Source organism: Modestobacter versicolor, assembly GCF_041028285.1.
Lineage (GTDB): Bacteria > Actinomycetota > Actinomycetes > Mycobacteriales > Geodermatophilaceae > Modestobacter > Modestobacter versicolor_A.
On record NZ_JABGDB010000002.1, the window covers coordinates 454248 to 565706 of the forward strand.

A 111459-nucleotide genomic window follows, 5' to 3' on the forward strand; every position below is an offset into this window, starting at 1 on the left:
GCCCCGAGTTCGACGACCGCTGGCCCGAGCTGGTCGGCGAGTTCACCGAGGCCGTCCGCGCCGAGCCCGGCAACGTCTTCTTCGAGTGGTCGCGCAGCGTCGACGAGCCGCACACCTGGGTGCTCGTCGAGGGCTTCCGGGACGCCGAGGCCGGCGCGGTGCACACCGCGTCCGACCACTTCCGGAAGGCGACCGGCGAGATGCCCGACTGGGTCTCGGCCACCCCGTCGATCATGTACGTCGACTCCCCCGACCTCGCCGGCTGGGGACCGATGGGCGAGGTCCGGCCCCGCGGCTGACGCGGGGCCGGAGCCGGCTCAGTACGGGCCCACCCGCAGCCCCAGGTGCACCTGGGCGATCTTCATCGCCGTCCAGGAGTACTGGGAGGACAGGTGGGTCCGCACCATGGCGACGTCGCGGTAGTACCGCTGCATCGGGTGCCCGGCCATCGCCGCCGAGGACCCGGCGGAGCGGAACAGCACCCCGACGGCCTCGCTGGCCAGCTCCGAGGCCCGCTGCGCCATGCCGTACAGCCGGGCGTCCATCTCCAGCGTGAACGGCACACCGCGCTCCACGGCGTCCGCCGCGTACTCCATGTACAGGTCACCGCACCGGACGACGATGGCCTCCGCCGCGTCGACCATGGTCATCGCGGTGCCCAGGTCGAGCTGGTGCAGCGGGTCCTCGCGGCGCGGCTGGAACGGGGGGAACGGCGAGGTGCGGCTGTCGATGATCTGCTCGTACTCGTCCAGCGCCGCCTTCGCCGCCCCCACCACCGGACTGGCCAGCGACATGTGCAGGAAGCCGGCGACCGGGCCGAGGTACAGCGGGTTGCCGTGCAGCTCGGTGCCGACCGAGGGGCCGGTGTAGTCGTGGGTGATCCAGTCGAAGCGGCAGACCCGGTGTTCCGGGACGACGACGTCGGAGACCACGACGGTGTTCGAGCCGCTCCCCCGCAGGCCCAGCGTGCGGTCGCCGCCCCAGTCGTCGAGGACGGTGACCTCGGCGTGCGGCACGATCGCGGCGATCAGCAGCGGGGAGCCGTCCGGGCGGGTCTCCCCCTCCACGACCGCGTTCACCGTCGAGTGGGTCGACCAGGGGACGCCGGACTGGTACGGCGACCGGGCGCTCACCCGGTAGCCGCCGTCGACCCGGACCGCCCGGCCGGCGCCGGCGATGCTGTGCGAGGCCCGGTAGTACCCGCCCGGCGCGGCGAACACCTCGTCCTGCGCCTCCCGGCCCCAGTGGGAGGCGGTGGTCAGGTTGTGGTTGTGCCCCAGGCCGTAGCACCAGCCCGTGGACGGGTCGCCCCGGGACACCTCGATGACCAGCCGGGCGTAGGTGGACAGGTCGACCTCGAGGCCGCCGTACCGCCGCGGGGTGAGCAGCCGGTAGAGGTCGGCGTCGACCAGCGCCCGGTGCACCTCCTCGCCGTAGTGCCCGCGCTGCTCGGCGTCGTCCTGCTGCGCGCGCAGCATCGGCCGCAGCGCCCGGACCCGGTCCACCAGCTCCCGCGCCGTCGGCGCCGCCTTCTCCTCCACCAGCGTCACGTCCGCGCCTCCCGTCAGCGTCCGAGCACCGTGCCGAGCACGTCGGCCAGCCAGCTCCGCGCCTCCGCCGCCGAGGCCGGCGCCCCCAGGTGCCGGCCGGCCACGTACAGGTCCGGGCGGACCAGCAGCACCCCGGCGTCCCCGATCTCGCGCAGGTCGGCCCAGGTGCCGTACGGGTCCTCGACCGGCTGGCCCGGTCCGATGGAGACCGGGGTGAGGGTCAGCCCACGCTCGGCCGCGAGCTCGGCCGCGGCCTGCAGCCAGGCCTCGCCGCCGATGCCGGTGACCACGCTGAAGTGCCCCTTGCCGACCAGGTCGAGGGTGGAGACCCGGTGCCCGTCGCGGGTGACCCAGGTGTGCGGCAGCTTGGCCCCGGGCCAGGTGGTCGGCTGGGCGTAGAGCTCGGGGTCCCGGCGGTACTCAGGCATCGGGGTGCCGTCGGGCACCACCGCCGAGGAGGCGTACCGCTGGTTGTGCTCGACCCCGTGCGCGTCGAACTCGTGCGCCTTGTAGGCGATGGCCTCGCGCAGCGCCGTCCGGATCTTCTCCCCCTGGGCCCCGGGTGCCTTCCACAGCGCGAGCTGGCGCTCGAGCGCGTCGGCCTCGGTGTGCTCGAGGTCCAGCGCCTGCAGGATGCGGCCGGTGTCGGCGATGCTCTGGTTCGCCCGCTCCACGATCTGCCGGGCGATCGGCGCCCGCTCGGCGTCGTAGCTGTCCAGCAGCGACGGGTCGGCGGTGCCGGCGACGACGTGGGCCAGCTTCCACGCCAGGTTGTAGGAGTCCTGGATCGAGGTGTTCGAGCCCAGCCCGTTCGTCGGCGGGTGCCGGTGCACCGCGTCACCGGCGCAGAAGACCCGGCCGCGGGCGATCGTGGTGGCGAAGTGGTGGTTGACCGTCCACGGCGACGCGGACTTCACCCGCATCTCGAAGTCGTCGGTGCCGACCAGCGCCACGGCCAGCTCGCGGACGACCTCGTCGGTGAAGGTGGGCGGGCCGGCGGCCACCTCGTAGCCCCACATCAGCATCCACTCGGTCCACGGCTTGATCATCCGCAGCACGCCCAGGCCGACGCCCTCCTTCTCCGCGCCCGGCTGGAGCATCCAGTAGAGGACCGACGGGCGGTGCGCGACCAGGTGGGACAGGTCGGCCTCGAAGACGATGCTCATCGCCCCGGCCACCGCCCCCGGGCCCTCGAAGGGCAGGTCGAGGTCGGCGGCGACCTTGCTGCGGGCGCCGTCGGCACCGACCAGGTACTGCGAGCGGATGGTGTGCTCGACGCCGGTGAGCCGGTCCCGGACGGTGGTGGTCACGCCGTCGGCGTCCTGCTCGTGGCCGAGGTACTCGGTGTCGAAGCGGATCCGGGCACCCCGCTCCTGCGCCGCCTGCACCAGGATCGGCTCGGTGATCGTCTGCGGGGCGTCGAGCATCGTGCAGGGGCTCTGCAGCTCATAGTCGGCGTGCCGCACGGTGTCGGTGCCCCAGGACGGGATCCGGCCGAGCTCCGCACCGGCCAGGCTGGTGCAGAAGGTCGTGTTGCCCATGTACTCCCAGGGCGTCGCCTCGCGCATCAGCCGCTGCTCGATGCCGGCGTCCCGGAGCGTCTCCATGGTGCGCTGGTTGGTGATGTGCGCCCGCGGGGTGTCCGACAGCCGGGCGTACTTGGTCACCAGCAGGGTGCGGGTGCCGTAGGTGGCCAGGAACAGCGCGGCGGCCGCGCCGGCCGGGCCGGAGCCGACCACCAGCACGTCGGTGTCGAAGTCTCTCAGGTCGGCGGGGGCGGCAGCGGGGGCGGGGGCGGCGTCGGTCATGGGTTCCTCGTCGTCGAGTCCGTACAGGGGTCCGCATCGCGGCAGCTCAGACGTACCGGCAGCGGCTCTGTTGTGTCAACGGTCACAGTCCCCCACTCCCGCCGGTCATGGGGAGGAAAGTCGCCGAATCGGAAGGTCCGTTGACACCCGTTGTGGCGTCCGACACGGTGGGCTCCCCGCGGACAGCTGTCCGCACCGACGGACGGAGTCTGGCGTGAGCCTTCCCGGCACGGGTCCCGCACCCACCCGCGTTCCCCTGGGGTCCGGGGAGGTCAACCTCTTCCGGCAGGGCACGGGGCGCCCCGTCGTGGTGCTGCACGCCGCCGGCGGCGCCGGCGCCTGGAACCCCTACCTCGAGCGGCTGTCCGCCCACTTCGACGTCATCGCCCCCGACCACCCCGGCTTCGGGCTGAGCGACGAGCTCCCCGAGGTGGCCACCATGGCCGACCTCGTGCAGCACTACGTCGCCCTGTTCGACGTCCTGGGCCTGGACCGGTTCGACCTGGTCGGCGCCTCCTTCGGCGGCTGGCTCGCCGCCGAGGTCGCCAGCACCGTGCCCGAGCGGGTCGAGCGGCTCGTGCTGATGGCCCCCGCCGGGCTGCACCTGCCCGAGGCCCCGCCGGCGAACCTGCCGTCGATGAGCCAGGAGCAGCTGGTCCGCGCGCTGTTCTGGGACGGCGCGATCGCCGACGCCGCGCTGTCGGCACCGCCCAGCCCCGAGGCCGCCGCCCAGGGCGCCCGGGACGGTGCCGCGTTCGGCCGCTTCGCCGCCTCCGGGCCGGTGCTGCTGCACAACCCGGAGCTGCCGCCGCGGCTGGCGCGGATCACCTCGCGGACGCTGGTGCTCACCGCGGAGGTGGACGACATCGTCCCCCGCGCGCACAGCGAGGCCTACGCCGCGCAGATCGCCGGCGCCGAGCTGCACGTGCTGACCGAGATCGGCCACGCGCTCTACCAGGAGAAGCCCGACGTCGTCGCCGACGAGGTCATCGCCTTCCTCTCCCCGCCGGTGCCGGCCGGGCGCTGAGCGCGGTCGCGCACGGGGGCGGCGCCCCCCGTGCGCGACCGGTCAACGGGTCGCGCCGTCGGGCGACCCCACGGCCGCCTCCGCCGCCCGGACGACGTCGATCGCCTCCGCGGCCAGCGCCAGGCCGTCGGTGTAGGGCGCCCGCCAGATGGCGAGCACGTCACCGGCGACGCTGGACAATACCGACCGCGAGAACGCCTCCACGCCCACCCTGCCCCGGTACCCGGCCCGGAGCGCCTCCTGCACCACGGCGCCGGTGTCGACCACGCCGGTGGACAACGGGCCGCGGCCGGACTGACCCAGCTCCAGGTAGCCCAGCACCGGCACCGCCGACCGGACGGCGCCGAGCATGTCGCTCTCCTCGACCGCCATGTGGAAGGTGTCGAGGTGCACCTGCAGGTGCTCCGAGCCGCTGGCCGCGATGAAGGCCAGCGCCTGCTCGGCGGTGTTGAGCATCGCGGTCTCGTACCGGTTGAGCACCTCGAAGGTCATCGCCACGCCCTCGGCGTGGGCGTGCTCGGCGACCTGGCCGACGGCCTGCGCCGCCCGCTCGACGGCCTCCGGGGTCGGGACGGTCTCCGCCCGGCCGAACAGCCCGTAGGAGACGCCGTTCATCTGGTCGCCGCCCAGCGCCACGGTGGCCGCCACCAGCCGGCGCAGGGCCGCGGCGCCCTGCTCCCGCTCGTCGGGGTCGGCGGAGGACACGTCCGCGCCCGGCGCCTGGCCGCCGAGGGTGATCGGCGCGAGTCCGTGGTCCCGGAACACCGCGGCCAGCTCGCTGAGCGGAGCGGTGTCCGGGTCGATCGGGGGGAGGACGACGTGGGAGTAGCCCAGCCCGGCCAGCGCGGCGAGCGACCGGCTCAGCGCCGGCTCCGCGAGGTCGGGGACGACGACGTTGAGGTGGCAGGCGACCTCGATCGGCACGTCGCCCCCTCAGAAGGTGGGGAGGTCGAGGCGCTTCTTGAACACCGAGTACCCGTCGTCGACGTGCACGACGGTGCCGTTGATGACGTTGGCCTCGTCGGAGGCGAGGAACGCCACCACGTCGGCGATCTCGTGCGGCTCGGTGAGCTTGTTCCGCAGCTGCTCGGACGCGAACGTCGTCCGCAGCTCCTCGCTGAACTGGTTGATGATCGGGGTGCCGACCCGGCCGGGGGTGATCGCGACCGCGCGGATGCCGTACTGGGCCAGCTCGTAGGCCGCCGACCGGGTGAAGGAGATGACGGCGGCCTTGGCGGCGCTGTAGCTGAACGCCAGCTCGGCGGCCTGCTCGCCGTAGATGGACGAGGTGCTGATGATGACGCCGCCGGTGCCCTGCGACCGGAACTGCCGGCCGGCGGCGAGGATGCCGTAGTAGACGCCGTCCTGGTCGACCCGGATCATCGGCTCGTAGTCGACCGCCGGGTCGTGGTCGAGCAGGGCCTTGCCACCGGCGATGCCGGCGTTGTTGAAGATCACGTCGAGCTTGCCGAAGGCGTCGACCGCCCGCTGGACGACCGCCTCGACCTGGCTGTAGACCGAGACGTCGACCTGCGCGGCCACGGCGGCGCCCTGGTGGCCGTCGGCCTCGAGCTCGGCGACGACCTTCTCCGCCCGCTCCAGGTCGATGTCGGCCACGACGACCTTGGCGCCCTCGCGGACGAACTTCTGCACCGTCGCGTGGCCGATGCCGCTGGCACCGCCGGTGATGATGGCGACCTTGCCTTCCAGACGCATGGGTACTGCCTTCCTCGTGTCGTTCGGGGGGCGGGCCGGGAGGCCCGGGAGTGCGGCAGGAACGGGGCCGGTCGGGGCCGGGAGGACTCTCCCGGCCCCGACCGGGGCGGGCCTGGCTACCCCAACTTGTCCGACGGCGTGATGGTGGAGGCGTTCTCGGCGGTGACGATGGTGGTGTCGACCGCCTCGTAGTTCTCCGACGGCAGGTCGCCGGTCTCCTGGTAGGTGGTGATCTCCTCGATCACCGTGTCCAGCACCTCGGGCCACGGCTGGTTGGCGGTGGCCACGAACGTGCTGCCGGACTGGATCTGCGCGATGGCCTCGCTGGTGGCGTCCGACCCGGTCACCTTCGCCTGCGAGCCGGCCTCGGTGATCGCCTGCGACGCACCCAGCGCCGCGTCGTCCCAGCCGACCCAGACGGCGTCGAGGCCGTTGGGGTTGGCGGTCAGGTAGTCGGTGACCAGGGCCAGCGCCTCGGTGCGCCCGGTTGCCGGGGACTTCACCTTCTGCACGTCACCGCCGGCGATGGTGGCACCGGCGGCCTCCAGGTCCTCGAGCGCCAGCTCGGCGCGCATCCGGATGCCGGGGTGCGGGTCGTGGCCGATGACCATGACGTTCTTGCCCTCCAGCGAGCCGCCGAGCGACGCCGTCAGCGCCTCCAGCGTGCCGTCCACGATGCCCTGCTGGTCGGTGGTGATGTTGACCGCGAACGCGTCCGTGGCCTCGGTCGCCGCGTCCATCGCGAAGATCGGGATCTCGGCGTCCCGCGCGGCGGTGACGATCGAGCCGATCGCCGCGACGTCGGTGTAGCCGTCCAGGATCACGTCGGCGCCCTGGCCGATCGCGCTCTCCACCTGCGGGTTCATCTTCTGGAAGTCGAAGTCGCCCTGGATCATGGTGAGGTCCCAGCCGAGCTCGTCGGCCTTGGCCTCGACGGCCTTGACCCACCAGGCACCGATCGGGGTCTGGTTGCCCGAGGTGAAGGCGATCACCCGGAACGGGTCGTCGCTGCCGCCGCCGCCACCACCGCCGCCCCCTCCCCCGTCACCGGAGGAACAGCCGGCCAGCACCATGGTGAGGACTGCGACGCTCGCGCCCAGTCCGATCGATCTGCGCATGATCTACTCCCTTGTAGGACGTGCGGCCTGCCGTTGCCGGCCGAGTGGTGGGTGTGCTGTGCGGGACCGGGGGCGGCCGCCCCGGGTCACCTCTCGCGGGTCCTCACGGACGACAGGGTCACGGCGGCGATGATGATCAGACCCGTGACCACCTGCTGCACGTAGGAGTTCACGCCGAGGATGTTGAGCCCGTTGCTCATCACGCCGATGATCGCGACACCGACCATCGTCCCGACGAGGTTCGCCCGGCCCGACCGGATGACGGTCATGCCCAGGAACACCGCGGCCACCGAGAACAGCAGGTTGTCGCTGCCCTGGACGGCGCTGGCGCTGCCCAGGCGGGCGGCCAGCAGGATGCCGGCGACCGCGGCGATGAGCCCCGCGGCGGCGAAGGCCAGCAGCCGGCCCCGCTGCACGTTGATCCCGGAGAGGCGCGAGACCTCGACGTTGCCGCCGATCGCGTACCACTTCCGGCCGGTCGTGGTGAACCGCAGCAGCGCCCACAGGATGATCCCGAGGCCGATCGCCACGTACACCGGCACCGGGATGTTCAGCGCCCGCCCCTGCCCGAGCGAGTTGAACCCCGCCGGCAGGTTGAACAGCGTCGTGCCCTCGGTGACCAGGTAGGCCAGGCCGGTCACCGACGTCATCGTCGCCAGCGTCGCGACGAAGGCCGACAGGTTGAGGTAGGCGACCAGGGCGCCGTTGGCGATGCCGATGAGCAGGCCGACGACGAGCGCGGCGAGGATGGCCGGCCAGGTCGGCCGCCCGTCCAGCATCAGCGAGGCGGCGACGGCGCCGGCCAGGCTGGAGGTCGCGGCGAGGGACAGGTCGAAGTCGCCGACCACCATGACCAGGGTCTGGGCCCCGGCGATGATCGCCAGGATCGAGACCTGGAAGAGGATGTTCCGGACGTTGGTGAAGGTCAGGAACACGTCCGGGCGCATCGCGAAGAAGAAGACGATGAGCAGCAGGAGCGCGATCGTCGTCCCGCCCTGCACGAGGAACTTCCCGATCGAGGTGCGCTGCCGGGCGGGGACCTCGGCCACCGTCGTCGTCGTCGTGGTCTCTGTGGTCGTCATCGGGCAGTCTTCCCGTAGCAGTAGTTGAGCAGCAGTTCCTCGTCGGCGTCCTCGGAACGGGCCTCGCCCGAGATCCGGCCCTCGTGCATGATCAGCACCCGGTCGCTCATCCCGATCAGCTCCGGCAGCTCCGAGCTGACCGCGATCACGGTCGTGCCGTTCGCGGCCAGGCGTCGGATGAGCCGGTAGATCTCCGCCTTGGTGCCCACGTCGATGCCCCGGGTCGGCTCGTCCATCAGCAGGACCGCGGGGTCGCGGGCCAGCATCTTCGCCAGCACCACCTTCTGCTGGTTGCCACCGGACAGCTCGCCGACCGGCTGGCGCGGGCTGCGCGCCTTGACCTGCAGGTCGGACATCCCGCGCCGGGTGATGTCGGCGATCCGCCCGCCGTTCACCATGCCCAGCGAGCTGACCGTGGCGATGTTGGCCAGCGCGACGTTGTCCTGGATCGACGCGCTGAGGATGACCCCCTGGCTGCGCCGCTCCTCGGGGACCAGCGCCATGCCCGCGTCCAGCGTCTTCGCGACGCCGGCGGAGTGGGGCAGCTCGGTGCCGTTGATCGTGATCGTCCCGGACACGTGCTTCTGGGCGCCGGCCAGGATGCGCAGCAGCTCGCTGCGCCCGGACCCGGCCAGGCCCCCGATCCCGAGGACCTCGCCGCGGTGCACGGTGAACGAGACGTCCTGGACCCGGCGCCCGGTGAGCTCGCTGACGGTGAGCGAGACCGTCGAGGTCGCCGTGCCCCGGTCGGGGAACAGCTCGCCGGGCGAGCGGCCCACCATCGTGGAGATGACCTCGTCGATGGTCGAGTCGGCGACGTCCTTGGTCAGCACCGTCTCGCCGTTGCGCATGATGGTGAGCCGGTCGCAGAGCTCGAAGACCTCCTCGAGCCGGTGCGACACGTAGACGATCGCCACGCCGTCGGCGCGCAGCGCGCGGAGCACGGCGAACAGCTCGGTGATCTCGGTGTCGGTGAGCGAGGCGGTCGGCTCGTCCAGGATGAGGATCTGGGCGTCGTTGGCCAGCGCCCGGGCGAAGGAGACCATCGTCTGCTGGACCGGGGACAGCTCGCCGGCCAGCTGGCGCAGCGGGATCTTCTGGTGCAGCCGGTCGAGCTGCTCCTTGGCCCGCCGGCGCAGCGTCGACCACTGGACGATGCCGCCGCGGCTGGGGATCCGCTCCCCGAGCAGGATGTTCTCGGCCACGCTGATCGTGGGGATGATCGAGAGCTCCTGGTAGAGCGCGACGATGCCGGCCCGGTTGGCGACGCGCACGTTGGCGAGCTCGAGCTCCTCGCCGGACCGCAGCACCTGCCCGGCGTCGGGGTGGTAGACGCCGGTGAGCACCTTGACCAGCGTCGACTTCCCGGCGCCGTTCTCCCCGAGGAGCGCGTGGATCTCGCCGGGCCGGACCGACAGGTGGGCGCCGTTGAGCGCGAACACCCCGTCGAAGTGCTTGGAGATGCCGACGGCCTCCAGGGCCGGCGCCGCGGCAGCGGCCGTCGCCGTGCTCATGCCGCGGGTCCCTCGTCGAGGTCGTTGCAGCGGATGAGGACCTTCGCGTGCCGGCCGCTGACGTGCGCGGCGAACGCCTCGACCGCCTCGTCGAGCGGGAACGCCGTGGCGGTCAGCGCGTCCAGGTCCAGCAGCGGCAGCAGCTGCACGGCCCGCGGGAACGCGTACGGCGAGACGAAGACCCCGGTGAGGGTCAGCTCCTTGAGGTACAGCGCGTCGGACAGGTTCAGCGGCATCTCGAAGTCGTGCGGGTACATCGCCCCGTAGACGACGGTGCCGCCCTTCGCCGCCAGGTCCAGCAGCCCGCGCACCGCCCGGGTCGACCCCGAGGCGTCGATCACCACGTCGTACCCACGGCCGCCGGTGATCTCCGCCGTCCGTGCCTGCTGGTCCTCGGTGAGCGGGTCGATCACGTGCTCGGCACCGGTGGCCAGGGCCATCTCGCGGCGCTCGGCGATCGGCTCGATGAGGGTCAGCGAGGTGGCCCCGTGCAGCCGCATCACCTGCAGCGCCAGCTGCCCGATCGGGCCGCCACCGCAGATCGCCACCCGGTCACCGACGCGCATCCGGGTCTTGTCCGCGATCCGGACGGCGACCGAGGTGGGCTCCAGCAGCGCGCCCTGCCGCAGGCTCACCGAGTCCGGCAGCACGTACACCTGGGACTCGTGCCAGGTCACCGTCTCGGCCATGCCGGGGCGGTTGTAGTCGCCGATGTTCTCGCAGAACTGCTGGCGGCCGTCCCGGCACGGCCAGCAGGTGCCGCAGAACCGCAGGAAGTTGCCGGCGACCCGGTCGCCCACCCGGATGCCGGTGCGGACGCCGTCGCCCACCGCCTCGACCACGCCGGAGAGCTCGTGGCCGAGGCCGATGGGCACGTCGGTGCCGAAGAAGCCCTCGGCCAGGTGCGGGTCGGACCCGCAGATCGCCGAGTAGGCGACGCGGATCCGCACGTCCTCCGGGCCGAGCGGCTGGTCGGGCATGTCGACGATGCCGATCCGGCCGCGGGTGGTCTCGTCCGGGTCGCGCAGGCTGCCGATCTTGGTGACCGCGACTGTCCTCATGGGTGTCTCCGTCGGTCGCAGGTCAGTGGGAGGTGGGCCAGGACGGCTGCGCGATGACCCGGCGGGTGGCCGCGACCGTCGCGGCGAGGCCGTAGCCGTGCTTGTCGCGCAGCTCCTCGTCGTCGCCGAAGCCGGCGTAGACCTGGGGGATGCCGAGCCGCTCGAAGCCGCTGAGCCGGATGCCCCGGTCGGCGACGACGTCGGCGATGCGCGAGGCGAGGCCGCCGTAGGCCAGGTGGTCCTCGAGGACGACGAACCGGCCGCCGGTCTCGTCGGCGCACTGGGCGATGAGCGCCTCGTCGATCGGCTTGAGGGTGAACATGTCGACCACCCGCACCGACCGGCCGTCCTCGGCGAGGTCCTCGGCCGCCTGCAGCGCCTGGGCCACCGTCGTCCCGTGGGTGAAGATCGTGGCGTCGGTGCCGTCCCGGGCGATGATCCCCTTGCCGATGCGCACGTCGTGCTCGCCCTCGGCGTAGAGCACCTTGTCCTTCTTGCCGACGGCGAGCCGGATGTAGATCGGGCCCGGCATCGTCATCGACTGGCGCAGGATCTCCCCCACCATGGCCGGGTCGCCGATCGAGGTGACGGTCATGTTGGTCAGCGCGCACATCAGAGCGAGGTCCTCGACCGCGTAGTGGGTCGACCCGCCGTTGCCGACCAGGCCGCCGTGCGTGCCGATGATCTTGACCGGCAGGTTGGGGTAGCAGACGTCGGTGCGGATCTGCTCGAGCGCCCGCATGCTCAGGAAGGGGAGCATCCCCGAGACGACGGGGATGTTGCCGTCGTAGGCGAGGCCGGCGGCGATGCCGACGCAGACCTGCTCCGCGAGCCCGACGTCGACGAAGCGGTCCGGGAACGTCTCCTGGAACTCCACCAGCGTCGCGCCGATGTCGGGGGTCAGCACCCAGAGGTTGTCGTGGGTCTTCCCGAGCTCGGCGAGGGTGGACCCGATCACCGACCGGGCCGACAGCATCTCGCCGAACGTGAACGTGACCGGCATCAGACCGTCTCCTTCTTCCGGGACGCCTCGAGGGCGGCCAGTGCTCGCTCGAGGTCCTCGGCGCCGAGGGAGCCGGCGTGCCACGCGAGGTTGCGCTCCATGAAGTCCACGCCCTTGCCCTTGACCGTCTCGCAGATGACGACCGTGGGGGTCGTGCTGTCCGGCGCCGGCAGGTCGTCGATCGCCTTGACCAGGGACGCCATGTCGTGGCCGTCGACCTCGACGACGTCCCAGCCGAAGGCCCGCCACTTGTCGGGGTAGGGCTCGAAGGCGACCCGCTCCTCCGCGTGGCTGGTCATCAGCTGGCGGTTGCGGTCGACGAAGGCGACCAGGTTGCCCAGGTTGTTGCTGCGGGCGGCCATCGCGGCCTCCCAGACGGAGCCCTCACCGGTCTCGCCGTCACCGAGCAGGCAGACCACGCGGTGGGCCTCGCCGCGGTGCCGGCCGGACAGCGCCATGCCCACCGCGAGCGGGAGGCCGTGGCCGAGCGAGCCCGTCGACGCCTCGACGCCGGGCAGCTGCACCTTGCACGGGTGCATGCCGTAGGCGCTGTCGAGCTTCCCGTAGGTCTCGACGATGCCGTCGTAGGAGAAGAAGCCGCGCATCGACATCGCGATGTACATGCAGACGGCCGCGTGCCCCTTGCTCAGCAGGAAGCGGTCGCGCCGCGGGTTGCTGATGTCGTGCGGGTCGACGCGCAGGCCGTAGTGGAACAGCGACGTGAAGATGTCCGCGGCGGACAGGTCGCCGCCGATGTGCACCGCGCCCTCGTACGTGCCGCACAGGTGGAGCAGCTTGGACCGCAGCTCGAAGGCGCGGTCCTCCAGCTCGGCCACGGACGGCCGCTCACCCTCCAGCCAGGCAGAGTCGTCTCTCATCCTCGGATCCCCTCGTCGATGACCGTCGATCGCGCTCGTGGCAGCTGCGGTCGGCCAGGCCTGCGGGCCGGTGCCCTGGCGGGCCTGCACCAGTGACCTGGGTCACAGTAGCAGCGCTTGGTTTACTTGTGAACCATGTGGTGCGGGCCACAGTAAACCGCTATCGTTCACATGTAAACAGGGCCGTCGGAGACATCTCGGTGGACCGCCCGGCGCCTGTCAGGACACCCAAGGGAAGGTGATCGGCATGACGAGCACCACGAGCACGACGACCCCCGTCACGACGGGGCTGTACATCGGCGGCCAGGAGCGGAGCACCGCGGACGTCCTCGACGTCGTCGACCCCGCCCGGCCCGGCGTCGTCGTCGGCCACGCGGCCGCCGCGACGCAGGCGGACGTGGCCGACGCCGTGGCCGCGGCCAAGGCGGCCTACCCGGCCTGGTCGGCGCTGCCGGCCACCGAGCGCGCCGCCCAGATGGCCGCCGCCATCGAGGGCCTCGCCGACGAGCGCGACGAGGACGCCCGGGTGCTGTCCCTGGAGAACGGCAAGATCGTCCACGAGGCGTGGGTCGACGCGCTGGTCTTCGAGATCCGGTGGCAGCTGGCGCTGTCCCTGGCCGAGGAGGTCGACACCACCAAGGTGCTGCCCCCGGCGCCCGGGATCCCGGTCCAGACCACCATCGCCTACCAGTCGATCGGCGTGGTGACGCTGATCGTCCCCTTCAACTGGCCGATCGCCATCCTCGCCGCGGCGCTCCCCCACGCGCTGCTGGCCGGCAACACCGCGATCGTCAAGCCGCCGCCGTCCACGCCGCTGGCCACCACCCGCCTGGTGCAGCGGGTCGCCGAGAAGCTGCCCCCGGGCGTGCTGAACGTGGTCACCGGCAAGGACAGCGAGATGGCCGGCCTGATCGACAACCCCGACGTCGCGAAGGTGTGCTTCACCGGCAGCGTCAACGGCGGCAAGAAGATCATGGAGATGGCCTCGCGCAGCCTCACCCGGGTCACCCTGGAGCTCGGCGGCAACGACCCGGCGATCATCCGGGCGGACGCCGTCCTGGACGACGACCACCTCGACCGGCTGTTCGGCGCCGTCTACGACACCACCGGCCAGATCTGCATGAACGCCAAGCGGCTCTACGTGCACCGGTCCCGGATGGACGAGCTCGTCGCCGGGCTCACCGCGCGGCTGGAGAAGGTCGTCCTCGGCCACGGCCTGGCCGAGGGCACCACGATGGGCCCGCTGCACCAGTCGGCGCAGAAGGCCTTCGTCACCGACATCATCGAGGAGGCCAAGGCCTCCGGGGCGACCGTGCTCGAGTTCGGCGAGCTGCCCGGCGGCGAGTTCGCCGAGGGCAACTTCCTCCGCCCGGCCGTCGTCGTGGACCCCGACCCCTCGCTCCGGGTGGTCACCCAGGAGCAGTTCGGCCCGGTCATCCCGGTGATCCCCTACGACGACGACGCCGAGGCCGTCCGGCAGGCCAACGACACCTGGGCCGGCCTGTGCGCCTCGGTCTGGACCGCCGACACCGACCAGGCCAACCGGATCGGCGCGCAGCTGGAGTGCGGCTACGTGTGGGTCAACGACCACGGCGCCGCGCGCCTGGACCTGCGCGCCCCGTTCGGCGGCATGAAGGCCTCCGGCATGGGCCGCGAGCAGGGCATCGAGGGCGTCCGCGCGTTCCAGGACACCCGCTCGATCGCCCACACGGCGGACGAGACGGAACAGGCCGGAGCCGCGCACTGACGCAGGGTGCTGGGCCGGCGGGGTGGTCCCCCGCCGGCCCGGGACCACGCCTGGCTACGCTCGACGGCCGCACAGGGAGTCACATCTCGTCAGCACCGGGCGGCGCGTGTGCCACCGCAGAGGGGGAGATGACGAGTGGAGCTGCCACCTGATGCGGTGACCGGGCCGCTGCCGACCGGGATCGACACCAACGACTTCACCCCGCGGCTGATCTCGCTGCTGTCCAACAGCCTCGTCTGGCGGGAGTCGCGCATCCTCCGCGCCCGGTTCGGGCTCGGGACCAACGACTGGCGCGTGCTCTCCGTCCTGGCCATCCGCCCGGGCGTCACGGCCAGCGAGATCTCCGACTTCGTGGCGATGAACAAGGCGATCATCTCCAAGAGCGTCGGGGTGCTCTCCGACCGGCGGCTGATCGTGCAGCTGGAGGACACCGGCCGCTCCCGGCAGCTGTTCCTGACGCCCGAGGGCGCCGAGATGCACGACGCGATGCTGCCGGTCTCGCTGCGCGGCCAGGAGATCATCCTGGGCGACCTCAGCGACGAGGAGGTGACCCGGCTCAACGAGCTGCTGCGCCGGCTCCTCGCCCGGGCGCCGGAGCTGCAGGTCGAGGACTCGCTCGCCGAGGCCGAGGCCGGGTCGGTGTCCGCGGAGACCGCCTGACCCTGCCGGACGCCGGATCGCCGGACGCGGACACGGCCCGGGGGCCGTGTCCGCGTCACCGGCTCAGTTCGACGGCACCAGGTTCATGTAGACCCACGCGTGGTCCGGTGCGAGCCCGGCCAGCGCCCGCCCGGCACCCTCGATCACCTGCGGGCCGGACGTGACGTGCTGCGTGCCGGCGTGCATGTCGCGGAAGAACTGCTGCAGCGTGCCAGAGCGCAGCGCCGCGGTGCCACCGGACTTGTAGACCGAGTTGGCGATCGCCTCCGCCGTCCAGGTGGCGTTGTAGAGGGCCAGCCGGACCATGGTGCGCTGCTCGTGGGTGAGCTTCCCGCCGGCCTCGATGGTCGCGGTGACGTCGGTCCAGGCGGAGTGCACCAGCGCCCGGGCGGCGTGCCACTTGGCCTCGTTCTCGCCGTACGCGGCCTGGAAGGCGCTGCTGTCGGCGAGGGTGCCCGGCCGGCCGGCCTTCGAGCGCACCTGCGCGGCCAGCTCGTCGAGCATCCGGCGGGACAGGCCCAGCGCCCAGGCCGAGTGCCCGATGATCGCGAAGTGCATGATCCCGAGGTTGAACAGCGACCCGCCGCGGACGCCTTCCTCCGTGGTGCCCTCGTGGGTGAAGGTCGCCGGGACGTACACGTCGGTGATCGAGTAGTCGATGCTGCCGGTCGCCCTGAGGCCCATCACGTCCCAGTTGTCGGCGAGCTGGGCCTGGTCGACCGGGAGCACGAAGATCAGCGGCTGGCCGGTGTCCTCCACGATGCCCAGGGTGTGGATCCACTGCGCGTGCTTGATGCCGGACGCGAAGCCCCACTCGCCGGAGAGGCGGTAGCCGTCGCCGTCCCGGACGGCCCGCCCCGGCCGGGTGCCCTGGCCGGCCACCACCGGGAACCGGTCGCCGGCGAACACCTGCTGCGCGGCCTCCTCGGCGAGGTAGGCACCGCCGGTGCCGGTCGCCAGCGCGGCGGCCATGGTCACCCACGCCGTCGACGGGTCGGCGTAGGCGAGCGCCTCGACGATCTCCAGCGAGGCGACCGGGTCGGCCTCGCTGCCGCCGAGCTCCGCCGGGGTCCACATGCCGAACAGCCCGTGCTCGTGCAGGGCGTCAGCCACCGCGTCGGTCAGCTGGCCGCCGGCCTCGTTGGCCGCGGCGTTGTCCTGCACCAGCGGCTGGAGGGCACGGGCGCTGGCGACGAGGTCGGCGGGGGTGCGCGCGCCGGTGGTCGCGGCGGGGGCGGTGGTCGTCATGGTGGCTCCTGTGTCGACGGTGGATCGGGACTGAGGACGGGTGCAGGGGCGGAGCCGCACGGTGTCCCCGCGTCAGTGCTCCAGGCGCCGGTCGGGTCGGGACTGCCTGTCCGCCAGCCGGACGAGTGACCGGAGCAAGTGTCGAGTGGGGCGCTGGGAGTGTCAAGTGCGTCACATCCTGCGCCCCGGGTCAGCCGGCGGCGAGGAGCCGGCGCAGCCGCGGGACCGACAGCGGGCAGTCGATCGCGGCCACCCCGGTCGGGACGCCGTCCGGACCGCGCCAGCGCAGCACCGTGCCGGCCGCCGACGCCACCTCCTCCGGCTCCCCCACGTCGGGCAGCGCGCCGACGAGCTTGACGCTGTGCCCGAACTGCTCGGTCCAGAAGTAGGGACGGGCCCGGAACGGCGCGGGCTCCGCCTCCACCAGCGCGTCGACGGCGGCCATCGCCTGGTCGACCGCGTTGGACCAGTAGGGCGTGCGCAGCGCGCCGACCGGGTGCGGGTGCGCGACGACGTCCCCGGCGGCGACCACCCCGGGCCCGGCGCGCAGGAACTCGTCGACGACCAGTCCCCCCGGTCCGACGTCCAGACCGCTGCCCGCCAGCCACTCGACGTTGGGCCGGCACCCGACCGCGACGAGGACGGCGTCGCCCTCGACGCGGTGACCCGAGGCGAGCACCGCGGTCGTGCCGCCGCCGTCCCGGGCGAGGAGCTCGCGGACCGGCTCGGTGACCACCGTGACGCCGGCGGCCTCGGCCGCGGCGACGAGCAGCCGGCTCACGTGGTCGCCCATCAGGGCGCGCAGCGGCGGGACGTCGCTGACCAGCGTCACCCGGGCACCGAGGTCGCGGGCCACCGAGGCGACCTCCATGCCCAGCGGTCCGCCGCCCACCACGACCACCGAGCGCGCGCCGCGGACGAGCGCGCCGAGCTCCCGGGCGTCGTCGAGGTCGCGCAGCGTGCGGGCGCCGGCGGCCTCGGCCCCGGGGATGGTGCGGGCCCGGGCGCCGGTGGCGACGACCAGCCCGTCCCAGTCCAGCGTCGTCCCGTCGGCCAGGGTGACCCGGCGCGCGGCGACGTCCAGGCCGGCGGCCGGCACCCCCAGCCGCAGCTCGACGTCGGCCAGGTCGGGCAGCTGCGCCGAGCCGGGCTCCTCGGTGCCGGTGAGCACGCCCTTGGACAGCGGCGGGCGGGCGTAGGGCGGGTGCCGTTCGCCGCTGACCAGCGTCACCGGCCCGGTGTGCCCGCGGCCGCGCAGCGCCCGGGCGGCGGTCGCGGCGGCGATCGAGCCGCCGACGACGAGCACCCGCCCGTCCGGGGGCACCGGCGTCACCGCACCTGTCGTCACGGCACCAGGGCTCACGGCACCACCTTCAGGGCGGCCACCGGGCAGGACGCCGCCCCCCGGCCGGCCGCGACGGCGTGCTCCGCGGGCACGTCCTGGCCCTCGAACCGGTAGTGCAGGTCGCCCTCGTCGTCGAGGGTGAAGACGTCGGGGGCCTGGTCCTCGCAGAGCCCGTGGCCCTCGCAGCGCGCGTAGTCGACGGAGATCTGCACGTCAGGCCCCGGTGTGGACGGTGACCGGCAGGGACCCCAGCGCCCGGATGAGGTTGTTCAGCGCCCGCTCGGGCTCGCCGAGCTCGAACCGGGTGACGCTTCTGGCCAGCGCGGCCAGCAGCGACTCGGTCTCCATCCGGGCCAGCGCCTGGCCGGCGCAGCCGTGCTCGCCGTAGCCGAACCCGAGCTGCTGGACGGCGTCGGCGCGGGTGACGTCGAAGACGTCGGGGTCGGGGAACTTGCGCTCGTCGCGGTTGGCGGCGGCGTAGACGACCAGCACCCGGGAGCCCGCCGGGACGGGGACGCCGTCGATCTCGGTGTCGTGCACCGCGAGCCGGCCGAAGGCCCGGATCGGCGACTCGTACCGGACGACCTCGTTGACCGCGTTCGGGATCAGGCCCGGGTCGCGGCGGACGAGGTCCCACTGCTCCGGGAACCGGCCGAACAGCCAGATCGCGCTGCCGACAGCGCTGATCGTGGTGTCCAGCGACGGCGCCAGGTAGTCCAGCATCAGCATCATCGTCTGCTCGGTGGTGATGTCGCCCCGGTCCCGGGACTCGAGCACGCTGGCGCCGAGGCTGCCGGGCAGCACGTTGCCGGTGCGGACGATCTCCGCCCCGAAGCCGGCCATCTCGCCGCACTGGGGCAGGGCCCGCTCAGCGCGGGCGTTCATCGGCCCGAAGGAGTCGAAGTTGGCGCCCGCCCAGCGCAGCAGGTGCTCGCGCCCCTCCTGCGGCCAGCCGATGAAGTCCGGCACGATCGACAGCGGCAGCGCCCGGGCGAGGTCGGCGACCGCGTCGAACGAGCCGCGCTCCACGAGCCCGGCGACCAGCTCGTCGGCGCGCGCGGTGACGGTCTCCCGCATCGGGCGGAGCGAGCGGGGGGTGAGCCGGTGGGCCACCACCTGGCGCAGGTGCGCGTGCAGCTCGCCGTCGCTGGCCAGCGTGCACCCGAGGATCGCGGAGTTCGCCGGCTCGTTGAGCGCGATGCCGTTGGCGGAGTGGAAGTCCTCGGTGTTCGCGAGCACCGCGCGCGCGTCGGCGTACCGGGCGACGGCGAAGGCGCCGTGCGCCTCCAGCCACACCGCGGGGCCCAGGTCGCGCAGGGCGCGGTAGTGCTCGTAGGGCTCCAGCAGCGCCTCGTCGGTGTAGATGTCCGCCTGGTAGGTCGGCACGGCGGCGGTGCTCGTCATGTCCGGGGTCCTCTCGACACTGGGATCCACGCAGGGTCCGGTCCGCAGTGGACGGATGTCCGTGCAGCGGACGCGGCGGACACTGCCGGACGCCCGCAGAGTGTGTCAAGGACCACTCTGCGACCCCGGGGGCCGGCTCGCACACCCACCCGGGACAGCCGGCAGCCCCGGTACCGGCGGCGGTACCGGGGCTGGTCGGGCCCGGTCAGGTGGTGATGTCGGGGTAGGGCATCGAGAGGTGCGCCAGGGCCCTGCCGTAGGCGCGCTGGTACTCCAGCGGCCCGTGGTCGCGCTCGAACACGGCGATGAAGAGCGTCAGGGTGAGGAAGGGGTGCGCACCCAGCTGGAACAGCGCGACGTGGTCGTGCTCGCGCAGCGCCCGGCGCTCCTCGTCGTCAAACGCCAGCCACGTCGTCCGCTCGGCGGAGGTGCTGTTGAGCAGCGAGCCGGCCATCTCGGCCTCCCACCACTCGACGGTGCCGGCCGGGTCCTCGCGGTACCGCTCGGTGAGCTCGGGGTCGCGGTCGACGGTGTACAGGAACTTGTCCAGCAGGTACCGGCTCATGCCTGCGCCTCCGCCCGGGTCGTCGCCGCCGTCGTCGTCGCCGTCGCCGCCTTCGCCGGGAGCCCGTTCGGGTACCAGGTGAAGTAGGCCTCCATGGTGTGGAACAGGTCCAGGGTGTCGACGTGGTCGGCCTGCTGGCCCTCGCCGGCCGCGCCCATCATGAGCATGAAGTCCATGAACCCGTGGGTGGCGTTGCCCGGGTGGTGCAGGCTCTCCAGCGTCACCTCGGCCAGGCAGCCCTCGATGTTGCCGCTCGCGATCCACTCCACCGCCTTGCGGTCGAACTCGGGGTCGGGCCCGTGCTCGCCGAACTGGCGGGGACCGCCGAGCTCCAGCGAGAGGTGGCCGGTGCCGATGATGGCCACCCGCTTGTCGCTCTCCCAGGACTCCACCATCTCCCGGAGCGCCCGGCCCAGCTGCACGAAGCGCTTGGGCTGCGGCATCGGCGGCGCGAAGATGTTGGTGTAGACCGGCACGATCGGCAGGTCGGCCTCGGGCCGCAGCGTGATGATCGGGCAGGTGATGCTGTGGTCGATCCGCAGCTCGTTGCTGAACGCCAGGTCGAAGTCGCGGTCCAGCCCGTCGCGCAGGATGTGCGCCGCCAGGTCCTCCTCGCCGCGCAGCGTCATCTTCGGCAGCCCGAACTCGCGCTCCTCGTTGTGCCAGTTGGCGTCGAAGAACGGCGCCTTGCCCACCAGGAACTGCGGCATGTTGTCCAGCCACAGCTGGTGGAAGTGGTCACTGCCCACCATCACCAGCACGTCGGGCTCGGCGGCGGTGAGCGTCTCGCGGAACCGCTCGATCTTCGCCACCCACTCGTCGGCGAACGGCGGCCGGTCGGCGCCGGTGGACGTGCTCGCGCGGTAGTAGAAGGGGTGGTGCGTGGACGCGATGACCGCGGCCAGTTCAGCCATGACGACCTCCGTTGGTGCCAGTGTCCGAGGTGGGGCCCGGGGTGCGGGCCGAGTCTGCCGGAAGGGGCTCCGGCACGAAGGGGTCCGGGTCGACCGACCGGTTGGCGAGGTCGACGGACAGGAAGACGTCGTTGGCGACCGGGTGCCGCAGCTCCTCCGCCAGCTGGCCGATCAGGCCGGCGGTGCGGGCGAGCAGCGCGAAGCCGCGCAGCAGCTCCAGCGGCAGGCCGAGGTCGGCCAGCGCCGCCCCGCACACCCCGGCGCCGTTGAGCGGCAGGGTCTTCCCGAGCACCTGGGGGTGCACCCGGCCGATCGCGGCGAACAGCGACAGGTGCGGCCCGACCAGCCCCTCCTCGGCCGCGATCTGCAGCAGCCGCGGGGTGCGCGGGTCGCCGTCCTTGTGCACGTGGTGGCCCAGGCCCGGGACGAACCGGCGGGCCGCCCGCTGCGCGGCGACGGTCTCCAGCGCCAGGGCGTCCCAGCCGGCGTCGTCGGTGGGCAGGGCGCCGTCGACGCCGGTGAGCACGTCGTGCAGGAACCGGCCGCAGTCCTCGGTGACCCCCAGGAAGCGGGAGCCGCCGCCGAGCAGCCCGGCGGCCAGCGCGCCCTGCACCGAGTCCGGCGCGGACAGGTAGGTCAGCCGGGCGACGATCGCCGTCGGGGTGAACCCGTGGTCGGCCAGCGCGGCCAGCACCGCCTCGAAGACCCGGGTCTCCCCCGGGCTGGGCCGGCGCTGGGTGGCCAGCCAGAAGGCCAGCTCCCCGAAGCCGACGGTGCCCATCACGTCGCGGGCCAGGTCGGTGCCCAGCAGGGTGATGGTCTCCCGGCTCGAGGCGCCCAGGGCCGTGGGGTAGACCGGCCGCTCCGGGGTGGTCACGCGCCCGCCTCCCCCACCGGGACGCCGGCCGGCGCGGACAGCCAGCGCCGCAGCTCCGCGCCGTGCTCGTCCAGCGCCGGCGGCGGCAGCCGGTAGTCCGGCGGGGTCTCGGAGAAGGTGACCGGGTTGCGCACCGAGGGCACCGCCGCGCCGCCCTCCCCCACCGTCACCACCGGGTCCAGGCCGATCGACGTGGCGAAGGCGACGCCCTGGTCGACGGTGTTGATCGGGCCGCACGGCACCCCGGCGGCGATGACGTCGGTGAACCACTCGGCCTTCGACCGGGTCCGCAGCCGCTCGACCAGCAGCGGCCGCAGTTCGTCCCGGTTGGCCGTGCGGTCCTCGTTGCGGGCGAACCGCGGGTCGTCGGCCAGCTCGGGCACGCCGAGCACCTCCACCAGCTTGCGGAACTGGCGGTTGTTCCCCGCGGTGACGATCAGGTCGCCGTCCGCGCAGGGCAGCGGCTCGTAGGGGAACAGGCTGGGGTGGCTGTTGCCCATCCGGAACGGGACGACGCCGCCGGCGACGGCCGCGCTGGCGTGGTTGACCAGCCCGGACAGCGCCGAGGAGAGCAGGTTGACCTCCACGTGCTGGCCCCGGCCGGTCCCGTGCCGCAGGTTCAGCGCCGACAGCACCCCGACCGTGGCGTGCAGCCCGGCCATCACGTCGAAGACCGAGATGCCGGCCCGGAACGGCTCGCCGGCCGGGTCGCCGGTGAGGCTCATCAGCCCCGAGATCGCCTGCACGATCAAGTCGTAGCCGGGCAGCGCCGCGCCGTCGGGCTGGCTGCCGAAGCCGGTGATCGAGGCGTAGACGACCCCCGGGTTGCCCGCGGCGACGGTCTCGTAGTCGAGGCCGAACCGGGCCAGGCCGCCGGTCCTGAAGTTCTCGACGACCACGTCGGCCCGGCGGGCCAGCTCGCGCGCGGCGGCGGCGTCGTCCGGGTCGCGGAGGTCCAGGGCGATCGACCGCTTGTTGCGGTTGACCCCGAGGTAGTAGGTGGACACCCCGTCCCGCAGCGGCGGGCTCCAGCTGCGGGTGTCGTCGCCCTGCGGGGACTCGACCTTGACCACCTCGGCCCCCATGTCGGCCAGCAGCATGGTGGCGTACGGGCCGGCGAGGATGCGGGAGAAGTCGGCGACCAGCACGCCGGCGAGGGGTCCGGTGCCGCGCGGCCCGGCAGCGCCGGCGAGGTCTGCGGTCATCGTCGTACGGAGTCCCCTCAGCTGGCTTGTCGTGATGCGGACGATCGTCCGTTTCCAATCTCGGCGGACCAGTCGAGCACTGTCAAGCCCCGTGCTGGCGTCCGCCTGACGACGCCGGGCCAGGCCTTGACACGTGACCTGGGTCCTGTGGAGGCTGATGGCCGCCTGTCCGGACCGGCAAGCGGACGCGGGTCCGTGGAGCCGGTGCCGGGGAGTGCGAGCCCGTCGTCCAGGAGGAGCCCCCATGTCCCACCCCGACGCCGCCGTCGTGACCCCGGCGGACGGCCAGCCCGTCGTGCTGCGCGGCGGGACGGTGCTGACCATGGACGACGCCCACACGGTCGTCCCGGACGGCGACGTGCTGGTCGTCGACGGGCGGATCGCCGCGGTCGGGTCCGCCCTGGAGGTGCCGCCGGGCACCGCGGAGGTCGACGCGCGGGGCGGGATCGTGATGCCCGGGATGATCGACACCCACCGGCACATGTGGCAGACGGCGATGCGCGGCTACGGTGCCGACTGGACGCTCACCCAGTACTTCGTCTGGTACTACCTCGAGCACGGGAAGGCCTTCCGCCCCGAGGACGTGCACGCCGGCAACCTGCTGTCGGCCTGGGACGCCCTGGAGGCCGGCGTCACCACGACCGTCGACTGGTCGCACGGCCTGCAGACCGTCGACCACGCGGAAGCCGCCGCGGACGCGCTGCTCGCCGTCCCCGGCCGGTTCGTCCTCGCCTACGGCAACATCCAGGCGGGTCCGTGGGAGTGGGCGACCGACCCCGCCGTGCAGGGCTTCCTGCAGCGCCGCCGGGACGAGGGCCGGCTGGGGCTGCAGCTGGCCTTCGACGTCACCGGCGACCCGGCCTTCCCGGAGAAGGCGGCGTTCGAGGCGGCCCGCGAGCTGGGCCTCCCGGTCACCACGCACGCCGGCGTGTGGGGCGCCACCAACGACGCGGGCATCCAGCTCATGCACGAGCACGGCTTCATGACCCCGGAGACGGTCTACGTCCACGCCGCCACACTGGACACCGACTCCTACCACCGGATCGCGGCCACCGGCGGCTCGATCTCGGTCTCCACGGAGTCCGAGCAGAGCGCCGGTCAGGGGTACCCGCCCACCTGGCAGGTGCGGCGGCACGGCATCCCGGTGTCGCTGTCGATGGACACCAGCGTCTGGTGGAGCAGCGACCTGTTCTCCGCGATGCGCACCACGCTGGGCGCGGACCGGTCGCGGGAGCACCTGGAGGCGCACGCCCGCGGCGAGACCGTCACCCAGGTGCACCTGCGTGCCGAGCACGTCGTCGACTGGGCCACCCGGGGCGGTGCCCGCGCGCTGGGCCGCGACGACCTCGGCAGCCTGGAGCCGGGCAAGCGGGCCGACGTCGTGCTGGTCAAGAACGACGACTCGCCGGTGTCGTTCCCGCTGCTCAACCCCTACGGTCACCTGGCCTTCCAGGCCCAGCGCGGCGACGTGCACACCGTGCTGGTCGACGGCCGGGTGGTGAAGAGCGCGCACCGGCTGGTCGGTGCCGACCTCCCCGCGGTGCGCTCCGCGGTCGACGCGACCGTCGAGCACCTGCGGTCGACGATGGGCGAGGAGACCTGGGCCCAGGGGATGAACCCGGCGCTGCCCGGCGACGAGGTGCTCGACAACCCGTACACCTACACCGAGTACAAGTCGGCCAGCACGCACGACGCCCGGGGCAGCGTCTTCGGCGACGACGCCGCCGGCCGCTGAGCGGGGGGTCCTCCGTGGCAGGCCGGGGTCGGGGACCGGACTTCGTCGAGGCGCTGGCCCGCGGGCTGGACGTGCTCGCGTGCTTCAGCGCCGAACGCCCGGCGATGTCGCTCAGCGAGGTGGCCGCCCAGGTCGGGCTCGCCCGGCCGACGGCCCGCCGGCTCCTGCTGACCCTGGAGGAGCTCGGGTTCGTCCGCAGCGCCGCCGGCCAGTTCCGGCTCACCCCGCGGGTGCTGAGCCTCGGCATGGCCTACGTCGGCGCGCTCGGCCTGTGGGACATCGCCCGGCCGCACCTGGCCGACCTGGTCGCGGCCACCGGCGAGTCCTCCTCGATGGCCCAGCTCGACGGCTCCGACATCGTCTACGTCGCCCGGGTGGCGGTGCCGAAGCTGATCACCCTGCGGGTGGAGATCGGCACCCGGTTCCCGGCCGCGCAGACCTCGCAGGGCAAGGTGCTGCTGGCCGCCCTCTCCCCCGACGAGCTCGACGAGGCCCTCGGCACCCCGAGCCGGTCGGGGCTCCCGCCCTACATCGGCCGCACCGCCGAGCAGCTGGCCGCGGAGCTGACCGGCATCCGGGCCCGCGGCTGGGCGCTGGCCGACGAGGAGCTGGCCCCGGGCGTCCGCTCGGTCGCGGTCCCGGTCCGGGACGGCGCGGGCGTCGTCCGGGCGGCGATGAACGTGACCGTGCACGCCGCCGAGACCTCCGCCGAGCAGCTGGTCTCCGAGCACCTGCCGCGGCTGCTGCGCACCGCCGGCGAGGTCAGCGCCGAGTGGGCGCTGTGGCAGTCCCGGCCGCACCTGACGGTGCCCCGCAGCCCCGCCCCGGTGGCGGCCCCGGTGGCGGCCCCGGCGGCCGGCCCGGCCACCGCCTGACGCACGGGCCCGCCGGGCGGTGTGGAACGGTCCTCCCATGGTGAACGTCCTGTCCATCCAGTCGCACGTGGCCTACGGCCACGCCGGCAACGCCTCGGCGGTGTTCCCCCTGCAGCGGCTGGGCATCGAGGTCTGGCCGGTGCACACCGTCCAGTTCTCCAACCACACCGGCTACGGCGCGTGGACCGGCCGGGTGTTCGACGGGCAGGCCGTCGACGAGGTCGTCCAGGGCATCGAGGACCGCGGCGTGCTCGGCAGCTGCGACGCCGTCCTGTCCGGCTACCTCGGCTCGGCCGACATCGGCCACGCGGTGCTCGGGTCGGTGGCCAAGGTGCGGGCCGCGAACCCGGCCGCCGTCTGGTGCTGCGACCCGGTGATCGGCGACGTGGGCCGCGGGGTGTTCGTCCGACCCGGCATCCCCGAGTTCCTCCGCGAGGTCGCCGTCCCGGCCGCCGACATCGTGACGCCGAACCACTTCGAGCTCGAGCTGCTCACCGGGCAGCCGACCGGGTCGCTGGCGTCGGTCACCGACGCCGTCGCCGCGCTGCAGGAGACCGGGCCGCGGGTCGTGCTCACCACCTCGCTGGTGGCCGAGGACACCCCGGCCGACTCGGTCGACCTGCTGGCGTCCGAGGGCGGCCAGCACTTCCGGGTGCGCACTCCTCGGCTGGACCTGTCGGTGAACGGCGCCGGCGACGCCATCGCCGCGCTGTTCCTCGCGCACTGGCTGGACACCCGGTCCGCCGGGACGGCGCTCGGCCGGGCGGCCGCCTCGGTGTTCGGGCTGCTGCGGATGACCGCGGAGGCGTCGTCCCGGGAGATCCTGCTCGTCGCCGCGCAGGACGAGTACACCTCCCCCACCCGCACCTTCGACGTCACCGAGGTCCGACCGTGAGCGACTTCCCCACCCTGGCCGAGCTGGCCGCCGAGGAACACGAGCTGCAGCTCGCCCGCTTCACCAACGACGACGCGTGGGCGCTGGGGTCCGCGCTGGTGGCCCGCGGCCGCGACGGCGGGCTGCCGATCGCGATCGAGGTGTCCCGGCACTCCCACCAGCTCTTCCACGCGGCGCTCGACGGGGCGACCCCGGACAACGACACCTGGATCGCCCGCAAGGCGGCCACCGTGCACCGCTTCGGGCACAGCTCGCTGTTCGTCGGGCAGCGCTCGCGGGAGGAGGGCACCACCTTCGAGGAGCAGTTCGGGCTGGACCCGCAGCGGTACGTCGCCCACGGCGGGGGCTTCCCCCTGCTGGTCCGGGACGTCGGCCCGGTCGGGGTCGTCGTGGTGTCCGGTCTCCCGCAGGTCGAGGACCACCGGCTCGTGGTCACCGCCCTGCGGGAGCTGCTCGCCGCCCAGCTGGGCTGAGCCGTCCGGCCCGCCCGGCCCGGTGCCCGGCACCGGCGTAGCGTCGGGGCACGGTCCTCCCCACGTCCCTCCCCGGCACCCCGCCGGGGACGACGCCCACCACCGCCGAGCCGTCGGCGGAGTCAGGCCGACGCCATGACCGCCCCCACGTACTCCCCCGGAACCGTCGCCGGAACCAAGCCGTCCGACGCCGTCGGCGCCGAGGAGCGCTGCCCGTCGTGCCCGCACCCGATGACCGCGCACGACCGGATCGGCGCCCGCTACTGCCAGGCGACGGCGCTGAGCGCCGATGAGGGCCGGGGCTGCGTCTGCCGGGTCGGCTGACCGCCCCGGCCCCCGCGGCCCCGGCCCCCTGGGCCGGACGGCTCAGTCGGTCGGGGTGAAGGTGCCCTCGCCGACCCGGACGACCTCGCCCGCCCCCGGGATGCCGAGGAAGCCGGCGATGCTCCACGCCGAGGCGTAGAGGTCACCGTCCTCGACGACCAGCCCGGTCGGCATCGTCACCTGCGAGGTGCTCCGCGACCCGTCGCTGTCGATCCGGGTGATCTCGCCGACCGTCGCCGGGTCGAAGCCGGCCGGCGGCGGGCCCTCGCCCATCGGGGCGCCCTCGACCACGTCGGACACGTACACCGTGCCGTGCTCGTCCACCGCCACGCCGGTCGCCGAGGTCAGGCCCTCGATCACGTCGACGACGTCGCCGTACCAGTCGAGCACGTACACCCGGGCGGCGCCGGGCACCTCCGAGCCCAGTGTGCTCACGTAGAGCAGGCCGTCCGGGCCCTCGGCGATGCCGGTCGGGACCGGGTCGCAGCCCACGGTGCCGGGGTTGTTGAAGCCGTCACCGCACGCGGCGACCTCGTCCGGGGTGACCACCGGCGGCACGAAGAACGTGCTGACCTCACCGGTGTGCGGGTCCACCGAGAGCACGGCGTTGGCCCCGGCGTCCGCCACCAGCACCCGGCCCTCCTGGGCGAGCACCGCGAACGGGTTGGACAGCGTGTCGACCGGCACGCCGTCGACGAACTGGACCTGGCCGTCGGGGTTGTCGGCCAGCTCGTGGGCCTCGAGGTCGATCGTCTCCAGCACGCCGCCGCCGGGTTCGGCGACCAGCAGCGAGGCGAAGGCGGCCCCGGGCGGGGGCGGCGGGCCACCGGCGTCCGGCGGCGGTGGCCCGCCGACCGCGACGTAGAGCCGGCCGTCGGCGTGGTCGACGCCCTGCGGGGAGTACAGGCCGGACAGCAGCGTCTCGACCACGCCGGTGGACTGCGCCACCGCGGAGACCTCGCCGCTGTCGGACTCCGCGACCAGCAGCCGGTCGCCGGGGTACTCGCTGAGCTGCCGCGGGCCGTCGAGCCCGGTCGCGATCGTGGTGACCGCGTCGTCACCGCCGTGGTGGCCGTCGTGGTGGCCGCCGGGGCCGCCGGCGCTCGCCGACGTGGCCGGTCCCACCACCAGTGCGGCGCCGGCGACGGCGACCGCGGTCCTCCTGAAGCGCTTCATCTGCTCTCCTGGACGTGCTCTCCGTGGACGTGCTGTGGACGACGGCGAGGGTCCTCGCCGACGGGGTCCGGCCTCAACGACGATCTCCGGCGCACTCGCGAGCCGTGGCAGCCGGTAGCCGGGCGGGTGGAGGCGGTACCGGGCGGACCGGCGAGGAGGATCACCCCGTGCCCGCCGACCTGCCGCTCGTCGCCGCCCGGCGGGAGCTGACCGCCGACTGCAGCCGCTGCGCCGCCCTGTGCTGCGTGCTGCCCGCCTTCGCCGCCTCCGCCGACTTCGCGATCGACAAGCCGGCCGGCGCCCCGTGCCCGAACCTGCTCGCCGACGACCGCTGCGGCGTCCACGACCAGCTGCGGGACCGCGGCTTCCCCGGCTGCGTCGTCTTCGACTGCCTGGGCGCCGGGCAGCGGCTCACCCAGGAGACCTTCGGCGGGCGCAGCTGGCGGGACGACCCGGCGACCGCGCGGGCGATGGCCGCCACCTTCCCGGTGATGCGGCAGCTGACCGAGCTGCTGTGGCACCTGACCGAGGCGCGCACGCTGGTGCCCGCCGGTGCCCTGCGCAGGTCGGTGGTGGACCTGCTGGCCCGCACCACCGCGCACGCCGCGGCCTCCCCCGACGAGCTCGCCGCCCTCGACGTGGGCGCGCTGCGGCGGGCGGCCGGCGAGCTGCTCGGCCGGGTCAGCGCGCAGGCGCGCGCCGACGTGCCCGGGCGCGCCCGGGACCGCGCCGGCGCCGACCTGATGGGGGCGGACCTGCGCGGTGCCTCGCTGCACGGCGCCTCGCTGCGGGGGGCCTACCTCATCGGCGCCGACCTGCGGGGCGCCGACCTGCGCCGGGCGGACCTGCTCGGCACCGACCTGCGGGCCGCCGACCTGCGGGGCGCCGACCTCACCGGCGCCCTGTTCCTCACCCAGCCGCAGCTGACCGCGGCCGTCGGGGACGCCGGCACGGTGCTGCCGCCGGCGCTGACCCGGCCGGCCCACTGGAGCCGCCCCCCGCTCGACCGGCGGCGTCGGTGAGCCGGTGGGACCACGGTCGGCGGCGACCGGACCCGCACGGCAGGATCTGCCCGTGGCCTACAGCGCAGACAGCACCCGCTACGACTCCATGCCCTACCGCCGGACCGGCGCCAGCGGCCTCGACCTCCCCGCGGTCAGCCTCGGGCTCTGGCACAACTTCGGCGACGACGTCCCCTTCGACCGACAGCGCGACATCCTGCGCCGCGCCTTCGACCTCGGCGTGACCCACTTCGACCTGGCGAACAACTACGGCCCGCCCTACGGCTCGGCGGAGACCAACTTCGGCCGGCACCTGGCCGACGACTTCCGCCCCTACCGGGACGAGCTGGTCATCTCCTCCAAGGCCGGCTGGGACATGTGGCCGGGGCCCTACGGGCAGGGCGGGGGCGGCCGCAAGTACGTGCTGGCCAGCCTCGACCAGTCGCTGGCGCGGATGGGGCTGGAGTACGTCGACGTCTTCTACAGCCACCGGCCGGACCCGACCACGCCGCTCGAGGAGACGATGGGCGCGCTGCACACGGCCGTGCAGTCGGGCAAGGCGCTCTACGCCGGCATCTCCTCCTACTCCCCGGCGATGACGGCGGAGGCGGCGCGGATCCTGCGCGAGCTGGGCACGCCGCTGCTGATCCACCAGCCCTCGTACTCCATGCTGAACCGTTGGATCGAGACCGAGGGGCTGCTGGACACCCTCGCCGAGGTGGGCGCCGGGTGCATCGCCTTCTCCCCGCTAGCCCAGGGCATGCTCACCGACAAGTACCTCGACGGCGTGCCGGAGGGCTCCCGGGCCACCCAGGGCAAGTCGCTGGACCAGGGCATGATCACCGACGCCTACCTGACCCACGTGCGCGCCCTCAACGGCATCGCGCAGGCCCGCGGGCAGAGCCTGGCCCAGCTCGCGCTCTCCTGGGCGCTGCGCGACCGGCGGGTCACCTCGGTGCTGATCGGCGCCAGCAGCGTGCGGCAGCTGGAGCAGAACGTGGCCGCGACCGCGAACCTGGAGTTCTCCGCCGACGAGCTGACCGCGATCGACCAGCACGCCGTGGACGCCGGCATCGACATCTGGCGCGCCGCCCGCGAGGGCACCCTCTGACCTGACCGCCGCCCCCCGGGGCGGAGATGGCCATGTCCGCCCGGTAATCGAGGGCGAACATGGCCATCTCCGCGCTGTGGGTCAGGGCACCAGGACGAGCTTGCCGTGGCTGTGGCCGGCCATCCCCTCGCGGTGCGCGGCGGCGACGTCGTCCAGCGCGTACCGGCCGGCGACGAGCACCTCGAGCCGGCCGGCGGCGGCGAGCTCGGCCAGGCGCAGCCGGGCGGCGTCCCGCAGCGCGGTGCCGGGGTCGGCGCCCGGGCCGTTGCCCAGCACGCGGACGCCGGCCTGCGCGCCGCGCTCGAAGGCGGCGATGGTGGCGATCCGCTGCCGGTCGGCGACCAGCTTGAGCGAGGTGTCCAGCGCCTCGTCGGTGCCGACCGCGTCGACGGCAGCCGTCACGCCGCCCGGCGCCATGGCCCGCACGCGCTCGGCCAGGCCGTCGCCGTAGCCCACCGGCTCCCCGCCCAGCCGGCGGACGACGTCGGCGCCGGACGGGCCGGCCGTGCCGATCACCCGGGCGCCGGCCGCGACCGCGAGCTGGACCAGCATCTGGCCGACGCCGCCGGCCGCGCCGTGCACCAGGACGGTGTCCCCGGCCCCGGCGCCCACGGCGGTCAGCGCGTGCACCGCGGTCGCGCCGGTGAGCATCAGGCCGGCCGCCTGGTCGAAGTCCAGCGTCGCGGGCTTGGGCACCAGCGCCCGGCCCGGGACGACGAGCTCGGCGGCGTAGGCACCCCGCAGCCGGAACCCGATGACCTCGTCGCCGACCGACAGCGGGCCGGCCGGGCCGACCGCGTCCGGGCCGACCGCCGCGACCACGCCGGACGCCTCGGAGCCCAGCCGCAGCGGCAGCCGCGCCGGGTCGGCGCCGAAGGCCCCGGTGTGGGTCTTCCAGTCCGACGGGTTGACCCCGGCCGCCCGCACCTCGAGCAGCACCTCGCCCGGCCCCGGCGACCGGGTGGGCTGCTCGACCACGGCGAGGACCTCGGGACCACCGAAGGCGGTGGCGACGACGACACGGCTCATGCCGGCCCCAACCGGGCGCCGCCGGCGCTGATTCCGGCGGCGGAGCACTCGTCCACCGCGCCGGCAGCCCGGACCCGCCGCTCCGCTCGGGGTCCACCGTCCCGCCTGGCCAGGGCGGAGATGGCCATCTTCGCCGGGTCCCTCAGGGCGGAGATGGCCATGTCAGGCGGGGGCGGCTACTCGTTGGCGGAGCCGGCCGACGCGCCCTGCTCCTGCTCGCTGCTGGGCGCGCCGACCCACACCGTCTTGGCGTTCATGAACGCGCGCATGCCCAGCTCGGTCAGCTCGCGGCCGTAGCCGCTCTGCTTGACCCCGCCGAAGGGCAGCTCCGGGTAGCTGGTGGTCATGCCGTTGACGAACGCCATGCCGGACTCGATGTCGCGGACGAACTGCGCGCGCTCGGCCTCGTCCTCGCTCCACAGGTTCGAGCCCAGCCCGTAGGGGTGGCTGTTGGCGATGCTGATCGCCTCGTCCAGGTCCTGGACCGTGTAGAGCGCGGCGACCGGGCCGAACACCTCCTCGGCGTGCACCGCCATCTCCGGGGTGACGCCGGTGAGCAGGGTCGGCTCGTAGAACCAGCCCGGCCGGTCGACGCGCTTCCCGCCGACGACCGCGGTGGCGCCCTTGGCCACGGCGTCGTCCACGTAGCCGACGACGTCCTGCAGCCCGGACTCGGTGGCCAGCGGGCCGACCTCGGTGTCGGGGTCCATCGGGTCGCCGACCGTCAGCGCGCCGATCCGCTCGGCGAACAGCCGGGTGAACTCCTCGGCGACGTCGGCGTGCACGAAGAACCGCTTGGCGGCGATGCAGCTCTGCCCGTTGTTCTGGTTCCGGCTGGTCACCGCGACGGCCGCCGCGGCGGCGAGGTCGGCCGAGGGCATCACGATGAACGGGTCCGAGCCCCCGAGCTCGAGCACGGTCGGCTTGAGGGCGTCCCCGGCGATCGCGGCCACCGACTGCCCCGCCGGTGCGCTCCCGGTGAGCGTGGCGGCGACCACGCGGTCGTCGCGGAGCACCCGTTCGATGGTGCCCGAACCGATGAGCAGGGTCTGGAACACGTCGGCCGGGAACCCCGCCTTGCGGAAGAGCTCCTCCAGGTACAGCGCGGTCTGCGGCACGTTGCTGGCGTGCTTCAGCAGCCCGACGTTGCCGGCCATCAGCGCCGGGGCGGCGAAGCGCATCGCCTGCCACAGCGGGAAGTTCCACGGCATGACGGCCAGGACGACGCCGAGCGGCTGGTACGAGACGTAGGCCTGGCGCGCGCCCACCGCGTCGGCGTCCAGGTGCTGCGGCTCGAGCATCGCCGGGCCGTGGTCGGCGTAGTACCGCAGCGCGGTGGCGCACTTGGCGACCTCCGCCTTCGCCGAGGCCAGCGTCTTGCCCATCTCGGTGGTCATCAGCTCGGCGACCACGTCGGTGTCGGCGTCCAGCACGTCGGCGGCGGCGCGCAGCCAGCCGACCCGGTCCTCGACCGACGTCAGCCGGTAGCTGCGGAAGGCGGCTGCGGCGCGGGCGACCCGCTCCTCGAGCGCCTCGTCGGTGAGCGGCTCGTAGGTCTTCAGCACCTCGCCGGTGGCGGGGTTGGTGGTGGCGATGGCCATGGGTCCTCCGTCGTCTCGGGCGGTCCGTCCGGGCTCGCCTGCGCCGTCTCCCGTGCCCGCTGGCCGACGGCCGAAACGACCGCCGGCCCGTCGGCCACGGGCAGCGGGACCCCCCGGCGACCGAGCGGCGGGTGCCGGTCGTGGCTAGCCTGACCCCACGGCCAGCAGCGCCACCCGCCTTCCGCCGAAGGAGACCAGCGTGCTCTCCGACCGTTCCCGCCCGGTGATCGAGGCGACCCTCCCGGTGGTCGCCGACAACGTCCGGGAGATCGCCCGGCGCTTCTACGACCACCTGTTCGCCGCCCACCCCGAGCTGTTCGACGGGGTGTTCAACCGCGGGAACCAGGCGCAGGGCCACCAGCAGGTCGCCCTGGCCGGCTCGGTGGCCGCGTTCGCCGGCTCGCTGGTGAAGGACCCCGAGGAGCTGCCCGAGCACCTGCTGGCCCGGATCGCGCACAAGCACGTCTCGCTGGGCATCCGGCCCGACCAGTACGACGTCGTCCACGAGCACCTGTTCTGGGCGATGGCCGACGTGCTGGGCGACGCCGTGACACCGGCGGTGGCCGCCGCCTGGGACGAGGTCTACTGGCTGATGGCCTACGCGCTGATCAACCAGGAGCGCGGCCTGTACAGCGCCCGCGGCGTCCGGCCGGAGACGGTCTGGCGGGACTGGCGGGTGGTGGAGAAGGTGCCGGAGACCGACGACGTCGTCACCTTCCGGGTGGTGCGGGTCGACGACCGGCTGGTCAAGACCTCCCTGCCCGGCCAGTACGTCACCGTGCAGGTGCCGATGCCCGACGGCGTGCGCCAGCCGCGGCAGTACAGCCTCACCCGGGCCGACGACGGCCGGCACCGGCAGTTCTCGGTGAAGCGGGTGCACGGCGGCGGCCGGCCGGACGGCGAGGTCTCGAACCTGCTGTTCTCCGCGGTGGACGTCGGCGACACCCTGACGATGTCGCTGCCCTTCGGCGACGTGGTGCTCGACGACGCCGGTCGGCCGGTGGTGTTCCTCAGCGCCGGCATCGGCATCACCCCGATGGCCGGCATGCTCTCCCACCTCGCCGCCGCCGGGTCGCACCTGCCGATCACGGTGCTGCACGCCGACGTGGAGGAGTCCGCCTTCGCGCTGCGGCAGCAGGTGCTCTACGACGTCCGCGCGCTGGACGACGCCCGGATGTACGTCTGGTACGAGCGGGGCGCGGAGACCGCGCTGCCGCTGGACGGCGTCTTCGAGGGGCTGGTCGACCTGGACGAGGTGTCGCTGCCGGACGACGCGCTGTACTACCTGTGCGGCCCGATCCCGTTCATGCAGGCGCTGCGCACCGAGCTGCTCGACCGCGGCGTGCCGGCCCGAGACGTGCAGTACGAGGTGTTCGGGCCTGACCTCTGGGCGGCCGACCTGCTCGGCGAGCCCGCCCCGGGCGCGGCGGTGGCCGCCTCGTGACCCCGGTGGTGCGGCCGGCGCGGGTGACCCGCGCCGGCCGCACCGGCAGGGATCAGCCCTGCGGCATCGTGATGATCGGCTTGACGACGGCCCCGCTGTAGGAGGCCTCCATGGCGTCGCCGATCCGCTCCAGCGGGAACCGTTCGACCAGCCGGTCGATCGGGAACCGGCCGGCGGCGTAGAGGTCCATCAGCGCGCCGATCAACCGCTGGCTGCGGCCGCTGCCCCCCAGGGTGCCGGTGATCGACTTCCCCCACAGCGTGCTCATGTGGTCGGCGCTGAACTCCGCGCCGGCCGGGGCGCCGCCGATGAGGATCGCCTGGCCGCGCATGCCGACCGAGTCGATGGCCTGCCGGACGACGGAGATGATGCCGGTGCACTCGATCGCGAAGTCCGCCGGGCCGCCGCAGATGTCGTTGACGGCCTGCACCGCATCGGTGTCGGTGGCGTCGACGACCTCGGTGGCCCCGAGCTCCCGGGCCAGCTGCAGCCGGGACGCGTGCCGGTCGACGGCGATGATCGTGCTGGCGGCGGAGTTCGTGGCGGCCATGACGGCGGCCAGGCCGACGGTGCCCGCGCCGTAGACGACCACCGAGGAGCCGGGCAGCGGCCGGGCGGTGTGGAAGACGGCCCCGGCGCCGGTGGCCAGCCCGCAGGCCAGCGGCCCCATCAGGTCCACCGGCAGCCCGTCCGGGACAGGCACCAGCGAGGTGGCGGTGGCCAGGGAGTGGGTGGCGAAGGAGGACTGGCCGAAGAACGCCCCGGCCAGCTGGTCCCCGCCGGCGGTGCGCAGGCCGGAGCTGCCGATCGGCCGCTGCCCGCTGAAGCACAGCGCGCCGAGCTGGAGGCAGTACCGCGGCTCGCCGTCCAGGCAGTTGCGGCACTCCCCGCACCAGGGCCAGCCCATGACGACGGCCTGGCCCTCGCGCACGGAGGTGACCCCGTCACCGACGGCGACGACGGTGCCGGCCCCCTCGTGGCCGAGCACGCCGGGCAGCGGGAACGGCATCTCGCCGTCGCGGGCGAGCCCGTCGGTGTGGCAGAAGCCGGCGGCGGCCACCTGCACCAGCACCTCCCCCGGACCGGGGTCGTCCAGCTCCAGGTCGCGGACGGCGAAGGGCTCGTGCGCCTGCTCGACGACGGCGGCGGTGATCCGCATGTGCGCTCCTGCACCGGCTGTACGACCGGCGGCCGCGCGGTGCCCGCGGACCCGCCGGGCGCCCGGACCGGGGCGCTCCCGCAGTCTGCCCACGCACGCGGACGGCCGCGGCCCGGCTTCCGCTGGACGGTCGGTCACCGAGGGGTCATCAACCAGGGTTGACAGCGAGCGCGCATCAACCTAGGTTGATGGACGTGAGCAGCCTCGACGCCCTGCCCGGGCCGGAGCGCCCGGAGGCGGCACTGGCCGCCGTGGTCGCCCTGCGCAGGCTGGCCGGGCGGCTGGAGGTGGCCGCGGTGGTCGAGGCGATCGGCCAGGGCTGGACGTGGGCCCAGGTCGGCGAGGCCCTCGGCATCAGCGCCCAGGCCGCGCACAAGAAGTTCGCACCCGAGGTCCGCGCGCAGCGCGGCCGATGACCAGGAGGAACAGTCGATGGGGCTCGCCGACGCAGTACGGGACATGCGCACCATCAAGGCGTTGATGACCGGCGCCGAGGCCGAGGCGCGCAGCCGGGGCGAGCAGGTGCCCGGGCCGGAGCACCTGCTGCTCGCCGCGACCGCGCTGCCCGACGGCACGGCGGCCCGCGCCCTGCGGCAGGTCGGGGTGGACGCCGAGCAGCTGCGGCAGGCGATCGACCGGGTGCACGCCGACGCGCTCGCCCCGCTGGGGATCGGGGCCGACCCGCTCGCCGGAGCCGCGGCCGACCTGCGCGGTCCGGCGACCGGGCCGCTCCGGTCGACCCCCCAGGCGCAGCAGGTCTTCCAGGAGGCCGTCGCCCTGTCGAAGTCGACCAGGCCGTCGCGGCTGCGGGGCGCGCACGTCGTCGTCGCGGCGTCCCGGCTGGACGCCGGGACCCTCCCCCGCGCCCTGGCCGGCCTCGGCGTCGACCGTGCCGGGCTCCGCGCGGCGGCGTCCGCGGAGGCCGGGACCGACTGAGCTCGGGCGGGCGACCTCGACGACCGGGGCACCGACCTCCTGCGCGCGCCGGCCGGTCAGCCCAGCGGGGGGACGACGCGGCGCGCCGCCAGCTGGGCGAACAGCTCCAGGAACCGGTCCTCGGTGTCCAGGCAGTCGGCGAAGCCGGCCTGGCGCAGCTTGATCGTGGAGCTGACGTTGTCGAAGCCGGAGGTGAGGATGAACTCGCCGAACTCCCAGCCGACCAGGTCCTCGTACGGCGTCGGGACGAGGTCGTGCCGGGCGGCCAGCCGTTCCCAGACGTCGCGCCGGTCGGCCATCGCCTCGGCCAGCGGCACCGGTTGCGGCTCGGCGTGCTCCATGCCGAAGGCCCGCGCGAAGGCCGGGAACAGGTGCCGCCAGCGCACCTGGTCGCCGTTGGTGACGTTGTAGACCTCGCCGTCGGCGGCCGGCTCTCCCCCGGCCCACACGGTCGCCCGGGCCAGCAGCTCGGCGTCGGTGACCTGGTAGAGGGCGTCGTAGGCGGCCAGGGTGCCGGGGAAGCGCAGCGGCTGGCCCAGCTCCTTGCTGATCGAGGCGTAGACGGCGAGGACCATCAGCAGGTTCATCGGATTGCCGACGGCGTAGCCGATCACGCCCTCGGGCCGGAACACGGTGAGCCGGAAGCCGCGCTCGGCGGCCACCTCGCGGAGCAGGTCCTCCTGGTCGTAGTAGAAGTTCGGCTGGACGATCCGCGGGTCGCGCTCCTTGGCCGGGGTGTTGAAGAACCCCATGTGCGCGCCGTAGGCCTTGCCGCCCTGGTACAGGGTCACGTGCTCCAGCGGCGCCCCGGCCGCGGCCAGCCCGTCCAGGCTGTTGCGCAGCAGCGCCACGTTGACCTCCGACAGCTCCCGGGCGGTGGGCCGCTCGGCGTAGGCGCCGACCACCAGGTGCGTCACGTCGCCGGCGTCGGCCAGCCCCGCTCGGGCGGCGTCGGCGTCCCGCAGGTCGACCGCCAGGTGCTCCCAGCCGGCCTCCCGCGGTGCGCGGCGGCTCAGCCCGCGCACCCGCCAGCCCGGCCGCGCGGCGTACTCGGCGGCGGCGTGCGCCCCGATCACCCCGCCGGCCCCGGTCACCAGCACGCTGCCCTGCTCCGCTGCCACTGCCACTCCTCGCTCGCCGTTGCGTCTCCCGGCCCATGCCCACGGACCGCGCGGCGAACCGGTCAGCTGCTGTGGCGCTCGACCAGTTCGGCCCCGATCCGCACCAGCTCGGCGCGCACCTCCGGGGGCCCGACCACCTCCACCGATCCGCCGAACCCGGCCAGCTGCTCGGCGACCGACCGCGCGGTGTGCGCCGCCACCTGCACCCGGACCCGTCCACCGGGCGCCGGCTCCCCGCCGGTGCAGTGCCGGCCGAACACCCGGCGGAGCACCGGCAGCACGCCGGCCGGCGCCAGCACCGTGGCGGCCACCGCCGAGCGGCGGCCCTCCATCTCGGCCACCACGTCGTCCCAGACGTCCGCCAGCCTCAGCTCCGCCGGCCGGTCGGCGGGCTCGTCGGTGACCTCGGCGGCGACCACCCGGTCCACCCGGAAGGTCCGCCGGCCGTCGGGGGTGCCGGCCACCAGGTACCAGCGGTCGTCCTTGTCGACCAGACCCCACGGGTCGACCAGTCGCGGGGCCGGCGACCGGTCCCGGCCGCGGTAGGTGAGCCGCACCCGGCGGCGCCGGACGACGGCGGCCTGGAGCACGTCGACCAGCTCGGGACGGCGGCGGTCGCCCGCCCCCCACCCGGCGGGGTCGACCACCACCGCCTCGGCGGCCGCCTGGGCGCCGGCCCGGAACGTCCCGGGCAGCGCGCGCAGCAGCTTGCGCAGCGCCGTCCGGACCTCGGGGGCGGCTCCCTCCGCCGTCCCGAGCAGGGCGAAGACCGCCTGCGCCTCGGGCTCGGTCAGCCCGGTCAGGTCGGTGCGGGCACCGCCCACCAGCGACCAGCCACCACCCCGGCCCGGCTGCGGGTACACCGGCACCCCCGCGGCCGACAGCGCCTCGAGGTCGCGGCGGGCGGTGGCCACCGAGACCTCCAGCTCGGCGGCCAGCTCCGCGGCCGTCACCCGGCCGCGGAGCTGCATCAGCAGCAGCACTGCCACCAACCGGTCCGCCCGCATGCACCGATCATGCTGCGCAACGTGCTCAGGAGGTGAGCACTTCAGCGCGGATCGTGGACCTCGACACCCAGGCGGCTCCCCCGCCGCCCCGACGAGAGGCACCGCGATGCTGCGAGAACTGGCGACCGTCTCCTTCTACGCCGACGACCTGGCCGCGGCCGGGCGCTGGTACACCGAGCTGCTGGGCGTCGAGCCCTACTACTCGGTGCCCGGCTACCTGGAGTTCCGGGTCGGCGAGAGCGAGGACGAGCTCGGCATCATCGACGCCCGCTACCGGCGGACGCCGGCACCTGCCACGCCGCCGGACACCCCCGTGTACTGGGACGTCGACGACCTGGCGGCCACCGTCGCGCGGCTGCTGGAGCTGGGCGCCACCGCGCACGAGCCGTTGACCGAGCGCGGGGACGGCGAGGGCTTCGCGACCGCGTCGGTCGTCGACCCGTTCGGCAACGTGCTCGGCGTGATGACCAACCCGCACCACCGGGCGATGCGGGCCGCCCGGGTCAGCCGAACAGCTCGCTGATCAGCGACTTCTTCCGCGGCTTGCCGCCGTGCGAGCCGTGCGACGAGCCCGAGCTGCTCCGCACCTGGCCGAGCACCTCGCTCACCACCGCACCGAGCGAGGCGGCGGGCGCCGCCTGCTGGTGCGCCTGCGGGTGCGAGAACGGCTGCTGGTGGCTCGACCGCTGCGGCGCGGCAGCCGCCGGCGGCGCGCCGGCGGCACCGCCGTGCCAGGCGTCCTCCGCGTCGACCAGGCGCTCGAGCTCACCGCGGTCGAGGAAGATGCCGCGGCAGTCCGCGCACTGGTCGACGTGGACGCCGTTGCGCTCGTACGTGCGCATCGTCCCCTGACACTTCGGGCAGACCAGGTCCATGCGCGGCCAACGGCGGCCGGGGCCGGGCGGTTCCCCGCCGGTCAGTGCCGGTCGCCCCGCCGGCCCCGCGCGGCCTCCTCGCAACGCTCCCGGGACCGGCTCTCCGCCAGGTAGTGCTGCAGGGCACCGGGCGTGGCCCGGGAGCCCCGGGCGGCCACGTCGTGGCGCGCCTCCCACTCGGCGATCAGCTTCTCGGCCGGGGTCATGGTGAGCGGGTCCGGGGTGGTCCGGTGGCGCCGGTCGGCCGGGCCCGGGGTCGCAGAGCTGCTCATGGCGCGCTCCCTCCGGGGGCATGCGGACGCCTCCATGGTGACCCCGCCGGCCGCCTCGCGGAAGGGGTCCCGGCGCGCGACCGTGCCAGGGTGTCGGGGTGACCATCGAGCGCACCGTGCGGCTGTCGTTCTCCGTCGGGGCCCGTGCCGCGGGCACCCACACCAACCTCTCCGCCGTGCGCAGCGACGGCCCGGTGCTCTGGGTCGCCGGTGACGAGACCGCGACGATCGAGCGGCTGGTCGCCGACGACCCGCACCGGCCCGCGGAGTACGCCGGGCAGACCAGCTACCGGCTCGCCGACCTGGTGCCGCTGCCCGGGGAGGACGCCGACGAGGAGGCCGACGTCGAGGGACTGGCCCGGCAGGGCCCGTTCCTCTGGGCGGTCGGCTCGCACAGCCTGCGGAGGCGGCAGGTCAAGGCCCGGCACAGCGGCGAGAAGGCGCTGCGCCGGCTGGCCCGGGTCAGCGGCCAGGCCAACCGGCAGGTGCTGGTGCGGCTGCCGGTCGCCGAGGTCGACGGGTTGCCCACCCTCGTCCGGGAGCTGACCGTCGACGGGGACACGCACGCCGCGGCGGTGTTCGGCAGCACCGGCCCGGACCTGCGCGACCTGCTCGCCGACGACGAGCACCTGGCGCCGTTCCTGCCCATCCCCGGCAAGGACAACGGCCTGGACGTCGAGGGCATCGCGGTCGCCGGGGAGCGGGTGTACCTGGGCCTGCGCGGACCGGTGCTGCGCGGCTGGGCGGTGGTGCTCGAGCTGCGCCCCGCCGTCGACCCGGCCGACCCGGCACGGCTGGTGCTGCAGCCGTTCGACGACGGCCGCCCGTACCGGAAGCACGTGCTGCGGATGTCCGGGCTCGGCGTCCGCGACCTCTGCCCGCACGGGGACGACCTGCTGGTGCTGGCCGGCCCGACGATGGACCTCGACGGCCCGGTGCACGTCTTCCGCTGGCACGGGGCGCTCGTCGCCGACACCCCGCAGGTGGTCCGCGACGAGCTGCTCACCCGGGAGCTGGACCTGCCCTTCGGCGTCGGTGTCGACCACGCCGAGGGCATCGGGCTGCTGGACGACGACCGGCTGCTGGTGGTCTACGACAGCCCGGCACCGGAGCGGCTGCACGCGCACGGCGTCACCGCGGACGTCGTCCTGCTGCCCGGCGACGGCCTGCCCGGCGACGGCCCGCACGACGACGGCGGGCGCGGCTGACCCGGCTCAGCGCCCGGGGCCGAGGGTGGCCAGGGTGGCGCGGACCTCCGCGGCGGTGCGCGGCTCGACCGGCAGGTGCGCCAGCAGGGCGGGCACCTCCTCGGGCAGCACGCCCTCCGCCAGCAGCACGTCCAGCAGGCGGTCGGCCTCGGCCGGCGGCACCGGCAGGGTCAGGCCGGACCCCTGCAGGGCGGCCTCGGCCAGGAACAGCGCCCCGGCGAGCTCGTCCGGCCCGCCGCCCGACGGCCGCGGCGGTGCGGGCGCGGCCGCCCGGGTCACCGCCTCCGCGGCCCGCACCAGCGACAGCGGCAGCCCCTCGGCCTCCACCTCGACCAGCGGCGCCGTCCCCAGCGCGGCGAGCACCAGGTGCTCGGCGTCGATCCGCAGCGGCGCCTCCCACTCAGCCACCCGCACCACCTCGACCAGGTCGCTGCCGTCCTCCCCCAGCTCGTCGAGCAGCTCGGACCAGTCCGCGGCCCGGGTGTCCCGCGCCCGTCGGGCGGCCTGCACGCAGGTGTCGAGCACGAAGGGCTCCACCACCTCCCGGTCGAAGTGCTCGGCCACCAGCGTGCCGTCGGCGGTGACCGAGTTCAGCACGTCCTGGAAGCTGCCCGGGCGGGCGTCGCCGAGCTCGAGCCGGCCGTCCTCCTCGCCGCTGAGCAGCTGCCCGGTGGCCGCGCGGGCACCCACGGTCAGCCCGGTGGGCACCACCCGGCCGCGGACGCGCAGGTGGTGCGGCTGGTCGGACAGGCCCACCGCCCACGCGCAGGCCTCGGCGATCAGCGCGGCGGTGCGCTCGCGCAGCAGGTCACGGGCCAGCAGGGCCAGGGGGTCGGGGCCGAAGTCGCTGTCGAACACCCCTCCACCATCCCCCGTCGGCGTCCCGCGTGCCGGGCTGCGACCCGGCGGGACCGCGGCTGCGGGCATAGCGTGCGGGGCACCGCGGCAACCCGACGGCATCCACGGAGGAGCCCATGCGCGCCGAGACCCGTCCCCTGCGCCGGAGGGCCGCACTGATCGCCGCGGTCACCGCCGCCCTGCTCGTCCCGGCCGGCGCGGTGTCGGCCGCCCCCGGCGACGCGGGCCCGGCCCCCGGCGCGGCCGGCTCGGGCACCCTCCCGCTGCGCGACCTGGACCTCGACGCGCTCACCATCCCGGAGCTGCAGGACCGGATGGACGACGGGCGGCTCAGCTCGGCCGCGCTCACCGAGGCCTACCTGGCGCGGATCGCCGCGCTGGACGGCGAGCTGGGCGCGGTGCTGAGCGTCTCCCCGGACGCCCGGGAGGACGCGGCGGCCAGCGACCGGGCCCGCGCCGACGGGGGCCCGCGCAGCCCGCTGGAGGGCATCCCGGTGCTGCTCAAGGACAACGTGGACACCGAGCAGCTGCCCACGACCGCCGGGTCGCGCGCGCTGCTGGACAGCGAGCCGGACGACGCCACGACCACCCGGCGGCTGCGCGAGGCCGGCGCCGTCGTGATCGGCAAGGCCAACCTGTCGGAGTGGGCGAACTTCCGCGGCGCCGACTCGACCAGCGGGTGGAGCGGCGTGGGCGGGCAGACCGCGAGCCCCTACGTGCTCGACCGCAACCCGTGCGGCTCGTCCTCCGGCTCGGCCGTCGGCGTGGCCGCCTCGCTCGCCCAGGTGTCGATCGGCACCGAGACCGACGGCTCGATCGTCTGCCCCGCCGGCCAGAACGGGGTCGTCGGCCTCAAGCCGACCCTCGGGCTGGTCAGCCGGGACGGCATCGTGCCCATCTCCGCCGAGCAGGACACCGCCGGTCCGATGGCCCGGCACGCGGTGGACGCGGCGCTGGTGCTCGACGTGATCGCCGGCCGGGACGACGCCGACGCGGCCACCGCGGAGGCCCCGGCCGAGCTGCCCGTCGCGGCCGAGCTGGACCTCGACGCGCTGCAGGGCGCGCGGGTCGGCGTCTGGACGCTGACGCCGGAGGAGTCCGCGCAGGTCGACGACGCGACCGAGGCGGTGTTCGCCGCCGCGGTCAAGCAGCTGGAGGCGGCCGGTGCCACCCCGGTGCCGGTGCAGCTGGCCTACCAGCAGGAGATCGGCGCCGGTGAGACGCCGGCGCTGCTGGCCGAGTTCAAGCGGGACCTCGACGCCTACCTGGCGGCCACCCCCGGCGACCACCCGGCCGACCTGGCCGGGCTGATCGCCTTCAACGCGCAGGACCCGGTGGAGCTGGCGTACTTCGGGCAGGAGCTGTTCGAGCAGGCGCAGGCGACCGCCGTCCCGGCCGACGACCCGGCCGTGCAGGCGACGCGGGACCGGATCCGCCAGCTGGCCCGCGCCTCGATCGACGAGGTGCTCGCGCAGGGCGCCGGTCCGGAGGACGACCTGGCCGCGATCGTCGGGTTGACCAACACCCCGGCCTGGCAGACCCGGTACCAGTACCTGGACGGGCAGGCCGACGCGTTCGTCTACAGCACCTCGACCCCGGCCGCCGTCGCCGGCTACCCCAACGTCACGGTGCCGGCCGGGTTCGCCGGGCCGCGCGGGGCGCTGCCGGTGGGCATCTCGATCTTCGGGGCGCGCTGGGCCGACGCCGAGCTGCTGGACCTGGCCGCCGACTTCGAGGACCAGGCCGCGGCCCGCGAGGCACCGGGGTACCTGCCCACCGTGGGCGCCGACCCGCAGCCCAGCAACCCGGAGCCGGGCACCTGACGGCGGGTGGAACGGGCGCTTCTTCGGGTGGGACGGCCTCCTCTCAGGGGCCCGCGCTGAGCTGGCGAAGCGTGGGGGGAGAGGAGGTCCTTCATCCGGTCATGGCGCGGCGCAGCTCGCCGGCGTCGGCCCGGACCTGGTCCAGCACCGGCGGCAGGTCGCGCTCGCGCAGCTGACCGCAGCTGACCCGCTCGATCGGGACCTCCTCGTGGTCGGCGTCGGTCAGCCGGCCGGCGACCTCGAAGGCCGACCGGAGCAGGGCGCCCCGGAAGGAGGACAGGTCCTCGGCCTGCTGGAGCGGCAGCACCATGCCGGCCGGGAAGGACCACTGCTCCAGCGCCACCGAGGACAGCCGCAGCGCGGAGATGCCGTACCGCTGCACCTCGGCCGACCGCCGGTCGGCGTGCGACCGCTGCTCGAGCCAGAGGTCGGCGTACCCGTCCCGGTCGTGCTGGAGCAGCAGGGCGGCACCGAGCTGAGCGAGCAGGCCCAGGCAGAGCGCGTCCTGCGGGCGCTCGGCGAACCGCGGCGCCAGCGTCGAGGCGGCCAGCGCGAGGCTGGTGCTCACCTCCCAGAAGTCCACCGGCAGCCGCGCCTCGTCGTCCAGGTCGGTGAGCGCGACGGTGGCCATCGTCCGCACCGTGGCGAACCCGACGACGGTCACCGCGAACTGCAGCGAGGTCACCCGGCCGCGCATCCCGTAGAACGCGGAGTTGGCCAGCTTCATCACCCGGCCGGCCAGCGCGACGTCGGAGGCGAGCAGCCGGGCCAGCTCCTTGGCGCTGGCCTCGTCGGTGTTGGCGACCGACACGATCTGGGCGGCCACCGGGCGCTGCGCGGCCATGCTGTCGATGCTGGCGAGCACCCGCTCCAGGTCGAAGGTCGGCGCTACGGCCAGGGACGGGGCGGCGGACGCGGTCACGTCGTCTCCAGGGCGGGGGTCGGGGCGGGGTGCAGGGCCGGGGCGGGGGTCGGGGCGGGGTGCAGGGCCGGGGCGGGGTGCGGGACGGCGTGCGGCCGGGCGGTCACGGCCACAGGTACCGGTCGACGTGGTCGTCGAGCCAGTCGGTTGCCTGGTCGGCGAACCAGGTGGCGGCGGCGGCCCCGGTGAGCGGCTCGGCGAGGCAGAACCCCTGCAGGTGGGTGGCGCCCAGCCCGGCCAGCAGCTCGGCCTGCTCGAGGGTCTCGACGCCCTCGGCGACCGTGCACAGGCCGAGGCTGCCGGCCAGCGCGATCACCGCGGAGGCGATCTCGGCGTGGCCCTCGGCGAGCTCGGCGACGAACGAGCGGTCGACCTTGAGGCAGTCGACCGGCAGGTGCCGCAGGTAGGCCAGCGAGGAGTAGCCGGTGCCGAAGTCGTCGATGGACACCTGGACACCGAGGTCGCGGAGGTCGAGCAGCACCGCCCGGGCGGCCGCCGGGTCCTTCACCAGCGCCGACTCGGTGATCTCGATCGACAGCCGGCTCGGGTGCAGCCCGTGCCGCTGCAGCGCCTGCGCGACGGAGCCGTGCAGGTTGGCGTCCAGCTGGAGTGCGGAGACGTTCACGTTGGCCCGGGCCGGGGCGGCGTCGCCCAGCTCGGCGTCCCAGGCGGCGACCTGGCGGCAGGTCTCGTCGAGCACCAGCAGCCCCAGGCCGCCGACGAGGCCGCTCTCCTCGGCCAGCGGCACGAACGTGCTCGGCGGGATCGCCCCGCGCACCGGGTGCTGCCAGCGGGCCAGCGCCTCCACCGCCACGGCGGTCCCCTCCGCGGTGCTGAAGATCGGCTGGTACACCAGCGTGACCTCGCGCCGCTCGATGGCCTCGCGCAGGTCGGCGACCAGCCGCAGCTTGTCCCGCGCCCCGGCCCGGGCCTGGGAGTCCAGCACGGTGATCCGGCCCTTGCCGAGCGCCTTGGCCTGGTACATGGCGGTGTCGCAGTCGCGGATGAGCTCCTCGGGCGCGGTGTGCTCGCTGGTCTGCACGGTGACGCCGACGCTGGCGGCGGGGTGGAGCTCCACCCCGCCGAGGGCGACCGGCTGGCGCAGCGCCGTGCGGATCCGCTCGGCCAGCGCCACCGCGGCGTCCTCGCCGACGTCCTGGCAGACCACGACGAACTCGTCCCCGCCGAACCGGGCGACCAGGTCACCGGGGCGCACGGTGACCCGCAGCCGGCGGGCCAGCTCGACCAGCAGCCGGTCGCCCGCGGCGTGCCCGAGGGAGTCGTTGACCACCTTGAAGTTGTCCAGGTCGAGGAAGATGCACGCCAGCCGGCCCTCGCCGGGGTGGAACCGCTCCGCGACGTGCGCGGCGAGCAGCGTCCGGTTGGGCAGGCCGGTGAGCGGGTCGTGGTTGGCCTGGTGGGCCAGCCGCGCCTCGAAGGCCAGCCGCTCGGTGATGTCCTCGATCGTGGCCACGAAACCGGCCCCCACCCCGGGGGTGAAGAGGTGGGAGAAGCGGACGACCGTGCTGCGCCCGGTGCCGTCGGCGCGGACCAGCCGGGCGGTCACCTCGCCGTCCTCGGCCTCGCCCCCGGCGCCGAGGACCGCCGCGGCGGTCTCCACGACGGCGTCCAGGTCGTCGGGGTGGACGACGTCGAGCCAGCCGGTGCCCAGCAGCTCCTCGGCCTGCCGGCCGACCAGGGCGCAGCACGCGTCGTTGACGTGCGCCAGCCGCAGGCCCTGCTCGGACAGCAGGGTCGGCACCGGCGACCGCTCGGTGAGGGTGGAGAACCGCCGCTCGTGGGCGTCCGCGGTGGCCCGCAGCGTCCGCTCGGTCTCGCTCGCCGACGAGGTGAACCGGACCGTCCAGCGCCGGCCGGCGGGTGCGGGGACCGCGGAGACGGCGCAGTCGAGCAGGGCACCGGAGGCGCTGCGGACGGGCAGGGCCATCCGGACGGCGCGCTCCCGGCGCAGCAGCAGCCGCAGCTCGCCGCCGGCCAGGCTGGGCAGCAGCTGCTCCACCGGCAGGGCGCGCAGGTCCTCGGCGGCGTAGCCGAGCAGGGCGACGGCCTTCTCGTTGGTCCAGCTGACGCGCAGCACCCCGGCGACGGGCTCGACCACGAGCACGGCCATCGCGTCGCTGACGCTGACCGCGTGGAACACCGCCGCCACGGTCTCCGGCGACGCGGGGTGGGCCTCCACCCGGCGTGTGCTGGCTGCCAACCCGTCTCCCCTGCCCCGTCGCGGGCGCGCTGCCCACGTCGTACCACCGTCGGCGTGCGGCGCCGGGCTCTCCAGCAGGAGCCGCCGAGTTCCCCCCAACGGGGCGGGTGGCCGCGCCGGTGGCCACACCGGGTGACCGCGGTCGACCCGGAGTTACCGGGCGGTAGGTCATGTGGGATGTTCGACCCCTCCACGTCGAGACGGCAGAGCTGCCGTCGGGAAATGAGGTCCCATGCGCTTGCACCTGTCGCCGGAGGACCAGGCCTTCCGGGACGAGATGCGCACCTTCTTCACCACCGCGGTGCCGCAGCCGATCCGGGACGCGGTCGCGGCCCACCGGGAGCTGACCAAGGAACAGTTCGTCGAGGCCCAGCAGGTGCTCAACGCCGCGGGCCTGGCCGTGCCGCACTGGCCGGTCGAGTGGGGCGGCAAGGACTGGACGCCGCTGCAGCGCCACATCTGGCGCGAGGAGATGCAGCTGGCCAACGTGCCCGAGCCGCTCGCCTTCAACGCCAGCATGATCGGCCCGGTCATCGCGACCTTCGGCTCGCAGGAGCAGAAGGAGCGCTTCCTGCCGGCGACGGCCAGCCTGGACATCTGGTGGTGCCAGGGCTTCTCCGAGCCCGACGCCGGCTCCGACCTGGCCTCGCTCCGCACCACCGCCGTCCGGGACGGCGACGACTGGGTGGTCAACGGCCAGAAGACCTGGACGACGCTGGGCCAGCACGCCGACTGGATCTTCTGCCTGGTCCGCACCGACCCCACCGCGGACAAGAAGCAGCGCGGCATCTCGCTGCTGCTGTTCCCGATGGACTCCCCCGGCATCACGCTGCGGCCGATCGAGCTGCTCGACGGCGGTTTCGAGGTCAACGAGGTCTTCTTCGAGGACGTCCGGGTGCCCGCGGAGAACCTCGTCGGCGAGGAGAACCACGGCTGGGACTACGCCAAGTTCCTGCTCGGCAACGAGCGGGTCGGCATCGCCCGGATCGGCTCCACCAAGCGGATGCTCATCGAGGCCAAGCAGCACGCCCGGGAGATCACCTCCGGGGGCGCCCCGCTGCTGGACGACCCGTACCTGCGGGCCCGGATCGCCGAGATCGAGAACGACCTGCTCGCCCTGGAGCTCACCGCGCTGCGGGTGGTCGCGAACTCCGCCGGCGGCCGGCCGCACCCGGCGTCCTCGGTGCTCAAGCTGCGCGGCTCGGAGCTGCAGCAGGCGGCGACCGAGCTGCTGGTCGACATCGCCGGCCCGCTGTCGCTGCCCTCGTTCTCCGACGACGGGGACTCCGACGTGCCGGAGTGGGCGCAGGTCGCTGCGCCGAACTACCTGAACTACCGCAAGGTGTCCATCTACGGCGGCTCGAACGAAGTGCAGCGCACCATCATCGCCGGCTCGATCCTGGGGTTGTGACCTGACCATGGACTTCAGCTACGACGACGAGCAGAACGGCCTCCGCGAGGCGGTGAGCGCCCTGCTCGCCCGCGCCTACGGCGACAGCGAGCAGCGCCGGGCGGTGGTCGCCACCGACCCGGGCTTCGACGAGAAGACCTGGAGCCGGCTGGCCGAGATGGGGGTGCTCGGTCTCCCCTTCGCCGAGGCCGACGGCGGGATGGGCGCCGGCCCGGTGGAGGTGTCCATCGTGGCCGAGGAGATCGGCCGGGTGCTGGCGCCCGAGCCGTTCGTCGAGGCCGTGGTCCTCGCCGGCGGGCTGGTGGCCGACCTGGGCACCGCGGCCCAGCGGGCCGAGGTGCTGGGGGCTCTCGCCGAGGGCTCGCTGGTGCCGGCGTTCGCGCACACCGAGACCGGCTCCCGCTGGGACCCGGCGGCCCGCGCGGTCACGGCCACCTCCGACGGCGGCTCCTGGCGGCTGTCCGGGGTCAAGGAGCCGGTGCCGAACGGGGCCCGCGCCGACGTGCTGGTGGTCAGCGCCGCCGTGGACGGCGGGACCCGGCTGTTCCTCGTGCAGGGCGACGCCGAGGGCCTCACCCGGTCCGGCCACCGCAACCACGACGGCACCCGGTCGGCGAAGGTCGCCTTCGCCGGCACCCCCGCCGAGCCGCTGGGCGAGGGCACCGGCGACCAGACGGCCGTGGTGGAGAAGGCGCTGGCCCGGGCCCGGGTGGCCTACGGCCACGAGGCGCTCGGGGCCATGGAGACCGCGCTGACCACCACCGCGGAGTACCTCAAGGCGCGCAAGCAGTTCGGCGTGCCGCTGAGCAAGTTCCAGGCGCTCACCTTCCGGGCGGCCGACATGTACGTCTCCCTGGAGCTGGCCCGCAGCACGGTCATGTGGGCGACGCTGGTGGTGGACGCCGACGGTGACGTGGTGGCCGCCGCCGACCGGGCACGGCTGCAGGCCAGCCGGGCGTCGCGGCACATCGGCAAGGAGGCGATCCAGCTGCACGGCGGGATCGGCGTCACCGCCGAGTACAAGGTGGGCCACTACACCAGCCGGCTCACCGCGATCGACCACCTGCTCGGTGACGGCGACTGGGCGCTGGCCCGGCTCGCCGGGTCCGTCGACGCCCACGAGGCGGTCGACCCGCTCGACTGACGCCCCACCCGCGCAGCGCCCCCGGTCCCCGCGGACCGGGGGCGCTGTCGCGTCCGGAGGCGGGAATGCCCGGGGTCCCCCGCCGGTTCCCCCAGACAGTAGTTGCACTCTCAATCACTTGGAGCACGAGATGCAGTTCGGGATCTTCACCGTCGGCGACGTCACGGCCGACCCGACCACCGGCCGCACGCCCACCGAGGCCGAGCGGCTCAAGGCGATGATCGCGATCGCGCTCAAGGCCGAGGAGGTGGGACTGGACGTCTTCGCGCAGGGCCAGCACCACAACCCGCCGTTCGTCGTCTCCTCCCCCACCACGACGCTGGGCTACATCGCGGCGAAGACCGAGAAGATCGTCCTGTCGACGTCCACGACGCTGATCACCACCACCGACCCGGTGAAGATCGCCGAGGACTTCGCCACGCTCCAGCACGTGGCCGACGGCCGGGTCGACCTCATGATGGGCCGCGGCAACACCGGGCCGGTCTACCCGTGGTTCGGGCGTGACATCCGCGACGGCATCCCGCTGGCAGTGGAGAACTACCAGCTGCTGCGCCGGCTGTGGCGCGAGGACGTCGTCGACTGGACCGGCCAGTTCCGGACCCCGCTGCAGGGCTTCACCTCCACGCCCCGCCCGCTGGACGGCGTCCCGCCGTTCGTCTGGCACGGCTCGATCCGCAGCCCGCAGATCGCCGAGCAGGCCGCCTACTACGGCGACGGCTTCTTCCACAACCACATCTTCTGGCCGCCGGAGCACACCCAGCGAATGGTCGAGTTCTACCGCCGCCGCTTCGAGCACTACGGCCACGGCAGCGCCGACCAGGCGATCGTCGGCCTCGGTGGGCAGGTGTTCATGCGGAAGAACAGCCAGGACGCCGTCCGCGAGTTCCGCCCCTACTTCGACGCCGCCCCGGTCTACGGCGGTGGCCCCTCGCTGGAGGAGTTCAGCACGCAGACGCCGCTGACCGTCGGCTCCCCCGAGCAGGTCATCGAGCGGACCCTGGGCTTCCGCGACTACGTGGGTGACTACCAGCGCCAGCTGTTCCTCCTCGACCACGCCGGGCTGCCGCTGAAGACGGTGCTCGAGCAGCTGGACATCCTGGGCGAGGAGGTCGTGCCGGTGCTCCGCCGCGAGTTCGCCGCGCTCAAGCCGGCGCACGTGCCGGACGCGCCGACCCACGCCAGCCTGGTCGCCGCCGCCGGCGGGGCGAAGGACGTCACCGTCCACGCCCCCGCCGACGACGTCACCGGGCGCACCGTCGAGGTGGCGCAGGCATGACCACCCGGACGATCGCGGTGGTCAGCGCCGGGCTGGGCAACCCCAGCTCCACCCGGCTGCTGGCCGACCGGCTCAGCGCGGCCACGGTCGCGGCGCTGCGCGCCCGCGGGGACGACGCCACCGTCGAGGTGGTCGAGCTCCGCGGGCACGCCCGGGACCTCGCCGACAACCTGACCAGCGGGTTCGCCGGCGAGTCGCTGCAGGCCGCCATCGACACGGTGGTCGGCGCCGACGCGGTCATCGCGGTGACCCCGGTCTTCTCCGCCTCCTACAGCGGCCTGTTCAAGACCTTCTTCGACGTCCTGGACAAGGACGCGCTGACCGGCACCCCGGTGCTCCTCGGCGCCACCGCGGGGACGGCGCGGCACTCGCTGGTCGTGGAGTTCGCGATGCGGCCGCTGTTCGCCTACCTGCGGGCGGTGCCGGTGCCGACCGGGGTGTTCGCGGCGTCCGAGGACTGGGCCGGCGGCGGCTCCTCCTCGCTGGCGTCCCGGGTCGACCGGGCCGCCGGCGAGCTGGCCGACGTCCTCGCCGGGCGGCCGGCCGCCGTCCGGCCGGCCGACCCCTTCGCCGACCCGGAGACCTCCTTCGAGGAGCTGCTGAAGGGCCGCTGAGGCCGTCGGGCAGGATCCGGGGATGACCGTCCCGACGTGGTTCGCCCAGGCCCTCGCCCAGCCGCCGGAGCACCGGGACGTCGTCGTCGCCGGTGCCCGGGTCGCGTACCGGGTCTGGGGGCCGGCCGGGGCCCCTGGGGTCGTGCTGGTGCACGGCGGGGCCGCCCACTCCGGCTGGTGGGACCACGTGGCGCCGCTGCTGCCCGGACGGCGGGTGGTGGCGCTCGACCTCACCGGGCACGGCGCCAGCGACCGCCGGGACCGGTACGACCCCCTGCTGTGGGCCCGCGAGGTCGTCGCCGTGGCCGCCGCGGAGGAGCTGGACCGGCCAGTGGTCGTCGGCCACAGCATGGGCGGCTGGGTCGCGGTGAGCGTGGGGGTCGAGCACGCCGCCGAGGTCTCAGCCCTGGTGGTCGTGGACTCCCCGCTCAACGACCGGCCGCCGGACGAGGAGCGGCTGCGGGAGCGCCGCCGTCCGCACCGGGTGTACGCCTCGGTCGAGGAGGCCATGACCCGGTTCCGCACGCTGCCGCCGCAGGAGGTGCTGCTGCCCTACGTGCGCGAGCACGTCGCCCGCGGCTCGCTCCGCCCGGTCGAGGGCGGCTGGACCTGGGCGTTCGACCCGGACTTCTTCGGCACCCGGCTGCTGCTGCGCGACCTGCTGCCCGGCGTGACCGTGCCGCTGACCCTGCTGCGCTGCGAGCACGGGCTGGTGTCGGCCGCGATGGCCGCCGAGATGGCCGGCCTGGTGCGCGGGCCGATGCCGGTGGTCGAGCTCCCCGACGCCGGCCACCACCCGATGCTCGACCAGCCGCTCGCCCTGGTCGCCACCCTGCGCACCCTGCTGGCGCTGGGCAGCCCGGCCCGGTGACCGTGCCCCGCGGGATGGCCGACGCCGGCCGGGACGAGGTGGGCCGCCGGGTGCTCGCCGCCTGGGACGCCTTCCTCGACCAGGCCGCCGCCGTCGACCTGCGCCGCGGCACCCGGCTGCCCGGCTGGCGGGCCCAGGAGGTGTGCGTGCACCTCGGCGTCTGGCCCGACCACGCCGCGCTCGCCGGGCTGGTGGCGGACGCGCACGCCGGTGGCCGCGGCCCGGCCGCCGACCCCGACGCGGTGAACGCCCGGGTCACCGCCGCGCACCGGGACGCCTCCCGTGCGGAGGTGCTCGCCGCGCTGCGGGCGGCCCGGCTCGCCACCCAGCGGTACCTGGCCGAGGAGCCGGCGTGGCTGGACACCGCACCGACGGTCTCCACCGTCGGCCGGCTGCCGGTGCTCAGCGTGGTGCTCGGCCAGGCCTACGAGCTGGCCGTGCACGGCCTGGACCTGGTCTCCGCCGGCGCCCCGGCACCGCCGGCGGAGGTGCTGCAGTCCGGGCTCGCCGCCCTCGCCGACGTCACCGGCGCGCTGGCCGCCGCCGGCGGCATCACGGCCGGGGCGGCCCTGGTCACCCCGGACGGCGGCTGGGCGTTCGCCGCCGACGGCGCCGGGTGGACGGTGCGCCGGCTCGCGCCCGGGGAGGCGCCGGGCACCGCGGTCGAGGCGCCGGCCGACCTGCTGCTGGACGCCGCGTCCGGGCGGGTCAACCCGGTGGTCGCGCTGGCCCGCCGGCGGCTGCGGGTGCACCAGCTCGCCGGGCTGCTCGAGCTGGCGCCGATCGTGCAGTCGGCGCCGGGCATCCCCGGCGGGCCGATCCTGCAGCTGGCCGCCCGCACCCTGGGCACCACCGGCGGACTGCTCGGCCGGCTGCGCCGCGGCTGACCGCCCCCGTCACAGGCAGCGGTGCAGCGCCCGCCAGAAGTCCGCCAGGAAGGTGTCCTCCGGGGAGGCGCCGCGCGCGGTCAGCAGCACCGCGACCAGCCCGGAGTCCGGGTCTGCGTACCCGGTCGTGCCGGTGCCGCCGTCCCAGCCCCACCGGCCCGGCCGCTCCCACGGCTCCTCCCCCGGCTCGACCTGCACCCCGACCTGCAGGCCCCAGGACCGGCCGGGGCCGAGGAAGTCGGCGACCTCGGCCCGCTGCGCCCCGGTGAGCGCTCCCGTCCTCATCGCCGCCACCGAGCCCGGCCGCAGGAGCGGGCTCCCCCCGTCGGCGAGCGCGCACAGGAAGGTGAGCACGTCCGGCGCGCTGGCGACCAGCCCGGCCGCCAGCCCCTCGAACACCGGCGGCACCGACGACCGGCCGGCCGCCGGGTCGAGCAGCTCGAACCCGGTGCCGGTGGGCAGGTACGCCGGGCCGAGCCGGGCGGGGTCGACCGCCCAGAAGCCGGTGTCCGCCATCCCCAGCGGGCCGGTCACCCGGTCGTGCAGCAGCTCGTGCAGCGGGCGACCGGCGACCCGGGCCAGCAGCACCGAGAGCACGTCGGTGCTGAGGTGGTAGAGCCAGCTGGCGCCGGGCTGGGCGGCCAGCGGCAGCTCCCCCAGCCGGGCCAGGTACTCCGCCGGCGTCAGCTCCGGCGGCAGCGGGCCCGGCCCGAGACCGGCGGCGTGCACGGCCCGGTCGAGCGGCGAGCCGTCCCAGAGCCCGCCGAAACCGGGCGTGCTGGTCAGCAGGTGGCGCACGGTGACCGGCCGCTCCGCGGGGACGGTGTCGTCCAGCGCGCCGGCCCGGTCGACCAGCACCCGCAGCCCGGTCAGCTCCGGGAGCCAGCGGTCGACCGGGTCGTCCAGCCCGAGCAGCCCGTCCTCGACCAGCGCCAGCGCGAGCACGCCGGCGAACGGCTTGGACAGCGACGCAAGCCGGAACAGCGAGTCCGGCCGCACCGGGGTGCGCCCGCCCAGTTCGAGGCAGCCGCCGGTGCGCACCTCGACCTCACCGCGGTGGCGGAGGGCCGCCGCGTACCCGGGGAGCCGCCCGGCGGCCACCTGCGCCTGCAGCATCGACCACGCGGTCACGAACCGGGACGGGTGCGGCATGGCGCGAGCCTCCTGCGACGACGGGGTCGGCACTGCTGCAGACCCCGCCGCCGCGGAGAACTCATCGGTGGGTCAGCCGGCGGTGGTCTTCCGCGCCGCCGCGGGGCCGACGTTCGCCGCCTGCTCGACCGCCTCCTGGACGACCTCGCCGCCGAGCCGGCGCTCGAAGCCGGCCGGGATGACCAGGTCGTCGGGGGTGAACTGGTGGATCGACTCGTGCCCGAGGCCGATCAGCGCCGAGCCCAGCCCGTCGCGCATCAGGTCCAGCACGTTCTCCACGCCGGCCTGGCCGTTGGCCGCCAGACCCCACAGGTAGGCGCGGCCGAGCATCACGGCCTTGGCGCCCAGCGCCAGCGCCTTGGCCACGTCGCCGCCGCGCCGGATGCCGCCGTCCAGCAGCACCTCGACCTGGTCACCGACGGCCTCGGCGACCGCCGGGAGCGCGCGGATGGCGGCCGGGGTGCCGTCGAGGTTGTTGCCGCCGTGGTTGGACACCGAGATCGCGGTGCAACCGGCGTCCACGGCCCGCTTGGCGTCGTCGACCCGCATGACGCCCTTGAGCATGAACGGCTTGTCGCCCCACAGCTCGCGCAGCCAGGCGACGTCCTCCCAGGTGGGCATCGGCGACTGCATCCACTGGCCGTAGGCCTCGAAGAACGTCGGCGCCTTGGCGCCGGGGGTGGCGACCATGTTCGGCACGGTGAGGTCGGGCAGCTTCTTGGTCTTCGCGAACGTCCACAGCCAGCTGGGCTTGAGGGCCACCTGGGGGGCGTACCGGCGGACCGCCTCGAGGTTGATCCGCTCCGGGATGAACGGGCTGCCCCAGTCGCGGCCGTAGGAGAACGACCAGTCCAGGGTGGCGATGAGCCCGGCGGCGCCGGCGTTGCGGGCCCGCTCGACCTTGGCGGCCATCACGTCGCGGTCGCCGACCCAGTACAGCTGGAAGAACGTCTTCGGGTTGGCCGCGATGACCTCCTCCATCGGCTTGCTCGCCATGGAGGACAGCCCGATCGCGGTGCCGCGCGCAGCGGCGGCCCGGGCGACGGCGACCTCGCCGTCAGGGTGCACGGCCTGCACGCCGGTCGGGCTGATCAGCACCGGCAGCGCGATGTCCTGGCCCATGACCCGGGTGGCCATCTGCTTGTCGTTGCTCAGCCCGGCGGTGTGCGGGGCGAACCCCAGCTCGGCGAAGGCCGCGATGTTGTCATCGACGGTCAGGCCACGCTCCGACCCCGCCACCAGGGCGCCGTAGACGCCCTTGGGCAGCCGCCTCTTCGCCCGTCGCTGTGCCTCGGCCACCGACTCGAACCACGCGTTCGCCACCTGCGGACCTCCTGGGGATCGGCCGTCCACGCGGGACGCCGTCGTCCCGCGGGAGTGCGCACCGCCAGCGGCGGGTGGCACTGAGTGCCACCCTAGCGGGTGGCGAGCCCCCGTGGGGTCACTGCTGCTTGATCGCCGAGACGTCGAACTCCACCTGGATCCGGTCGCTGACGAGGACGCCGCCGGTGTCCAGCACGGTGTTCCAGGTCAGCTCCCAGTCGCTGCGCTTGATCGCCAGCGCCCCCTCGAAGCCGACCCGGGTGTTGCCGAAGGGGTCCAGCGCCGAGCCGGTCAGCGTGAAGTCGATGCCCACGGACCGGGTGACGTCCTTGATCGTGAGGTCGCCGGTGACCCGGTAGACGTCGTCGTCGACCTGCTCGACCTCGGTGGAGCGGAAGACCATCTCCGGGTACCGCTCGACGTCGAGGAAGTCCGGCGACCGCAGGTGCGCGTCCCGGTCAGGGGTGCCGGTGTCGATGCTGGCGGTCGCGATCCGCAGCGTGACGCTGCTGGCGGCCGGCGACGCGGTGTCCAGGTGCGCGGTGCCGGAGAACTCGGTGAAGGCACCGCGGACGGTGGTCACCATGGCGTGCCGGGCGCGGATGCCGATGCGGGTGTGCGCGACGTCGACGGTGTAGTTCCCGGTGACGTCGGCGAGCGCGCTGGTCGCGGCGTCGAAGTCGGTCGCGGCGCCCTGGGGTGCGCGGTGTCTGCCCACGGGGTCAGCACTCCTCGTCTGGATGGTCAACCCGACCATGGTGACCGATCGTCGCACCCCGCACGCGCCGGAGGGGCCACCCCGACCGGGCGACCCCTCCTGCGTGCGACGTGGCGACCGGGCTCAGTACCAGCCGGTGGACTTCGAGTGCGACCACGCGCCGCACGGCGAGCCGTAGCGCGAGTCGATGTAGATGAGGCCGGCGTCGATCTGCCGGTAGGGGTCCGACGTCTTGGCGATGCCGGTGCCCGCCCAGGTGGAGTTCAGGAACTGCGGGATGCCGTAGGCGGTGCTGGTCGGGTTCTGCGCGTTGGGGTTCCAGCCGCTCTCCTTGCCCCACAGGCTCTCGAGGCAGGAGAACTCACTCGCGTTGCCGCCGAGCTGGCCCAGTGCATAGTCCTGGTAGGAGCCCGACCGGGACGACGACCCGGACGACGCGGCCGGCGCGGCGGCGGGCTCGGCAGCGGCGGCGGCCTCGGCAGCGGCCTGCTCGGCAGCTGCCTGCTCGGCGGCGGCCTGCTCCGCGGCGGCGCGGGCGGCGGCCTCCGCGGCGGCCTTCGCCTCGGCGGCGGCCTTCGCCTCGGCGGCGGCGATCGCGTCGCGCGCGGCCTGGTCGGCGGCGGCCTGGGTCTGCGCGGCGGCGGCCTGCTCGGCCTCGCGCTGGCTGCGGTTGGCGGCCAGCGCGCCGAGCCGGTCACCCACGGCGCCGTCGCTGAGGACGGTGGCGGTGTCCTGCGCGCTGAGACCGAGCTGGCTGGCGACGCTGACCGGCTCCGCCTCGGCGGCGGCGTCGGGCTGACCGGCGACCAGGACGTTCACCATGATCCCGCCGGCGGCTGCGGCGGCCAGGAAGAAGGCCGGCCGGCGGAGGCCTGCGGGCGGCCGGCGACGAGCGGTCGGGCGGTGCGGGCTGGGGTCGACGGCGGCGGCCGCGGTGGGCTCGGCGGTCGCCTCGGCGACCTGCTCGAGGACCTCGGTGGGCAGTGCCTGCTCGGTCGACGTGTGCTCGGTGGTGCGACGGGACATGAAGAGGAGGGCTCCGTGGGTCTTCCGCTGCCGCCTACCGAGTTAGCTGACGGATTCGGGCTGGAAGTCGCCCTACCCGACCCGGACGTGCCCAGGTCGGGATTCACCCCAGTGCTGCGGTGGGTCCCCGGCTCGCTGCGATGAGCGACTCGGCGGCATCCGGCCGGGCTCCCCGGATGGGGACCTGACGTCCGACCGGACGCACCCAACCTAGATGCCGTCACCCGATCGTGACAATGCCGCACCCGACATTTCGTGGTGATGTGCCACGCCCCTGCAGCACATGTGGGGTGTGAACGCACACATCCAGCGGGCGCCGCAGGCCGCTGATCAGGGCAGTCGCCACACCGTGGTGCGCCGGGCCGGGCCGCCGTCGGCGTCCACGACGTCGTAGGCGGCCTGCTCCAGCAGCCCCTCCTTCGGCACGTACGCCCGCCCCGGGTCGCCGAGGAACACCGCCGCACCGCCGAGCCAGGCGGCACCGAGGAAGGGCAGCACCCGGCCGGTCATCTCCCGGTCGTAGCAGACGTCGCCGGCCAGGACGACGTCGACGTCCGGGGGGTCGTCGTCCAGCAGGTCGCCCGCCACCTCGATGCCCGCGACGCCGTTGAGCTCGGCGTTCACCGCGATCGCGGTGTGCGAGTACGGGTCGGGGTCGCTGGCCAGCACCGCGGTCGCCCCGGCCTGCAGCGCCGCGACGGCGACCAGGCCGCTGCCGGCGCCCAGGTCGAGCACGCGGCGGCCGGCGACGACCTCGGGGTGGTCGAGCACGTAGCGGGCCAGCGCCTGGCCGCCGGGCCAGGCCGCCGCCCAGAACGGCGGCTCCTCCCCGGCTCCCCCGCCCTCGGTCTCCATCGCCTCCCACAGCCCGACGACGTCGTCGGCGACGTGCAGCTGCACCTCGGGGACGAGCGTCGGCCGGGCCGTACGGGTGTGCGCGCGCAGGAACTGCGGGGAGACCTCGGGCACCCCTCAGTCCTTGCGGTCGCTGCGCACCACGGTGACCGGGCACGGCGCGTGCCGGGTGACCTGGTCGCTCACCGAGCCCAGCAGCAGGCCGGCGAAGCCGCCGCGGCCGCGGGCGCCGACGACGAGGAGGTCGGCGTCCGCCGCCGCCTGGATGAGCGCCTTGACCGCCGGGGCGTGCACCACGTGGCAGGTCGCGGTGGCGGCGCGCTCGGCGCCGAGCACCGCGGCGACGTCGGCCTCCAGGTCGGCCTGGACCGCCTTCTCGTAGTCGGCCATCGGCGGCACGTACCCCGGCTCCCAGCTGGTGGGCTGCGGCGCGGTGGCGATCCGCCAGGCCCGCACCACGTGCAGCGGCCAGTTCGCCCGGTCCGCCAGGCCCGCCGCCCAGGTCAGCGCCTCCTGGGCGCAGCCAGAGCCGTCGTGGCCGACGACGACGCCGCCGCCCTCGGGCTCGACCCGGACGATGACCTCCGCCTCGGCGCCGGCCAGCTCGGTCGCCGCCTCGTCGCGCTCGGCCGCGAGCGCCGCTTCCCGTGTCTGCTCCGTCATCGCCGTCTCCCTGCGTCCCGCCGGGCCGGTGCCCGGGCACTGCTTGTGCGCCCGCGGAACACCGCCGGCCCGCACAGCCTCCCGCATCCCCGCCGGCCGCGGCAGGGCAGGAGTGCCCGGGTCAGTCCCGGACGACGTGGACGGCGGCCTCCTCGGCGGACGCGCCGGCCCCGTCGATGCCCTGGTCCTCGGCGTACAGCTCGCCCTCGCGGTCGACCACCCCGTCGTCGCCGGGCTCGGCGAGCCGGCCGGCGCGGTCGCCGCCCACCTCGTCGTCCAGCAGCTCGCCGTCGGTGTCGGAGGCGTCGCCGAGCCCGTCGCCCTCCTCGGTCACGCCGTCGGGGAGCTCGCGGGCCAGCCGGCCGTCGAGCCCCTCGCCCGCCTCCTCCTCGCGCTCGGTGGTGCCCCAGTCCTCCGAGGCCCACGGGCGGTCGGCGGGCGAGTAGCCGGCCTGGTCGTCGTCGACGTCCCCGGAGAGGCTGTCGGACACGGTGTCGGTGATCCGCGGGTCGGTGCCGTCGATGCGCATGGGGGTCCCTCCGTCGTCCTGGTCGGCTGCCGAGTCTGCCTCCCCGGACGGCGCCGCCACCAGCACCCTCGGATCGCGCGGTCGGCCGCTCTGGTCTTGACTGATCTTGAGCCGGCAGGCGCCGGCAGCACAACGGACCATCGAGAGGAACGGCCGCCATGGAGCACTTCACCATCGCCACCGTCGCCGAGCAGAGCGCCGACTTCCGTCGCGTGCTGTGGACCGGCGAGCACACCCAGCTGGTCATCATGACCATCCCGGTGGGCGGCGAGATCGGCGAGGAGGTGCACGACGTGGACCAGATCCTCACCTTCGTCAGCGGCACCGGGAAGGCCAAGGTCGGCGGGCAGGAGAAGAACGTCGCCCAGGGCGACCTGGTCGTCGTCCCGGCCGGCAAGAAGCACAACTTCCTCAACACCGGCGTGAACCCGCTGGTGCTCTACACCGTCTACGGGCCGGCCGAGCACGCCGACAAGGCGGTGCACAAGACCAAGGAGGAGGCGGACGCGCTCGAGGAGGCCGGCAAGGACGAGCCGCCGACCGACTGACGCGGTTGAGAGGGTGTCGGGTGTGACGACCCAGCCCGGCATCTTCGCGCTCGGCACCCCCGAGCACTGCTACCTCGAGCTCGACCTGGAGCCCGGCCGTTCCGCGGAGGACCTCGTCCGCGGCGTGGCCGGGCTCACCGGTCCGCTGTCCTCGACCGGAGGGGTCAACCTGGTCGTCGGCTTCCGGCCGGAGCTGTGGGCCGCGGTCGCCCCGGACGACGCCCCTGCCGACGCGGCCGGGTTCACCGAGGACGTCGTGGGCGCCGGGCGCTACCGGATGCCGGCCACCCAGCACGACGCGTGGGTGTGGGTCGCCGGCGGCAACCGGACCGCGGTCTTCGACAACGCCCGGGCGGTGCTCGCCTCGCTGCAGGGGGTCGCGGTGGTGGCCGGGGAGGTCACCGGCTGGCTGTACCAGCACGACCGCGACCTGACCGGGTTCATCGACGGCACCGAGAACCCGTCCCTGCTGACCGCGGCCGAGGTCGCCGCCGTGCCGGCCGGGCAGCCCGGCGCCGGGGCGAGCGTCGTGCTGTACCAGCTGTGGCGGCACGACAGCGCGACCTGGGAGTCGCTGGGGACGTACGGCCAGGAGATGAACATGGGCCGCACCAAGCCGGACAGCGTGGAGCTGCCCGAGGACGTGATGCTGCCCAGCGCCCACGTCGCCCGCACGACACTCGTGGTGGACGGCGAGGAGAAGCAGGTCTTCCGCCGCAACGTCGCCTACGGCGGCGTCACCGACCACGGGACGGCGTTCGTCGGCTTCGCGCAGGACCGGTGGCGGCTGCACGAGATGCTGCGCCGGATGGCCGGGGCGACCGACGGCGTCCGGGACGGCCTGACCAGCTACCTCCGGCCGCTGACCGGCGCGTACTACACGTGTCCCTCGATCGACGCGCTCGCGCGGTTCGCTCCGCCCGACGAGGACTGAGCACCGGTGGCCGACGAGCCGCGGCCCGACCCTCGACCTCGACCTGAGCCCGAGGGTGGCGACCCGGTCTGCTGGGTGGACCAGGTCTGCCCCGCCTGCGGGCGGCTGGGCGAGCGGCTGCCGTCCGGCCGGTGCGCGGCGTGCGGGGAGGCCTGGGAGGTCCCCTGACATCTGTGCCGCCACGGGGACGCAAGGGCCGGCCTCGGCTCGGTCGTGACAGGCGCCCGGCACAGCGACGGCACCGAGTGGGTGGACGTCAGTCCACGAGCGGGGCGGCGCCTCCGCAGCGACCGGGGAGGCCCCACGCACCTGGTGCAGCGGCTGTACCGACTCGCGACGTGCCACGGCCGTAGCCGGGCACGTCGCCGTCAGGCGGCGGTGCTGGTGCGCTGGTGGTTGCCGTACCAGCTGCTGAGCAGCTGGGTGCGGACCGAGGCCGGCAGTGCACCCCAGCGCAGCAGCGCGGCCCGGGCGGGCAGCGCGCTGGCGGCGGCCAGCTGACCGAGTTCCCGGACCCGCTCGGGACGGGGCCCCGAGTGCGCGTGACCGTGACCGTGGGCGTGGTTGCGGTCGTGGCCGTGCCAGCCGGCGGCGAGCACGGTGTCGAAGGCCGCGAGGATGTCGGCCTGGTGCGCGGAGTCGAACCACTGAGGGCTCTTCTGCGAGCTGTCCCCGAGGTGATGGCGGATCACGAGTTCCCTATCGGCCCACGCCGTCCCTGCTGTGACTCGAACAGCCCTCCACGGGAGGCGATCTCCGTCTTCCTCGCCCCGCCGGGCACTCCGGTCACACGAGCACCACGGGTCGCAGGCAGCGCTCCTCAGCACGGCTCCTGGAGCGGCAGCGGATCGGCGTCAGGTCGGCCGGTGCCCTACCGCCGTCGAGCCCGCGGGCGTCGGGCCGCGTGGCCGGGGATGTGCCGTGGCCGGAGCCGCGCCGACGACCGTCGAGCCGTGCCGTGACGCGGCTCCACCGGCGCCGGGGAGGCTCAGGTCCCGGGCTCAGGTCCCCGACGACTCAGGCCGCACAGCCGCCGGCACGAGCACGCGGCAGCACCGGTCGACGCTGTCGAGGGCAGCTGCCAGGCTGCGTGCCGTGGCCCGCGACCTCGCCCTCCTCGGCGTCCCCACCTCTGCCGGCTCGCACCACGCCGGCCAGGAGAAGGCGCCGGCCGCGTTCCGCGCCGCCGGCCTGGTCGAGGCGCTCGCCGCGGCAGGGCTGAGCGTCGAGGACACCGGCGACCTCGCCGTCCGCAGGCACCGGCCGAGCCCGCCGGTCGACGGCGTCCGCGCCCTGGACCGCGTCGTCGAGGTCGTCGGGGAGGTCGCCGACCGGGTGGCGGCGATCGCGGCCACCGGCCGGCTGCCGCTCGTGCTCGGCGGCGACTGCACGGTCACCCTCGGCGTGGTCGCCGGCCTGGCCCGGCAGGGCGACGTCGGCCTGGCCTACGTCGACGGGGACGCGGACCTCAGCACGCCGGCCACCAGCACGTCGGGGGTGCTGGACACGATGGGCGTCACCCACCTCCTCGGGGACGGCGCCCCGGCACTCGCCGGCGTCGGTCCCCGCCGGCCGCTGCTCGCCGCCGACCACCTCGAGCTCTTCGGCTTCGACCCGGCGGAGCTCGACACCGGCCAGTGGACCCGGCTCGTCGGGCACCGGCTGTCGGCGACACCGGCGCCCGTCGTCCGCACCGACCCGGCCGGGCACGCCGCGGCGGCGCTCCGGCGGCTGGAGGCAGCCGCGGGCGCCGTCCTGGTGCACCTGGACGTCGACGTGCTCGGCACCGACGACTTCCCGCTGGCCAACTTCCCGCACCCCGCCGGGCTGACCCTGGCCGAGCTCGCCGACGCGCTCGCCGTCCTCTGCGGCAGCGACGCCCTCGCCGGGGTGGTGGTCACCGAGGTGGCCCCCGACCACGACCCGGACGGCGTCCTGCTCCGCCGGCTGGTCGAGGTGCTCACCGCCGCGCTGGCGGGGACGACGGGCTAGAGGCCGCCGGCCACCCGCAGCACGGTCCCGGTGCAGTAGGCGGCCTCCTCGCCGAGCAGCCAGGCGATGGCCGGGGCGATCTCGTCCGGCTCACCCGGCCGGCCCATCGGCACCCGGCCGGTGGCCCGCCCCAGCCGCCCGGCGTCCCCGGCGCCGGCGTGGATGCCGGTGCGCACCAGCCCCGGCGCGACGGCGTTGACCCGGACGCCGTCGTCCGCGAGCTCCTTGGCCAGCCCGACGACCAGCGCGTCCACCCCGGCCTTGGCCGCCGCGTAGTGCACGTACTCGTGCGGCGCACCGAGCGTCGCCGCGCTCGAGGAGACCGCGACGATCGCGCCCCCTCCCCCGCCGCGGCGGCGCGACATCAGCTGCGCGGCACGGCGCACGCACCAGACGACGCCGAGCAGGTTCACGTCCACCACCTGCCGGACGACGTCGACCGGGGTGTCGGCGAGGTCGCCCAGGTGCGCGGTCAGCCCGGCGTTGGCCACCAGCCCGGTCACCGGGCCCAGCTCGCCGGCCGCGGCGAACAGCGCGTCGACCTCGTCGGGGTCGGACACGTCGGCCCGGACGGCGACCGCCCGCACCCCGCGCGACTGGGCGGCGGTCACCACCTCGGCCGCCTCCTCCCGACCGGTCGACCAGCCGACGACGACGTCGTGGCCCTGCCCGGCGAGGTGCAGGACGGTGGCGGCGCCGATGCCGCGGCTGCCGCCGGTCACCAAGGTCAGCGGGCGCGGGGTCACCCCCGCATCCTCCCGCGCGGACCGTCACACCCGCCGGGCAGACTCGCCCGCGTGGAGCACCCCTCGGACGCCGTCGTACGCCGGCTGCACCCGCTGCTGGTCGAGGTGCGCGACGCCCTGGTCCGCGGTCTCGCCGTCAGCCGGGCCATCCACGCCGAGCACGGCTGGCAGCCCGGCGCCGACCGGCACCTGGACCACCAGCTGGTCCGCCGCGAGGCGATGGAGCGGCTGCGGCCCTACGCCGAGCACCACGACCACCCCTTCGGCACCCAGCTGGAGCTCCTCGAGCCGGCCAACGAGAACCTCGGCCTGCCGATGAGCGGGCTGATCCTGCGCACCCCCACCGAGGTGCTGCGGGTCTGGCACTCCGACGACGGCGAGCTGCCCGCCGCCGAGACCCAGGGGCTGCGCGACTTCTACGCCCAGGGGCCCACCGCGCAGCTGCACCTGCAGCTCGCACTGGACGCCGTCCCGGGCGACCCCGGACGCCGCGACCACCTGGCGCTGCTGTGGGCCGACGCCCGCACCCCGGGCAGCGACCCGGAGCTGGTGCGGCTGGACCTGGTGCGCCCCCGCGGCTCGACCGGGCGGCGGGTGGACGTCGACTGGCACGTCGGCCTGCTCGACCGGTTGCGCAGCAGCCCGGCCGCCTGACCCCGAGCGCCGACCGTCCCGCCCCGGCCAGCAGAATGGCCGGGTGCACATCGGACGGAACGTAGACCCCGGGATCGCCCGCTCGTGGCTGCTGGTGAACGGCGCCCGCACCGAGCTCTTCGACAGCGCCCACGACTCCCGAGCCGACCAGATCGTGCTCGACATCGAGGACGCGGTGGACCCGGCCCGCAAGCCGGCCGCCCGCGCCGACGTCGTGGAGTACCTGGCCTCCGGTGACAAGCGCGCCTGGGTGCGGATCAACGACCGGTCGACCGAGTTCTGGTCCGACGACGTCGACGCGCTCGCCGGCAAGCCGGGCCTGGCCGGCGTGATGCTGGCCAAGACCGAGGCCGCCGAGCACGTCACCGAGACCTTCGACCGGCTCGGCGGCGGCACCCCGGTGCTCGCGCTTGTCGAGTCCGCGCTGGGCATCGAGGAGGCCGTGCACATCGCGAAGGCCCGCGGCGCCTTCCGGCTCGCCTTCGGCAGCGGCGACTACCGCCGCGACACCGGCACCAGCGCCGACGACCTGGCGATGGCCTACCCGCGCTCCCGCCTGGTGGTCGCCAGCCGGGTCGGCGGGCTGCCCGGCCCGATCGACGGCCCGACGGTCAGCTCCAGCCACCCGGTGCTCCGCGAGCAGTCGGCGCTGACCGTGTCGCTCGGCCTCACCGGCAAGCTGTGCCTGGACATGGACCAGCTGCCGGTCATCAACGAGGTCATCAGCCCCGCGCCGTCCGACGTCGCCTGGGCGCGGGACTTCCTGGCCGACTTCGACGCCCGCGGCCAGGTCATCCGCGACGGCAGCGACCTGCCCCGGCTCGGCCGGGCCCGCAAGATCGAGAAGCTCGCCACCGCGTTCGGGGTCCAGCCCAGCTGACCGGGGACGCTCAGGGGAGCTGGCCGACGACCACCGTGCCGGCCAGCTCCTCGTCCCCGACCACCCGTGGCACCAGCCCGGCGGCGGCCACCGCGGCCGCCGTCGCCGGTGCCTGGCCGGCGCTGGTCTCGATCAGCAGCACCCCACCGGGCGCCAGCCAGTCCGGCGCACCCGTGGCCACCCGCCGCTGCACGTCCAGCCCGTCCGTCCCGCCGTCCAGCGCCGCACGGGCCTCGTGGTCGCGGGCCTCGGGCGGCATCAGCGCGATCGCCGCGGTCGGCACGTAGGGCGCGTTGGCGACCAGCACGTCGACCCGGCCGCGCAGCGACGCCGGCAGCGCGTCGAACAGGTCGCCGGCGTGCACCGCGCCCGGCACGTTGACCCGCGCGCACCGCACCGCCGCCGGGTCGATGTCGGCCGCGTGCAGCTCCACCCCGCCCACGGCCGCGGCGACCGCCGCCCCCACCGCCCCGGTGCCGCAGCACACGTCCAGCACGACGGCGCCCGGTGCGGCCAGCGCCACCGCCTCCCGGACCAGCAGCCGGGTGCGCTGCCGCGGCACGAACACGCCGGGCTCGACGACGAACCGGATGCCGCAGAACTCCGCCCAGCCGAGCACCTGCTCCAGCGGCTCGCCGGCGACCCGCCGCGCCACCAGCGCCTCCAGCGCCGTCCCGGCGGCGGCCTCCTCGAGCAGCGCCGCCTCGTCCTCGGCGAACACGCACCCGGCCGCCCGCAGCCGGGCGACCACCGCGTCGCTCACAGCTGCCGGTAGACGGCGTCCGGGACGTCGGTGACGAACATGTGCCCCGGTGCGTGGGTGATCGCGAACGGCGGCCGGGAGGCCATCAGCGCCGCCTGCGGCGTGACCCCGCAGGCCCAGAACACCGGGACGTCACCGACGGCGAACTCCACCGGGTCGCCGAAGTCCGGCCGGTCGAGGTCGGCGATGCCCAGGTCGGCCGGCGAGCCGACGTGCACCGGCGCCCCGTGCACCTGCGGCATCCGGGCGGTGACCTGCACCGCGGTGGCGACCAGCGCCGCGGGCACCGGGCGCATGGACACCACCAGCGGCCCGGACAACCGGCCGGCCGGGCGGCACCGCCGGTCGGTGCGGTACATCGACACGTTGCGGCCCTGCTCGATGTTGCGCACCGGCACGCCGGCGTCCAGGAGCGCTGTCTCGAAGCTGAAGCTGCAGCCCACCAGGAAGGCGACCAGGTCCTCGCGCCACAGGTCGGTGACGTCGGTCGGCTCGTCGGCCAGCTCGCCGTCCCGCCAGACCCGGTACCGCGGCAGGTCGGTGCGCAGGTCGGCGCCCTCGGCCAGCGCGGTACCGACGGCGCCGGGGTCGGTGACGTCCAGCAGCGGCACCGGCTGGGGGTTGCGCTGGCCGAACAGCAGCATGTCCCAGGCCCAGTCCCGCGGCAGCACCACCAGGTTGGCCTGGGTGTACCCGGGCGCCCAGCCCGAGGAGGGGACGGCGAGCCCGGCCCGGAACCGCTCCCGGGCGGCGGCCGGGTCGGCGGCCGGGGTCAGGGTCGTCATGGTCAGCTCCCCGGCCGGTCGCGGATGGCGGCCAGCAGCTCGGCCTCCGAGTCGTGCAGGTAGTCCTCGAGCTCCTTGGCCGCCCGCTCGCCCTCACCGGCGACCAGCAGGTCGAGCAGCCCGCGGTTGCGGCTGACGTAGGGCTCGTACAGCCGCCGCGGCTCGGCGACGGCGGAGAAGGCCAGCCGCAGCTCGGCGAGCAGCCGGGCGGCGGTCTCGTCGATGCGCCGGCTGCCGGCCAACGCGACGAGGTGTTGGTGGAAGCGCATGTTCGCGGTGCCGACGGCCGGCCAGTCGCCCCGGCGGGCGGCGTCGGCACCGGCGGCCACGTCGTCGTGCAGCGGGCGCAGCCGGACCGGGTCCAGCCGCTCCAGCCGACGGACGACGTCGCACTCGATGGTCCGCCGCAGCCGGTACAGGTCGACCAGGTCGTCCTCGTCCAGCTCGGGCACGAACACCCCGCGGTGCAGCCGGTGCACCAGCAGGCCCTCGTGGGTGAGCAGCCGGAACGCCTCCCGCAGCGTGTTGCGGGAGACCCGGAGCACCTCGACCAGCTGCTCCTCCGACAACCGGGTGCCCGGCGGGAGGTCGCCCTCGATCACCCGGTGCCGGAGCAGCTCAGCGACCCGCTCGGCGGTGCTGGACCGGTCGAAGGAGCGCACCTCGTCGGCGACGGTGCGCAGCCAGCCGGCGTCCGCGGGGTCGGGCATGCGGCCATCCTCCCCCGTCGTCGTGTGTCCGGGAAGTGAAATGTCGTCGAATCCTCTTGAAGGATTGTTGAACGACTCCCTAGTGTCCAGCCTCACAGGTCGCCCGCACGGCCCCGCGACGCGGGTCCGGCCACCGAACCGACCGGGAGCAGCCATGGCATCCACACCGGACCGCCCGCCGTCCAGCACCGAGCCCACCGACGCCGACCCCGGCGCCCCCGTCTCGACCCGGCTGGCCAGCAGCACCCGCTCCACGCTGCTCGGCGCCATGTTCCTGATGGCCACCTCGGCCATCGGCCCGGGCTTCATCACCCAGACCACCACCTTCACCGTGCAGCTGGGGGCGGCGTTCGCCTTCGCGATCGTCATCTCGATCCTCGTCGACATCGCGCTGCAGCTGAACGTCTGGCGGGTCATCGGGGTCAGCGGACGGCGGGCGCAGGAGCTGGGCAACCTGGTCGCGCCCGGCCTGGGCTGGGTGATGGCCGGCTTCCTGGTCATCGGCGGGCTGGTGTTCAACATCGGCAACGTCGCCGGTTCCGGGTTGGGCCTGGACGCGATGCTGGGCCTGGACCCGAAGCTCGGCGGCGCCCTGTCCGCGCTCATCGCGATCGGCATCTTCCTGAGCAGGAAGGCGGGGGTGGCGGTCGACCGGATCGTCGTCGTCCTGGGCCTGGCGATGATCGCGCTGACCACCTACATCGCGATCACCTCCGGCCCGCCGGTCGGCGAGGCGCTGCGCAACGTCGTCCTGCCCGAGCAGGTCGAGATCCTGGCGATCACCACCCTGGTCGGCGGCACCATCGGCGGCTACATCGTCTACGCCGGCGCGCACCGGCTGCTCGACTCCGGCGTCACCGGCCCCGAGCACGTCCGGGACATCACCCGCGGCTCGATCACCGGCATCCTGATCACCGCCGTCATGCGGGTCGTGCTCTTCCTGGCCATCCTCGGGGTGGTCACCGGGGGCGCTGCGCTGGACCCGGACAACCAGGCGGCGTCAGCCTTCGAGCAGGCCGCCGGCGAGGTGGGCCTGCGGGTGTTCGGCATCGTGCTGTGGGCCGCGGCCATCACCAGCGTCATCGGGGCCTCGTACACGTCGGTCTCCTTCATCACCTCCCGGACGAGGACCAGCGACCGGACCCGCACCCTGCTGGTGGTCGGGTTCATCGCCGTCACCACGCTGGCCTACCTGCTGATCGGCACCGCACCGACCACGCTGCTGGTCTTCGCCGGCGCCTTCAACGGCCTGCTGCTGCCCATCGGCATCGCCGTGCTGCTGTACGTCGCCACCCGCCGCACCGACCTGCTGCGCGGCTACCGCTACCCGCGCTGGCTGCTCGTCGTCGGCTGGGTCGCCTGGCTGCTCACCCTGTACCTGGCGGTCAACTCGGTCCGCCCGGTGATCGAGCTGTTCTCGTGAGGGAGGCTGCAGCGGTGGACCTGAACTCCGACCTCGGCGAGGGCCTCGGCCAGTGGACCCTCGGGGACGACGACGCGCTGCTCGGCGTGGTCACCAGCGCCAACGTGGCCTGCGGCTTCCACGCCGGTGACGCCACGATCATGCGGCGGGTGTGCGCGAAGGCGGTGGAGTCCGGCGTCGCGATCGGCGCGCAGGTCGGCTACCGCGACCTGCCCGGTTTCGGCCGGCGGTTCATCGACATGGAACCCGAGGCGCTCACCGCCGACGTCGTCTACCAGGTCGGCGCGCTGGAGGCCTTCGCCAGGATCGCCGGTGACCGGGTGCGCTACGTGAAGCCGCACGGCGCGCTCTACAACGCCATCGTGCACCACGAGGAGCAGGCGGCCGCCGTGGTCGCCGCGGTGGTGGCGTACGACCGGACGCTGCCGGTGCTCGGGCTCCCCGGGTCGGCGTGGCTGCGGCTGGCGGCCGAGGCCGGGCTCACCGTCGTCCACGAGGCCTTCGCCGACCGCGCCTACACGCCGGAGGGCACGCTGGTGTCCCGCCGGCTGCCCGGCGCGGTGCTGCACGACCCGGCCGAGATCGCGGCGCGCTGCGTGGCGATGGCCGCCGGCGAACCGATCCGGGACGTCGAGGGCGGCGAGCTGACGCTGCAGCCCGGGTCGATCTGCGTGCACGGCGACACCCCGGGCGCGGTGCAGATCGCGGGGCAGGTGCGCGCGGCCCTCACCGAGGCGGGGGTCGCGCTGGCCCCCTTCGCCGGCTGATGCGGCTGCTCCCCAGCGGCAGCACGGCCCTGCTGGTCGAGCTGGACGCGCTGGACGACGTGCTGGCCCTCTACGCCGCGCTGGCCGACGCACCGCCCGCCGGTGTGGTCGACGTGGTGCCGGCCGCCCGGACCGTGCTGCTGGTGACCGACCCGGCGCGCACCACGCTGGCCGCGGTGGCCGACGCGGTCCGCCGCACTCCCCCGCGCCCGGGCGCCCGGCCGGACGGCGACACCGTCGAGCTGCCGGTGCACTACGACGGCGCCGACCTCGCCGACGCCGCCGCGCTGCTGTCGCTGACCCCCGGGGAGCTGGTCGCGCGGCACACCGGCCGGGAGTGGACCGTCGCGTTCTGCGGCTTCGCACCGGGCTTCGGCTACCTCACCCAGGACGGCGGGGGCTGGGACGTGCCCCGCCGGTCGACGCCGCGGACCAGGGTGCCGCCGGGTTCGGTGGCGCTGGCCGGGGAGTTCAGCGGGGTCTACCCGCGCGAGTCCCCCGGCGGCTGGCAGCTGGTCGGCCGCACCGACGTCGCCGTCTTCGACCTCGACCGGGAGCCGGCCGCGCTGCTCCGGCCCGGCACCCGGGTGCGCTTCGTGGAGGCGGGGTGAGCCGGGCCCTCACGGTGCTGGCGACCGGCCCGCTCACCACCGTGCAGGACGACGGCCGGCCGGGGCAGGCCGCGCTGGGGATCGGCCGGTCCGGGGCGTGCGACCGCGCGTCGGCGGAGCTGGCCAACCGGCTGGTCGGCAACCCGGTCGGGGCCGCACTGCTCGAGGTGACGTTCGGCGGGCTGGCCGTGCGCGCGGAGGCCGACCTGCTGGTGGTCACCAGCGGCGCCCGGTGCCCCGGCTCCCCGCACGCGGCACCCACCGTGCTGCGCCGCGGACAGGAGCTGCGGCTGGGTCCGCCGGCCGGTGGGCTGCGCAGCTACCTCGCCGTCCGCGGCGGCATCGACGTCCCGCCGGTGCTCGGCTCCCGCAGCACCGACGTGCTGGCCGGGCTCGGGCCGGCCGTCGTCGCGGCCGGCGACGTGCTGCCCGTCGGCGAGCCCGCCGGGCCGCTGCCCGGCGTCGACCTCGCGCCGGTCGCCGACCCGCCCACCGGCGAGGTGACCGTGGCGGTGCTGCCCGGCCCGCGCGCGGACTGGTTCGGCGACAGCGGCTGGCGCGGGCTGACCGGGCAGCCGTGGACGGTGAGCAGCGAGAGCAACCGGGTCGGGCTGCGGCTGGACGGCGACCCGCTGGAGCGCGAGCGGGAGGGTGAGCTGCCCAGCGAGGGCATGGTCCGCGGCGCCCTGCAGGTGCCGCCGTCCGGCACGCCGGTGCTCTTCCTCGCCGACCACCCGGTGACCGGCGGCTACCCGGTGGTCGGCTACGTCGTCGACGCCGACGTCGACCGCTGCGCCCAGCTGCAGCCGGGACAGGTGCTGCGCTTCCGCGCGACGCCCGGGTGACCGACACTCCTCCGGTGGACGGTGCCCGCCCCGTGCTGACCGCCCAGCTGCGGGTGCCACCGGTGCCCCGCACCCTGGTGCCCCGCACCCGGCTCACCGCCCGGCTGGACGCCCTGTCGCAGGTACCGGTCGCGGTCGTCACCGGGGGCGCCGGGTGGGGCAAGACGACGTTGCTGGCCGGCTGGGTGCGCAGCGCGCGGCTGCCCGTCGCCTGGGTGACGGTGGGCGCGGCGGACGACGACCCGGCCCGGTTCTGGACGCTGGTCGTGACCGCGCTGTCGGGGCCGGCGCCGGAGTCCACCGCACCGGCGCTGGCCGCGCTGGGGGTGCCGTCGGTCGACCCGCTGGACGTCGCCCTGCCGGTGCTGCTCAACGGCCTCGCCGAGCGCACCGCGCCGGTGCTGCTGGTGCTCGACGACCTGCACGAGGTCGCCGACGGTCGGGTCGCCGCGGGCCTGGAGCTGCTGCTGGAGCACCAGCCGCCGGCGCTGCGCGTGGTGCTCGCCGGCCGCGGCGTCCCGGTCCCCGGCCTGGCTCGGCTGCGCGCCCGCGGCCGGCTCGTCGAGGTCGGTCACGAGGACCTGCGCTTCACCGAGGCCGAGGCCCGCGCGCTGCTGGCCGGGGCGGTCCGGGAGGACGACGAGGACGCGGTCACCGGTGTGGTGTCCCGGTCCGAGGGGTGGGCCGCCGGCCTGGCGCTCGGTGCGCTGGCCCTGCGGGACGCCGCCGCCGGGCACGCGGTGCGCCCCGGTCCGCCCGGTCGGGAGCACGCGCTGGAGTACCTGGCCGCGGAGGTGCTCGCCGGTCAGCCCGCCGGCCGCCGCGAGCTGCTCACCGCGGTCGCGGTGCTGGACCGGGCCAGCGGTCCGCTGCTGGACGCGGTGCTCGACCGCCGCGGCTCGGCGGCCGAGCTGGCCGCCCTCGAGCGCACCGGCACGTTCGTCGGCACCGCCGACGGCGAGTGGTACCGGATGCACGAGCTCACCCGGGCCGCCCTGCGGCGCGAGGCCGACCCGGCCCGGACGGCGGAGCTGCTCACCCGCGCGGCCCGCTGGTCGGTCGCCGCCGGGCTGCCCGAGGACGCCGTCCGCGCGCTGCTGGCGGCCGGAGACCACCCGGCCGCCGCCGACGTGCTCGTCGCCTCCACCGGCGTCTTCCTCGGCACCGGCCGGGTGGGCGAGTTCGCCCAGCTCGGTGCGCTGCTGGAGCCGACGGCGACCCGGTCGGTGCCGCTGCTGGCGTCCCTGGCCTGGGCGGCCGGCGTCACCGGCCGGCTCGACCGGGTGCCCGCGCTGCTGGACCGCGCCGAACGGCTGCTGCGGGAGGGGGCACCCGACCCCGGCCACCCCGGCTTCGCGACCACCGTCGGCGTCCTCGCCTCGCTGCGCTCGGTGTACGGCACGCCGCCGACCGCCGACCGCGGCGCGGCCCGGACGGCAGCGGAGGCCGCGGTCGCGGCCGAGACCGACCCCGGCCTGCCGGGCTGGGTGGCCGCCCACGTCGCGCTGGGCGGGGCGCTGCTCGGCGGCGGGGACCCCGCCGCCGCCCTGCCGGTGCTCGACCGGGCCTGGGCTGCCCCGGCCACGGCCGTGCTGCCGGTCCCGAACCGCCTCGAGGTCGCCGGCCTCCTCGGCTGGTGCCTGCTGGAGGCCGGCGACCCGGCGCGGGCCCGGGAGCTGGTGCGCACGACGGCGGCCGAGGTCGCCGGGCTGGAGGCGGCGCTGGGCGACGCGGCGGCCGGCGCGGTCGCCCTGCTGCACGCCGTCGCCGCCCGGCTGGCCGGCCTCGACGGGGACCTGCCGTCGGCCCGCCGCCGGTCCGCCCGCGCCGCCGACCTGGTCGCCGTCCAGGCGCACCCGGCGGTCGCCGTGCTGGTGCTGGTCGACGCCGCCGACACCGCGCTCCGCTGCGGTGAGCCGCGCGCCGCGCTGGCGCTGCTGGACCAGGCCCGGGAGGCCGCGCGGGACGCGCCGCCGGCGCCCGAGCTGGCCGCCCGGGTCGCGGCGCTGGGCAGCGAGGCGGGCAGCCGGGTCGCCCGGTCCAGCCGCGCCGTGCTGGCCGAGCCGCTGACCGAGCGGGAGGTGACGGTGCTCCGGCTGCTGCGCGGTCCGCTCAGCCGCCGGCAGGTCGCCGCCGAGCTGCACCTGTCGGTCAACACGGTGAAGGGGTACACCGCCGCGCTGTACCGCAAGCTCGGGGTGGACTCCCGGGCGGACGCCGTCGCCCGCGCGGCCGAGCTCGGGCTGGGCTGACCCACCCCGGGTGGGCCGGCCGGGTGGGTGGTGCGCGCCCACCCCGCCGGGCGGCACGGTGCGGGGCACCACCCCCGGACCAGGAGCTCCCGTGACCGACCTCAGCCCGTCCCCCGCCCGGCTCGACTGGCCGGCCGGCGCCACCTCGCACGTCACCGACCTCGACGGGCCGGTGCACCACCTCGACCTCGGCGGCCCGCCCGGTGCCCCCGTGGTGCTGGCCGTGCACGGCCTCGGCGGCTCGGCGCTGAACTGGGGACTGCTCGCGCCGCTGCTCACCGGCGCCCACCGGGTGCTCGCGCTGGACCTGCCCGGCCACGGCCGCAGCGGCGTGCCGGCCGGCCGCGGCGGCCTCGCCGCGGACCTCGGGCTGCTGCACCGCTTCCTCACCGAGGTGGTCGGCGGGCCGGCCGTGCTGCTCGGCCACTCGATGGGCGGCGTGCTGGCGCTGCGGTACGCCGCCGCGCACCCGGACACCGTCACCCGGCTGGCCGTGCTCAGCCCACCGGTGCCCGGCACCACCACCGGCACCGACCGGGCCATGCTGGCCCGGCGCGCGTTCCTCCGGCTGCCCGGGGTGGCCGCCGCGGTGCGCCGCCAGCTGCGCCGGCTGACCGCCGAGCAGGTCGTCGACCGGCAGCTGCGGCAGGCCACCCCGCACGCCGCCCGGCTGCCCGCCGACGCGGTCGCCGCCTCGGTCGCCGAGACCCGGCTGCGGCAGGCGCGGCCGGACGCCGACCGCGCCCAGGCCGTCCAGTGGGCCGGGATCCTGGACACCATGGCGCTGCTCGGCCGCGCCGGTGCCTGGCGGGAGACGCTCGCCGGCATCACCGTCCCCACGCTGTGGCTGCAGGGCGGCGACGACCCGCTGGCCGACCCCGCCGACGCTGCCGCCCTGGCCGCCACCCGGCCGGACTGGCCGTTCGAGGTGCGGGCCGGCGTGGGCCACCTGCTCGCGCTGGAGGACCCGGCCTGGACCGCCGCCCAGCTGCGCGGGTGGCTGGCGTGAACCGCCCGACGACGGTCTTCCTGCTGCTCGCCTTCGCGCTGACCTGGGGCGTGTGGGTGCCCCGGGCGCTGGCCGGCGACGACCCCGGCTGGACCGGCGCGCTCGCCCCGCTGTCCACCTACGGTCCGGCGGCGGCCGCCGTCCTCACCGCGGCGCTGACCGGCGGGCGGCCGGCGCTGCGGGCGCTCGGCAGGCGGCTGGTCCGCTGGCGGGTGGGGCGGCAGTGGTGGCTGCTCGTGCTCGCCGGGCCGGTCGGGGTCTGGCTGACCGCCGCCGGGGCGCACCTCGCAGCGACCGGCGAGCTGGGTGCGGCACCGCAGGTGCTGGACGCCGGCCCGCTCGGGGTGCTGGCGCTGCTGCCACTGCTGCTGCTCACCGACGGGCTGGGCGAGGAGGTGGGCTGGCGCGGGTTCGCCCTGCCGGAGTGGCTGCGCGACGCCGGCCCGGCGACCGCGAGCCTGCTGCTCGGCGTCGTGTGGGCGGTCTGGCACGCACCGCTGGCCTGGACCGACGGGGCGACGCTGGAGGGCACCGCGATCTGGCTGCTCCTGCTGCAGCTCCCGGCGCTCGCCGTGCTGCACACCTGGGTGTTCCGGGGCACCGGCGGCAGCGCGCTGACGGCGGTGGTGCTGCACGCGACGACCAGCCTGTTCGCCGTCCCCCTGCCCGGCGGTGGTGAACCGTGGCCGCCGTACCTGCTCCAGCTGGCCGTCCAGGTCGCGCTGGCGGCCGCCGTCCTCGCCGGCTGGCGGCGGGTCCGGCCGGTCCGGCCCGTGCCGCGGCAGCGGGCTGTCGCAGACTGGAGGGGATGAACGGGCACGACGAGCTGCAGGAGCTGGGGCGGGCATCCGGAGCGCACGGCGAGGTGGTGCTCCGCCGGCGCGGCGCGGTCACCGAGCTGGTGGTCGACGGCGTCTTCGCGATGGACGACGTGGACACCTCCACCGAGCGGGCGCTGGCCACCGAGGCGCTGGCCCGCTGCACCGGCGACCGGCTGCGGGTGCTGGTCGGCGGGCTCGGCCTCGGCTGGACGGCGGCCACGGCGCTGGCCGACCCGCGGGTGGCCGCCGTCGACGTCGCCGAGCTGCAGGCCCCGCTGGTCGGCTGGGCCCGCCGGGGCCTGCTGCCGGCGCTGCCCCTCGACGACCCGCGCCTGGCGCTGCACGTCACCGACGTCGCGGAAGCCCTGGTCGCTGCCCCCGGCCGGTACGACGCCGTCCTGCTCGACGTGGACAACGGCCCGGGGTTCCTGGTGCACGGGTCGAACGCACGGCTCTACGCGGCGGCCGGGCTGGCCACCGCGCTCGCCGCGCTGCGCCCGGGCGGTGTGCTGGCGATCTGGTCCAGCGACCCGGTGCCCGAGCTCGCCGCGCGGCTCCGGGCGCTGCCGCACACCGCCGGCGTCGAGCACCTGGTGCTGCCGGTCGAGCGCGACCGGCGGCGCTTCGACTACGCGGTGGTGCTGGCCCGGACCGCTCAGCCGTCGTCGCGCGGGCGGTAGGCGGAGCCGCCGCGCAGCCGGGCGCGGGCGGCGACCACCAGCGGCGCGATCACCACGCCGTCCCGGGCCATCCGGGCCCGCAGCTGGCGGCGGTGGGTGAGCACCCCGACCAGCCCGATCGCCCAGAACACGTACTGCACCGCGAACGCGGCCCGGAACGCGTCCAGCGAGTAGTCGGTGGAGCTGCCGGGGGTCAGCACGTCGAGCACGAAGCCGATGGCCAGCACGGTGAGCAGCGAGGCCAGGAAGCCGCCGACGTTGACCAGGCCGCTGGCGCTGCCGGAGCGCTCGACCGGGTTCTCGGTGCGGGCGAAGTCGAAGCCGATCATCGAGCCCGGCCCGTTGGTGCCCAGCACGACGACCAGCACCACCAGCAGCCACAGCGGGGCTCGGCCGGGCCACAGCAGCACGACCGTCCAGATCGTGGCGGTGATCGCGAGGATGCCGAACACCAGGTCCGAGCGGCGCAGCGGCCAGCGCCCGACCAGCCGGCCGACCAGCGGGCCGAAGCCCATGCCGACGACCACCAGCAGGGTCAGCAGGGTCGCGGCCCCGCCGGCGGACATCCCCTGCCCGGTGGTGAGGAACGGGAAGCCCCACAGCAGCGCGAAGACGGTGCCGGAGAACTGGGTGACCAGGTGGGTGAACAGACCGATCCGGGTGCCGGGCTCCCGCCAGGTGGCGACGAGGTTGCTGCGCACCTCGGCCAGGCCGGCCGGCACCGGGACGGCGGTCCCCGGCGGGGCGTCGGTGAGCGTCACCAGCACCAGCACGCCGACCAGCACGCCGACCGCGGCCGCGCCGACGAACGTCGGCGTCCAGCCGGCCGAGTGCAGCAGCGCGACCAGCGGGTAGGCCGCGACGATCTGGCCGAACTGCCCCAGCAGGCCGGTCAGCTGGGTGATCACCGGGACGGTGCGGCCGGGGAACCACAGCGGCACCAGCCGGAGCACGCTGATGAAGGTCATCGCGTCGCCCGCGCCGACCAGCACCCGGGCGAGCACGGCGGTCGGCACGTCGTGGGCGAGGGCCAGGACCAGCTGGCCGACCGCCATGGTCGCGGCGCCGGCGACGATCATCCGCCGGGAGCCGAACCGGTCCAGGGCGACGCCGACCGGCACCTGCAGGCCGGCGTACACGACCAGCTGGAGCACCAGGAACAGCGAGATCGCCGAGGCGCCGGCGGAGAACCGCTCCTGCGCCTCGATCCCGGCGACACCGAGCGAGCCGCGGTGGAACACCGCGACCGCGTAGGCCACCAGGGCGATCAGCCAGACGACGTAGGCGCGGCGCGGGGCGCGGTCGGTCGCTGGTGAGGTCACGTGCAGGGACGACGCCGACGCGCCGTGCGTCCATTCCCCCGGCGCGCTGTGCGGTTGCTCACCCGGCGAGGACGGCCCACCCGTGCCCGGCCAGCTCGACCACCGCCCGGTCGGTGCCCGGCTGCCGCACGGTGCCCGCCCCGGCCAGCACCTCACCCGCGCCGGCGGCCGGCAGCGCGGCGCTGTCGTCGGCCAGGTTCAGCGCCACGACCAGCCGCCCGCCGTCCGCGGCCACCGCGTAGCTGAACCGGCGGTTGTCCCGGTGCAGCGGCGTCGTCCTGGCCTGGTGCAGCCAGCGGTGCCGCCGGCGCAGCCCGATCAGCTGCTGGTGCAGCCGGTAGGTCTCCCAGCCGTAGGGCGCGAGGTCGTCCGGGCCGTCCGGGAACGCCGGCCGGACCGCGTCGTCCCCACCGGCCCGGTCCTCCTTGACGCCGGTGAACGCCTGCTCGTCGCCGGCGTAGACCGAGGGCGTGCCGCCGACGGTGAACAGCACGGCCAGCGCGTGCGGCAGGTGCCGGACGTCGGTGAGCCGGCTGGCGATCCGGGTGACGTCGTGGTTGCCGACGAAGGTCAGCGGGACGAACGTGTCCAGGAACCCGTCGTGCCGGCCGAGGGCGTGGGCGAGCTCGTGCAGGTTGCCGTCGTCGACCGAGCTCCAGATCGCCTTCCACAGCTCGTACTGGGTGACCGCGTCCATGCCCGACTCGCGGACCACCCGGGCGTAGTCGCCGTGGATCACCTCACCGACGACGTAGGCGTCCGGGTGCCGCGCACGCACCCGCGGCAGCACGGTGGCCCAGAACGACGTCGGGACGGCGTAGGCGGCGTCCAGCCGCCAGCCGTCGGCGCCGCGGTCCAGCCAGTGCGTCATCACCTCGGTCACCCAGTCGACGACGGCCGGCGACGAGTGGTCCAGGGCGACCAGCTGGCCGTGCCCCTCGAAGGTGTCGTACTCCGGCTCGCCGTCCGGGCCGTGCGGCCAGCGCAGCCGGAACCACGCCGCGGTCGGCGCCGACGGTCCCTGCTCGCGGACGGCTCGGAAGGCCGGGTGCTCGCGGCCGACGTGGTTGAAGACGCCGTCCAGCAGCACCCGGAGGCCGCGGTCGTGGGCGGCGGCCACCAGCGCGTCGAAGTCGGCGTCGGTGCCCAGCCGCGGGTCGATCCGCCGGTGGTCGACGGTGTCGTAGCCGTGCGTGCTGGCCGCGAACACCGGCCCGAGCGCCAGCCCGTTGGCGCCGAGCTCGACGGCGTAGTCCAGCCAGCCGGTCAACCGGCGCAGGCGCGGGGTGACGGCGCCGTCGGCGGGCAGCTCGCGCTCCGCGCCGACGAACCCGAGCGGGTAGACGTGCCACCAGACCGCGTCCTGCACCCACTCCGGCATGACTCCCCCTGGTCCCCGCCCGGCAAGGCCCCCGACGCTACGGCGCCCCCGCCGTCCGCCCGACCCCACCCCCAGAGCCCGAACATGGCCATCTCCGCCCTCCCTCGAGGGCGGACATGGCCATCTTCGCCCTCGAGGGCACCGCTGGGCGGAAGTGCGGGTCCAGCTCAGGCGCACGGCACAACTACCGTCGGACGTCGTGACCCCACCGGCGACCGGCACCGCTCCCCCGGCCACCAGCCCGGCGCTGGTGCCCGTGCTGGTCTACCTGGCCATGCTGGTCGCGATCATCAGCAGCCTCGGCGCCCCGCTCGTCCCGGCGATCGCGGCGGCCAACGACGTCTCGGTCACCAGCGCGCAGTGGTCGCTCACCATCACCCTCGTCGTCGGCGCGGTGGCCACCCCGGTGATCGGGCGGCTCGGCGACGGCCGGCACCGGCGCACCGTCGTCCTGGTGGTGCTGGGCATCGTGCTGGCCGGCAGCGTCCTGGCCGCGCTCCCGCTGGGGCTGGGCTGGCTGGTCGCCGGCCGCGGGCTGCAGGGGCTCGGGCTCGGCGTCACCCCGCTGGCCATCGCCACCGCGCGCACCACCCTGGCCGGCGACCGGTCCCGCTCCACCGTCGCCGCGCTGTCGGTCACCGTGGCCGCCGGCGTGGGCCTGGGCTACCCGATCACCGGGGCCATCGCCGAGGTCGGCGGGGTGCACGCCGCGTTCTGGTTCGGCGCGGCCGCCAGCGCGGTGGCGATCGTCGCCGCCGCCCTGGTCTACCCCCGCTCCCCCGACGTGCCGCCCCGCCGGCTGGACGTCGCCGGCGCCCTGCTGCTGGGCACCGGGCTCGCCGCGGGGCTGCTGGCGCTCGGTGAGGCGGAGCGGTGGGGGTGGACGTCGGCCGCCGTGCTCGGGCTGACCGCGCTGTCGGTCGTCACGCTCGTCGCCTGGGCCCGCTGGCAGCTGCGCGCCCGGGCGCCGCTGGTCGACCTGCGGCTGGCCCGCGGGCGCACCGCCGCCACCGCGCACGGCGCCGCGCTCCTGGTCGGGCTGGCCAACTACCTGCTGCTGTCCTCGGTGCCCCGGTTGGCCCAGGAACCGGAGTCGACCGGCTACGGCTTCGGCTCCTCCATCGTGGTCGCCGGGCTGGCGCTGCTGCCGTTCTCCGCGGCCAGCTTCCTGGCCAGCCGGCTCACCCCGCGGCTGCAGCGGCTGGTCGGGGCGCGGTGGGTGATGCCGGTGGGCGCCGTCGTCCTGCTGGCCGGCGAGGTGCTGTTCGGCTACGTGCGCGAGGACCTCTGGCAGCTGTTCGTGGCCACCGCCGTCGCCGGGCTCGGGGTGGGCACCGTCTTCGCGGCCCTCCCGGCGCTGATCGTCGCCGCCGTCCCGCCCGAGGAGATGGGCAGCGCGATGGGCCTCAACCAGGTCATGCGCTACATCGGCTTCGCCATCGGCAGCGCGGCCAGCGCCACCGTGCTGGAGGCGGCCACCGCGCCCGGCGCCGGCTCCCCGGGCACCGAGGGCTACCAGGCGATCGGGCTGATCGGGGTGGGCGCGTGCGTCCTGCTGGCCCTGCTGACCGTCTCGCTGCGCACCCGGTCGGCCAGCCCCCGCTGACCGGCGGTCAGCCCTCGAGCAGGGCGGTCATCGCCGGCAGCTCGAAGAACAGAGCGGTCGCCCGGGCGCTGGGCTGCCCGCCGTCCGGGTCGGCCCCGGCGGCGAGCAGCGTGCGGACGGTGTCGGCGGACTGCTTGAACACGGCGGCGGCCAGCGCGGTCTGCCCGCGGTCGTTGGCCCGGGAGTGGTCGGCGCCGCGCTCGAGCAGGGCGGCCACCGTGTCCCGGTGCCCGTGGTAGGCGGCCAGCAGGAGCAGGGTGTCGCCCTTCTCGTTGGTCAGGTCGACCGGCACGCCGGCGTCGACGTAGGCCGCCAGCTCCTCGGTCTCGCCGGCCCGGGCCAGGCCGAAGACCCGGACCGCTAGGTCGATGACGCCCTGCTCGATCGGTTCGCCCACGCGGCCAGCCTAGGTCGGCTCAGCGCACCGACACCCGGTCGGTGAGCGCGAGCACGTGCTCCCAGGCGTCCTGGCAGGCCTCGGACCACTCACCGAAGGCGCGGTCGAAGAAGGAGTGCGGCGCGCCCTGGTAGACGACGTCGTCGACCTCGGCGCCGGCCGCGCGCATGGTGGCGGCCAGCTCCAGCTGCTCCTCGACCGGGGTCGCCGAGTCGGCGCCGGCGATGATCATCACGACCGGCTTCCGGGCCGCCGCGGCAGCCCCCCCGACCATGCCGGGCCGGCCGTAGAACCCGGCGCTGCCGGCGAGGTCGAGGTCGCCGGCGGACTGACGCCAGGCGTGGCTGCCGCCGAAGCAGAACCCGACCGTGACCACCGGCAGCCCCGGCTCGGTGCGCGACCGCAGGTAGTCGATCGCCGCGGTGGTGTCGGCGTCGACGCCGGCCGGCGCGGTCTGCGGGATGTGCGCCTGCCAGTCGAAGTCCTCCTCGCGGGACCCGGTCTCGGCCGGCCCGGCGCTGCGGCCGAAGTAGTCGACGGCGACCGCGGCCAGGCCCGCCTCGGCGAACCGCTCGGCGAGGGCGACGTAGTAGGGGTGCAGCCCCCGGATGTCGGGCAGGACGACGACCCCGGCCCGCGGGGTCGTGGCCGGTGCGGCGTAGGCCGCGGAGAACTCGGTGCCGTCAGCAGCGGTCAGCGTGAGGGTGCCGCGCTCTGCGACGTCCCCGGACCGGGGTGGTGCGGGCGGGCGGCTGTCGTGGTCGTGGCACATGCCCCGTGTCTACCGGCGCCGCCCGCGGTCCGCCCGCTCAGGCGTCGGTGTCGGCGTCCGCGACGGCGGCCGCGTCGCCGCCGAACAGCTCCGCGGCGACCTCGCGGCGGACGTCGGTGGCCCACTCGAACTGCCGGTTGGCCTGGTCGATGAGGGAGTCGAGGAGCACCTTGTCGATCCGCGGGTCGATCTCGGCGGCGATCCGCAGCGTCTCGAACCCGCTGCGCTTGCCCCGGACCGCGGAGGCGAGGAACTCGAACTCGATCAGCGAGCTGAGCGGGGACCGGCTGAGCACGTGGCCGTTGAGCTTGAGCCGGCTGGCCTTCTCCGCCACCCAGACGGCCACCTGCTTGTACTGGCGCACGGGCAGGTCGAGGGAGCGCGCGGTGGCGGTGAGGTCGGACTTCTCCTGGCGCAGCTCGTCGAGCAGCTGGCGCAGGCCGTCCTCCCAGCGGGTGCCCTTGTGGACGCCGATCATCCGGGTGACCAGCTCGATGCCGCCGGCGGCCGCGGCGATGTGGTCGTTGAGGTACACGGCCAGCAGCTCGGGGTGGGCGACGGCGCCGGTCGGTGCAGGGGTCTGGGACACGGTGGGTCTCCTCGCGAGCAGGTGCCGGGGCCGCAGCCCCGAGCTGTCCCGGTGATCATCCCCCGCGGCCCGGTGCGCCGCCTCAGCGGCTGTTCCGGCAGCACGACGAGCCACGTCCAGGCCGTGCAGCACGGTGACGCACCCGTTCCGGGACGCCCGGCACCGCCGCATCTCATCTGTGAGCTAGCTTCGTCGCCGATGACGCTCACCGACGAGACCACCGAGCAGTCGCTGCGCCAGATCGGCACCCTGGTCCGCGACGCCCGGCGGCACCACGGCCTCACCCAGACCCAGCTCGCCGAACGGCTCGGCACCAGCCAGAGCGCGATCGCCCGGATCGAGCAGGGCAACCAGAACCTCACCCTCGAGCTCCTCGGCCGGCTCTCCGCGGCCCTGGACAGCGAGCTGATCACCGTCGGCCGGGCCGGCCCCACCCACCTGCGGGTCAGCGGCGGCACGCCCCTGCACGGCAGCGTGACGGTCAAGTCGTCGAAGAACGCCGCGGTCGCGCTGCTGTGCGCCTCGCTGCTCAACCGGGGCCGGACGACGCTGCGGAACGTCTCCCGCATCGTCGAGGTCGACCGCATCCTCGACGTGCTGATCTCCATCGGCGTCTCGGCGACCTGGGACGACGCCGGCCGCGACCTGACGATCGTCGTCCCGGAGGAGCTCGACCTCACCGCCATCGACGCCGACGCCGCGCGCCGGACCCGCAGCATCATCATGTTCCTCGGGCCGCTGCTGCACCGGGCCGACGTCTTCGAGCTGCCCTACGCCGGCGGCTGCAACCTCGGCACCCGCACCGTCCAGCCGCACATGATCGCGCTGCGCCCGTTCGGCCTGGAGGTCGAGGCGCGCGCCGGGGAGTACCACGCGACCGTCACCCCGGTCACCGGCCAGGACCGCAGCATCGTGCTGACCGAGCGCGGCGACACCGTCACCGAGAACGCGCTGCTGGCCGCCGCCCGGCACGACGGCACCACGACGATCCGCAACGCCAGCCCGAACTACATGGTCCAGGACCTGTGCCTGTACCTGGAGAAGCTCGGCGTCCGCATCGAGGGCTTCGGGACGACGACGCTCGTCGTCACCGGGCAGCCGGTGCTCGACGCCGACGTCGACTACCCGCTCAGCGAGGACCCGGTCGAGGCGATGAGCCTGCTGACCGCGGGGATCGTGACCGGCTCGGAGCTGACCGTGCGGCGGGCGCCGATCGAGTTCCTGGAGATCGAGCTGGCGATCCTGGCTGAGATGGGGCTGCGGTTCGACCTCTCCCCCGAGTACGCCGCCGACAACGGCCGCACCCGGCTGGTCGACGTCACGATCCACCCCTCGGAGCTGCGGGCGCCGATCGACAAGGTGCACCCGATGCCGTTCCCGGGGCTCAACATCGACAACCTGCCGTTCTTCGCCGTCATCGCCGCGACCGCCACCGGCGAGACCGTCATCCACGACTGGGTGTACGACAACCGGGCGATCCACCTGTCCGACCTGACCCGGCTGGGCGCCGACGTCCGGCTGCTCGACCCGCACCGGGTGCTGGTGTCCGGCCCGACCCGCTGGTCGGGCGCGGAGATCGTCTGCCCGCCGGCGCTGCGCCCGGCGGTGGTCATCCTGCTGGCGATGCTCGCGGCCAAGGGCGACTCGGTGCTGCGCAACGTCGACATCATCGCCCGCGGCTACGAGCAGCTCTACGAGCGCCTGGTCGAGATGGGCGCCCAGATCGAGGTCTTCTGACGAAGGGCGAAGATGGCCATCTTCGCCCCCGGGATCGCGGCGAAGATGGCCATCTTCGGAGGTGGGGTCACCAGGGGACGGTGCCGGACTCGTCGAAGAAGCCGCCGGTCGGGCCGCCGGCCGGCAGGGTGGCGAGCCGGACGACGACGGCCGCGCCCTGCTCCGGGGTGCGCGAGCCGCGGAAGCCGGTGAAGTCGCTGGCGACCAGGCCGGGGCAGGCGGCGTTGACCAGCAGGTCCGTGCCGCGGAAGTGCCGGGCGTACTGCACCGTGATCGCGTTCAGGTAGGACTTCGTGGGCGCGTAGAGCGCCATCACCGCGCCCAGGTCCACGTCCGGGTCCGCCTGCCAGGTCACCGACCCGACCCGGCTGGAGACGTTGACGACCCGCGGGAGCGGCGCGCGCTGCAGCAGCGGCAGCACCGCGTTGGTCACCCGGACCACGCCCAGGACGTTGGTGTCCACGACCGTCCGGACGGCGTCGACGTCCAGCGCGGTCGGGTCCTGGACCCAGCCGGGGCCCAGCTCCCCCGAGATGCCGGCGTTGTTGACCAGGGCGTCGAGGTGGCCGACCTCCCGCTCGAGCAGCTCGGCCGCGGCGGCGACGCTGTCGTCCCGGGTCACGTCGAGCGGCACCCCGAACGCGTCGACCCCGGCGGCCCGCAGCTGCCCGACCGCGGCCTCGCGGCGTGCGTCGTCCCGTGCGCCGACCCCGACCCGGTACCCGAGCGCGCCCAGCCCGGCGGCGATGGCGTACCCGATGCCCTTGTTCGCGCCGGTGACCAGCGCCGTCCTGCTCTCGGTCATGCCCCGGATGCTGCCCGGCGGGGCGGGCCGCCCGCGCACCGGCCTCAGCGGCGGAGCAGGACGGCGACCCCGACGCAGCCCAGCGCCCACAGCCCGCTGGCCAGGGTGCCGATGATGAACCGCTCCGACGCGACCGGGGCCTTGAGCTCGTTGAACCGGCCGAGCCCCTTGACCGCGATCAGCACGGCGAGCCCCTCCTCGAAGCCGGCCAGCACGGTGACGGCGATCGCGGTGCGCTCCAGCACGCCGATCCAGGTGCCGCCGCGCAGCACCTCCGGGTCGGAGGCGCGGCGGCGGGACGGGCCGCGGTCGGGGTCGGCCGCGCGCAGCACCGCGGTCGCGACCGGTCCGCCACCGAGGGCGGCCGCGGCCACCGCGAGCAGCACGCCGGCGGTCTCGACCCAGTCGCCCACCCGGCCGGCGGCCAGCGCCAGGGCGGCGGCCAGCGCCAGCCCGGCCACCAGCAGGACGGCGCTCAGCCCGCTGCGGCGGGTGTCGCTGCGCGGGGTGAGCGCGGCACCGGCGGCGACCAGGCCGGCCAGCACGACCAGGGCGGCGACGCTCATCCCACCGCCCGCGCCAGCAGCCGGGCCGCGGTGGGCCACAGGTCCCGCTCGACCTCCCACAGCCCGGCCGACAGCCGCTGGCCGACCGCCTGCCGGGTGACGCCCAGCTCGGCGGCGGCCTGCGCCTGGGTGCGGCCGTCCTCCACCAGGGCGATCGCCTCCCACGCCTGGTCGCTGCGCCGCTCGACCAGGGCGGCCAGCGCGGTCAGCACCGCCTGGGCGTCGGAAGCCGCCTCGGTCACCGCGCCCCGCACGGCCACCCGCACCGGACGGCGCTTGGCCGCGTCCACCGCGCTGCGGGCGGCGATGAACGCGGGCCCCGCCCCGGCCCGCGTGCTGCCCGGGAGCGGGGTCTGCACCGGCCCGGCGCCGATCCCGATGCTCCAGGTGCCGGCGCGGACCAGCCGGCGCACCACGTCGACCACCACGGCGGGGTCGTCGAGCACGCCCTGGAACTCGTCACCGGCGGTGCGCTCGAACCGCAGCACCGTGGGCACGCCGGAGAGCGCGGAGAGCGCGGCAGGCACCCGGTCGGCGCTGCGCCGGCTCCCGCGCTGGTCAACGGTCAGCACGAACGGCACCGCGCAAGTCCACCAGCTTGCGGCGAGAAAAGCAAGGCTCTCACGTTGCCGATGTCAGGAGGACGCCAGCTCGGGCGGGAAGCCGCCGGTCGCCACCGGCCCCCAGCGCTCGACGGTCACCCGCAGCAGCGCCTTGCCCTGGCGCTGCATCGCGGCGCGGTACTCCGCCCAGTCGGGGTGCTCGCCGCTGATGGCGCGGTAGTAGTCGACCAGCGGCTCGAGGGCCTCGGGCAGGTGCAGCACCTCGGCCCGGCCGTCGACCTGGACCCACGGCCCGTCGAAGTCGTCGGAGAGCACGCAGAGGGACACCTGCGGGTCGCGGCGGGCGTTGACCGCCTTGGCGCGCTGCGGGTAGGTGGACACGACCACCCGGCCCTCGTCGTCGACGCCGCAGCTGACCGGGGACAGCTGCGGCGACCCGTCGGCGCGGCGGGTGAGCAGCAGGGCCTTGTGCCGGGGGCGCAGGAAGGACAGCAGCCCGTCGCGGTCGACCCGGTCGGCGGTGGCGGTTCTCGGCATGGACCGAACCTACGACGGCGGTGTGACACCGGCCGTACAACGGGTCCCGCGGGCCGGGGTGTGCTGGGATCAGCGCATGCCCGACGAGTCCTCCCCCGACCCCGCAGCCCCGGCCACCCCGGCCGACTCGGGTGCCTCCGCCGTGACGACGGAGGAGGACCAGGAGCCCACGATGGTCCCGACCCGGGCGCCGGCGCCCGGGCCGCAGCGCACCGAGCGCATGCACGCGGCCACCCGCCGGGTCGCGATCGCCTCCGGTGAGCTCATCCTGATCACCGCGGGCCTCATCATCCTGGGCTTCGTCTTCGGCCGGCTGTGGGTCGTGCTGCTGCCCGTCGTCCTCGGGCTGCTGTTCAGCACGGTGATGTGGCCGCTCGCCCGGTTCCTGCGCAAGCACTCGTGGCCGCCGGCGCTCGCCGCCGCGACCACGGTGCTGCTGTTCCTCGGCGCCTTCGGCGGGATCATCGCCGCCATCGCGCCGCAGGTCGTCGGGCAGGTCGAGGACCTCGCCGACCAGTTCAGCGGCGGCCTGCAGGAGATCCAGGACTGGGTCGCCGGGCCACCGCTCAACCTCGACGACGACCAGGTCGGCAACGCCGTCGACTCGGTGATCAACTCGGTGCAGTCCAACGCGCAGAACATCGCCGGTTACGCCGTCACCACCGCCACCACCATCGGCAACGTCCTGATCAACCTGGTCCTCGCCCTGCTGCTGTGCTTCTTCTTCCTCAAGGACGGCCCCAAGTGGGTGCCGTGGCTCGCCGCGCAGACCGGTCCCCGGGCCGCCCCGCACGTCGCCGCGCTGTCGGAGAAGACCTGGTCGACGCTGTCGGAGTTCATCCGGCAGCAGGCCCTGGTCGGCTTCGTCGACGCCTTCTTCATCGGCGTGGGCCTGTGGGTCCTCGACGTCCCGCTGGTGCTCCCGCTGACGGTGCTGACCTTCTTCGGCGCCTTCGTGCCGATCATCGGTGCCTTCGTCGCCGGCGCCTTCGCCGTGCTGATCGCCCTGGTCAGCAACGGCTTCACCACCGCGCTCATCGTGCTGGCGATCGTCGTCGCCGTGCAGCAGCTCGAGGGCAACGTGCTGCAGCCGATCATCCAGGGCCGCGGGCTCAACCTGCACGCCGCCGTCGTCATCCTCGCGGTCACCGCCGGCAGCAGCCTGTTCGGCATCATCGGCGCCTTCCTGGCCGTGCCGGTCGTGGCCCTGATCGCCGTCTTCTACCGCTACGGCCGGGACGTGCTCGACGGGCTCACGCCCGAGGTGGCCGCGGACGGCACCACCCGGCAGCTCACCGGCGACTCCTCCGGCTCGCAGCTCGTGCGGCGGCAGGCGGAGCTGGAGCCGTCGGTCAACCCCGACTCCGACGACGCCGAGCCGGCCGGCGCGGTGCCCGAGGGCGCGGGCCGGGTGAGCCGGCTCGGGAATGCCCGCAAGCTGCTGCGCCTTCACCGCTGAGAGGGCCAGGAGCCGACCGCTCCGACCCCACGACCCCGGACCACAGGAGGACCACCGTGCTGCAGCGACCGGAGGACCTCGTCGAGCTCCTCCCCGAGGCGGAGCCCCTGCTCGCCCGCGAGGCGGCGGTCTCCTCCCCCGAGGAGCGGCGGGGCCTGGTGCTCGTGCACGACCTGAGCGGTGAGTTCGACGCCGCGCACGCGGGCTCGCTGGCCGGCGCCCACCTGCTCGACGCACTGCCCGCGCAGCTGATCGCCCGCTTCGACGTCGACGCCCTGGTCGACTACCGCGGGCACCGGCCGCGGATGGTGTTCTCCGGCGACCGCTACGAGTCGGTCTCCGCGCCGGAGATCGGCATCTACGCGCTGGAGGACGACGCCGGCGAGCCGTTCCTGCTGCTGCACGGCGCCGAGCCCGACCACGCCTGGGAGCGGTTCATCGCCGCGGTGCTCCAGCTGGTCGAGCGGCTGGGGGTCACCCGGGTCGTCGCGCTGCACGCCATCCCGATGCCGGTGCCGCACACCCGGCCGGTCACCGTCACCGCGCACGCCACGCGGCGCGAGCTGATCGAGTCCTACCCGGTGTACTGGGGCGAGATGCGCATCCCGGGCAGCGTCGGGGCGCTGCTGGAGCTGCGGCTCGGCGAGGCCGGCGTCGACGCGCTCGGCGTGGCCGCGCACGTGCCGCACTACCTCGCCCAGGCCACCTACCCGGCCGCCTCGCTCACCCTGCTCGAGCACCTGGAGAAGCTGACCGGGCTGCACGTGCCGACGGAGGTGCTGCGGGAGGCCGCCGAGGCGAACCGCACCGACGTCGACGAGCAGATCGGCCGGAGCACCGAGAACACCGCCGTCGTCGCCGCGCTGGAGGAGCAGTTCGACTCCTTCACCGCCGCCCGCGACGACACCGGGCTGCTCGGCTTCGGCGGGGAGATGCCGACCGGCGAGGAGCTCGGCGCGCAGATCGAGCAGTTCCTCGCCGAGCAGGACGGCGACCGCCCCGGCGAGTGAGCCCCGCGGATCAGCCGGCGAGCACCGCGACCGTCAGCAGCACCACGGCGTCCTGCAGCGCCCCGAGGGCGTGCCGCCCGGCCGGGACGACGAGCAGCTCGCCCGGGGCGGCCTGCTGCTCGCCGCCGGTCCAGCTGAGCCGGACCCGGCCCTGGAGGACCAGCACCGTCGCCTCGCCGGGGTCCTCGTGCTCGGCCAGGCCGGTACCGGCGCGCAGCGCGACCACGGTCTGCCGCAGGGTCGCCGGGTGGCCTCCGGCGACGATGCGCGCCGCCCGGCCGTCGTCTGCCACCGCCGCGGTCGCGGCCAGCTCACGGGCCAGGGACCAGACGTCCTCCACGGGTGTCTCCACGGGCGTGCCGTCCTCTCAGGCCTGCGGGTCGCCGACGTCCGTCCGGCTGATCAGCGACCCGGTGTAGGTGTGCGTGTGCAGGACGGCGGCGTGGCTGAGCAGGTCGCCGTCCCGGTCGCGGACGGTCTGCTCGACCAGCACCTCCACCCGCCCGTCGGGCAGCTCGCGCACGCGGCGGGGGACGACGTGCCAGTCGACCACCTCCCACTGGTCCAGCCAGTAGGCCCGGACGGCGTCCGCGCCCAGCACCCTGCCGCCGTGCATCGCGTCGGGCCAGTCGACGTCCGGGGCGAAGCAGGCGACCACGGCGTCGATGTCCCGGGCGTTGAAGGCGTCGTAGAGCGGGGCCACGCGGTCCATGGCCGGGACGCTACCGATCGGCCGCGGGAGGCTCGACGGGCTGACCCGCGGTCAGCGCCCGCCGCGACGCCGAGGCCACCAGCTGCCGGGCCACCGCGACGGCGTGCCGGTCCGTCGGCGCTGCGCTGCGCAGCCAGCCGGCGAGCGGACCGGCCAGTGCCGGGCTCAGCGTGCTGATCCACCCCGCCGTCCGGACGCGGGCCTCGGCGACGTGCTCGGTGCTGCCGTCGGCGGCCACGGCGACGACCTCCGGCCGGCTGGCCAGCAGCCCACGGAGGGTCCAGGTGCCCCCGGTGGTGCGGGCGGCCAGCTCCTCGAGCCGGTCGGCGGCGGCGGACAGCAGTGCGGCGTCGTCCATGGCCCCGAGTCTGGCCGCACGGCACTGCGGGCCACGACCGGAGTCCGGTCGTGGCCCGCAGCGGGTGGGCGTCGGCCCCGCCGGCTCAGTCGGCCAGGACGACGCGCTCGTTCGGCACGCAGTGCGTCATGACCAGGCCGGTGACGTCGCGCGGGCCGTTCTTGCCCAGGTTGGCTGCGCGCTGCAGCTCGGCCTCGGTGAGCGTCTGGCTCTGCAGCGGCGCCATGCCCCGGACGTCGTCCGCGCAGATGCCGAGGCCGTCGCCGACCCGCTGGCCCAGCTCGTCCTCGGCCATGAAGAGGTGCCACGTCATCCGCTCCTGGATCGGCCGGTCGCACTGCGACAGGTTGGCGATCAGGTTGGCGATGAGGTCGTCCTTCTCCCACTGCTCCGACAGCAGGTAGCGCTGGCCCGCCTGCGTGTAGTCGTCGGTGCGCGGGATCCGCTTGCGGGTGAGCCGGCCGGTGATCTCCGGGCCCTGCTCGTCGTGCGTGGGGTGCTGGGCCTCACGCAGGCCGCCGAGGATCGACGGCTCGTAGTTGACGTGCGGGTTCTGGCCCTCGCCGAGGTCGACGGCGTAGGCCATCTGGCCGTCGCGCTGGTTGGTGGCGACCCGGGCGTTCTTGGCCTGGTTCACCGGCAGCTGCAGGTAGTTCGGGCCCACCCGGTAGCGCTGGGTGTCGGAGTAGGAGAACGTCCGGCCGACCAGCATCTTGTCGTCGGAGAAGTCCAGCCCGTCGACGAGCACACCGGTGCCGAAGGCGATCTGCTCGCTCTCGGCGAAGAAGTTCCGCGGCGCCCGGTTGAGCGTCATCGTGCCGACCTTGCGCAGCGGGAAGTCGTTCTCCGGCCACGTCTTGGTGTCGTCGAGCGGGTCGAAGTCCAGCTCCGGGTGCTCGTGGTCGTCCATCAGCTGCACGTGCAGGTCCCAGGAGGGGAAGTCGCCGCGCTCGATGGCCTCGTAGAGGTCCTTCGTGTGCACGCCGAGCTCCTTGCTCTGCGCGACGGCGGCGTCGGCCTCGGTCCAGGACCTCACGCCCTGCTTGGGCAGCCAGTGGTACTTGACCAGCTTGGTCTCACCGGCGGCGTTGACCCACTTGTAGGTGTTCACTCCGAAGCCCTGCATGAACCGGTAGCTCGCCGGCAGGCCGCGCGGGCTGAGCACCAGCGTCATCATGTGCAGCGCCTCGGGCGACTGCGACCAGAAGTCGAAGACCCGGTTGGCGACCTGGCGGTCGAAGGTCACCGGGTCGGGCTTCTGCGAGTGGATGAAGTCGGGGAACTTGATGGCGTCCCGGATGAAGAAGACGCCGAGGTTGTTGCCGACCAGGTCCCAGTTGCCGTCCTCGGTGTAGAACTTCACCGCGAAGCCGCGCGGGTCGCGCGCCGCCTCGGAGGAGTCCCGCCCACCGGCGACGGTGGAGAACCGCAGGGCGACCTCGGTCTCCTTGCCCTTCTCCTGGAACAGCTTCGCGCGGGTGTACTCGGAGACCGGCTCGTCACCGACGGTGCCGTCGGCGACGAAGACGCCGAACGCGGTGGCGCCGCGGGCGTGCACCACCCGCTCCGGGATGCGCTCCCGGTCGAAGTGGCTGATCTTCTCGAGGAACTGGTAGTTCTCCAGCGTCGCGGGCCCACGGGCCCCGACGGTGCGCTGGTTCTGGTTGTCGTAGACCGGGTGGCCCTGACGGTCGGTCAGGACGGCGCGGTCGGCCTCACCGGCTGCGGGGCCCTGCGATGCGACGTCGGTCATGCTCACGCTCCTCTTCGGATCGAACTGCTGGTGCTGCGCGCGGCCGGGGTGGTCTCGGCGTCCACGTGGGGGTGCGCGGCGAGGACCCTCGGCGCAGGTCCACTCAACGCCGTTGTCTTGACTGGGTCAAGTCAACACCACGTGAACACGCGACCTGCCAGGCCGGAGATGGCCATCTCCGCCCTCTCTTGGGCGGCGAAGATGGCCATGTTCGCCCTGCCCTGGCTGGCGAAGATGGCCATGTTCGCCCTGAGGGCCGGAGGGGTCAGTCGGGGAGGGCGGCGCGGGGGCGGGCGTCGACGTCGAAGAGGTCGCCGTGCTCCTCGACCCGGGCCAGCACGTCGTCGGTCCGGAACCGCACCGACTCCGGGTCGCCGCCCGCGCGCAGCTCGTCGACCTCGGCCCACCGCAGCGGCGTGGACACCGTGGCCAGCGGGCGGGCGCGCAGCGAGTACGGGGCGACCGTCGTCTTGGCGGTGTTGTTCTGGCTCCAGTCGACCAGCACCTTGCCCGGCCGCAGCGCCTTCTCCATCCGCCAGACGACGTCGTCCGGGGTCTCGCCGGTGAGCGCCTGGGCCAGCGCCTTCGCGTACCGGCTGGGGTGGTCCCGGTCGGCGCAGCTGATCGGCGCGTAGACCTGCAGCCCCTTGGACCCCGAGGTCTTCACCACCGGGTCCAGGCCGTCGGCGACCAGCCGCTCGCGCAGCCGGTGGGCCACCGCGGCGCACTCCACCACCCCGGTGCCCGGCCCCGGGTCGAGGTCGAGCACCAGCAGGTCGGGCAGCCGGGCCGCGCCGTCGTCGTCCACCTGCCACTGCGGCACGTGCACCTCCAGCGCGGCCAGGTTGGCCGACCACACCAGGTCCGGGACGGCGGACAGCAGCACCATGTCCAACGTCTCCCGGCCCCGTGAGCTCCCCGGCGACGGCACGGTCACGGTGCGCACCCACTCCGGCGCGTGCCGGGCGTTGTTCTTCTCGAAGAACGCCTGGCCGTCGACGCCGTTGGGCCAGCGGGTGAAGGTGACCGGCCGGTGCGCCACGTGCGGCAGCAGCACCGGCGCGATCCGGACGTAGTAGTCGATCACCTGCGCCTTGGTGAACGACACCTCCGGGAACAGCACCTTGTCCAGGTTGGAGACCTCGAGCTGGCGGCCCTCGATGTGCACCCGTTGTCTCACGGCTCCACGACCACGTGATCGCTCGCCAGCTCGCTCACGGCTCCACCACCACGTCGGCCGGCGCCAGGTCCCCGCGCAGCCCTCGCCAGGACGGGTGCCGGAGCCGGCCCTCGCGGGTCCACTCGGTGAAGGCGACCTCCCCGACCAGCAGCGGCTCGACCCAGTGCGCGTCGCGGGTGACCTCGCGCGGCAGCGCGTCGGCGAACGGGGCCGTCGGCCGGGCGGTGAGCAGCGGCTCCAGCTGGGCCAGCGCCTTCGCGGTGAAGCCGGTGCCGACGTGCCCGGCGAACACCAGCCGGCCGGTGTCGTCGTGCACGCCCAGCAGCAGCGAGCCGATGCCGCCCGCCCGCCGTCCGGCCCCGGGACGCCAGCCCCCGACGACGACCGACTGGGCGCGGATGTTCTTGACCTTGCGCCAGTCCGGGCCGCGGCCGCCGGGCCGGTACGCCGAGTCCAGCCGCTTGGCGACCACGCCCTCCAGCCCGTTCTCCAGGCTCGCCGCCTGCACCTGGTCCCCCACCCCGGGCACGTCGCCGCGGAACCACGGCGTGACCACCCAGCGGTCGGAGACCGGCGCCAGCGCGTCCAGCCGCTCCCGGCGCTCGGGGTACGGCAGCCCGAGCAGGCTCTCGCCGTCCAGCGCCAGGAGGTCGAAAACCAGGTAGCTGACCGGGGCCGCCGCGGCCATCCGGGCGACCTCCGGGCCGGTGCGGTGCATGCGGCCCTGCAGCAGGCCGAAGTCCGGGCGGCCGCGGGCGTCGAGGGCGACGACCTCGCCGTCCAGCACGGCGTCGTGCCCGCCCAGCGCCTCGGGCAGCCGGTGCAGCTCCGGGTAGCTGGCCGTGACGTCGTTGCCGCTGCGCGCCCGCAGCCGCACCCGGCCCCCGCGCACGTGGGCCAGCGCGCGGACGCCGTCCCACTTGAACTCGTATCCCCAGCGCAGGTCGTCGGGGCGGGGCAGCTCGCCGATGGCGGCCAGCATGGGCGGCAGGTCCTCCGGCACGCCGGCCACCGGCTCGTCGACCACCGGGTCGGCGTCCAGCTTGCGCACGTTCCAGGTGCCGTCGGGCAGCCGGAACAGCACGTACCGGCCGCTCAGCCGCGAGCCGGCGAAGGAGACGGTCACGTGGTCGTCGTCCCACTTCTCGGTCGCGTACCGGCCGGCGTCCCAGATGGCCACCTCACCGCCGCCGTACTCACCGGCGGTGATGCGGCCGGCGAAGGAGGCGTACTCCAGCGGGTGGTCCTCAGTGGGGACGGCGAGCCGGTTGAGCCCCGGCTGGGTGGGCGGGCCCTTGGGCACCGCCCAGCTCTTCAGCACCCCGTGGCGTTCCAGGCGGAGGTCCCAGTGCACCCGTTCGCCGGTGCGGCCGCGGGGCGTGTGGTGCTCGTGGACGACGAAGGTGTCGTCGTCCCCGGTCGGCAGCGGCCGGTCCGCCGGCGGCACCGGCTCGGCCGTGCGGGCCGGGTCCCGGCGGGCGCGGTAGGTCGCCAGCGGGTCGGAGGTCGCCACCGCCGGTCAGGCGGTCTTGCGTGCCCGCGAGGCGCGCTTGGCGGGCTTGGCCGGCTCGTCGGCGTCCGCGGCGGCCTTCTTCGGCGCGGCCTTCCGGGCCGGTGCCTTCTTCGCCGGGGTGGCCGCCTTCGCCGCCGGCTTGCGGGCGGTCTTCTTCGCCGGCGGGGCCTCGTCGGCGCCGCCGTCCGCACCGTCGCCGTCGCCGGCGCCGCCGGACGGCGCGGACGCGCTGCCGCCGGCCCGCTCGACGCTGCGCCGCAGCGCGCTCATCAGGTCGACCACCGCGCCGCCACCGTCGTCGGCGGCCTCGGGGGCCTGCTGCACCTCACCGCCGCTCTGCTTGGCCTCCAGCAGCGCCTGCATCGCCTCGCGGTAGTCGTCGGTGAACGCCGAGGCGTCGAAGTCGCCGGCCATCGTGGAGATCAGCGACTCGGCCATGGCGAGCTCGGCGGGCTTGACCGGCACGTCCTCGTCGAGGAAGCCGAAGCCGGGGCGCCGGATCTCGTCGGGCCAGCGCATGGTGTGCAGCACCAGCACGCCCTCGCGCACCCGCAGCGCGGCCAGCGACTCACGTTGCCGCATGGCGATCTTGGTGATCGCGACCTGGCCGGCGTTCTCCAGCGCGGTGCGCAGCAGCACGTAGGGGCGGGTGGCCACCCCGTCGGGCTCCAGGTAGTAGGTCTTCTCGAAGTGGATCGGGTCGATCTGCTCCTGGTCGACGAACTGGAGCACCTCGATCTCGTGCGTGGTGCCCAGCGGGAGCAGGTCAAAGTCCTCGTCGGTCAGCACGACCAGCTGGCCGTCGGGCAGCTCGTAGCCCTTGGCGATGTCGTTGTACTCGACCTCCTCGCCGTCCACCGAGCAGACCCGCTTGTACTTCACCCGGCCACCGTCGGTCTTGTGCACCTGGTGGAAGCGGATGTCGTGGTCCTCGGTCGCCGAGTACAGCTTCACCCCGATGCTCACCAGGCCGAAGGAGACCGCGCCCTTCCAGATCGACCGCACGCCGCACCTCCTGGCCCAGGGGTCCCGCGACCCCGTCTCGTCAAGATCGCAGGATAGGCGCAGCCGGGCCGCTCCGGCAGCGCGAACGGCCACGCTGCGTGGTCAGCCACCCCGAGGGGTGACCCGGGCAGCGGGCCCGGCCCGTCGCCGGTGGCCACGCTGCGTGAGCGGCCGGGTGCTCAGACCTCCTGGCCGGTGAGGCTGCCGGCGTCGTCCGGACCGGCCGGCTCGAGGGCTCCGTTCTGGATGGCGTCGTAGGCGAACTGCAGCACGTCGGAGCCGGCGACCATGGTCATCGTCAGCGCGGCGAGCCGGGTGGCCCGGGGCGCGGTGACGTACCCCAGCACGAACGCCGTGCCCACCCACTGCGCCATGCAGAACGGGCAGGTGAGCAGCTCGCCCACGGCGTGCTTGACGCCACCGTGCTCGCGCACCTCCTCGGCCACCTCGGCCTCGCCGGAGGTGCCGGTGTAGCTGACGAACGGTGCCCGGACGGGGGCGGTGACCGGGTCCTTGGCGATCCGCCGGGCCAGCCGGAACGTGCCCACGGTGAGCAGGACGGCGTCGCCGACCGGGATGCGGGTGGGCAGCTCCCGGCCGGACACCCGGATGGCGGTCGCCGCGGCGCCCACCAGGGACAGGTACACGCCCATCGCCCCGAGGTCCGCCCCCAGCGGGCGCACCTCGCCGTTCGTGTACTCCTCCTGCTGGGTGCGGGCCCACCGGCGGACCGGTGCCCCGAGCCGCTGGACCTCGTCAGTGATCGCCATGCCCCGCCGGTACCCCCGTCCCCGGGCGGCCATGCCGTCCGGGGCGAGCCGGCTCACGCATGGCACCGGGGCGGGCGGGTAGGGCGACTGCACGACGCCGGTCACCCGACCGGCTCCCCCGTCCCGCGGGACGGACGAGCGTGCGCACCTGCGGCACGCAGAACGGAGGAGCTCCCCCATGACCGAGGCCCACGACTCCACCGCCGACCTGGACACCGAGCAGGCGGCGCGGGACTCCGCGCTGAACGACGCCGAGTTCCCCGACGACGAGCGCGGCCTCACCGGGACGACGGACGCCGTCACCTCCGGCACCGACCCGGAAGGCCAGACCGCCCGCGACGTCTCCTACGAGGACGACGGCGTGCCGGACATCGCCGACGACGACCACCCCTCGGAGGCGATGGCCGAGGACCCGGAGTTCGCCCCGGTCCCCGGTGAGCGGGCCGGCGCCAGCATCGACGTGGGCACCACCGCCCGCGAGCAGGCCGAGGGCGAGTCGCTGTCCGGCCGGCTGGACCGGGAGGTCCCCGACGTCGACCTCGACGCCGCCGACGACGTCCGGGCGGCCGAGACCCACGACCGGACGGTGCCGCAGCTGAGCCAGGACGGCGTCTCCGACCGGGCCGACTCGTTCACCGACAGCGTCAGCGACGACGTCCTCGCCCAGGACGACGAGGCCGTCGGCGGGGAGGGCCCCGAGGAGCGGGCCATGCACGTCACCGACGGCTGAGCGGTGCCGCCGACCGGGGCGCGGGACGGGGCGGCGAGCCCCGGTCCGCACCCGGTCGCGCACGGCCCCGGGCCGGATTGGTGCCCCGCATGTGGCACGACTACGTTGGGCGCCACGGTTGAGCAGCCAGCCGTCGCCTGCCCGGTCCCCCGGTCGGGTGGCCGGAACCCCCGCATGTCCCGGGCCACGTCGGGCCGGACGGTGTACCGCAGTACATTGTCCGGGCGAAGGCGTGCCCGCAGGGCATCGCCGCTGAGAGGAGCTGCAGTCCGTGACCTCATCCGACTCATCCGCCGAGGGCTCGCGCGACGTGTCGGCCCCGGCTGACTCGAACGAAGCGCCCTTCGACGACGTGATCACCCTGGCGACGTCCACCGACGACGACGGCACGGTCACCGTGACTGTCGTCGGCGAGGTCGACACCTTCACCGCGCCCGTCCTGCGGGCGTCGCTGGACACCCAGCTCGAGCAGCAGCCGTCCGCGCTGGTCATCGACCTGTGCGGCGTCCAGTTCCTCGGCTCGGCCGGCCTGGCCGTGCTCGTCGAGACCCAGAAGTCGGCGCGCTCCCGCGACGTCGGGCTGCGGCTGGTGGCCAACACCCGCGCCGTGACCCGTCCGCTGGAGGTCACCGGCCTCATCGACCTCTTCACGATCGCCGAGAAGGCCTGACCCAGGCTCCCGTACCACCACGACGGGCGCTCCTCCTCCGGGAGGGGCGCCCGTCGTCGTCGGGTCAGGCGGTGAGCAACTGGCAGACCGCCTGCTCGATGGTGCGCTGGGCGCTCCGGTCGTCCGGCGCCTGCGCGGCGTCGGCCAGCGCCTCGGCCACCGTCTCGCCGTGTTCCCACCGGTCGACGACCCGCGGGTCCACGTAGCTGTTCTTGGCCACCGTCGGGGTGTTGCCCAGCTGCTCGGAGACCTTCACGTAGGCCTCCTTGACCACCTTGTTCCGGGCGGTCTTGCTCGTCGGCTTGGGCGCCTCCGCCAGTGAGGCCGCCATCAGCACCGTCGCCGTCCAGGTGCGGAAGTCCTTGGCGGTGATCTCGGCACCGCTGACCTCCTTGAGGTAGGCGTTGATCTCGTCGCTGGTGACGTCGTGCCAGCTGCCGTCGGCCAGCGGGTAGCCGAGCAGCTCCTGCCCCAGCTCGGCCGGCCGCTCCAGCAGCTGCCGCAGGACGGTCGCGGTGGGCTGGTCGAGCAGCTCCACCTCCCGGTCCAGGCCGCCCTTGGCGGTGTAGTGGAAGTACACCCGCTCGCCGCGCACCGACACGTGCTCGCGGCGCAGCGTGGCCAGCCCGTACGTGCCGTTGTCCTCGGCGTACTGCTCGCTGCCGACCCGGAACGCGCCCAGGTCCAGCAGCCGGACGGCGCAGGCCAGCACCCGCTCGCGGTTCAGGCCCCGGGTCCGCAGGGCCGCGACCACCTGGTCCCGGACGTCGGGCAGCTGGTGGGCGATCTCCACCACCCGCTCGTGCTTGGCGGCGTCCCGCTTGAGCCGCCACTGCTCGTGGTAGCGGTACTGCCGGCGGCCCGCGGCGTCGGTGCCCACCGCCTGGATGTGGCCGTTGGGCCAGGGGCAGATCCAGACGTCCTTCCACGCCGGCGGGATGGCGAGCTGCTTGACCCGGTCGACCCGCTCGTCCCGGATCAGGGAGCCGTCGACGTCGTAGTAGGCGAACCCCCGTCCCGCCCGGCGTCTGGTCCAGCCGGGGCGGTGCACGTCACTACGGCGCAGTCTCACGCCGTTGGGATGGGCACGACCGGGTCGGCTCAAACCCTCTCGGGAGCACGGTCATCCCGCCGAGGTGGTGTTTGCCGTCCCGGGGTCGTGGGCAGGGCCGCCCAGCGGTCTACCGTGGGGGGTCCCGGATCGCGCCGGGCACCTGCGACGCGATCGCTGGGTCGTCCGCGCTCCGCCAGGAGCCGCGGCCGGGTGCGCGATGATGACTGCCGCGCTCCCGTCCCGGGGGCGTGGGGACGACGAAGGAGCACACGACGCATGGTCGACACGACGGGCGCCGCCCCCACGGGCGAGCGGCGCGCCGAGCGACTGGAACTGCGGGTCCCGACCTCGCCCACCCAGCTGCCCGCGGTGCGGGCGATGGCCGGTGACCTGGCGATGCGGATGGACTTCGACCTGGACGCCGTCGAGGACCTCCGCCTGGCCGTCGACGAGGCCTGCGCCACGCTGGCCGCCATCGCCGAGGGCGACTCGCCGCTGACCGTGGTGTTCGAGGCGTTCCGCGAGGGCCTCCGCATCGACGCCTGGGTGCCCACGGCCCCCGGTGTCGACGTGCCCCGCGACGGCTTCGGCTGGGCAGTGCTGCACACCCTGGTCGACACCGTGGACGCCGGCCCGAGCGACCAGTCGGCGGTGGCCGCCGGCAACGGTGACGCGACCCCCGCCGCACGCATCTCCCTGGTGAAGAAGCTGCGGCGCTACAGCACGAGCGACGTCCTCGTCGACGCCGACGTGCCGGTCATGCAGTGACCCGGTCGGCTGCCACGGACTCCCCGGCCGCCGACGACGCCGTCCACGAGGCCGGCGAGGTCACCCGCCCCCGGTCGCCCGCCGACGAGCCCACCCAGCCGCTCACGGTCCCCGTCGGCGACGGCGCCGACGTCGTCGCACCGGAGACGGTGGCGGAGATCCCGGTGCCGGTGTCGGAGAACCGCAGCCGGCAGATGCGCACCGCGCCGCTGTTCGCCGAGCTGGCGACGCTGGAGAAGGGCGACCCCCGCCGGGAGCGGCTGCGGGAGATCCTGGTCGAGGAGCACCTGCCGCTGGTGCGGCACTTCGCGCGGCGGTTCAGCAACCGCGGCGAGCCCTTCGACGACCTGCTGCAGGTCGGCACCCTCGGCCTGATCGCGGCCATCGACCGGTTCGACCCGACGCGTGGCGTGGAGTTCCTCTCCTTCGCCGTGCCGACGATCACCGGTGAGATCAAGCGGCACTTCCGCGACCAGGGTTGGTCGGTGCGGGTGCCGCGGCGGCTGCAGGAGCTGCACCTGTCGCTCAACGCCGCGGTCAGCGAGCTCTCCCAGAAGAACGGCCACGCCCCGACCCCGTCGGAGCTGGCCGAGCACCTGGGCATCCCGCGCGCCGAGGTCCTCGAGGGGCTGGCGGTGGCCAACGCCTACCGCAGCAGCTCCCTGGACGAGCGGCTCTCCGGTGAGGAGGACTCCCCCACCCTGGCGGCGACGCTGGGCGAGGAGGACGCCGCGCTGGAGGGCGTGGAGTACCGCGAGTCGCTGCAGCCGCTGCTGGCCACGATCCCGGCCCGCGAGCGGCGGATCCTGATCCTGCGGTTCTTCGGCAACATGACCCAGTCGCAGATCGCCGCGGACATCGGCATCTCGCAGATGCACGTCTCGCGGCTGCTCAGCCAGACCCTGGCGAAGCTCCGCGAGGGCCTCCTCAAGGACTAAGGACCTCCCTTCCCCCCACCCTTCGCACGCTCAGGGTGGGCCCCTGAAGGGAGGCCGAACGACGAACGGCCGGTACCGCAGCTGCGGTACCGGCCGTTCGTCGTCTCACTGCTGGTCGGGCGGGCCGATCTGCGGCGGCGTGTTGCGGACCTCCTCGGTGGCCGCGGCCAGCGACGGGCGCGGCGGCTCCGCGCTGGGCAGGCCCGGCTCCACGCCGATGCTGGACAGCGAGATCTTCGCCTCGGGCTGGTCGGCGGCCGCCGGCAGGTTCGAGTCGAACCAGCTGCTGGTGTCCAGCTTCTGCGCCGGCGCCGTCGGGGCCGCGGAGGCGCCGTCAGAGCCGTTGCCCGGGCCGTCGACGTCCAGCCAGCTGCGGCTCTCGCCGTCCGAGCCGCCGAGCCGGGACAGGCCCTCCAGCGCCTTGCTGAACTCGCTGGGGACGATCCACATCTTGTTGGCGTCGCCCTGGGCGATCTTCGGCAGGGTCTGCAGGTACTGGTAGGCCAGCAGCCCCTGGTCGGGCTTGCCGTCGTGGATGGCCTGGAAGACCGTCTCGATGGACTTCGCCTGACCCTGCGCCTGCAGGAACAGCGCCGCGCGCTCACCCTCGGCGCGCAGGATCCGGCTCTGCCGCTCGGCCTCCGCGTCCAGGATGGCCGCCTGCTTCTTGCCCTCCGCGGAGAGGATGGCCGCTGCCTTCTGCCCCTCGGCCGTGGTGATGGCGGCGTGCCGCTGCCCCTCGGCGGTGAGGATGACCGCGCGCTTGTCGCGGTCGGCGCGCATCTGCTTCTCCATCGAGTCCTGGATCGACGGCGGCGGGTCGATCGCCTTGATCTCCACCCGGGCCACCCGCAGCCCCCAGGGGCCCGTGGTGCCGTCGAGGACGGTGCGCAGCTGGGAGTTGATGCCGTCCCGGCCGGTCAGCGCACCCTCGAGGTTCAGCCCACCCACGACGTTGCGCAGCGTCGTCGTGGTCAGCTGCTCCATGCCGGTGATGTAGTTCGCGATGCCGTAGACGGCCAGCCGCGGGTCGGTGACCTGGAAGTAGACGACGGTGTCGATGCCCACCTGCAAGTTGTCGGCGGTGATCACCGGCTGCGGCGGGAAGGAGATGACCTGCTCGCGCAGGTCGATGGTCGCGCGCACCCGGTCGACGAACGGGACCAGGAGGGCGAGGCCGGGCGAGAGCGTGCGGCTGTAGCGGCCGAGGCGCTCGACGACCTTGGCCTGGGCCTGCGGCACGATCGTCACGCTCTTGGCCAGCACGACGACCACGAACAGCACGATCACGATCAGCGCGATCAGGGCGGGTTCCACGAAGGGGGGCTCCGTTCCTAGGAGGCGGTGCGTGCTCCCGAGTCAACACCGTCCGGTGGTGCGAGGGCATCCCACCGCGGGCCGGCTCACCCGCAGGCGGGGTCAGAGGTGGCTGACGTAGGCGATCGGGCCCTCGATCTGCACGATCCGCACCTCGTGGCCGACCTCGTAGACCTCGTCGTCGAGCTGGGTGCGCGCCGTCCACTCGTCGTCGCCGAGCCGGACGCGTCCGGCGGCGTTGTCGACGCGCTGGCTGACCACCGCGGTGCGGCCCACGTAGCTGGCCACGCCGTCGAGCTGCTCGGGCGTGCGGTCGACGAGGTGCCGCTTGGCCACCGGCCGGACGACGAGCAGCAGGCCGGCGGAGACGATCACGAACGCGAGCAGCTGGATCGGCACCGACAGACCCAGCAGCGCGACGGTCATGCCGCCGAGCGCACCGCCGGCGAACATCAGCAGCACGAGGTCGAGGCTCGCCATCTCGCCGCCGGCGAACAGGCCGGCGGCGATCAACCAGAGCAACCAGGCAGCCACGATCCGCAGTCTGGCACGTGGCCGTCCGGATCAGCGGGAGTCACGGTGCCTGCTGCCGGGGTGGCGTCGGGGTCGTAGCCTCGTCAGTCGTGCACGACATCGCCGCCGGCCGGGTGGCCGTCTGGGCCACCGCGTGGCTCACCGGACGCGCCTCCTACGACGCCGCTCTCGACGCCCTGCTGGGCGACACCGCCCACCGCGTGGTCGGGCTGCCCGACACCGAGGAGGCCGTCCCGCTGGGCTGGGCGCTGAGCGCGCTGCGCGGCCTCGGCGAGCGCCGGCTCCGGCTGGTGCTGCCGGTGCCCGGCGACGTCCGCGGGCTGCCACCGGTGCCGGCGCTGGTCGCGGCGGCGCTGGAGTCCGGGCAGGCCGTGGTCGGCGACCGGGTCGCGCTGGTGCCCGAGGAGCTCGGCCCCGAGGCGGTGTCCTGGACGGCGTTCGACCTGGCCGGCGCTCCCCCGCTCCCGCCCCCGGTGGAGGGCAACCTGCGGGCGGTCTCCGGCGAGCTGGACCTGGCCGTCGGCGACGCGGCCCGCACCCTGGTGTCGCTGGACCTGGCGCGGTGGAACCCCGAGGTGCCGGGGCTGCTGGCCGGCCTGGCGAAGACCACCCGGGCGCCGGGCCTGCCCGACGGCCACGAGCCGCTGGCGCTGTCGGTGCTGGGCCGGGCGCAGCGGCTGTCCCGGGTGCTCGACCTGGCGATGGCCGACGCGCCCGGCGCCGCGGTCACCCACCAGCAGGCCGCGGCCCGCGACGACGCGCTGCGCCCGCTCGCCGACGCCGTCCGGCACGCCACCGTGGCGTCGTACAACTGGGTGCCGCGCTAGCGCCCGCTCCCCACGGTGCCTGGGTGTCGCATCGCACGCGTTCGGTGCGCGTTGCCCTGACTGCAGCGCGGGCAACGCGCACGGAACGCGTGCAACGCGAGGATCAGCCGGCGGCGGGGCGACCCGCTGGACGCGCGACGAAGCAGCAGTGTGCCGGGCAGTTGGTGCCCAGCCGCGGCTCGCCGCCGGCGCGGCGCTCGGCGAGCAGCTCCCGGAGCGAGGCGACGAACGCCGGGTGGGTGCCGGCCGTGCCGGCGCGGACGAACGCCAGGCCGAGCTCGCCCGCGGTCTCCTCGGCCTCGTTGTCCAGGTCCCAGATGACCTCGAGGTGGTCGCTGATGAAGCCGACCGGGAACACCACGACCGCCTTCTCGCCCTGCTCGGCCAGCGCCTTCAGGTGGTCGTTGACGTCGGGCTCCAGCCAGGGCACCGACGGCGGCCCGCTGCGGCTCTGCCAGACCAGGTCGAACGGCCGGCCCGGCGCGGCGGCGTCCACCGCGAGCTGGGCGGCCTGCAGCAGCTCCGCCTCGTAGGCACCGCCCTGCGGCCCGGCGACCGAGGCCATGGCGTTCGGGATGCTGTGCGCGGTGGCCACCAGCCGGGCGGTGTCCCGGACGCCGGCGGGCAGCGCGGCGATCGCGGCGGCCAGCGCCTCGGCGTTGGCCTGCACGAAGCCCGGGGCGTCGAAGTAGTGCGGCAGCTTCTCCGCGGTCGGCCCGGCCGGTGCCGACGGGTCGGACTCCAGCGCGACCCGGGCCCGGGCGACGTCCTCGTGGTACTGGCGGCAGCCGGAGAACGACGCGTAGGCCGAGGTCGCGAGCACGTAGGCGTGCTCGACGCCGTCCTCGGCCATCTGCCGCCAGACGTCCTCGACGTAGGGCGCCCAGTTCCGGTTGCCCCAGTACACCGGCAGGTCGATGCCGGCGGCGGCCAGCTCGGCCTCCAGCGCGGCGACCAGCGCCTTGTTCTGCTCGTTGATCGGGCTGACCCCGCCGAAGTGGTGGTAGTGCTCGGCGACCGCCTCGAGCCGCTCCCGCGGGATGCCGCGACCGCGGGTGACGTTCTCCAGGAAGGGCATCACGTCGTCGGTGCCCTCGGGCCCCCCGAAGCCGAGCACCAGCAGCGCCTCCCGGCGGCCGGCCGGCGCCGGTGCACGCGAGGGCTCGACCCCGCCGTTGTTGCGGACGGCGAGCGACGGCGACTGGTCCGGCTGCTGGTCGGGCGGGGTGATGGAGGTGCCAGCAGGGAGGGGGTGCCGGGGACGTGCGAGGTCGGTCACCGGACCGTCATACCCCGACGGCGTGGAACCCACCGTCGACGTGAACGATCTCACCGGTGGTGGCGGGGAACCAGTCCGACAGCAGGGCGGTGACGGCCTTGCCGGCGGGCTCGGTGTCGGTGACCGACCAGCCCAGCGGGGCACGCCCCTCCCACGCCTCCTCGAACTGCGCGCTGCCCGGGATCGACTTCATCGCCATGGTGCGCAGCGGGCCGGCGGCGACCAGGTTGACCCGGACGCCCTCGGGGCCCAGCTCGCGGGCCAGGTAGCGGGAGGTGGACTCCAGCGCCGCCTTGGCCGCACCCATCCAGCCGTACACCGGCCAGGCGACGGTGGCGTCGAAGGTCAGGCCGACCACCGAGGCGGTGTCGCCGAACAGCGGGCGGCAGGCCTGGGTGAGCGAGGCCAGCGACCAGGTGGAGACCTGGAAGGCGGTGGCGGCGTGCTCCCAGGCGACCTCGGTGAACCCGTCGCCCATCGCCTCCTGCGGCGCGAAGCCGATCGAGTGGACGACGCCGTCCAGCCGGGCGTCGTCGCCGCCGAGGTGCTCGCGCAGCCGGTCGGCCAGCGTGGACAGGTGCTCGGTGTTCGTGACGTCGAGCTCGATCACCGCCGCCTCGTGCGGCAGCCGCTTGGCGATCCGCTGGCACAGCGACAGCGCGCGGCCGAAGTTCGACAGCACGACGGTGGCGCCCTGCTCCTGCGCGAGCCGGGCGACCGAGAACGCGATCGACTGCTCGGTCAGCACCCCGGCGACCAGGATCTTCTTGCCCTCGAGAATGCCCATCGTCAGTGCCCCATCCCCAGTCCGCCGTCGACCGGGACGACGGCCCCGGTGATGTAACCCGCCGCGTCGCTCGCCAGGAAACGGACGACGCCGGCGATCTCGTCTGCCTCGGCGAGCCGCCCCAGCGGCACCTGCCCGAGGATCTCCTGCTGCCGCTTCTCCGGCAGCTCGGCGGTCATGTCGGTCGACACGAACCCCGGGGCCACTACGTTGGCGGTGATGCCGCGGCTGCCCAGCTCGCGGGCGATGGAGCGGGCCAGCCCGACCAGCCCGGACTTGCTCGCCGCGTAGTTGACCTGCCCGGCCGAGCCGAGCAGGCCGACCACCGAGCTGATGAAGACCATCCGGCCGCCGCGGGCGCGCACCATCTTCGGCGCCGCCCGCTTGGCCACCCGGTAGGCGGCGGTGAGGTTGGCGTCGATGACGTCGGTGAAGGCGTCCTCGCCCATCCGGAGCAGCAGCCCGTCGCGGGTGATGCCCGCGTTGCTGACCAGCACCTCGACCGGGCCCTGGTGCTCCTCGACCTCGGTGAACGCCCGGTCGACGGCCGCGGAGTCGGTGACGTCGCACTGGACGCCGAACAACCCCTCCGGGGCCCCGCTGCCGCGGTGGGTGACCGCGACCTGGTCGCCCGCCTCCGCGAAGGACCGGGCGATGGCCAGCCCGATCCCCCGGTTGCCCCCGGTCACCAGCACCGACCTGCCCACGAGCCCACCTCATCCGTGCCGCATTCCGTCCCGGAGAACCTATCCGGTGGCGTCCGGCCGCACCCCCGGGCACCTGCCCACCGGTGCCGGGGCGGCCCGTCAGGCCGGTCGGCCCTGCATCTTGGCCAGGTGCAGCCAGGTGTCCACGACCGTGTCCGGGTTCAGCGACATCGACTCGATGCCCTGCCCGACCAGCCACTCGGCCAGGTCCGGGTGGTCGCTGGGGCCCTGGCCGCAGATGCCGACGTACTTCCCGCGCTCCAGGCAGGCCCGGATCGCCATCTCCAGCACGGCGAGGACGGCGGGGTTGCGCTCGTCGAAGCTGCCGGCGACCAGGCTGGAGTCGCGGTCCAGGCCGAGCACCAGCTGGGTCATGTCGTTGGAGCCGATGGAGAAGCCGTCGACGTGCTCCAGGAAGTCCCCGGCCAGCAGCGCGTTGGACGGCAGCTCGCACATCATCACCACGGAGAGGTCGTTCTCCCCGCGGCGCAGCCCGTGGGTGCCCAGCAGCGCGACCACGCCCTCGATCTCGGCCACCGTCCGGACGAACGGGATCATGATCTTGACGTTGGTCAGGCCCATATCGTCCCGGACGTACCGCAGCGCCTCGCACTCCATCGCGAAGCACTCGGCGAAGTCGGCCGACAGGTACCGGGAGGCACCCCGGTAGCCCAGCATCGGGTTCTCCTCGTGCGGCTCGTAGGCCTCGCCGCCGAGCAGGTTGGCGTACTCGTTGGACTTGAAGTCGCTCATCCGCACGATCACCGGCTCCGGTGCGAACGCGGCGGCGATCATCGAGATCCCCTCGGCGACCCGCTGGACGAAGAAGTCCCGGGCCGAGGGGTAGGCGACGATCCGCTCCTCGATCTGCGCCTTGAGCGGCGCGTCCAGCGAGTCCAGCTCCAGCAGCGCCCGGGGGTGGATGCCGATCTGCCGGTTGATGATGAACTCCAGCCGGGCCAGCCCGACCCCGGCGTGCGGCAGCCGGGAGAAGGCGAAGGCCTGCTCCGGCGTCCCGACGTTCATCATGATCTTGGTGGGGATCTCCGGCATCGCGTCCAGCCGGGTCTCCTCCACCGAGAACTCCAGCAGCCCCTCGTAGACGTTGCCGGTGTCGCCCTCGGCGCAGGAGACGGTGACCTCGCGGCCGTCGGTGAGCACCCGGGTGGCGTCCCCGGTGCCGACGACGGCCGGGATGCCGAGCTCGCGGGCGATGATCGCCGCGTGGCAGGTGCGCCCGCCGCGGTTCGTGACGATCGCCGAGGCCCGCTTCATGATCGGCTCCCAGTCGGGGTCGGTCATGTCGGCCACCAGCACGTCGCCGGCGCTGAACTCGTGCATCTGGTCGACGTCGCTGAGCACCTTGACCGCGCCGGCGCCGATCTTCTGCCCGATCGCCCGCCCCTCGGTCAGCACCGGGCCGGTGGCGCCCATCCGGTAGCGCTCCGACGAGCTGCCGCTGCGCGACACGACGGTCTCCGGGCGCGCCTGCAGCACGTAGAGCTCGCCGTCGAGGCCGTCCTTGCCCCACTCGATGTCCATCGGGCGCCCGTAGTGCTCCTCGATCTTGAGCGCCTGCCGGGCCAGCTCGGTGACCTCGGCGTCGGTGAGGGACAGCCGGCGCCGGTCGTCGGCGTCGACGCCGACGAACTCCGTCGTCCGGCCCACCTCGGTCGAGTCGGTGTAGACCATCTTGGTGGCCTTCTCCCCCACCCCGCGCTTGAGCACGGCGGGGCGCCCGGCGCGCAGCGCGGGCTTGTAGACGTAGAACTCGTCGGGGTTGACCGCCCCCTGGACGACGCCCTCGCCCAGGCCGTAGGCCGAGGTGATGAACACCGCGTCGGGGAAGCCGGACTCGGTGTCCATGGTGAACATGACGCCCGAGGCTCCGACGTCCGAGCGCACCATCCGCTGGACGCCGGCCGACAGCGACACCGCCTCGTGCTCGAAGCCGTGGTGCACCCGGTAGGCGATCGCCCGGTCGTTGTAGAGCGAGGCGTAGACCTCCCGGACGGCCTGCAGCACCGCGTCGATGCCGCGCACGTTGAGGAAGGTCTCCTGCTGCCCGGCGAAGGAGGCGTCGGGCAGGTCCTCGGCGGTGGCCGACGACCGCACCGCGAAGGACGCCTCGGCGTCGTCCCCGGCGAGCCGGGCGTAGGCGGTCCGGACGTCGGCCTCCAGCGCGGGCGGGAAGGACTGGCCGACCACCCAGCCGCGGATCTCCCGGCCGGCGACGGCCAGCGCCTGGACGTCGTCGGTGTCCAGCTCGCGGAGCCGGTCGACGATCCGCTGGGCCAGCCCGGTGTCGCCCAGGAAGCGCTGGTAGGCCGAGGCGGTGGTGGCGAACCCGTCGGGGACGCGCACCCCGGCGTCGGCGAGGTTGGAGATCATCTCGCCCAGCGAGGCGTTCTTGCCGCCGACCACCTCGAGGTCGGCCAGCCCCAGGTCGGCGAACCACCGCACGTTGTCGTCGTCGGGCTGGCGGGTCGCGGTGCCGGTGTCGCTGCTCATCAGGCGTTCCCTCGTCGTCGGGGGTCTCGGCCGGGCAGACTACGGCCGCCGGAGCCGCGCCGTTGCCGGGCCAGGGTCTGGATCACCACGGCGGCGATCTCCTCGACGGAGGCCGCCGAGGTGTCCACCGTGGGCAGGTGGTGGGTCTCGTACATCGCCGTCGCGCGGCGCAGCTCGAACCGGCACTGCTCCTCGGAGGCGTACCGGGAGTCCGGCCGGCGTTCCTGCCGGACCCGGCTGAGCCGGGCAACGGTGGTGGTGAGCCCGAAGCAGCGGTCGCGCAGCTGCGCGACCGGCTGGGGCAGGTCGGTCGTCTCGAGGTCCTCGTCGACCAGCGGGTAGTTGGCCACGAACAAGCCGTGCTGCAGCGCCAGGTACATCGCCGTCGGCGTCTTGCCGCAGCGAGAGGGGGCGAGCAGGACGACGTCGGCCCGGTCCAGCCCGCGCGGGCTCAGCCCGTCGTCGTGCTCGATGGCGAACTCGATGGCGGCCATCCGGTCGTTGTACCGCCGGACGTCGCCCACGCCGTGCAGCCGGCGGGCCTCGCGCAGGCCGCGGGCGCCGAGCTGCTCCTCGACCCGGGACATGTGGATGCCGAAGAAGTCGATGATCGGCGCCTTGGTGCGCAGCAGCTCCTCGCGGACCTCGTCGACCGCGGCGGTGGTGAACACCAGCGGCGTCACCGGTCCAGCCATCGCCTCGTCGAGCTGGGCGACGACCTCCCGGGCCATCTCGACGGTGGAGATGAACGGGATGAGCGTGCGCTCGAAGTGCACGTCGGGGAACTGGATGAGCAGCGCGTTGCCCATCGTCTCGGCGCTGATGCCGGTGCTGTCGGAGAGGAAGAAGACCGGGACCACCGCGTCCGGGTCCAGCTGCCCGGGCAGGCCGGGCGCCGCACCGGTCACCGGGCGCACCGGGGCGTGCCACCAGCGGGTCGGATGGGGGTCACGTCGGCACCTCGGTCGTCCACGCGGTGTTGCACGATGCTGGCCAGTGCGTGACTACCACCCGCAGGCACCTCCTGCCCACCCCAGCTCCGCGGGGCGGGACGCCGGTGCCGCTTGTCCCCCGACCGCGGCCTGGTTACCGTGCTCGGCATGGTAGGGCAGCTGATTCGGTGCGGGCTCGTCGGCGACTGACCTCGCGCCGGCGGGTCCGAGGGCATGCCCGTCGAGGTCGCTCCCCCGCTGACCAGGGCCGTCCGGCCCGGAGGCACCCATGCCCACGCACCCCGCCCGCCCCACCGCACTCCCCGCCGCGCCGAGCCCGGCCGCGGCCTCAGCCACGGCCTCAGCCACGGCCACAGCCCCGGCCCGGGTCCGGGTCCTCGTCACCGACGAGGTCGGCCTGCAGCGGGTGGTGACCATGCTGCTGGGCCGCCAGCACGCCTTCACCCGGCTCGAGGCCGAGGAGGCCGGCGGCGAGAGGTGGACGGTCACGCTGGACCTGCTGGTCACCGAGCACCAGCTCGACCTGGTGACCTCCCGGCTGGACCGGCTGCCCAGCGTGCTCTCCGTCGACGTCACCACGCCGACCGCGCTGGCCGTCCCGGCCTGACCGCCGAGCCCGAGGAGCGCCGACCCGGGGAGCGCCGTCACCTCGGGTCGTCGATCGCCCCCTGGCCGGCCAGCCAGGCGTCCTCGCGGGCGTGGAAGGCGACCAGCTCGGACCACCGGTCGTCACCGAGCAGGTCGAGGTCGAGCTGCACCCCGCGCTGGAGCTGGGCGTAGCCGAGGAACCGGTAGGAGGGGCGGAGGGTGGCCAGCAGCTCGCGGTCCAGGTCGGGCACCTCGCCGGCGGTCACCGGCCGCAGCTCGTCCCACTCGAACAGCACGTGGAAGGTCAGCAGGCGCCACCGGCCGTCCTGCCGGACCGCCCGGGAGGAGAACCGGCAGTAGGTGTGCAGGTCCACCTCGATGCCGCCGAGCTCCTGCCGGAGGAAGATCTTCGCCGGGCTCTCGACGGTCGCGCGGTCCCCGGCCACCTCGGCGGCGGCGGGGAAGACCCAGTGCTTGCCGGAGTACGGGCCGGCCGGCGCGTCGCCCAGCAGCTCCCGGGTCGCCGCGACGTAGGCCGGCCCGCCGGTGCCGTCGTACCAGGTGGTGCGCACCCAGGCGGCCTCGTGGAAGCAGTCGGCCATGACGTCGAAGCGCCGCTGGTCACGGGCGAAGCGCTCCAGCCGGACGAGGTCGAACAGCTCCTGCCGGTCGGCCGCGGACCCGGTCCCTGCTGACTGCGTGGTCATCGACCGTCGCTCCGTCTCCTCGTGCGGGCGACTGCGGTCACCCATGTCCCAGTTCGGCGCCCAGCTCGGCGGCGGTGGCCTGCAGCGCCTCCAGCGTGGGGGCCAGGTCGAGCTCGCCGGCGCCGAGCAGCGCGATGGTGGCGGCCAGCCCCTTGTCGTCGAACACCGGCGCGGCCACCGCCACGGTGCTGTCGTTCCAGACCACGCTGTAGCCCTGCCGCCTCGCGGAGTAGACGTCGGTCTCCAGCCGGGCGCGCTGCGCCGCCGGCATCCCGGCGGTCACCGCCGCCATCTCCGCGGCGTCGCCGTAGGCCAGCATCAGCTGCGACTGCGCCGCCGTCGGGTCCAGCTTCGTGCCCGGGTGCACGGTGATCACCACGACCCGGCTGGTGTCCTCCTCCGCCAGCGCCACCACCGGGCCTGAGGCGCCCTTGACGCTGAGCACCGCGGTCATCCGCACCGCCGACCGCAGCCGCTGCAGGTGCGGGCCGGCGATCTCCACGATCCGCCGCCGGCCCAGTGCCTGGATGCCCAGTTCCAGCATCAGCGGGCCGAGGGCGAACGTGCCCCGCCGCTCCCCGCGCTCCAGGATCCCCGCCGCGGCCATCGAGGCGCAGTAGCGGTAGGCCGTCGTCCGGTTCAGCCCGGTGGCCTCGGCGATGTCGGCCGCGGACAGCTCCACCACCCCGGGGCCGAACAACGCGCAGACCTGGCCGACCCGGGCCACCGCCCGGATGTCGGCCGTCGACGTCGCGTCCTCGGAGTTCACCATGCGAGAAGACTAGTTCGCCAGGAGGACCTGAGGACGCGACGCCACCCACCCGGAGGAGGTCAGCCGGCCAGCCAGTTGGTGAGCTGCGCGGTGACGCCGTTGTAGTTCTCGGCGTACCAGTCGACGTCCTGCATGACCGTCTCGCCCTCGTTCACCGGGCCGTAGACCTCGAGCTTCTTCTGGTTGTCCGACAGGGCCGGCGTCGCGGTGGTGTTGACCGGCGCGGTGCCGAGGTCCTCGGAGATCGCCGCCGATGCGGCCGGGCCGGTGAGCGAGGAGACGAAGCGCCCGGCCGCCGCCGCGTTCGGGGCGTCCTTCGGCACGGCGAAGGCGCTCAGCGTGGTGACCGTCTGGTCCCACACGATGGTGAGGTCGACGCCCTGGTCGAGCAGCGGCACCAGCCGCGAGTCGGACAGGAAGAACATGTCGACCTGGCCGGAGCCGACCGCCTGCTGCAGCGCGCCGACGTTCGGGGCGAAGGTCGTCTCGTCGCGGATGGTGTCCAGCTTCTCCAGCGCCCGGTCGACGTCCAGCGGGTACAGCTTGTCGGGCGCGACGCCGTCGGCCAGCAGCGGGTACTCGAGGATGCCGTTCTGCAGGTTGGT

115 protein-coding genes and 1 riboswitch (2 of these 116 running past the window's edge) are annotated in these 111459 nt (G+C 74.7%); of the genes, 46 read left to right on the forward strand and 69 right to left on the reverse strand.

The features are described 5' to 3' along the window. On the forward strand, positions 1–299 hold the 3' portion of the coding sequence (locus tag HL054_RS08525; protein WP_369138475.1) for a putative quinol monooxygenase. It extends 31 nt beyond the left edge of the window; only the last 299 of its 330 coding nucleotides appear in the window; its start codon lies off the left edge, out of view; its stop codon occupies positions 297–299. An 18-nt stretch (positions 300–317) separates the two neighbouring features. On the opposite strand, the gene HL054_RS08530 is transcribed toward HL054_RS08525, so the two are convergent. Both HL054_RS08530 and HL054_RS08535 read right to left on the reverse strand, forming a co-directional pair. After that, positions 318–1550 carry an acyl-CoA dehydrogenase family protein gene (locus tag HL054_RS08530; RefSeq protein WP_369138477.1) on the reverse strand — a complete coding sequence of 411 codons (1233 nt, stop codon included), beginning with the start codon at positions 1548–1550 and terminating at the stop codon, positions 318–320. Positions 1551–1564: 14 nt separating this feature from the next. Continuing rightward, positions 1565–3358: an FAD-dependent oxidoreductase gene (locus HL054_RS08535; protein ID WP_369138479.1), complete on the reverse strand. Its 1794-nt coding sequence runs from the start codon at positions 3356–3358 to the stop codon at positions 1565–1567. 214 nt (positions 3359–3572) lie between these two features. Here HL054_RS08535 and HL054_RS08540 point away from each other — a divergent pair, with 214 nt between their 5' ends. Beyond that, entirely contained in the window at positions 3573–4385 is an 813-nt protein-coding gene (locus HL054_RS08540; protein ID WP_369138480.1) for an alpha/beta fold hydrolase, read from the forward strand. A gap of 42 nt (positions 4386–4427) precedes the next feature. Here the strand turns inward: HL054_RS08540 and HL054_RS08545 are convergent, their stop codons facing one another. The 8 genes from HL054_RS08545 to HL054_RS08580 form a co-directional block, all read right to left on the reverse strand. Beyond that, positions 4428–5309 carry a sugar phosphate isomerase/epimerase family protein gene (locus HL054_RS08545; RefSeq protein WP_369138481.1) on the reverse strand — a complete coding sequence of 294 codons (882 nt, stop codon included), beginning with the start codon at positions 5307–5309 and terminating at the stop codon, positions 4428–4430. Positions 5310–5318: 9 nt separating this feature from the next. After that, positions 5319–6101 carry an SDR family NAD(P)-dependent oxidoreductase gene (locus HL054_RS08550; protein WP_369138482.1) on the reverse strand — a complete coding sequence of 261 codons (783 nt, stop codon included), beginning with the start codon at positions 6099–6101 and terminating at the stop codon, positions 5319–5321. A 116-nt stretch (positions 6102–6217) separates the two neighbouring features. After that, on the reverse strand, positions 6218–7219 hold the full coding sequence (locus HL054_RS08555; RefSeq protein ID WP_369138483.1) for a sugar ABC transporter substrate-binding protein: 1002 nt from the start codon (positions 7217–7219) through the stop codon (positions 6218–6220). A gap of 86 nt (positions 7220–7305) precedes the next feature. Further along, positions 7306–8301, reverse strand: a complete 996-nt coding sequence (locus HL054_RS08560) for an ABC transporter permease (protein ID WP_369138484.1) — start codon at positions 8299–8301, stop codon at positions 7306–7308. Next, positions 8298–9815 carry a sugar ABC transporter ATP-binding protein gene (locus HL054_RS08565; protein WP_369138485.1) on the reverse strand — a complete coding sequence of 506 codons (1518 nt, stop codon included), beginning with the start codon at positions 9813–9815 and terminating at the stop codon, positions 8298–8300. The genes HL054_RS08560 and HL054_RS08565 overlap by 4 nt, the downstream gene beginning before the upstream one ends. After that, positions 9812–10876, reverse strand: a complete 1065-nt coding sequence (locus HL054_RS08570; RefSeq protein WP_369138486.1) for a zinc-dependent alcohol dehydrogenase — start codon at positions 10874–10876, stop codon at positions 9812–9814. Before HL054_RS08570 ends, HL054_RS08565 begins: the two co-directional genes overlap by 4 nt. A 22-nt stretch (positions 10877–10898) precedes the next feature. After that, the gene (locus HL054_RS08575; RefSeq protein WP_369138487.1) at positions 10899–11879 is read right to left on the reverse strand and encodes a transketolase family protein; all 981 of its coding nucleotides are present in this window, start codon (positions 11877–11879) and stop codon (positions 10899–10901) included. Beyond that, positions 11879–12757: a transketolase gene (locus HL054_RS08580; protein ID WP_369138488.1), complete on the reverse strand. Its 879-nt coding sequence runs from the start codon at positions 12755–12757 to the stop codon at positions 11879–11881. The genes HL054_RS08575 and HL054_RS08580 overlap by 1 nt, the downstream gene beginning before the upstream one ends. Before the next feature lie 247 nt (positions 12758–13004). Here HL054_RS08580 and HL054_RS08585 point away from each other — a divergent pair, with 247 nt between their 5' ends. Together HL054_RS08585 and HL054_RS08590 are read left to right on the forward strand one after the other, a co-directional pair. Then, entirely contained in the window at positions 13005–14504 is a 1500-nt protein-coding gene (locus HL054_RS08585) for an aldehyde dehydrogenase family protein (RefSeq protein ID WP_369138489.1), read from the forward strand. 135 nt (positions 14505–14639) lie between these two features. Beyond that, a complete protein-coding gene (locus HL054_RS08590) occupies positions 14640–15164 on the forward strand; it encodes a MarR family winged helix-turn-helix transcriptional regulator (RefSeq protein ID WP_369138490.1) in 525 nt (174 codons plus the stop codon). A gap of 63 nt (positions 15165–15227) precedes the next feature. Here HL054_RS08590 and HL054_RS08595 read toward each other — a convergent pair whose 3' ends face one another. The 8 genes from HL054_RS08595 to HL054_RS08630 all read right to left on the reverse strand — a co-directional run bounded on the left by HL054_RS08595 (position 15228) and on the right by HL054_RS08630 (position 22722). Next, complete coding sequence (locus HL054_RS08595; protein ID WP_369138491.1) at positions 15228–16412, reverse strand: acyl-CoA dehydrogenase family protein; 1185 nt, start codon at positions 16410–16412, stop codon at positions 15228–15230. Between the two features lie 190 nt (positions 16413–16602). Then, positions 16603–17775 (reverse strand): NAD(P)/FAD-dependent oxidoreductase, encoded by a 1173-nt coding sequence (locus HL054_RS08600; RefSeq protein WP_369138492.1) that lies wholly within the window; start codon positions 17773–17775, stop codon positions 16603–16605. Then, positions 17772–17969, reverse strand: a complete 198-nt coding sequence (locus HL054_RS08605; RefSeq protein WP_369138493.1) for a ferredoxin — start codon at positions 17967–17969, stop codon at positions 17772–17774. Before HL054_RS08605 ends, HL054_RS08600 begins: the two co-directional genes overlap by 4 nt. A 1-nt stretch (position 17970) precedes the next feature. Continuing rightward, on the reverse strand, positions 17971–19161 hold the full coding sequence (locus HL054_RS08610; RefSeq protein WP_369138494.1) for a cytochrome P450: 1191 nt from the start codon (positions 19159–19161) through the stop codon (positions 17971–17973). Between the two features lie 205 nt (positions 19162–19366). Further along, positions 19367–19726 carry a hypothetical protein gene (locus tag HL054_RS08615; RefSeq protein WP_369138495.1) on the reverse strand — a complete coding sequence of 120 codons (360 nt, stop codon included), beginning with the start codon at positions 19724–19726 and terminating at the stop codon, positions 19367–19369. Next, positions 19723–20640 carry an extradiol ring-cleavage dioxygenase gene (locus HL054_RS08620; protein WP_369138496.1) on the reverse strand — a complete coding sequence of 306 codons (918 nt, stop codon included), beginning with the start codon at positions 20638–20640 and terminating at the stop codon, positions 19723–19725. Before HL054_RS08620 ends, HL054_RS08615 begins: the two co-directional genes overlap by 4 nt. Further along, complete coding sequence (locus HL054_RS08625; protein WP_369138497.1) at positions 20633–21517, reverse strand: citryl-CoA lyase; 885 nt, start codon at positions 21515–21517, stop codon at positions 20633–20635. The genes HL054_RS08620 and HL054_RS08625 overlap by 8 nt, the downstream gene beginning before the upstream one ends. Beyond that, a complete protein-coding gene (locus HL054_RS08630) occupies positions 21514–22722 on the reverse strand; it encodes a CaiB/BaiF CoA transferase family protein (protein WP_369138498.1) in 1209 nt (402 codons plus the stop codon). The genes HL054_RS08625 and HL054_RS08630 overlap by 4 nt, the downstream gene beginning before the upstream one ends. Positions 22723–22966: 244 nt before the next feature. On the opposite strand from HL054_RS08630, the gene HL054_RS08635 reads away from it, so the two are divergent. The 5 genes from HL054_RS08635 to HL054_RS08655 all read left to right on the forward strand — a co-directional run bounded on the left by HL054_RS08635 (position 22967) and on the right by HL054_RS08655 (position 27024). Beyond that, a complete protein-coding gene (locus HL054_RS08635) occupies positions 22967–24457 on the forward strand; it encodes an amidohydrolase family protein (RefSeq protein WP_369138499.1) in 1491 nt (496 codons plus the stop codon). A gap of 14 nt (positions 24458–24471) precedes the next feature. After that, on the forward strand, positions 24472–25332 hold the full coding sequence (locus HL054_RS08640) for an IclR family transcriptional regulator domain-containing protein (RefSeq protein ID WP_369138500.1): 861 nt from the start codon (positions 24472–24474) through the stop codon (positions 25330–25332). A gap of 37 nt (positions 25333–25369) precedes the next feature. After that, positions 25370–26227 carry a pyridoxal kinase PdxY gene (gene pdxY / locus HL054_RS08645; RefSeq protein ID WP_369138501.1) on the forward strand — a complete coding sequence of 286 codons (858 nt, stop codon included), beginning with the start codon at positions 25370–25372 and terminating at the stop codon, positions 26225–26227. Continuing rightward, positions 26224–26700, forward strand: a complete 477-nt coding sequence (locus tag HL054_RS08650; RefSeq protein WP_369138503.1) for a heme-degrading domain-containing protein — start codon at positions 26224–26226, stop codon at positions 26698–26700. The genes pdxY and HL054_RS08650 overlap by 4 nt, the downstream gene beginning before the upstream one ends. A 135-nt stretch (positions 26701–26835) precedes the next feature. Further along, the gene (locus tag HL054_RS08655) at positions 26836–27024 is read left to right on the forward strand and encodes an RGCVC family protein (RefSeq protein ID WP_369138505.1); all 189 of its coding nucleotides are present in this window, start codon (positions 26836–26838) and stop codon (positions 27022–27024) included. A gap of 42 nt (positions 27025–27066) precedes the next feature. On the opposite strand, the gene HL054_RS08660 is transcribed toward HL054_RS08655, so the two are convergent. Next, complete coding sequence (locus HL054_RS08660) at positions 27067–28200, reverse strand: ScyD/ScyE family protein (RefSeq protein WP_369138507.1); 1134 nt, start codon at positions 28198–28200, stop codon at positions 27067–27069. A 167-nt stretch (positions 28201–28367) separates the two neighbouring features. Between HL054_RS08660 and HL054_RS08665 the strand changes: the two genes are divergently transcribed. Both HL054_RS08665 and mgrA read left to right on the forward strand, forming a co-directional pair. Further along, on the forward strand, positions 28368–29222 hold the full coding sequence (locus HL054_RS08665; RefSeq protein ID WP_369138508.1) for a pentapeptide repeat-containing protein: 855 nt from the start codon (positions 28368–28370) through the stop codon (positions 29220–29222). Between the two features lie 52 nt (positions 29223–29274). Beyond that, positions 29275–30312: an L-glyceraldehyde 3-phosphate reductase gene (gene mgrA / locus HL054_RS08670; protein WP_369138509.1), complete on the forward strand. Its 1038-nt coding sequence runs from the start codon at positions 29275–29277 to the stop codon at positions 30310–30312. Positions 30313–30393: 81 nt separating this feature from the next. On the opposite strand, the gene HL054_RS08675 is transcribed toward mgrA, so the two are convergent. Continuing rightward, positions 30394–31341 (reverse strand): quinone oxidoreductase family protein, encoded by a 948-nt coding sequence (locus HL054_RS08675; protein WP_369138510.1) that lies wholly within the window; start codon positions 31339–31341, stop codon positions 30394–30396. Between the two features lie 176 nt (positions 31342–31517). After that, positions 31518–32942: an NADP-dependent succinic semialdehyde dehydrogenase gene (locus HL054_RS08680; protein ID WP_369138511.1), complete on the reverse strand. Its 1425-nt coding sequence runs from the start codon at positions 32940–32942 to the stop codon at positions 31518–31520. Positions 32943–33141: 199 nt separating this feature from the next. Between HL054_RS08680 and HL054_RS08685 the strand changes: the two genes are divergently transcribed. Next, positions 33142–34386, forward strand: a complete 1245-nt coding sequence (locus HL054_RS08685) for a globin domain-containing protein (RefSeq protein ID WP_369138512.1) — start codon at positions 33142–33144, stop codon at positions 34384–34386. 52 nt (positions 34387–34438) lie between these two features. Here HL054_RS08685 and HL054_RS08690 read toward each other — a convergent pair whose 3' ends face one another. Then, positions 34439–35545 (reverse strand): NAD(P)-dependent alcohol dehydrogenase, encoded by a 1107-nt coding sequence (locus HL054_RS08690; protein ID WP_369138513.1) that lies wholly within the window; start codon positions 35543–35545, stop codon positions 34439–34441. Between the two features lie 194 nt (positions 35546–35739). Between HL054_RS08690 and HL054_RS08695 the strand changes: the two genes are divergently transcribed. Continuing rightward, positions 35740–35961 carry an RNA polymerase subunit sigma-70 gene (locus HL054_RS08695; protein WP_369138514.1) on the forward strand — a complete coding sequence of 74 codons (222 nt, stop codon included), beginning with the start codon at positions 35740–35742 and terminating at the stop codon, positions 35959–35961. 16 nt (positions 35962–35977) lie between these two features. Beyond that, complete coding sequence (locus HL054_RS08700; protein ID WP_369138515.1) at positions 35978–36481, forward strand: Clp protease N-terminal domain-containing protein; 504 nt, start codon at positions 35978–35980, stop codon at positions 36479–36481. Between the two features lie 56 nt (positions 36482–36537). On the opposite strand, the gene HL054_RS08705 is transcribed toward HL054_RS08700, so the two are convergent. After that, the gene (locus tag HL054_RS08705) at positions 36538–37602 is read right to left on the reverse strand and encodes an SDR family oxidoreductase (RefSeq protein WP_369138516.1); all 1065 of its coding nucleotides are present in this window, start codon (positions 37600–37602) and stop codon (positions 36538–36540) included. Between the two features lie 62 nt (positions 37603–37664). Next, on the reverse strand, positions 37665–38591 hold the full coding sequence (locus HL054_RS08710; RefSeq protein WP_369138517.1) for a helix-turn-helix transcriptional regulator: 927 nt from the start codon (positions 38589–38591) through the stop codon (positions 37665–37667). A gap of 124 nt (positions 38592–38715) precedes the next feature. Between HL054_RS08710 and HL054_RS08715 the strand changes: the two genes are divergently transcribed. Continuing rightward, positions 38716–39132: a VOC family protein gene (locus HL054_RS08715; protein WP_369138518.1), complete on the forward strand. Its 417-nt coding sequence runs from the start codon at positions 38716–38718 to the stop codon at positions 39130–39132. On the opposite strand, the gene HL054_RS08720 is transcribed toward HL054_RS08715, so the two are convergent. Next, on the reverse strand, positions 39113–39451 hold the full coding sequence (locus HL054_RS08720) for a zf-TFIIB domain-containing protein (protein WP_440347927.1): 339 nt from the start codon (positions 39449–39451) through the stop codon (positions 39113–39115). The genes HL054_RS08715 and HL054_RS08720 overlap by 20 nt on opposite strands. Before the next feature lie 74 nt (positions 39452–39525). Beyond that, the gene (locus tag HL054_RS08725; protein WP_369138520.1) at positions 39526–39756 is read right to left on the reverse strand and encodes a hypothetical protein; all 231 of its coding nucleotides are present in this window, start codon (positions 39754–39756) and stop codon (positions 39526–39528) included. A 98-nt stretch (positions 39757–39854) separates the two neighbouring features. On the opposite strand from HL054_RS08725, the gene HL054_RS08730 reads away from it, so the two are divergent. Then, the gene (locus HL054_RS08730) at positions 39855–40964 is read left to right on the forward strand and encodes a DUF3616 domain-containing protein (protein ID WP_369138521.1); all 1110 of its coding nucleotides are present in this window, start codon (positions 39855–39857) and stop codon (positions 40962–40964) included. Positions 40965–40970: 6 nt separating this feature from the next. Here HL054_RS08730 and HL054_RS08735 read toward each other — a convergent pair whose 3' ends face one another. Continuing rightward, a complete protein-coding gene (locus HL054_RS08735; protein ID WP_369138522.1) occupies positions 40971–41822 on the reverse strand; it encodes a hypothetical protein in 852 nt (283 codons plus the stop codon). A gap of 116 nt (positions 41823–41938) precedes the next feature. Here HL054_RS08735 and HL054_RS08740 point away from each other — a divergent pair, with 116 nt between their 5' ends. Then, positions 41939–43645 carry an amidase gene (locus tag HL054_RS08740; RefSeq protein WP_369138523.1) on the forward strand — a complete coding sequence of 569 codons (1707 nt, stop codon included), beginning with the start codon at positions 41939–41941 and terminating at the stop codon, positions 43643–43645. A gap of 91 nt (positions 43646–43736) precedes the next feature. On the opposite strand, the gene HL054_RS08745 is transcribed toward HL054_RS08740, so the two are convergent. Next, on the reverse strand, positions 43737–44567 hold the full coding sequence (locus tag HL054_RS08745; protein WP_369138525.1) for an HDOD domain-containing protein: 831 nt from the start codon (positions 44565–44567) through the stop codon (positions 43737–43739). A 103-nt stretch (positions 44568–44670) separates the two neighbouring features. Beyond that, the gene (locus tag HL054_RS08750) at positions 44671–46788 is read right to left on the reverse strand and encodes a putative bifunctional diguanylate cyclase/phosphodiesterase (RefSeq protein ID WP_369138526.1); all 2118 of its coding nucleotides are present in this window, start codon (positions 46786–46788) and stop codon (positions 44671–44673) included. Positions 46789–47020: 232 nt separating this feature from the next. On the opposite strand from HL054_RS08750, the gene HL054_RS08755 reads away from it, so the two are divergent. The 6 genes from HL054_RS08755 (at position 47021) to HL054_RS08780 (ending at position 52991) form a co-directional block, all read left to right on the forward strand. Further along, positions 47021–48199 (forward strand): acyl-CoA dehydrogenase family protein, encoded by a 1179-nt coding sequence (locus HL054_RS08755; RefSeq protein ID WP_369138527.1) that lies wholly within the window; start codon positions 47021–47023, stop codon positions 48197–48199. 7 nt (positions 48200–48206) lie between these two features. Further along, entirely contained in the window at positions 48207–49343 is a 1137-nt protein-coding gene (locus HL054_RS08760) for an acyl-CoA dehydrogenase family protein (RefSeq protein ID WP_369138529.1), read from the forward strand. Positions 49344–49461: 118 nt separating this feature from the next. After that, entirely contained in the window at positions 49462–50619 is a 1158-nt protein-coding gene (locus tag HL054_RS08765) for an LLM class flavin-dependent oxidoreductase (RefSeq protein ID WP_369138530.1), read from the forward strand. Then, positions 50616–51233, forward strand: a complete 618-nt coding sequence (locus HL054_RS08770; protein ID WP_369138531.1) for an FMN reductase — start codon at positions 50616–50618, stop codon at positions 51231–51233. The genes HL054_RS08765 and HL054_RS08770 overlap by 4 nt, the downstream gene beginning before the upstream one ends. 22 nt (positions 51234–51255) lie before the next feature. After that, positions 51256–52104, forward strand: a complete 849-nt coding sequence (locus HL054_RS08775; protein WP_369138532.1) for an alpha/beta fold hydrolase — start codon at positions 51256–51258, stop codon at positions 52102–52104. Continuing rightward, positions 52101–52991 (forward strand): maleylpyruvate isomerase N-terminal domain-containing protein, encoded by an 891-nt coding sequence (locus HL054_RS08780; protein WP_369138533.1) that lies wholly within the window; start codon positions 52101–52103, stop codon positions 52989–52991. The genes HL054_RS08775 and HL054_RS08780 overlap by 4 nt, the downstream gene beginning before the upstream one ends. 9 nt (positions 52992–53000) lie before the next feature. Here the strand turns inward: HL054_RS08780 and HL054_RS08785 are convergent, their stop codons facing one another. The 7 genes from HL054_RS08785 to HL054_RS08815 all read right to left on the reverse strand — a co-directional run bounded on the left by HL054_RS08785 (position 53001) and on the right by HL054_RS08815 (position 59257). Continuing rightward, positions 53001–54143: a serine hydrolase domain-containing protein gene (locus tag HL054_RS08785; RefSeq protein ID WP_369138534.1), complete on the reverse strand. Its 1143-nt coding sequence runs from the start codon at positions 54141–54143 to the stop codon at positions 53001–53003. A gap of 72 nt (positions 54144–54215) precedes the next feature. Then, a complete protein-coding gene (gene mftD, locus HL054_RS08790) occupies positions 54216–55466 on the reverse strand; it encodes a pre-mycofactocin synthase MftD (RefSeq protein WP_369138535.1) in 1251 nt (416 codons plus the stop codon). 118 nt (positions 55467–55584) lie between these two features. After that, entirely contained in the window at positions 55585–56184 is a 600-nt protein-coding gene (locus HL054_RS08795; protein WP_369138536.1) for a YceI family protein, read from the reverse strand. A 123-nt stretch (positions 56185–56307) separates the two neighbouring features. Then, entirely contained in the window at positions 56308–57210 is a 903-nt protein-coding gene (locus tag HL054_RS08800; RefSeq protein ID WP_369138537.1) for a lytic transglycosylase domain-containing protein, read from the reverse strand. Positions 57211–57226: 16 nt separating this feature from the next. Next, a riboswitch (cyclic di-AMP (ydaO/yuaA leader) is annotated at positions 57227–57375 on the reverse strand. A 165-nt stretch (positions 57376–57540) separates the two neighbouring features. Further along, positions 57541–58179 carry a class I SAM-dependent methyltransferase gene (locus tag HL054_RS08805; protein ID WP_369138538.1) on the reverse strand — a complete coding sequence of 213 codons (639 nt, stop codon included), beginning with the start codon at positions 58177–58179 and terminating at the stop codon, positions 57541–57543. 3 nt (positions 58180–58182) lie between these two features. Next, the gene (locus HL054_RS08810) at positions 58183–58728 is read right to left on the reverse strand and encodes a universal stress protein (protein ID WP_369138539.1); all 546 of its coding nucleotides are present in this window, start codon (positions 58726–58728) and stop codon (positions 58183–58185) included. A 121-nt stretch (positions 58729–58849) separates the two neighbouring features. Next, complete coding sequence (locus tag HL054_RS08815) at positions 58850–59257, reverse strand: DUF5709 domain-containing protein (RefSeq protein ID WP_369138541.1); 408 nt, start codon at positions 59255–59257, stop codon at positions 58850–58852. Between the two features lie 158 nt (positions 59258–59415). Between HL054_RS08815 and HL054_RS08820 the strand changes: the two genes are divergently transcribed. Beyond that, positions 59416–59805, forward strand: a complete 390-nt coding sequence (locus HL054_RS08820; RefSeq protein WP_369138542.1) for a cupin domain-containing protein — start codon at positions 59416–59418, stop codon at positions 59803–59805. Between the two features lie 22 nt (positions 59806–59827). Then, positions 59828–60739, forward strand: coding sequence for a Dyp-type peroxidase (locus HL054_RS08825; protein WP_369138543.1), 912 nt, complete (start codon positions 59828–59830; stop codon positions 60737–60739). Between the two features lie 368 nt (positions 60740–61107). On the opposite strand, the gene HL054_RS08830 is transcribed toward HL054_RS08825, so the two are convergent. After that, positions 61108–61431: a hypothetical protein gene (locus tag HL054_RS08830; RefSeq protein ID WP_369138544.1), complete on the reverse strand. Its 324-nt coding sequence runs from the start codon at positions 61429–61431 to the stop codon at positions 61108–61110. A gap of 403 nt (positions 61432–61834) precedes the next feature. On the opposite strand from HL054_RS08830, the gene HL054_RS08835 reads away from it, so the two are divergent. Further along, on the forward strand, positions 61835–62731 hold the full coding sequence (locus tag HL054_RS08835; protein ID WP_369138545.1) for an arginase family protein: 897 nt from the start codon (positions 61835–61837) through the stop codon (positions 62729–62731). Here the strand turns inward: HL054_RS08835 and HL054_RS08840 are convergent. Next, entirely contained in the window at positions 62728–63477 is a 750-nt protein-coding gene (locus HL054_RS08840; protein WP_369138547.1) for an SDR family oxidoreductase, read from the reverse strand. The two genes, HL054_RS08835 and HL054_RS08840, sit on opposite strands and share 4 nt — an antisense overlap. A gap of 51 nt (positions 63478–63528) precedes the next feature. On the opposite strand from HL054_RS08840, the gene HL054_RS08845 reads away from it, so the two are divergent. Both HL054_RS08845 and HL054_RS08850 read left to right on the forward strand, forming a co-directional pair. Then, the gene (locus tag HL054_RS08845; protein WP_369138548.1) at positions 63529–64131 is read left to right on the forward strand and encodes a hypothetical protein; all 603 of its coding nucleotides are present in this window, start codon (positions 63529–63531) and stop codon (positions 64129–64131) included. A gap of 43 nt (positions 64132–64174) precedes the next feature. Beyond that, the gene (locus HL054_RS08850; protein ID WP_369138549.1) at positions 64175–65011 is read left to right on the forward strand and encodes an HpcH/HpaI aldolase/citrate lyase family protein; all 837 of its coding nucleotides are present in this window, start codon (positions 64175–64177) and stop codon (positions 65009–65011) included. 10 nt (positions 65012–65021) lie between these two features. Here the strand turns inward: HL054_RS08850 and HL054_RS08855 are convergent, their stop codons facing one another. The 3 genes from HL054_RS08855 to HL054_RS08865 are packed head-to-tail and all read right to left on the reverse strand — an operon-like array spanning position 65022 to position 67269. Then, positions 65022–65774, reverse strand: a complete 753-nt coding sequence (locus HL054_RS08855) for a putative protein N(5)-glutamine methyltransferase (protein WP_369138550.1) — start codon at positions 65772–65774, stop codon at positions 65022–65024. Then, complete coding sequence (locus HL054_RS08860) at positions 65771–66559, reverse strand: putative hydro-lyase (protein WP_369138551.1); 789 nt, start codon at positions 66557–66559, stop codon at positions 65771–65773. The genes HL054_RS08855 and HL054_RS08860 overlap by 4 nt, the downstream gene beginning before the upstream one ends. A gap of 2 nt (positions 66560–66561) precedes the next feature. Further along, the gene (locus HL054_RS08865; protein WP_369138552.1) at positions 66562–67269 is read right to left on the reverse strand and encodes a GntR family transcriptional regulator; all 708 of its coding nucleotides are present in this window, start codon (positions 67267–67269) and stop codon (positions 66562–66564) included. Between the two features lie 154 nt (positions 67270–67423). On the opposite strand from HL054_RS08865, the gene HL054_RS08870 reads away from it, so the two are divergent. From HL054_RS08870 to HL054_RS08905, 8 genes are all read left to right on the forward strand, one after another. Beyond that, a complete protein-coding gene (locus HL054_RS08870; RefSeq protein WP_369138553.1) occupies positions 67424–68692 on the forward strand; it encodes an NRAMP family divalent metal transporter in 1269 nt (422 codons plus the stop codon). Then, entirely contained in the window at positions 68689–69459 is a 771-nt protein-coding gene (locus HL054_RS08875; protein WP_369138554.1) for a LamB/YcsF family protein, read from the forward strand. The genes HL054_RS08870 and HL054_RS08875 overlap by 4 nt, the downstream gene beginning before the upstream one ends. Then, the gene (locus HL054_RS08880) at positions 69459–70070 is read left to right on the forward strand and encodes a 5-oxoprolinase subunit B family protein (RefSeq protein WP_369138556.1); all 612 of its coding nucleotides are present in this window, start codon (positions 69459–69461) and stop codon (positions 70068–70070) included. Before HL054_RS08875 ends, HL054_RS08880 begins: the two co-directional genes overlap by 1 nt. Next, entirely contained in the window at positions 70067–70915 is an 849-nt protein-coding gene (locus tag HL054_RS08885) for a biotin-dependent carboxyltransferase family protein (protein WP_369138558.1), read from the forward strand. Before HL054_RS08880 ends, HL054_RS08885 begins: the two co-directional genes overlap by 4 nt. A gap of 14 nt (positions 70916–70929) precedes the next feature. Further along, a complete protein-coding gene (locus HL054_RS08890) occupies positions 70930–73167 on the forward strand; it encodes a helix-turn-helix transcriptional regulator (protein WP_369138560.1) in 2238 nt (745 codons plus the stop codon). 91 nt (positions 73168–73258) lie between these two features. Next, a complete protein-coding gene (locus HL054_RS08895; RefSeq protein ID WP_369138561.1) occupies positions 73259–74176 on the forward strand; it encodes an alpha/beta fold hydrolase in 918 nt (305 codons plus the stop codon). Then, positions 74173–74988: a CPBP family intramembrane glutamic endopeptidase gene (locus HL054_RS08900; RefSeq protein WP_369138563.1), complete on the forward strand. Its 816-nt coding sequence runs from the start codon at positions 74173–74175 to the stop codon at positions 74986–74988. The genes HL054_RS08895 and HL054_RS08900 overlap by 4 nt, the downstream gene beginning before the upstream one ends. Then, positions 74985–75677, forward strand: a complete 693-nt coding sequence (locus HL054_RS08905; protein WP_369138564.1) for a spermidine synthase — start codon at positions 74985–74987, stop codon at positions 75675–75677. The genes HL054_RS08900 and HL054_RS08905 overlap by 4 nt, the downstream gene beginning before the upstream one ends. On the opposite strand, the gene HL054_RS08910 is transcribed toward HL054_RS08905, so the two are convergent. Further along, the gene (locus tag HL054_RS08910; RefSeq protein ID WP_369138565.1) at positions 75653–76999 is read right to left on the reverse strand and encodes an MFS transporter; all 1347 of its coding nucleotides are present in this window, start codon (positions 76997–76999) and stop codon (positions 75653–75655) included. The genes HL054_RS08905 and HL054_RS08910 overlap by 25 nt on opposite strands. 58 nt (positions 77000–77057) lie before the next feature. Then, complete coding sequence (locus HL054_RS08915) at positions 77058–78380, reverse strand: alpha-amylase family glycosyl hydrolase (protein ID WP_369138566.1); 1323 nt, start codon at positions 78378–78380, stop codon at positions 77058–77060. A 199-nt stretch (positions 78381–78579) separates the two neighbouring features. Here HL054_RS08915 and HL054_RS08920 point away from each other — a divergent pair, with 199 nt between their 5' ends. Further along, positions 78580–79986, forward strand: coding sequence for an MFS transporter (locus tag HL054_RS08920; RefSeq protein WP_369138567.1), 1407 nt, complete (start codon positions 78580–78582; stop codon positions 79984–79986). A 7-nt stretch (positions 79987–79993) separates the two neighbouring features. Here the strand turns inward: HL054_RS08920 and HL054_RS08925 are convergent, their stop codons facing one another. Genes HL054_RS08925 through HL054_RS08935 form a run of 3 tightly spaced genes read right to left on the reverse strand, consistent with a single transcriptional unit; the run spans position 79994 to position 81744 of the window. After that, the gene (locus tag HL054_RS08925) at positions 79994–80383 is read right to left on the reverse strand and encodes an ankyrin repeat domain-containing protein (RefSeq protein WP_369138568.1); all 390 of its coding nucleotides are present in this window, start codon (positions 80381–80383) and stop codon (positions 79994–79996) included. A gap of 19 nt (positions 80384–80402) precedes the next feature. Further along, positions 80403–81155, reverse strand: a complete 753-nt coding sequence (locus HL054_RS08930) for a dienelactone hydrolase family protein (RefSeq protein WP_369138569.1) — start codon at positions 81153–81155, stop codon at positions 80403–80405. Between the two features lie 37 nt (positions 81156–81192). Continuing rightward, entirely contained in the window at positions 81193–81744 is a 552-nt protein-coding gene (locus tag HL054_RS08935; RefSeq protein WP_369138570.1) for a hypothetical protein, read from the reverse strand. 198 nt (positions 81745–81942) lie between these two features. Between HL054_RS08935 and HL054_RS08940 the strand changes: the two genes are divergently transcribed. After that, the gene (locus tag HL054_RS08940; RefSeq protein ID WP_369138571.1) at positions 81943–83481 is read left to right on the forward strand and encodes a helix-turn-helix domain-containing protein; all 1539 of its coding nucleotides are present in this window, start codon (positions 81943–81945) and stop codon (positions 83479–83481) included. 67 nt (positions 83482–83548) lie between these two features. Here HL054_RS08940 and HL054_RS08945 read toward each other — a convergent pair whose 3' ends face one another. The 4 genes from HL054_RS08945 to HL054_RS08960 all read right to left on the reverse strand — a co-directional run bounded on the left by HL054_RS08945 (position 83549) and on the right by HL054_RS08960 (position 85952). Then, on the reverse strand, positions 83549–84286 hold the full coding sequence (locus HL054_RS08945) for an SDR family NAD(P)-dependent oxidoreductase (RefSeq protein WP_369138572.1): 738 nt from the start codon (positions 84284–84286) through the stop codon (positions 83549–83551). A 44-nt stretch (positions 84287–84330) separates the two neighbouring features. Further along, a complete protein-coding gene (locus HL054_RS08950; RefSeq protein WP_369138573.1) occupies positions 84331–84852 on the reverse strand; it encodes a hypothetical protein in 522 nt (173 codons plus the stop codon). Then, the gene (locus HL054_RS08955; RefSeq protein ID WP_369138574.1) at positions 84849–85424 is read right to left on the reverse strand and encodes a hypothetical protein; all 576 of its coding nucleotides are present in this window, start codon (positions 85422–85424) and stop codon (positions 84849–84851) included. Before HL054_RS08955 ends, HL054_RS08950 begins: the two co-directional genes overlap by 4 nt. Positions 85425–85487: 63 nt before the next feature. Then, positions 85488–85952, reverse strand: a complete 465-nt coding sequence (locus HL054_RS08960) for a PPOX class F420-dependent oxidoreductase (RefSeq protein ID WP_369138575.1) — start codon at positions 85950–85952, stop codon at positions 85488–85490. A 76-nt stretch (positions 85953–86028) separates the two neighbouring features. On the opposite strand from HL054_RS08960, the gene HL054_RS08965 reads away from it, so the two are divergent. Both HL054_RS08965 and HL054_RS08970 read left to right on the forward strand, forming a co-directional pair. Continuing rightward, a complete protein-coding gene (locus HL054_RS08965) occupies positions 86029–87411 on the forward strand; it encodes an AI-2E family transporter (protein ID WP_369138576.1) in 1383 nt (460 codons plus the stop codon). A 56-nt stretch (positions 87412–87467) separates the two neighbouring features. After that, complete coding sequence (locus HL054_RS08970; protein WP_369138577.1) at positions 87468–88421, forward strand: proteasome assembly chaperone family protein; 954 nt, start codon at positions 87468–87470, stop codon at positions 88419–88421. Positions 88422–88431: 10 nt separating this feature from the next. Here HL054_RS08970 and HL054_RS08975 read toward each other — a convergent pair whose 3' ends face one another. The 8 genes from HL054_RS08975 to HL054_RS09010 all read right to left on the reverse strand — a co-directional run bounded on the left by HL054_RS08975 (position 88432) and on the right by HL054_RS09010 (position 95712). Next, a complete protein-coding gene (locus HL054_RS08975) occupies positions 88432–88773 on the reverse strand; it encodes a cupin domain-containing protein (RefSeq protein ID WP_369138578.1) in 342 nt (113 codons plus the stop codon). Between the two features lie 15 nt (positions 88774–88788). Continuing rightward, complete coding sequence (locus HL054_RS08980; RefSeq protein ID WP_369138579.1) at positions 88789–89133, reverse strand: nuclear transport factor 2 family protein; 345 nt, start codon at positions 89131–89133, stop codon at positions 88789–88791. Positions 89134–89143: 10 nt separating this feature from the next. Next, complete coding sequence (locus tag HL054_RS08985) at positions 89144–89491, reverse strand: hypothetical protein (RefSeq protein ID WP_369138580.1); 348 nt, start codon at positions 89489–89491, stop codon at positions 89144–89146. Positions 89492–89576: 85 nt separating this feature from the next. Next, on the reverse strand, positions 89577–91244 hold the full coding sequence (locus HL054_RS08990; RefSeq protein WP_369138581.1) for a catalase: 1668 nt from the start codon (positions 91242–91244) through the stop codon (positions 89577–89579). A gap of 265 nt (positions 91245–91509) precedes the next feature. Next, positions 91510–92424: a non-homologous end-joining DNA ligase gene (gene ligD / locus HL054_RS08995; RefSeq protein ID WP_369138582.1), complete on the reverse strand. Its 915-nt coding sequence runs from the start codon at positions 92422–92424 to the stop codon at positions 91510–91512. A 34-nt stretch (positions 92425–92458) separates the two neighbouring features. Continuing rightward, positions 92459–93937, reverse strand: coding sequence for a non-homologous end-joining DNA ligase (ligD, locus tag HL054_RS09000; RefSeq protein ID WP_369138583.1), 1479 nt, complete (start codon positions 93935–93937; stop codon positions 92459–92461). Between the two features lie 6 nt (positions 93938–93943). Then, positions 93944–94942 carry a non-homologous end joining protein Ku gene (gene ku, locus HL054_RS09005; protein ID WP_369138585.1) on the reverse strand — a complete coding sequence of 333 codons (999 nt, stop codon included), beginning with the start codon at positions 94940–94942 and terminating at the stop codon, positions 93944–93946. 179 nt (positions 94943–95121) lie between these two features. Continuing rightward, positions 95122–95712, reverse strand: a complete 591-nt coding sequence (locus HL054_RS09010) for a DUF1360 domain-containing protein (RefSeq protein ID WP_369138587.1) — start codon at positions 95710–95712, stop codon at positions 95122–95124. A gap of 178 nt (positions 95713–95890) precedes the next feature. Between HL054_RS09010 and HL054_RS09015 the strand changes: the two genes are divergently transcribed. Continuing rightward, positions 95891–96442 (forward strand): hypothetical protein, encoded by a 552-nt coding sequence (locus tag HL054_RS09015; protein WP_369138588.1) that lies wholly within the window; start codon positions 95891–95893, stop codon positions 96440–96442. A gap of 271 nt (positions 96443–96713) precedes the next feature. Continuing rightward, positions 96714–97112 (forward strand): STAS domain-containing protein, encoded by a 399-nt coding sequence (locus HL054_RS09020; RefSeq protein ID WP_369138589.1) that lies wholly within the window; start codon positions 96714–96716, stop codon positions 97110–97112. Between the two features lie 64 nt (positions 97113–97176). Here the strand turns inward: HL054_RS09020 and HL054_RS09025 are convergent, their stop codons facing one another. After that, positions 97177–98184 (reverse strand): DNA topoisomerase IB, encoded by a 1008-nt coding sequence (locus HL054_RS09025; RefSeq protein WP_369138590.1) that lies wholly within the window; start codon positions 98182–98184, stop codon positions 97177–97179. Positions 98185–98442: 258 nt separating this feature from the next. Between HL054_RS09025 and HL054_RS09030 the strand changes: the two genes are divergently transcribed. Then, positions 98443–98934 carry an ATP-binding protein gene (locus HL054_RS09030; RefSeq protein ID WP_369138591.1) on the forward strand — a complete coding sequence of 164 codons (492 nt, stop codon included), beginning with the start codon at positions 98443–98445 and terminating at the stop codon, positions 98932–98934. Then, complete coding sequence (locus tag HL054_RS09035) at positions 98931–99872, forward strand: RNA polymerase sigma factor SigF (protein WP_369138593.1); 942 nt, start codon at positions 98931–98933, stop codon at positions 99870–99872. Before HL054_RS09030 ends, HL054_RS09035 begins: the two co-directional genes overlap by 4 nt. Positions 99873–99977: 105 nt before the next feature. Here HL054_RS09035 and HL054_RS09040 read toward each other — a convergent pair whose 3' ends face one another. After that, the gene (locus HL054_RS09040; protein ID WP_369138595.1) at positions 99978–101189 is read right to left on the reverse strand and encodes an SPFH domain-containing protein; all 1212 of its coding nucleotides are present in this window, start codon (positions 101187–101189) and stop codon (positions 99978–99980) included. A 102-nt stretch (positions 101190–101291) separates the two neighbouring features. After that, on the reverse strand, positions 101292–101723 hold the full coding sequence (locus HL054_RS09045) for an NfeD family protein (RefSeq protein ID WP_369138596.1): 432 nt from the start codon (positions 101721–101723) through the stop codon (positions 101292–101294). A gap of 89 nt (positions 101724–101812) precedes the next feature. On the opposite strand from HL054_RS09045, the gene HL054_RS09050 reads away from it, so the two are divergent. Further along, positions 101813–102550: a hypothetical protein gene (locus HL054_RS09050; protein WP_369138597.1), complete on the forward strand. Its 738-nt coding sequence runs from the start codon at positions 101813–101815 to the stop codon at positions 102548–102550. A 103-nt stretch (positions 102551–102653) separates the two neighbouring features. Here HL054_RS09050 and HL054_RS09055 read toward each other — a convergent pair whose 3' ends face one another. The 5 genes from HL054_RS09055 to HL054_RS09075 form a co-directional block, all read right to left on the reverse strand. Continuing rightward, positions 102654–103829: a ferrochelatase gene (locus HL054_RS09055; RefSeq protein ID WP_369138598.1), complete on the reverse strand. Its 1176-nt coding sequence runs from the start codon at positions 103827–103829 to the stop codon at positions 102654–102656. 7 nt (positions 103830–103836) lie between these two features. Then, positions 103837–104616 (reverse strand): enoyl-ACP reductase FabI, encoded by a 780-nt coding sequence (fabI, locus tag HL054_RS09060; RefSeq protein ID WP_369138599.1) that lies wholly within the window; start codon positions 104614–104616, stop codon positions 103837–103839. Positions 104617–104618: 2 nt separating this feature from the next. Beyond that, positions 104619–105323 (reverse strand): 3-oxoacyl-ACP reductase FabG, encoded by a 705-nt coding sequence (gene fabG, locus HL054_RS09065; protein ID WP_369138600.1) that lies wholly within the window; start codon positions 105321–105323, stop codon positions 104619–104621. 99 nt (positions 105324–105422) lie between these two features. Continuing rightward, positions 105423–107834 carry a phosphoenolpyruvate synthase gene (gene ppsA / locus HL054_RS09070; protein ID WP_369138601.1) on the reverse strand — a complete coding sequence of 804 codons (2412 nt, stop codon included), beginning with the start codon at positions 107832–107834 and terminating at the stop codon, positions 105423–105425. Next, the gene (locus tag HL054_RS09075; RefSeq protein WP_369138602.1) at positions 107834–108742 is read right to left on the reverse strand and encodes a pyruvate, water dikinase regulatory protein; all 909 of its coding nucleotides are present in this window, start codon (positions 108740–108742) and stop codon (positions 107834–107836) included. Before HL054_RS09075 ends, ppsA begins: the two co-directional genes overlap by 1 nt. 313 nt (positions 108743–109055) lie before the next feature. Between HL054_RS09075 and HL054_RS09080 the strand changes: the two genes are divergently transcribed. Continuing rightward, positions 109056–109394 (forward strand): hypothetical protein, encoded by a 339-nt coding sequence (locus HL054_RS09080; protein ID WP_369138604.1) that lies wholly within the window; start codon positions 109056–109058, stop codon positions 109392–109394. A gap of 37 nt (positions 109395–109431) precedes the next feature. Here the strand turns inward: HL054_RS09080 and HL054_RS09085 are convergent, their stop codons facing one another. The 3 genes in view from HL054_RS09085 to HL054_RS09095 are tightly spaced (at most 59 nt apart) and all read right to left on the reverse strand, a layout consistent with a single transcriptional unit that may run on beyond the window. Beyond that, on the reverse strand, positions 109432–110082 hold the full coding sequence (locus tag HL054_RS09085; protein WP_369138605.1) for a nuclear transport factor 2 family protein: 651 nt from the start codon (positions 110080–110082) through the stop codon (positions 109432–109434). 37 nt (positions 110083–110119) lie between these two features. After that, a complete protein-coding gene (locus HL054_RS09090; protein ID WP_369138606.1) occupies positions 110120–110854 on the reverse strand; it encodes an IclR family transcriptional regulator in 735 nt (244 codons plus the stop codon). A gap of 59 nt (positions 110855–110913) precedes the next feature. After that, positions 110914–111459, reverse strand: partial view of an extracellular solute-binding protein gene (locus HL054_RS09095; protein ID WP_369138607.1) — the 3' portion only. 552 nt of this gene lie beyond the right edge of the window; 546 of the gene's 1098 nt are visible here — the last part of the coding sequence; the start codon falls outside the window, past its right edge — the gene reads right to left on this strand; the stop codon is at positions 110914–110916.

What these genes read in the sequence shown, in the direction of transcription:
- HL054_RS08535 (WP_369138479.1), bottom strand. Translation starts at nt 3,358, where the DNA reads ATGACCGACGCCGCCCCCGCCCCCGCTGCCGCCCCCGCCGACCTGAGA.
- HL054_RS08550 (WP_369138482.1), bottom strand. Translation starts at nt 6,101, where the DNA reads ATGCGTCTGGAAGGCAAGGTCGCCATCATCACCGGCGGTGCCAGCGGC.
- HL054_RS08555 (WP_369138483.1), bottom strand. Translation starts at nt 7,219, where the DNA reads ATGCGCAGATCGATCGGACTGGGCGCGAGCGTCGCAGTCCTCACCATG.
- HL054_RS08560 (WP_369138484.1), bottom strand. Translation starts at nt 8,301, where the DNA reads ATGACGACCACAGAGACCACGACGACGACGACGGTGGCCGAGGTCCCC.
- HL054_RS08565 (WP_369138485.1), bottom strand. Translation starts at nt 9,815, where the DNA reads ATGAGCACGGCGACGGCCGCTGCCGCGGCGCCGGCCCTGGAGGCCGTC.
- HL054_RS08570 (WP_369138486.1), bottom strand. Translation starts at nt 10,876, where the DNA reads ATGAGGACAGTCGCGGTCACCAAGATCGGCAGCCTGCGCGACCCGGAC.
- HL054_RS08575 (WP_369138487.1), bottom strand. Translation starts at nt 11,879, where the DNA reads ATGCCGGTCACGTTCACGTTCGGCGAGATGCTGTCGGCCCGGTCGGTG.
- HL054_RS08580 (WP_369138488.1), bottom strand. Translation starts at nt 12,757, where the DNA reads ATGAGAGACGACTCTGCCTGGCTGGAGGGTGAGCGGCCGTCCGTGGCC.
- HL054_RS08585 (WP_369138489.1), top strand. Translation starts at nt 13,005, where the DNA reads ATGACGAGCACCACGAGCACGACGACCCCCGTCACGACGGGGCTGTAC.
- HL054_RS08595 (WP_369138491.1), bottom strand. Translation starts at nt 16,412, where the DNA reads ATGACGACCACCGCCCCCGCCGCGACCACCGGCGCGCGCACCCCCGCC.
- HL054_RS08610 (WP_369138494.1), bottom strand. Translation starts at nt 19,161, where the DNA reads ATGACGAGCACCGCCGCCGTGCCGACCTACCAGGCGGACATCTACACC.
- HL054_RS08615 (WP_369138495.1), bottom strand. Translation starts at nt 19,726, where the DNA reads ATGAGCCGGTACCTGCTGGACAAGTTCCTGTACACCGTCGACCGCGAC.
- HL054_RS08620 (WP_369138496.1), bottom strand. Translation starts at nt 20,640, where the DNA reads ATGGCTGAACTGGCCGCGGTCATCGCGTCCACGCACCACCCCTTCTAC.
- HL054_RS08630 (WP_369138498.1), bottom strand. Translation starts at nt 22,722, where the DNA reads ATGACCGCAGACCTCGCCGGCGCTGCCGGGCCGCGCGGCACCGGACCC.
- HL054_RS08635 (WP_369138499.1), top strand. Translation starts at nt 22,967, where the DNA reads ATGTCCCACCCCGACGCCGCCGTCGTGACCCCGGCGGACGGCCAGCCC.
- pdxY (WP_369138501.1), top strand. Translation starts at nt 25,370, where the DNA reads ATGGTGAACGTCCTGTCCATCCAGTCGCACGTGGCCTACGGCCACGCC.
- HL054_RS08655 (WP_369138505.1), top strand. Translation starts at nt 26,836, where the DNA reads ATGACCGCCCCCACGTACTCCCCCGGAACCGTCGCCGGAACCAAGCCG.
- HL054_RS08660 (WP_369138507.1), bottom strand. Translation starts at nt 28,200, where the DNA reads ATGAAGCGCTTCAGGAGGACCGCGGTCGCCGTCGCCGGCGCCGCACTG.
- HL054_RS08675 (WP_369138510.1), bottom strand. Translation starts at nt 31,341, where the DNA reads ATGAGCCGTGTCGTCGTCGCCACCGCCTTCGGTGGTCCCGAGGTCCTC.
- HL054_RS08680 (WP_369138511.1), bottom strand. Translation starts at nt 32,942, where the DNA reads ATGGCCATCGCCACCACCAACCCCGCCACCGGCGAGGTGCTGAAGACC.
- HL054_RS08690 (WP_369138513.1), bottom strand. Translation starts at nt 35,545, where the DNA reads ATGCGGATCACCGCCGCCGTCGTCGAGCAGGCGCACGAGCCCTTCGCC.
- HL054_RS08700 (WP_369138515.1), top strand. Translation starts at nt 35,978, where the DNA reads ATGGGGCTCGCCGACGCAGTACGGGACATGCGCACCATCAAGGCGTTG.
- HL054_RS08715 (WP_369138518.1), top strand. Translation starts at nt 38,716, where the DNA reads ATGCTGCGAGAACTGGCGACCGTCTCCTTCTACGCCGACGACCTGGCC.
- HL054_RS08720 (WP_440347927.1), bottom strand. Translation starts at nt 39,451, where the DNA reads ATGCGCACGTACGAGCGCAACGGCGTCCACGTCGACCAGTGCGCGGAC.
- HL054_RS08725 (WP_369138520.1), bottom strand. Translation starts at nt 39,756, where the DNA reads ATGAGCAGCTCTGCGACCCCGGGCCCGGCCGACCGGCGCCACCGGACC.
- HL054_RS08740 (WP_369138523.1), top strand. Translation starts at nt 41,939, where the DNA reads ATGCGCGCCGAGACCCGTCCCCTGCGCCGGAGGGCCGCACTGATCGCC.
- HL054_RS08755 (WP_369138527.1), top strand. Translation starts at nt 47,021, where the DNA reads ATGCGCTTGCACCTGTCGCCGGAGGACCAGGCCTTCCGGGACGAGATG.
- HL054_RS08760 (WP_369138529.1), top strand. Translation starts at nt 48,207, where the DNA reads ATGGACTTCAGCTACGACGACGAGCAGAACGGCCTCCGCGAGGCGGTG.
- HL054_RS08770 (WP_369138531.1), top strand. Translation starts at nt 50,616, where the DNA reads ATGACCACCCGGACGATCGCGGTGGTCAGCGCCGGGCTGGGCAACCCC.
- HL054_RS08775 (WP_369138532.1), top strand. Translation starts at nt 51,256, where the DNA reads ATGACCGTCCCGACGTGGTTCGCCCAGGCCCTCGCCCAGCCGCCGGAG.
- HL054_RS08785 (WP_369138534.1), bottom strand. Translation starts at nt 54,143, where the DNA reads ATGCCGCACCCGTCCCGGTTCGTGACCGCGTGGTCGATGCTGCAGGCG.
- HL054_RS08800 (WP_369138537.1), bottom strand. Translation starts at nt 57,210, where the DNA reads ATGTCCCGTCGCACCACCGAGCACACGTCGACCGAGCAGGCACTGCCC.
- HL054_RS08810 (WP_369138539.1), bottom strand. Translation starts at nt 58,728, where the DNA reads ATGACGGAGCAGACACGGGAAGCGGCGCTCGCGGCCGAGCGCGACGAG.
- HL054_RS08815 (WP_369138541.1), bottom strand. Translation starts at nt 59,257, where the DNA reads ATGCGCATCGACGGCACCGACCCGCGGATCACCGACACCGTGTCCGAC.
- HL054_RS08820 (WP_369138542.1), top strand. Translation starts at nt 59,416, where the DNA reads ATGGAGCACTTCACCATCGCCACCGTCGCCGAGCAGAGCGCCGACTTC.
- HL054_RS08860 (WP_369138551.1), bottom strand. Translation starts at nt 66,559, where the DNA reads ATGACGACCCTGACCCCGGCCGCCGACCCGGCCGCCGCCCGGGAGCGG.
- HL054_RS08865 (WP_369138552.1), bottom strand. Translation starts at nt 67,269, where the DNA reads ATGCCCGACCCCGCGGACGCCGGCTGGCTGCGCACCGTCGCCGACGAG.
- HL054_RS08870 (WP_369138553.1), top strand. Translation starts at nt 67,424, where the DNA reads ATGGCATCCACACCGGACCGCCCGCCGTCCAGCACCGAGCCCACCGAC.
- HL054_RS08880 (WP_369138556.1), top strand. Translation starts at nt 69,459, where the DNA reads ATGCGGCTGCTCCCCAGCGGCAGCACGGCCCTGCTGGTCGAGCTGGAC.
- HL054_RS08905 (WP_369138564.1), top strand. Translation starts at nt 74,985, where the DNA reads ATGAACGGGCACGACGAGCTGCAGGAGCTGGGGCGGGCATCCGGAGCG.
- HL054_RS08915 (WP_369138566.1), bottom strand. Translation starts at nt 78,380, where the DNA reads ATGCCGGAGTGGGTGCAGGACGCGGTCTGGTGGCACGTCTACCCGCTC.
- HL054_RS08930 (WP_369138569.1), bottom strand. Translation starts at nt 81,155, where the DNA reads ATGTGCCACGACCACGACAGCCGCCCGCCCGCACCACCCCGGTCCGGG.
- HL054_RS08940 (WP_369138571.1), top strand. Translation starts at nt 81,943, where the DNA reads ATGACGCTCACCGACGAGACCACCGAGCAGTCGCTGCGCCAGATCGGC.
- HL054_RS08945 (WP_369138572.1), bottom strand. Translation starts at nt 84,286, where the DNA reads ATGACCGAGAGCAGGACGGCGCTGGTCACCGGCGCGAACAAGGGCATC.
- HL054_RS08950 (WP_369138573.1), bottom strand. Translation starts at nt 84,852, where the DNA reads ATGAGCGTCGCCGCCCTGGTCGTGCTGGCCGGCCTGGTCGCCGCCGGT.
- HL054_RS08960 (WP_369138575.1), bottom strand. Translation starts at nt 85,952, where the DNA reads ATGCCGAGAACCGCCACCGCCGACCGGGTCGACCGCGACGGGCTGCTG.
- HL054_RS08965 (WP_369138576.1), top strand. Translation starts at nt 86,029, where the DNA reads ATGCCCGACGAGTCCTCCCCCGACCCCGCAGCCCCGGCCACCCCGGCC.
- HL054_RS08980 (WP_369138579.1), bottom strand. Translation starts at nt 89,133, where the DNA reads ATGGACCGCGTGGCCCCGCTCTACGACGCCTTCAACGCCCGGGACATC.
- HL054_RS08985 (WP_369138580.1), bottom strand. Translation starts at nt 89,491, where the DNA reads ATGGACGACGCCGCACTGCTGTCCGCCGCCGCCGACCGGCTCGAGGAG.
- HL054_RS08990 (WP_369138581.1), bottom strand. Translation starts at nt 91,244, where the DNA reads ATGACCGACGTCGCATCGCAGGGCCCCGCAGCCGGTGAGGCCGACCGC.
- HL054_RS09010 (WP_369138587.1), bottom strand. Translation starts at nt 95,712, where the DNA reads ATGGCGATCACTGACGAGGTCCAGCGGCTCGGGGCACCGGTCCGCCGG.
- HL054_RS09015 (WP_369138588.1), top strand. Translation starts at nt 95,891, where the DNA reads ATGACCGAGGCCCACGACTCCACCGCCGACCTGGACACCGAGCAGGCG.
- HL054_RS09030 (WP_369138591.1), top strand. Translation starts at nt 98,443, where the DNA reads ATGGTCGACACGACGGGCGCCGCCCCCACGGGCGAGCGGCGCGCCGAG.
- fabI (WP_369138599.1), bottom strand. Translation starts at nt 104,616, where the DNA reads ATGGGCATTCTCGAGGGCAAGAAGATCCTGGTCGCCGGGGTGCTGACC.
- ppsA (WP_369138601.1), bottom strand. Translation starts at nt 107,834, where the DNA reads ATGAGCAGCGACACCGGCACCGCGACCCGCCAGCCCGACGACGACAAC.
- HL054_RS09080 (WP_369138604.1), top strand. Translation starts at nt 109,056, where the DNA reads ATGCCCACGCACCCCGCCCGCCCCACCGCACTCCCCGCCGCGCCGAGC.
- HL054_RS09085 (WP_369138605.1), bottom strand. Translation starts at nt 110,082, where the DNA reads ATGACCACGCAGTCAGCAGGGACCGGGTCCGCGGCCGACCGGCAGGAG.
- HL054_RS09090 (WP_369138606.1), bottom strand. Translation starts at nt 110,854, where the DNA reads ATGGTGAACTCCGAGGACGCGACGTCGACGGCCGACATCCGGGCGGTG.